Annotated in this window: 94 protein-coding genes, 10 pseudogenes, 1 CRISPR repeat array and 1 other annotated feature (2 of these 106 only partly in view); of the genes and pseudogenes, 64 read left to right on the forward strand and 40 right to left on the reverse strand. The window is 37.8% G+C overall.

The window, feature by feature from the left end:
* The 7 genes and pseudogenes from AC4CUY_RS04570 to AC4CUY_RS04600 form a co-directional block, all read right to left on the reverse strand.
* Positions 1-586 carry the 5' end (the start) of an ATP-dependent helicase gene (locus AC4CUY_RS04570; protein ID WP_490773726.1) on the reverse strand. It extends 2,042 nt beyond the left edge of the window, so only the first 586 of its 2,628 coding nucleotides appear in the window; it begins with the start codon at positions 584-586; its stop codon lies beyond the left edge, outside the window.
* A 2-nt stretch (positions 587-588) separates the two neighbouring features.
* Positions 589-2,250 carry an ATP-dependent DNA helicase gene (locus tag AC4CUY_RS04575; RefSeq protein WP_490773727.1) on the reverse strand — a complete coding sequence of 554 codons (1,662 nt, stop codon included), beginning with the start codon at positions 2,248-2,250 and terminating at the stop codon, positions 589-591.
* A 131-nt stretch (positions 2,251-2,381) separates the two neighbouring features.
* On the reverse strand, positions 2,382-2,888 hold the full coding sequence (locus tag AC4CUY_RS04580) for a CoA transferase (RefSeq protein WP_490773728.1): 507 nt from the start codon (positions 2,886-2,888) through the stop codon (positions 2,382-2,384).
* Positions 2,889-2,969: 81 nt separating this feature from the next.
* A pseudogene (locus AC4CUY_RS04585) lies at positions 2,970-3,135 on the reverse strand (tyrosine-type recombinase/integrase); the annotation flags it as partial.
* A gap of 596 nt (positions 3,136-3,731) precedes the next feature.
* Positions 3,732-4,721, reverse strand: coding sequence for a hypothetical protein (locus AC4CUY_RS04590; RefSeq protein WP_419329037.1), 990 nt, complete (start codon positions 4,719-4,721; stop codon positions 3,732-3,734).
* A complete protein-coding gene (locus tag AC4CUY_RS04595) occupies positions 4,718-5,905 on the reverse strand; it encodes a YagK/YfjJ domain-containing protein (RefSeq protein WP_419329038.1) in 1,188 nt (395 codons plus the stop codon). The genes AC4CUY_RS04590 and AC4CUY_RS04595 overlap by 4 nt, the downstream gene beginning before the upstream one ends.
* A 512-nt stretch (positions 5,906-6,417) precedes the next feature.
* The gene (locus tag AC4CUY_RS04600) at positions 6,418-6,639 is read right to left on the reverse strand and encodes an AlpA family phage regulatory protein (RefSeq protein WP_419329039.1); all 222 of its coding nucleotides are present in this window, start codon (positions 6,637-6,639) and stop codon (positions 6,418-6,420) included.
* Positions 6,640-6,717: 78 nt separating this feature from the next.
* On the opposite strand from AC4CUY_RS04600, the gene AC4CUY_RS04605 reads away from it, so the two are divergent.
* Positions 6,718-8,052: a hypothetical protein gene (locus AC4CUY_RS04605; RefSeq protein WP_419329040.1), complete on the forward strand. Its 1,335-nt coding sequence runs from the start codon at positions 6,718-6,720 to the stop codon at positions 8,050-8,052.
* A gap of 152 nt (positions 8,053-8,204) precedes the next feature.
* On the opposite strand, the gene AC4CUY_RS04610 is transcribed toward AC4CUY_RS04605, so the two are convergent.
* The 4 genes from AC4CUY_RS04610 to AC4CUY_RS04625 are packed head-to-tail and all read right to left on the reverse strand — an operon-like array spanning position 8,205 to position 9,696.
* Complete coding sequence (locus AC4CUY_RS04610) at positions 8,205-8,777, reverse strand: hypothetical protein (RefSeq protein WP_419329041.1); 573 nt, start codon at positions 8,775-8,777, stop codon at positions 8,205-8,207.
* A gap of 12 nt (positions 8,778-8,789) precedes the next feature.
* Positions 8,790-9,206, reverse strand: a complete 417-nt coding sequence (locus AC4CUY_RS04615) for a hypothetical protein (protein WP_419329042.1) — start codon at positions 9,204-9,206, stop codon at positions 8,790-8,792.
* A 51-nt stretch (positions 9,207-9,257) separates the two neighbouring features.
* Entirely contained in the window at positions 9,258-9,407 is a 150-nt protein-coding gene (locus AC4CUY_RS04620) for a hypothetical protein (protein WP_419329043.1), read from the reverse strand.
* A 10-nt stretch (positions 9,408-9,417) separates the two neighbouring features.
* Positions 9,418-9,696 carry a hypothetical protein gene (locus tag AC4CUY_RS04625; RefSeq protein ID WP_419329044.1) on the reverse strand — a complete coding sequence of 93 codons (279 nt, stop codon included), beginning with the start codon at positions 9,694-9,696 and terminating at the stop codon, positions 9,418-9,420.
* A 715-nt stretch (positions 9,697-10,411) separates the two neighbouring features.
* Here AC4CUY_RS04625 and AC4CUY_RS04630 point away from each other — a divergent pair.
* The 4 genes from AC4CUY_RS04630 to AC4CUY_RS04645 all read left to right on the forward strand — a co-directional run bounded on the left by AC4CUY_RS04630 (position 10,412) and on the right by AC4CUY_RS04645 (position 14,136).
* Positions 10,412-10,660: a hypothetical protein gene (locus tag AC4CUY_RS04630; RefSeq protein ID WP_419329045.1), complete on the forward strand. Its 249-nt coding sequence runs from the start codon at positions 10,412-10,414 to the stop codon at positions 10,658-10,660.
* Between the two features lie 89 nt (positions 10,661-10,749).
* Positions 10,750-11,799 carry a DUF932 domain-containing protein gene (locus AC4CUY_RS04635; RefSeq protein ID WP_419329046.1) on the forward strand — a complete coding sequence of 350 codons (1,050 nt, stop codon included), beginning with the start codon at positions 10,750-10,752 and terminating at the stop codon, positions 11,797-11,799.
* A gap of 154 nt (positions 11,800-11,953) precedes the next feature.
* Positions 11,954-13,000 carry a YqaJ viral recombinase family nuclease gene (locus AC4CUY_RS04640; RefSeq protein WP_419329047.1) on the forward strand — a complete coding sequence of 349 codons (1,047 nt, stop codon included), beginning with the start codon at positions 11,954-11,956 and terminating at the stop codon, positions 12,998-13,000.
* A gap of 182 nt (positions 13,001-13,182) precedes the next feature.
* The gene (locus tag AC4CUY_RS04645; RefSeq protein ID WP_419329048.1) at positions 13,183-14,136 is read left to right on the forward strand and encodes a recombination directionality factor; all 954 of its coding nucleotides are present in this window, start codon (positions 13,183-13,185) and stop codon (positions 14,134-14,136) included.
* Positions 14,137-14,165: 29 nt separating this feature from the next.
* Here AC4CUY_RS04645 and AC4CUY_RS04650 read toward each other — a convergent pair whose 3' ends face one another.
* From AC4CUY_RS04650 to xseB, 3 genes are all read right to left on the reverse strand, one after another.
* A complete protein-coding gene (locus AC4CUY_RS04650) occupies positions 14,166-14,411 on the reverse strand; it encodes a hypothetical protein (protein ID WP_419329049.1) in 246 nt (81 codons plus the stop codon).
* Between the two features lie 550 nt (positions 14,412-14,961).
* Complete coding sequence (locus tag AC4CUY_RS04655) at positions 14,962-17,697, reverse strand: UvrD-helicase domain-containing protein (protein WP_419329050.1); 2,736 nt, start codon at positions 17,695-17,697, stop codon at positions 14,962-14,964.
* A gap of 105 nt (positions 17,698-17,802) precedes the next feature.
* Positions 17,803-17,997: an exodeoxyribonuclease VII small subunit gene (gene xseB, locus AC4CUY_RS04660; RefSeq protein WP_419329051.1), complete on the reverse strand. Its 195-nt coding sequence runs from the start codon at positions 17,995-17,997 to the stop codon at positions 17,803-17,805.
* Positions 17,998-18,060: 63 nt separating this feature from the next.
* Here xseB and AC4CUY_RS04665 point away from each other — a divergent pair.
* From AC4CUY_RS04665 to AC4CUY_RS04675, 3 genes and pseudogenes are all read left to right on the forward strand, one after another.
* Positions 18,061-19,133 (forward strand): annotated as a pseudogene (locus AC4CUY_RS04665) (IS3 family transposase); the annotation flags it as partial.
* Positions 18,336-18,452: a sequence feature (AL1L pseudoknot), on the forward strand. Its footprint overlaps the pseudogene before it by 117 nt.
* 58 nt (positions 19,134-19,191) lie before the next feature.
* Complete coding sequence (locus AC4CUY_RS04670) at positions 19,192-19,893, forward strand: IS1 family transposase (RefSeq protein WP_004282341.1); 702 nt, start codon at positions 19,192-19,194, stop codon at positions 19,891-19,893.
* Between the two features lie 27 nt (positions 19,894-19,920).
* A pseudogene (locus tag AC4CUY_RS04675) lies at positions 19,921-20,091 on the forward strand (integrase core domain-containing protein); the annotation flags it as partial.
* Positions 20,092-20,128: 37 nt separating this feature from the next.
* Here the strand turns inward: AC4CUY_RS04675 and AC4CUY_RS04680 are convergent.
* From AC4CUY_RS04680 to AC4CUY_RS04695, 4 genes and pseudogenes are all read right to left on the reverse strand, one after another.
* A pseudogene (locus AC4CUY_RS04680) lies at positions 20,129-21,121 on the reverse strand (IS256-like element ISAbe10 family transposase); the annotation flags it as partial.
* A gap of 314 nt (positions 21,122-21,435) precedes the next feature.
* Positions 21,436-22,389 (reverse strand): NAD(P)-dependent oxidoreductase, encoded by a 954-nt coding sequence (locus AC4CUY_RS04685; protein ID WP_058062361.1) that lies wholly within the window; start codon positions 22,387-22,389, stop codon positions 21,436-21,438.
* A gap of 211 nt (positions 22,390-22,600) precedes the next feature.
* On the reverse strand, positions 22,601-23,749 hold the full coding sequence (locus AC4CUY_RS04690; protein ID WP_490773729.1) for a hypothetical protein: 1,149 nt from the start codon (positions 23,747-23,749) through the stop codon (positions 22,601-22,603).
* A 45-nt stretch (positions 23,750-23,794) separates the two neighbouring features.
* Positions 23,795-25,039 (reverse strand): flavin-containing monooxygenase, encoded by a 1,245-nt coding sequence (locus tag AC4CUY_RS04695; protein ID WP_490773730.1) that lies wholly within the window; start codon positions 25,037-25,039, stop codon positions 23,795-23,797.
* Between the two features lie 298 nt (positions 25,040-25,337).
* On the opposite strand from AC4CUY_RS04695, the gene AC4CUY_RS04700 reads away from it, so the two are divergent.
* From AC4CUY_RS04700 to AC4CUY_RS04725, 6 genes and pseudogenes are all read left to right on the forward strand, one after another.
* Positions 25,338-25,751 carry a RidA family protein gene (locus AC4CUY_RS04700; protein WP_262549747.1) on the forward strand — a complete coding sequence of 138 codons (414 nt, stop codon included), beginning with the start codon at positions 25,338-25,340 and terminating at the stop codon, positions 25,749-25,751.
* A 16-nt stretch (positions 25,752-25,767) separates the two neighbouring features.
* The gene (locus AC4CUY_RS04705) at positions 25,768-26,442 is read left to right on the forward strand and encodes a DUF1028 domain-containing protein (RefSeq protein WP_262549744.1); all 675 of its coding nucleotides are present in this window, start codon (positions 25,768-25,770) and stop codon (positions 26,440-26,442) included.
* A gap of 29 nt (positions 26,443-26,471) precedes the next feature.
* Complete coding sequence (locus tag AC4CUY_RS04710) at positions 26,472-27,443, forward strand: LysR family transcriptional regulator (protein ID WP_262549743.1); 972 nt, start codon at positions 26,472-26,474, stop codon at positions 27,441-27,443.
* On the forward strand, positions 27,443-28,579 hold the full coding sequence (gene argE / locus AC4CUY_RS04715; protein WP_490773731.1) for an acetylornithine deacetylase: 1,137 nt from the start codon (positions 27,443-27,445) through the stop codon (positions 28,577-28,579). The genes AC4CUY_RS04710 and argE overlap by 1 nt, the downstream gene beginning before the upstream one ends.
* A gap of 163 nt (positions 28,580-28,742) precedes the next feature.
* Positions 28,743-29,393: pseudogene (locus tag AC4CUY_RS04720) on the forward strand (amino acid ABC transporter permease); the annotation flags it as partial.
* Between the two features lie 138 nt (positions 29,394-29,531).
* Positions 29,532-30,254, forward strand: a complete 723-nt coding sequence (locus AC4CUY_RS04725) for an amino acid ABC transporter ATP-binding protein (RefSeq protein ID WP_473187087.1) — start codon at positions 29,532-29,534, stop codon at positions 30,252-30,254.
* Between the two features lie 262 nt (positions 30,255-30,516).
* On the opposite strand, the gene AC4CUY_RS04730 is transcribed toward AC4CUY_RS04725, so the two are convergent.
* A complete protein-coding gene (locus AC4CUY_RS04730; RefSeq protein WP_490773732.1) occupies positions 30,517-31,239 on the reverse strand; it encodes a class II aldolase and adducin N-terminal domain-containing protein in 723 nt (240 codons plus the stop codon).
* Positions 31,240-31,417: 178 nt separating this feature from the next.
* Between AC4CUY_RS04730 and AC4CUY_RS04735 the strand changes: the two genes are divergently transcribed.
* Entirely contained in the window at positions 31,418-32,281 is an 864-nt protein-coding gene (locus AC4CUY_RS04735; protein ID WP_086351965.1) for an ABC transporter substrate-binding protein, read from the forward strand.
* 603 nt (positions 32,282-32,884) lie between these two features.
* Here AC4CUY_RS04735 and AC4CUY_RS04740 read toward each other — a convergent pair.
* The 5 genes and pseudogenes from AC4CUY_RS04740 to AC4CUY_RS04760 all read right to left on the reverse strand — a co-directional run.
* Positions 32,885-33,931: pseudogene (locus AC4CUY_RS04740) on the reverse strand (amino acid aminotransferase); the annotation flags it as partial.
* Positions 33,932-33,938: 7 nt separating this feature from the next.
* Positions 33,939-34,280: pseudogene (locus AC4CUY_RS04745) on the reverse strand (IS66 family transposase); the annotation flags it as partial.
* Positions 34,281-34,393: 113 nt separating this feature from the next.
* Positions 34,394-34,507, reverse strand: coding sequence for an IS66 family insertion sequence element accessory protein TnpB (gene tnpB, locus AC4CUY_RS04750; protein WP_419328474.1), 114 nt, complete (start codon positions 34,505-34,507; stop codon positions 34,394-34,396).
* 16 nt (positions 34,508-34,523) lie between these two features.
* Positions 34,524-35,801 (reverse strand): tyrosine-type recombinase/integrase, encoded by a 1,278-nt coding sequence (locus AC4CUY_RS04755; RefSeq protein ID WP_419328413.1) that lies wholly within the window; start codon positions 35,799-35,801, stop codon positions 34,524-34,526.
* Positions 35,802-36,760: 959 nt separating this feature from the next.
* A complete protein-coding gene (locus AC4CUY_RS04760; RefSeq protein ID WP_336952666.1) occupies positions 36,761-37,672 on the reverse strand; it encodes a LysR substrate-binding domain-containing protein in 912 nt (303 codons plus the stop codon).
* A 150-nt stretch (positions 37,673-37,822) separates the two neighbouring features.
* Between AC4CUY_RS04760 and AC4CUY_RS04765 the strand changes: the two genes are divergently transcribed.
* The 6 genes from AC4CUY_RS04765 (at position 37,823) to AC4CUY_RS04790 (ending at position 44,393) form a co-directional block, all read left to right on the forward strand.
* Positions 37,823-38,572 (forward strand): SDR family NAD(P)-dependent oxidoreductase, encoded by a 750-nt coding sequence (locus AC4CUY_RS04765; protein ID WP_419819526.1) that lies wholly within the window; start codon positions 37,823-37,825, stop codon positions 38,570-38,572.
* A gap of 77 nt (positions 38,573-38,649) precedes the next feature.
* Complete coding sequence (locus tag AC4CUY_RS04770; protein WP_336952664.1) at positions 38,650-39,948, forward strand: MFS transporter; 1,299 nt, start codon at positions 38,650-38,652, stop codon at positions 39,946-39,948.
* A gap of 15 nt (positions 39,949-39,963) precedes the next feature.
* On the forward strand, positions 39,964-40,809 hold the full coding sequence (locus tag AC4CUY_RS04775) for a transketolase (RefSeq protein ID WP_336952663.1): 846 nt from the start codon (positions 39,964-39,966) through the stop codon (positions 40,807-40,809).
* 13 nt (positions 40,810-40,822) lie between these two features.
* Entirely contained in the window at positions 40,823-41,827 is a 1,005-nt protein-coding gene (locus tag AC4CUY_RS04780; RefSeq protein ID WP_336952662.1) for a transketolase family protein, read from the forward strand.
* 162 nt (positions 41,828-41,989) lie between these two features.
* Positions 41,990-43,246, forward strand: a complete 1,257-nt coding sequence (locus AC4CUY_RS04785) for a carbohydrate porin (RefSeq protein WP_483770180.1) — start codon at positions 41,990-41,992, stop codon at positions 43,244-43,246.
* 442 nt (positions 43,247-43,688) lie between these two features.
* The gene (locus tag AC4CUY_RS04790) at positions 43,689-44,393 is read left to right on the forward strand and encodes a hypothetical protein (protein ID WP_419328418.1); all 705 of its coding nucleotides are present in this window, start codon (positions 43,689-43,691) and stop codon (positions 44,391-44,393) included.
* 198 nt (positions 44,394-44,591) lie between these two features.
* Here AC4CUY_RS04790 and proP read toward each other — a convergent pair whose 3' ends face one another.
* On the reverse strand, positions 44,592-46,073 hold the full coding sequence (gene proP, locus AC4CUY_RS04795; protein WP_490773733.1) for a glycine betaine/L-proline transporter ProP: 1,482 nt from the start codon (positions 46,071-46,073) through the stop codon (positions 44,592-44,594).
* Between the two features lie 696 nt (positions 46,074-46,769).
* Here proP and AC4CUY_RS04800 point away from each other — a divergent pair.
* From AC4CUY_RS04800 to AC4CUY_RS04820, 5 genes are all read left to right on the forward strand, one after another.
* Positions 46,770-47,384 (forward strand): MarC family protein, encoded by a 615-nt coding sequence (locus AC4CUY_RS04800; protein WP_336952657.1) that lies wholly within the window; start codon positions 46,770-46,772, stop codon positions 47,382-47,384.
* Between the two features lie 280 nt (positions 47,385-47,664).
* Positions 47,665-49,869 carry a TonB-dependent siderophore receptor gene (locus AC4CUY_RS04805; RefSeq protein WP_490773734.1) on the forward strand — a complete coding sequence of 735 codons (2,205 nt, stop codon included), beginning with the start codon at positions 47,665-47,667 and terminating at the stop codon, positions 49,867-49,869.
* Between the two features lie 153 nt (positions 49,870-50,022).
* Entirely contained in the window at positions 50,023-50,625 is a 603-nt protein-coding gene (locus AC4CUY_RS04810) for a TetR/AcrR family transcriptional regulator (RefSeq protein ID WP_490773735.1), read from the forward strand.
* A 9-nt stretch (positions 50,626-50,634) separates the two neighbouring features.
* Positions 50,635-51,612, forward strand: a complete 978-nt coding sequence (locus AC4CUY_RS04815; protein WP_336952654.1) for a zinc-binding dehydrogenase — start codon at positions 50,635-50,637, stop codon at positions 51,610-51,612.
* Positions 51,613-51,677: 65 nt separating this feature from the next.
* A complete protein-coding gene (locus tag AC4CUY_RS04820; protein ID WP_336952653.1) occupies positions 51,678-52,034 on the forward strand; it encodes a DUF1304 domain-containing protein in 357 nt (118 codons plus the stop codon).
* A 158-nt stretch (positions 52,035-52,192) separates the two neighbouring features.
* Here the strand turns inward: AC4CUY_RS04820 and AC4CUY_RS04825 are convergent, their stop codons facing one another.
* Complete coding sequence (locus AC4CUY_RS04825; RefSeq protein WP_490773736.1) at positions 52,193-52,756, reverse strand: GNAT family N-acetyltransferase; 564 nt, start codon at positions 52,754-52,756, stop codon at positions 52,193-52,195.
* A gap of 151 nt (positions 52,757-52,907) precedes the next feature.
* Here AC4CUY_RS04825 and AC4CUY_RS04830 point away from each other — a divergent pair, with 151 nt between their 5' ends.
* The 11 genes from AC4CUY_RS04830 to AC4CUY_RS04880 all read left to right on the forward strand — a co-directional run bounded on the left by AC4CUY_RS04830 (position 52,908) and on the right by AC4CUY_RS04880 (position 72,228).
* Positions 52,908-53,741: a helix-turn-helix domain-containing protein gene (locus tag AC4CUY_RS04830; RefSeq protein ID WP_490773737.1), complete on the forward strand. Its 834-nt coding sequence runs from the start codon at positions 52,908-52,910 to the stop codon at positions 53,739-53,741.
* Positions 53,742-55,637: 1,896 nt separating this feature from the next.
* Complete coding sequence (cas1f, locus tag AC4CUY_RS04835; protein ID WP_490774656.1) at positions 55,638-56,603, forward strand: type I-F CRISPR-associated endonuclease Cas1f; 966 nt, start codon at positions 55,638-55,640, stop codon at positions 56,601-56,603.
* Positions 56,600-59,557, forward strand: a complete 2,958-nt coding sequence (locus tag AC4CUY_RS04840) for a CRISPR-associated endonuclease Cas3'' (RefSeq protein ID WP_490773738.1) — start codon at positions 56,600-56,602, stop codon at positions 59,555-59,557. Before cas1f ends, AC4CUY_RS04840 begins: the two co-directional genes overlap by 4 nt.
* A 1-nt stretch (position 59,558) precedes the next feature.
* A complete protein-coding gene (cas7fv, locus tag AC4CUY_RS04845; protein ID WP_490773739.1) occupies positions 59,559-60,287 on the forward strand; it encodes a type I-Fv CRISPR-associated protein Cas7fv in 729 nt (242 codons plus the stop codon).
* A 67-nt stretch (positions 60,288-60,354) separates the two neighbouring features.
* Positions 60,355-61,356: a type I-Fv CRISPR-associated protein Cas5fv gene (gene cas5fv / locus AC4CUY_RS04850; protein WP_490773740.1), complete on the forward strand. Its 1,002-nt coding sequence runs from the start codon at positions 60,355-60,357 to the stop codon at positions 61,354-61,356.
* Positions 61,357-61,366: 10 nt separating this feature from the next.
* Positions 61,367-61,972: a type I-F CRISPR-associated endoribonuclease Cas6/Csy4 gene (gene cas6f, locus AC4CUY_RS04855; protein WP_490773741.1), complete on the forward strand. Its 606-nt coding sequence runs from the start codon at positions 61,367-61,369 to the stop codon at positions 61,970-61,972.
* 131 nt (positions 61,973-62,103) lie between these two features.
* Positions 62,104-66,035: direct repeats of the CRISPR family, unit length 28 nt; unit sequence GTTCACTGCCGAGTAGGCAGCTTAGAAA.
* 713 nt (positions 66,036-66,748) lie between these two features.
* Positions 66,749-67,282 carry a fimbrial protein gene (locus AC4CUY_RS04860; RefSeq protein WP_336952651.1) on the forward strand — a complete coding sequence of 178 codons (534 nt, stop codon included), beginning with the start codon at positions 66,749-66,751 and terminating at the stop codon, positions 67,280-67,282.
* A gap of 77 nt (positions 67,283-67,359) precedes the next feature.
* Entirely contained in the window at positions 67,360-68,088 is a 729-nt protein-coding gene (locus AC4CUY_RS04865; RefSeq protein ID WP_490773742.1) for a fimbrial biogenesis chaperone, read from the forward strand.
* Between the two features lie 135 nt (positions 68,089-68,223).
* Positions 68,224-70,797, forward strand: coding sequence for a fimbria/pilus outer membrane usher protein (locus AC4CUY_RS04870; RefSeq protein WP_336952649.1), 2,574 nt, complete (start codon positions 68,224-68,226; stop codon positions 70,795-70,797).
* A complete protein-coding gene (locus AC4CUY_RS04875) occupies positions 70,794-71,804 on the forward strand; it encodes a fimbrial protein (protein ID WP_336952648.1) in 1,011 nt (336 codons plus the stop codon). The genes AC4CUY_RS04870 and AC4CUY_RS04875 overlap by 4 nt, the downstream gene beginning before the upstream one ends.
* Positions 71,805-71,919: 115 nt before the next feature.
* Entirely contained in the window at positions 71,920-72,228 is a 309-nt protein-coding gene (locus AC4CUY_RS04880) for a hypothetical protein (protein ID WP_336952647.1), read from the forward strand.
* A gap of 133 nt (positions 72,229-72,361) precedes the next feature.
* Here the strand turns inward: AC4CUY_RS04880 and AC4CUY_RS04885 are convergent, their stop codons facing one another.
* Positions 72,362-73,282: a LysR family transcriptional regulator gene (locus tag AC4CUY_RS04885; protein WP_490773743.1), complete on the reverse strand. Its 921-nt coding sequence runs from the start codon at positions 73,280-73,282 to the stop codon at positions 72,362-72,364.
* A gap of 102 nt (positions 73,283-73,384) precedes the next feature.
* On the opposite strand from AC4CUY_RS04885, the gene aptA reads away from it, so the two are divergent.
* The 3 genes and pseudogenes from aptA to AC4CUY_RS04900 all read left to right on the forward strand — a co-directional run bounded on the left by aptA (position 73,385) and on the right by AC4CUY_RS04900 (position 76,991).
* Entirely contained in the window at positions 73,385-74,761 is a 1,377-nt protein-coding gene (gene aptA / locus AC4CUY_RS04890; RefSeq protein WP_490773744.1) for an omega-aminotransferase AptA, read from the forward strand.
* Positions 74,762-75,002: 241 nt separating this feature from the next.
* Positions 75,003-75,500 (forward strand): annotated as a pseudogene (locus tag AC4CUY_RS04895) (aldehyde dehydrogenase family protein); the annotation flags it as partial.
* Between the two features lie 99 nt (positions 75,501-75,599).
* Positions 75,600-76,991 carry an amino acid permease gene (locus AC4CUY_RS04900; RefSeq protein WP_419328428.1) on the forward strand — a complete coding sequence of 464 codons (1,392 nt, stop codon included), beginning with the start codon at positions 75,600-75,602 and terminating at the stop codon, positions 76,989-76,991.
* A gap of 170 nt (positions 76,992-77,161) precedes the next feature.
* Here AC4CUY_RS04900 and AC4CUY_RS04905 read toward each other — a convergent pair whose 3' ends face one another.
* From AC4CUY_RS04905 to AC4CUY_RS04950, 10 genes and pseudogenes are all read right to left on the reverse strand, one after another.
* A complete protein-coding gene (locus AC4CUY_RS04905; protein WP_336952643.1) occupies positions 77,162-78,241 on the reverse strand; it encodes a helix-turn-helix domain-containing protein in 1,080 nt (359 codons plus the stop codon).
* 248 nt (positions 78,242-78,489) lie between these two features.
* Positions 78,490-79,038: a fimbrial protein gene (locus tag AC4CUY_RS04910; protein ID WP_336952642.1), complete on the reverse strand. Its 549-nt coding sequence runs from the start codon at positions 79,036-79,038 to the stop codon at positions 78,490-78,492.
* Between the two features lie 9 nt (positions 79,039-79,047).
* Positions 79,048-80,058, reverse strand: a complete 1,011-nt coding sequence (locus AC4CUY_RS04915) for a fimbrial protein (protein ID WP_336952641.1) — start codon at positions 80,056-80,058, stop codon at positions 79,048-79,050.
* A gap of 11 nt (positions 80,059-80,069) precedes the next feature.
* A complete protein-coding gene (gene fimD / locus AC4CUY_RS04920; protein ID WP_483770166.1) occupies positions 80,070-82,688 on the reverse strand; it encodes an outer membrane usher protein FimD in 2,619 nt (872 codons plus the stop codon).
* A gap of 5 nt (positions 82,689-82,693) precedes the next feature.
* Positions 82,694-83,395, reverse strand: coding sequence for a fimbria/pilus periplasmic chaperone (locus AC4CUY_RS04925; protein WP_336952639.1), 702 nt, complete (start codon positions 83,393-83,395; stop codon positions 82,694-82,696).
* A 19-nt stretch (positions 83,396-83,414) separates the two neighbouring features.
* Complete coding sequence (locus tag AC4CUY_RS04930; protein ID WP_336952638.1) at positions 83,415-83,900, reverse strand: hypothetical protein; 486 nt, start codon at positions 83,898-83,900, stop codon at positions 83,415-83,417.
* Between the two features lie 52 nt (positions 83,901-83,952).
* The gene (gene fimA, locus AC4CUY_RS04935; protein WP_016539504.1) at positions 83,953-84,504 is read right to left on the reverse strand and encodes a type 1 fimbrial major subunit FimA; all 552 of its coding nucleotides are present in this window, start codon (positions 84,502-84,504) and stop codon (positions 83,953-83,955) included.
* 134 nt (positions 84,505-84,638) lie between these two features.
* Positions 84,639-85,031, reverse strand: a pseudogene (locus AC4CUY_RS04940) (transposase family protein); the annotation flags it as partial.
* Positions 85,032-85,068: 37 nt separating this feature from the next.
* Positions 85,069-85,473, reverse strand: coding sequence for a transposase family protein (locus AC4CUY_RS04945; RefSeq protein WP_490773745.1), 405 nt, complete (start codon positions 85,471-85,473; stop codon positions 85,069-85,071).
* 832 nt (positions 85,474-86,305) lie between these two features.
* Entirely contained in the window at positions 86,306-86,767 is a 462-nt protein-coding gene (locus tag AC4CUY_RS04950; RefSeq protein ID WP_490773746.1) for a hypothetical protein, read from the reverse strand.
* Between the two features lie 460 nt (positions 86,768-87,227).
* Between AC4CUY_RS04950 and AC4CUY_RS04955 the strand changes: the two genes are divergently transcribed.
* The 3 genes from AC4CUY_RS04955 (at position 87,228) to AC4CUY_RS04965 (ending at position 88,971) form a co-directional block, all read left to right on the forward strand.
* Positions 87,228-87,824 carry a DUF4189 domain-containing protein gene (locus AC4CUY_RS04955; protein WP_490773747.1) on the forward strand — a complete coding sequence of 199 codons (597 nt, stop codon included), beginning with the start codon at positions 87,228-87,230 and terminating at the stop codon, positions 87,822-87,824.
* A 109-nt stretch (positions 87,825-87,933) separates the two neighbouring features.
* A complete protein-coding gene (locus AC4CUY_RS04960; protein WP_419328435.1) occupies positions 87,934-88,389 on the forward strand; it encodes a hypothetical protein in 456 nt (151 codons plus the stop codon).
* A 48-nt stretch (positions 88,390-88,437) separates the two neighbouring features.
* Positions 88,438-88,971, forward strand: a complete 534-nt coding sequence (locus tag AC4CUY_RS04965; protein WP_336952631.1) for an Ivy family c-type lysozyme inhibitor — start codon at positions 88,438-88,440, stop codon at positions 88,969-88,971.
* 190 nt (positions 88,972-89,161) lie between these two features.
* Here the strand turns inward: AC4CUY_RS04965 and AC4CUY_RS04970 are convergent, their stop codons facing one another.
* Positions 89,162-90,151: an ABC transporter substrate-binding protein gene (locus AC4CUY_RS04970; protein ID WP_336952629.1), complete on the reverse strand. Its 990-nt coding sequence runs from the start codon at positions 90,149-90,151 to the stop codon at positions 89,162-89,164.
* Between the two features lie 3 nt (positions 90,152-90,154).
* Complete coding sequence (locus AC4CUY_RS04975; protein ID WP_419328451.1) at positions 90,155-90,742, reverse strand: ANTAR domain-containing response regulator; 588 nt, start codon at positions 90,740-90,742, stop codon at positions 90,155-90,157.
* Between the two features lie 431 nt (positions 90,743-91,173).
* Here AC4CUY_RS04975 and AC4CUY_RS04980 point away from each other — a divergent pair, with 431 nt between their 5' ends.
* From AC4CUY_RS04980 to AC4CUY_RS05040, 13 genes and pseudogenes are all read left to right on the forward strand, one after another.
* The gene (locus AC4CUY_RS04980) at positions 91,174-92,550 is read left to right on the forward strand and encodes an MFS transporter (RefSeq protein ID WP_336952625.1); all 1,377 of its coding nucleotides are present in this window, start codon (positions 91,174-91,176) and stop codon (positions 92,548-92,550) included.
* 38 nt (positions 92,551-92,588) lie between these two features.
* Positions 92,589-95,135, forward strand: coding sequence for a nitrite reductase large subunit NirB (gene nirB, locus AC4CUY_RS04985; protein ID WP_490773748.1), 2,547 nt, complete (start codon positions 92,589-92,591; stop codon positions 95,133-95,135).
* 99 nt (positions 95,136-95,234) lie between these two features.
* On the forward strand, positions 95,235-96,860 hold the full coding sequence (gene nirD, locus AC4CUY_RS04990) for a nitrite reductase small subunit NirD (protein WP_336952623.1): 1,626 nt from the start codon (positions 95,235-95,237) through the stop codon (positions 96,858-96,860).
* Positions 96,861-96,954: 94 nt separating this feature from the next.
* Positions 96,955-99,750 (forward strand): molybdopterin-dependent oxidoreductase, encoded by a 2,796-nt coding sequence (locus AC4CUY_RS04995; protein WP_419360905.1) that lies wholly within the window; start codon positions 96,955-96,957, stop codon positions 99,748-99,750.
* On the forward strand, positions 99,747-100,382 hold the full coding sequence (mobA, locus tag AC4CUY_RS05000; protein ID WP_336952620.1) for a molybdenum cofactor guanylyltransferase: 636 nt from the start codon (positions 99,747-99,749) through the stop codon (positions 100,380-100,382). Before AC4CUY_RS04995 ends, mobA begins: the two co-directional genes overlap by 4 nt.
* Before the next feature lie 186 nt (positions 100,383-100,568).
* Entirely contained in the window at positions 100,569-101,678 is a 1,110-nt protein-coding gene (gene moaA, locus AC4CUY_RS05005) for a GTP 3',8-cyclase MoaA (RefSeq protein ID WP_336952618.1), read from the forward strand.
* Position 101,679: 1 nt separating this feature from the next.
* Positions 101,680-101,991 (forward strand): MoaD/ThiS family protein, encoded by a 312-nt coding sequence (locus AC4CUY_RS05010; RefSeq protein ID WP_336952616.1) that lies wholly within the window; start codon positions 101,680-101,682, stop codon positions 101,989-101,991.
* Between the two features lies 1 nt (position 101,992).
* Positions 101,993-102,691, forward strand: a complete 699-nt coding sequence (locus tag AC4CUY_RS05015; protein WP_419328462.1) for a molybdenum cofactor biosynthesis protein MoaE — start codon at positions 101,993-101,995, stop codon at positions 102,689-102,691.
* 68 nt (positions 102,692-102,759) lie between these two features.
* Positions 102,760-103,683 (forward strand): bifunctional molybdenum cofactor biosynthesis protein MoaC/MoaB, encoded by a 924-nt coding sequence (gene moaCB, locus AC4CUY_RS05020; RefSeq protein WP_336952614.1) that lies wholly within the window; start codon positions 102,760-102,762, stop codon positions 103,681-103,683.
* The gene (locus AC4CUY_RS05025) at positions 103,680-104,972 is read left to right on the forward strand and encodes a molybdopterin molybdotransferase MoeA (RefSeq protein ID WP_336952612.1); all 1,293 of its coding nucleotides are present in this window, start codon (positions 103,680-103,682) and stop codon (positions 104,970-104,972) included. Before moaCB ends, AC4CUY_RS05025 begins: the two co-directional genes overlap by 4 nt.
* A 28-nt stretch (positions 104,973-105,000) precedes the next feature.
* Entirely contained in the window at positions 105,001-105,744 is a 744-nt protein-coding gene (gene modA / locus AC4CUY_RS05030; protein WP_419820727.1) for a molybdate ABC transporter substrate-binding protein, read from the forward strand.
* 11 nt (positions 105,745-105,755) lie between these two features.
* Positions 105,756-106,454, forward strand: a pseudogene (gene modB, locus AC4CUY_RS05035) (molybdate ABC transporter permease subunit).
* A complete protein-coding gene (locus tag AC4CUY_RS05040; protein WP_490773749.1) occupies positions 106,441-107,094 on the forward strand; it encodes an ATP-binding cassette domain-containing protein in 654 nt (217 codons plus the stop codon). Before modB ends, AC4CUY_RS05040 begins: the two are co-directional and overlap by 14 nt.
* A gap of 199 nt (positions 107,095-107,293) precedes the next feature.
* Here the strand turns inward: AC4CUY_RS05040 and pcaU are convergent, their stop codons facing one another.
* Complete coding sequence (pcaU, locus tag AC4CUY_RS05045; RefSeq protein WP_336952606.1) at positions 107,294-108,118, reverse strand: IclR family transcriptional regulator PcaU; 825 nt, start codon at positions 108,116-108,118, stop codon at positions 107,294-107,296.
* Positions 108,119-108,368: 250 nt separating this feature from the next.
* Here pcaU and AC4CUY_RS05050 point away from each other — a divergent pair, with 250 nt between their 5' ends.
* The 8 genes in view from AC4CUY_RS05050 to pcaH are tightly spaced (at most 44 nt apart) and all read left to right on the forward strand, a layout consistent with a single transcriptional unit that may run on beyond the window.
* A complete protein-coding gene (locus tag AC4CUY_RS05050; protein WP_224965054.1) occupies positions 108,369-109,052 on the forward strand; it encodes a 3-oxoacid CoA-transferase subunit A in 684 nt (227 codons plus the stop codon).
* 2 nt (positions 109,053-109,054) lie between these two features.
* Positions 109,055-109,708, forward strand: coding sequence for a 3-oxoacid CoA-transferase subunit B (locus AC4CUY_RS05055; protein WP_490773750.1), 654 nt, complete (start codon positions 109,055-109,057; stop codon positions 109,706-109,708).
* A gap of 13 nt (positions 109,709-109,721) precedes the next feature.
* Positions 109,722-110,930, forward strand: coding sequence for a 3-oxoadipyl-CoA thiolase (gene pcaF / locus AC4CUY_RS05060; RefSeq protein WP_490773751.1), 1,209 nt, complete (start codon positions 109,722-109,724; stop codon positions 110,928-110,930).
* Positions 110,931-110,938: 8 nt separating this feature from the next.
* Positions 110,939-112,297, forward strand: coding sequence for a 3-carboxy-cis,cis-muconate cycloisomerase (gene pcaB / locus AC4CUY_RS05065; RefSeq protein ID WP_336953957.1), 1,359 nt, complete (start codon positions 110,939-110,941; stop codon positions 112,295-112,297).
* Between the two features lie 8 nt (positions 112,298-112,305).
* Positions 112,306-113,085, forward strand: coding sequence for a 3-oxoadipate enol-lactonase (gene pcaD / locus AC4CUY_RS05070; RefSeq protein WP_336953960.1), 780 nt, complete (start codon positions 112,306-112,308; stop codon positions 113,083-113,085).
* Between the two features lie 42 nt (positions 113,086-113,127).
* On the forward strand, positions 113,128-114,480 hold the full coding sequence (pcaK, locus tag AC4CUY_RS05075) for a 4-hydroxybenzoate transporter PcaK (RefSeq protein ID WP_336953956.1): 1,353 nt from the start codon (positions 113,128-113,130) through the stop codon (positions 114,478-114,480).
* A 44-nt stretch (positions 114,481-114,524) separates the two neighbouring features.
* On the forward strand, positions 114,525-114,938 hold the full coding sequence (pcaC, locus tag AC4CUY_RS05080; protein WP_336953955.1) for a 4-carboxymuconolactone decarboxylase: 414 nt from the start codon (positions 114,525-114,527) through the stop codon (positions 114,936-114,938).
* A 10-nt stretch (positions 114,939-114,948) separates the two neighbouring features.
* Positions 114,949-115,343, forward strand: partial view of a protocatechuate 3,4-dioxygenase subunit beta gene (gene pcaH / locus AC4CUY_RS05085; RefSeq protein WP_004722139.1) — the 5' portion only. 331 nt of this gene lie beyond the right edge of the window; 395 of the gene's 726 nt are visible here — the first part of the coding sequence; it begins with the start codon at positions 114,949-114,951; the stop codon falls past the right edge of the window.

The following is a 115,343-nucleotide window of genomic DNA, read 5'->3' on the forward strand; positions in this document are numbered from 1 at the left end:
AGCGTGAGATCTCATCAGCTAAATAGCGATAATTTGGTTCTGATAATAAGGTGTGTAATTGGTTATTAAAATTTAAAACATTTTCAGCATAAGTATATTGACTTAATCCCGTCATTTTATGGATATAAGACGTTGTCGATTTATATAAAAATAATGCTTTTTGTAAGAGTTTTAGTTCTCCATCTTTTATGGTCAGCTTTAACTCTTTGTAAATATCTCTGAAAGTTTTTTCTAACTTATTATCATCAATAATCTCAAATTCTTTTTTCAGATGTAGGCGATGAGCATCTTCACGGATAACTTTATAACAAAATCCGTGGTATGTACTAATTAGAGCGCCGTCTAGGTTGGTAGCACTGATATCTCTGATCCGTTTTTTCATCTCATCAGCGGCTTTACGAGTAAAAGTAATGCATAGAATATTGTCAGGGCTTATACCATCAATATCGGTTAGATAAAGGTATCGACTAACCAACGCACGAGTTTTACCTGAACCAGCTCCAGCTGTTAAGCGAATATACCCTTCAGTGGTTTCAACAGCTTTGCGCTGTGAGTTATTGAGTTCTTCTAAAAAGTTAGTATTCATTTTTATTTCTCCACTAAAGAGGTATTAACAAAAGTATTCAATAAAGCCTCTAATTCTTCAAAATGAATAGATTTTTGCATAGCCATAAGGCGAGTAATTTTCATTTTTCCATTACGATAAATTTTTACACTGGTATTGATATTATCTTTTTGGATAAAGAGTTGAAGTTCATATTCAAGAGGTCTAGTTGATAGTAGTTGAAAGCCATTCTGATTTAATTTACTTTGGATTTCAGCTATTAAGTTATCGAAAGGGTTTTGAGGATCAAAGGACTTATTATTAACAAGGCAATTAATTAGATAAGCATACTTTTTTGACCGTGTTAAAGCTGTATAGGTCCACTTAAATCCGTTTAATGTTTTTAAGTCATTTTGAGGGCGAGCTAAATTAATATATACCTTATCCCATTCACCACCTTGGGCTTTATGACAAGTCATAGCATAGCCAAAACGTAGATATAAGGCATTTATATAAGGATCATTTTGAATGGCTTGCTTATATTCAAGAGTTCCACGTTGTAAGTGAGGGTAGCGTTGTTTAAAGTGAATAACTAATGCTTGAAGCTCTTTAGTAGAAGTTTCATTTTCTTCATTCCAAATTTTGTGATGTAAAATTTTACATTTGATGCTAGAAAATGAATCTTCTTTTCTTAATTCAATATCCTGAAATTCTAAAGTGATAGGAAGAGGATTTTCTTGTTTTTGAGGAACATTAATCGTAAAACTTTCTATAACTCCAAAATTTTCAATGATAAGAAAATCACCATTGTATAAGTATTGAGAATTTACCCAAGAGTTTTTCATTAAAATAAGACGTTCTTTTTTCTCTAATTTTTTAGGGTTTAGGTTTAGAAGTCCTCTAAATTTAAGATTAATACTATGTACATCTTTATTGGTATAAGATAAAAATATTGAGTTATTGCCATACACCCATAGATATTTTTCTAAAGCATCATCCATATTTAAATGATGAATTTCATCATGATCTAGATCAATTGGCAGTTGTAAAAAGTCTTTATTTTCTAGTTTATCCCTTAAGGCTGTTGCTGATTTCAAAATAGCACTGTCTTTAAGTTGGCGATGCACTTCGTTTAAGTGTATATGTTCTATATTGTTTGTCTCAAAATGCTGTTTTAAATAATCTATATTGAGTACTTCAGCCTGCGATACATTAATGGGTGGAAGTTGGCATGGATCACCAACGAGGATTAGTTTACGGTTTGAATTTGATAAATCTAAATAATCAGTTAAATCCTTAAATAGATTTCCAGAGCCAAATTGGAGAAAGTCTTTTTCACTCGTTGCTTCATGTGAAAGCATGGAGGCCTCATCAATAATGATTACAGCATTGTCTTCTACTTTTTCTTCTACTACAGAAAATTTTAAAATTTCAGGAATCTCTTGAGCCGATTCATCAACTTTTTTATATAAAAAAGAATGAATAGTAGTCGGAGATATTTCAGTCACCTCAAACACATGGTTTTGTAAATTGTGTGCTGCTCTACCAGTTGGCGCTAGTAAGTAATATTCTAATTGTTGGTTAATTAGATACGTTACAATTTCTTTGATTAGCGAAGTCTTTCCAGTTCCTGCACTGCCAGTAATAAGCAGTGCTTTTGAAGTAGTTGATGTCAAAAAATCGCTTATCTGATTTTGAATATGCATGTTCTTAATTTTTCAAATGAAGTTTCGAATTAGTTTATGGTTAACGGTATATTTTGACTAGTCGTTAACTCATTATTAGAAAAAAACAGCACCTATTAAGAATCAAAATATTACAAGAAGGCTAATCATAATTATTTTTGTTGGGTTAATTGTCTGTTTAGAGTTCGGTTCTGCTGATGAAGGAATGGAGGGAGGCCTAAAACAGAACGTGTTACAGAAATATCCGTATATAGAGCTGTTGAAGCAGCAATTAAGCCATCATGGGCTGGAAAAGCATACCTTGGGTATTCCTTTGGAAAACCTGTAATTCTTAACTGAATAAGATTAGGATATTTATTTGATAAACGGTCTAAATCTAAGCCAAGCTCTTGGAGCTGTTGTGTTGACCAATCAATAATAATTACGTCTGCACTTTCTAAGTTCTTAAACAGTAAATCTAAGCTATCCTGTGCCGTCCAATCTGTAACTAGACAATGTTTAGACCGAGCAAATACAGCATGTGTAAAGTGATCAATTTCAGAGTATTTATCTTTGAAATAAGTGACATTCACTCCTTGATCTGCTAATAGCAGTGAGCAAAGTATGCCTGAATAATTACGACTTATATCAACAACACTAATCTTATGCAAAATGCTCATTTATCTTTCACGATGAAATTCAATGCTCAGCATCTGCCAAAAAGACTAGAAATGCATTGATAAATGTTAAGGTCGATTTAAAGTTTTAGCGGATAACCAGCCACGGAGGGTGGACCTAAAACTATGTATGGTAATTACTCGATTTTGCTTTGGATCGATATAGTTTAAGCTTCTGCTCATGCATTCGTTTGCTCAGTATCGTCTATGACATATCGGAAAGCATTTCACTAATACGTGGTACAGGGAAATGCAATCTTGTTCTTAATGTAAGGGAACAAAGCTCCTTCTCTCTTGAATGTCATTGAGAAAAATTTTAACCCATCAAAAAATGTATAAAAGGGTAATGGGTCAAGATTGGGTAAATTTGAATTTCTTTTAAAAAAGTTATATAAAACAAAACTTTATTGATATGGTTCAACTGACGCCATCTCCACCAAATTTTTGATATAAAAGCATTACTTAAAAAAGGCGTTGTCACAAAATTTGGCACAAATTATAAAATCTATAAGATTCTATTAGATTTTAATTATCTGATAAATAATAAATTAAACCTAGATAGAATCTATTAAAAAGTTATTTACAGAGTTCGAATCTCACCGCTTCCGCCAAATATTGATCTAAGCCCTTGTTATTGCAAGGGCTTTTTTCTTGCTTGTGCTTTTGTCCCACATTGTAACCCACATAAAATTTTGGATTAGATAACATCAAATTGGTGGATTTAGGACGTTGTAGGAAGAGTCATTCATTTAGTTTAAATTCACGATAAGTTCATATCACTATTTCCAACACGTAAAAAAGCCCAATAAGGAACTACTGGGCTGTGACTGAATGAGTCAAATACGATTAATAAACAATATACTCAAAATTTGATTTGATGACTTTGGATTGATAGTAGTAATACTTCAAAGGATAGAGCATATTGTTAAAAATAACTTTCCACTCTGCTAAATTAATGCCTTGGAAATTATCACGCTCAAGCTTCAGAGTTTGAATAGAAATATTTGGCAAATTCAGTTGAACCGAAATTTGACCTTCTTTATCAATCGAATGTGATAATAGATTTTGATCCTGAGGCAGTTGTAACTGATGATTTTGTTCGTGATAAACCAACATATTGAGGTAGTACTGCCCATACAATGTTTTTTGAATCCGCCATTGGATGCAAAATAGGTTTCCTTGATTAAGTTGCTGAAATTGGTCAATCAATTTACTTTTAAGCTTAACAATTGCTTTTTCTAGCTCATTTACTTGTAACGATGCTGTATCACCTTTGGCACAAAAGCAATAAAAGAGCTTGGTAGATGAGATGTTAGCGTGTTGAGTGAGCAATCGATTGACAATACGTGAGTTTTCCTTAGCTTGGTCTGATATGAGCTTTTTACGCTTGTTAACGTCGCTCTCAGCCTCAACACTGATTGAATAACCACGTATTTCATTCCAAAGTTGATTTAAGGAAGAATGTATTGCTTGTTTATCAGGGTGTTGATTAATCCCTAAAATATCAAACCAACTATTTTGCATAACGATTTGATGCATTTTAGACACTAGGAAACTAGCGCCTTTGTTTACAATAAACTCATTAGGCAAAGTGGTTAAGGGGAATGCACAATTGCTTTGCATCATTTGACGTTGCATCTTTAGCACACGATCAAGCTCGATCAATGGTGCTGTTGGTGTTAATACCTGACCTCTGATTTGCAAAGGTTTTGAACTTTTTAGACATAATTGATGAGATGCTTCACCCAAGGTATGAAGCCATTTCATAACGATTAAATTATTTTGTCCACAAATCAAATCTAAATTACTGAATTGCTGAAGTTGTTCGAAGCTCATAATGATTTACCTGATGGTTTAATGACTAATTTTTTCTTAACAAGGGTCACAGGACTGATTAATTTATCCTGAGGGATTGGATTAGGGATAATTTTAAAAATACGCGGACGACCAACTGTTTTCGGTTGTTTTGTACGATTGCTGGTTGCAAAGGTATGAACATTCCCTAGTAAGCGCTTATCAATCAGAAACTGATCTTGCTTACAGATGTAGACTAGAACCTGATCAAGATTGTCGAAGAAGGTTTGGTCACTATGACGTGCTATGCCAATTGCAAGGTGACGATATTTGATTTTGTCACGGTGGCAATTGAAGTAATAACCTTTGCCTAGGGTAATCTCAGTCCAGCGTTGACCAATCATTTCTGCGTAGTGCGTATCGCTTTGAAACTTGTTCCCATCCATAAAAAAGATACAGTGGTAGTGATAGCCTTTTTTCTCACCAAACTCTAACTTCCAGAGATAACCCACGATGTTAGGTAAGTCTTTGTCATGATGGAAACCTTTCATGAGTTGAGCATGATGAGCTTTCATTTTCTTAAAGGTGACATCATCCTGTATCCGTTCTTTCCAGCCGAAGTCAATACGAAGTACCAGTAGCTTACTAAACGTGTCTCTCAAGGCTTGAACGAGCTTTCTAGCCCCTTTATATTGATCCTTTGATCTTTCACGACGAGCGTATTGAGCCTTTGTAAAGATCGGTGAGTCGATTCGAATCAAAATCTCACGAACCAAATTATTTTTAAGTTGAGCCGTTGTATGAGAGCAGATCAGTTCTCCCGTCATATCATCTAATAATTCGAATGTACGATTTGGTGCTGCTTTCCAAAAAGAAGGCTCATCTTCAGGATGAATATTAGGTGCAACAGCCACGTTATATGCTTGTTTGAAAATAATGCTATGTTCACAGTGGTAGTTACTTTGACTCGCTTGTTCAATTGAACAAATTCCTTTTAAGAATAATTCAAGAGCAGGTACATAAGTCTTTAAGCTCAAGCCCTCGTTGCTGAGTTTAAACAAGCGATCTATTGATTCGTTTTCAATTCGATTAACGCAAAGAATGGTACTGTATATAGTCGAAATAACAGGATTTTCTTTAAGGATGAATAGACCATTGTCTTGCTCACTAGTGAGTTCTAATAAATTAGGTGGATATTTCTGATCAATATCTATTCGGTTTTCCATTGGCTTTGCTCTTATAGTCATTGGTTTATATGCTAGATAATTGATTTAACTGAATAATGCTTTAGAATTATAAGAATGATGAGAGATGAAGTAGATCATCTCTCTGATGAGCTAGTTGGTATAGGCACTGATCTTATAGAGATATAAAACAGTATTTAGTAAACTAACTCTTTCATTCATATAGATATTGTTAAGCGTATTAATTAAATCTTTAGTCTGTTTAATGGTTTAATAAGATTGTTAATCATCGTATTAATTAGAGTGCTAATAAGATTATTAATAGTGCTAATAAGATTATTAATAGTGCTAATAAGATTATTAATAGTGCTAATAAGATTATTAATAGTGCTAATAAGATTATTAATAGTGCTAATAAGATTATTAATTAAATTAAAAAACCTAAATTCACTTTCACAAGACATAGTCCTCCTACAGGGGCAATTGAATAAACTGCTCCTCGTGATTTACAGGGATACGAGAACTAAGAAGTGATGAAAGTTATGCCGATAAAATTAATGAAAGGGTAGGTTCTTGAGCCATAGCTCAACTTCATTTTCTACCCAAGCAACACTGTTCATGCCCAGCTTACGGGGCTTAGGGAAGTCAGGGTCGTATCGCTTAGACTTTTGATCGAGTTTGTCATAAATGGTTGAGCGGCTGATCTGACATTTATCGGTGACATCACGTAATTTCAACATACGCATAGTGTCAGCATAGCCTTGATTGTTTTGCATAAAAATCTCCATTGGATTGATGTGGACACAACGGAATTATGCTAAAAACATACGTAAAGAATAGTTGGAAATCATTACGTGAACCAAAAGACTCAGAATGAAACAATGTTTAAAGAAATATTAGCCAACCTTTTTCGGTTGGTGGTCATGTATTCTTGTGAAAGGATTAAGGTACAGAATAAGTTTCCAGAAATTTATCAATGGTTTGAAGAAAACAACAAAACTGTTGAATATGAAATTAAACAGTTTTTAAGAAAAAATGTTAAAAATCTTCATATTAAAATTAAAAAACATAGTAAACATCAAACGATTAATCTTGATTCAACTGAAGCAGATATTATTTACGAATTCACTCAATATTTCTGGGATTATTATCAGTATCAAGATGTCCAATACAACAGAACCTTGTTTTCTGATTTTGAACTCAAGGAAAAAATAGTTACTGACTTTTTTATTAAAATTTTTCATAAATTGTCATCATCTAAAGAATCAGGCACAACCCTAGAACAATTTATTGAGTTTAGTGAAAAGTATGCATATTCATCATTTGTTGCAAAAGAACGGGTTACTCAATCCATTTTTAAATATTTTCAAATTTATGCTGAGTTGACAAATCCAGACGTCCGACTCGGGACTCATGAGTTACGTGCAAAATTTATTGAGTTACTGAAGCAAATTCCGTATTACTCTATTTTTGGGCGCTCATCTATTACAGGCTATTCTACTTACAAAACAGTTATGGGTAAGCGCTATTACTCCACATTAAGAACACCTTTGGATTTCGCACCAGGCACTTTGGTTGATAATCTTTTACATTTCTTATTTCAGCATCTTATTGAACTTTTTTATTTTGAGTATTTATATCATGATCCTCAAAATTTTAATGCTAAAAAGGCAAGTGGAATATTGGAAGATCGCGCTACATTCACACAACGTTGTGATGATCGTTTAGATGAATGTAATAATATCATGAAATTATTATTGCAAGCGTGGCCAAAAGAGCAACACTTAGTGTATAGAAGTGTGAAAGATGAAAGTTCAATTATTCCTGTCTTAAGAAGTATTTTATATGTCAATTTTTTAGAACAATACCAAAAAGAACTGAATTCAGGTATTGAATTGAACGAAGTTGTAGTAGAAAAGAAAAAGAGCAGAACAGATGCAGAAGCAAGAAATCAAATTGAAGCATTTTTTAAATTTCTAGAAAAAGGTTTTGAGGAGATGTCATTTATGGTTAAACTTAATTTGGAAAATGATAAAACTGATGCTTGGTCAATAAAACTATTTGATCATCTAGAAAAAGAGGGTGAAAAAACAGCGGGTAAAATTGAAATATTGGAGTGGAATTGGAGTGCAATTCGATCGATGTATGATAAGCATAAAAAAGATAAAAAACTGTTTAATTATGAATAACTCAGGATAACTATCACATGGGGTTTTAAGGGCTAAAATGAGCATTATTTTTTTACTTTTTTAGTGATCATTTGACAGTGAAATTAAACATAAAAAATGGGTGATAATGCAGGGAGCTAAAATGGCTTCCTGCTTATTTTACGTTAAAACACTCATTGCTCAACAATGGCACGATAGGTAATTTTACCATGCGTGGTATACAGATAGACTTCCTTAATTCCCTCAGCAGAACAGCCTTTTAAAACAATGTTAAATATTGCTCCATAATAAGACACACTTGGAAATTTAGTGGTAAAAGGTTCTAGCCCCACGACTTTACAGTTTGGATTGTCCATTTCAACTTTATCTATCACATCGTTGACTTCAGACACTACTTTTAAACGCGTGGTGTCATAAACCGTACTTGTGATAACTTTAAAATTTGGGTAAGCATCCACAGGGCGGTATTTGACTTCGAGTGCTTCGCCTGCCAATAACTCACGTTTCAGCTGAGGCGGTGGAATATCAATATTTTCAGCCCCTGTGTAAGTACTGTCAGGATCATAACGGTCATGGGCAATAGCAGCAGCTTCTGCTTCTTGCTCTTTAACTTGTAGATTAGATTCAGTTTGGGTGTCAATTGATGCTTGTGCCTCTGAGGATGCTACTGAGGAATGCTCATCAGGTTTCTTTTGGCAGGCGGTGAGTGTTGATACAATCACAGTTGCAAGGATTAATTTTTTCATGATGGCATCCTCTTACTGTGATGAAAACTGAGTACGTTGCACATACTTCAGCACCGCTAAACCTTTGACGTACAGCCATCGGTCATTGCCATTCTCAGCATGATAATCAAAGACTTGATAAGCAAAGTCATCAATATCCATTAACTTTGGCTCCTTTAAATCCTTGCCTTCTCGAATCATGGCATTGAGATCAGCGCTATAAATAAAATAACGTAGACGATCACCTTTGGGGATGATTTGCCATTGTTTGCTAATCGCAACAAAGGCGTTGCAATTGATATTACCCTCACAGCGTTTCACGACGGGTGCATTGGTTGGTGTATTGATCAATGCCATGACCTGATTCATATCTGCATGACAGATTGAACCTATAGATAGGCAGGTAATGACGGCACCTGACCGTAAAACGTATTTGATTCTTTTGTTCATTTAAATTAATTCCTAATTATTGTTGTTCGATACATTTTTAATTGAATGAAATTACTTAAACATCGAGATTGGCCATACCACGGCTTTGCCTAAGTTATAGGCATAGCTTCGATCGGCTGTGGCACTGCATCCCTTTAAATAAACAGAAAACAGCAAGGCAATCACGATATAAATTCCGATCAGATAATTTTTGATTTGCATGGTGCTTCTCCTAAGAGGTTTGACAAGTTTGAGCAGCGCGATACATTTGCTCGCCAAAATCTTGCGGTAGATCAAGACGACTGACATTTTGTTGAGCCAGTTTCTCCATCACAGCAGGGGAATAATGTGCTTCGAGCTTGTCATAGACACAGGAACAGGTAGATCGATCTGTACCACCCGATTGACAACCTGCATTAAAGTCACGTTTAGATTTACTTTCACAACCTGTTAATACAACAGCCGTGAACAGTGCCAGCCCAAGAATGGGCAGATGATAAAAAACAGACATGATGATTCTCGCCATAAATAGAGCATGAATGGTGTCTGACTTCAAAAGGCGTAGAAATGAAATGATTTACTGAGGAGACTTATTCCAGCCAGCCAGTTCAACCAACAGCCAAAACAGCAACATCATCAGCACAAAGCCAATGACAGCAGGTCCCAGCTAGATCACTACAGCGACGATTAAAATCAGACGTGCAATGATTTTCATTACCGAAGCAATGTAGAGATACGATTCGGCTGAGTGAGGCGAGTTAAAATCGGAATAAAGTGAAATTTTAAGAATAAAGAAACAGTCATGATTGACTCCTTGGAATTATAAGAAGTTCTACCAAATTACTGCTAAATAATGGTGGCAGAACGAAAGGGGGTTAGCAGACTGGGATCCAAGGAACCAGCACGCACGAGGCGTCCCCCTCCCGTTCTACCGCAAAGGGGGAACACGAGGGTTTCACGACATACAAAATTGATTTTATATATCGTGCTGGATCTGCGGTCTGCTAAAACCGACTGGCAATGTAGGCCAGCACGCCCATGATAATGCTAAGCCCGATCAGGGTCAATTTCATTTACGGACTACGCTGTGATAACGAGCTAAAAACAATCAAAAATAGAATGCAAATAATTTCAGATACATAACACCTGAATGAAGAACCGAATCAGATTTCCCTAACTGCTTGGGAAATGCACAACAGATTCATTAATACAATCAGGAGTTTTTTATGCCGTATCGAGATTTTGATCAAGAAGAAGAAGGGATATTTCCGCAACGTGGAACGATGAAGCCCATGATGCAAGGTTTAGGTTTAACCAATTCACCGACCACTTTAGCCCTATTGGGGATGTCACTGGCACGTTCCTTGGGCTATTCACCTTTTATTGGTGGGGTTGCAGGTGCCATGTTGGGTGGTGTGATTTTGGTCATTGCCGAACAAACGCCAAATAATTCACGACCACCTTTTAGCAAATAGCTTGCTCAGCAAGCATTCAACACGATCGTAAATAGCATATTCATTTTTAAATTCAAAAAATTCATTATCTTAAATTAGGACTATATTTCATGGCACACCTTATCGAACAAATGGCCTATGTCGGACAAACCCCTTGGCATGGCTTAGGCAATCAACTCACCCACCATCAGCCGATTGAAGTCTGGGCACAACAAGCAGGCATGGACTGGCGGATTGAATCCTCTGATGTTAGCTACATGGCACAAAATCAACGTGGGCAAAACATCATCATGCCGTTTGAAGAACAACGGGTTTTATACCGTTCAGACACGCATGCGCCTTTATCTGTGGTCAGTCAACGTTATCAAGAAGTTCAACCCAAAGAAATTCTACATTTCTACAAAGATTTAACAGAGCAATCAGGCTTTGAATTGGAAACAGCTGGCGTCCTCAAAGGTGGTAAGAAATTCTGGGCATTGGCACGAACAGGACAGACCTCAGCCTTAAAAGGCAAAGATGTCAGTAATGGCTACATACTTTTAGCAACGGCATGTGATGGTACGCTTGCCACCACTGCACAATTTACTTCTATTCGTGTGGTCTGTAACAATACCTTAGCGATTGCACTCAAAGGACAGGATGTAAGTCGAGGTGTGGTTAAAGTACCTCACAGTACCAAGTTTGATGCAGACAAGATCAAACAGCAATTGGGCATTTCAGTGCGTGCATGGGATGAACATATGTATGAAATGAAACAGCTCAGTCAGCGTAAAGTCACCCAACAAGAAGCAGCGGCTTATTTCGATGCTGTGTTTAACAATACTACCCTCAGCCCATCAGAACAGGATGAAGGCATCATTCAGTTCTATCGCAAAGTGGCTAACAACCCAGTTGAGTCAATTAAAGCGAATGTAACAAAAGCAGAACCGAATGGGCGTGCAATGTCGAAAGTGATGACCATGTTTAATGGTCATGGACGGGGCGCAGAGCTCTCCTCAGCCAAGGAAACGGCCTATGGCTTACTGTGTTCTATCACAGAATTTGCAGACCATGAGCGTCGGTCTATGAGTCGAGATCATCGACTTGATTCAGCATGGTTTGGTGCAGGGGCAGGCTTAAAACAGCGAGGATTAGAACAGGCGCTAAGGATGATTGTTTAAATTACTCCATAATTTAGCCTAAGTAATTCCACTTCAACAAAAGATTTAAATTGCATCCAAGCTACACCCTTGAAACCACATCCGATGATGTGGTTTTTTTATGCCCTTTATTTATCACCTTGATCTTAATCCTGATTAAAAATAGGAATTCAACATGAATACAGCCATATTAAAGCCATCTATTCAACAAGCCAGTCAAGCCTTTATTGCCCCAAAATTATTTACTGCAAAACGCTTCGTGGAGACCAAAAAACTCAGTCAAGCCGAATGGTTAGAAATACGCAGACAAGGCATCGGCAGTAGTGATTGTGCCGCAGCCTGTGGACTTAACCCCTATATGTCGATGCTCGAACTGTGGATGATTAAAACAGGACGTATTAAACAATCCATTGAAGATGAAAGTACAGGTCATGCACCTTTGTATTGGGGCAAGCAATTAGAGCCGCTCGTGGCTGAATACTACAGTATGCACACCAATTATAAAGTCCGCAGAGTCAATGCAGTACTGCAACATCCCGACCCTGACAAACATTTCATGTTAGCAAACTTAGATTATTCCGTAGTCGGGGATGCCGATGTACAAATCTTGGAATGTAAAACCGCAGGAGAATATGGTGCCAAGTTGTGGCGAGATGGTGTGCCTTTATACGTACTGTGTCAGGTACAACACCAATTGGCGGTGACAGGCAAGAAAGCAGCTCATATATGTGTGTTGATTTGTGGACATGAAACTCGAATCTTCAAAGTGACACGCTCAGAATCAGTCATTCAACACATTATTAATGCGGAACGTCAATTTTGGGACTGTGTTGAAAAAGATATACCACCTGATGCAGATGCCAGCGCATCGGCAGCTCAAGCATTACAGCAACTTTATCCTGAACATGTGCCATTGAGTACCACAGATTTGAGTGAGGATGAACAAGCCAACCAACAATTTGAACAGTTGATCAAAGCACGAAACCAAATTGAAAAACATCAAGAAAGTTTCGATCTACTGAAACATCAACTGCAAGCCCAGATGCAGGAGTCGGAACGTGCCACCTTTAAGACAGGTTCGGTGACGTGGAAAAAGGCCAAAGACTCGATCAGCTTAGACAGTAAGGCATTACTCAAACAACACCCTGAATATCTCAACCAGTTTTCACAAAGCAAAACAGGTTCACGGCGTTTTAACATCTATGCACATGATGATGAGTAAACAAAATTTCATTCTAACCAAATCCAATCCAGCGCATATCTGCAAAAAATCGCAAAACAGCCCCCGTTCCCTGTAAGCACCGAAGTACTTACAGAGAACAAAATGGACTGAATTGCGAAGAAATAAATGATTTCTACATATCAACCGAACATTAGTAAAAAATAACGGATGAGGAAAACACTATGATCAAAGGTTTAGCGATTACACCCCCGATATTAGGTCGTATTAGCATTGGCAAGGTTGTTGAAAAAAATGGCAAACGATTACCTGAAAAGGATGATCAATTTACCATTACCAGTCAAATCCAAAATAAGGATGGCTGGATTAAACATCCACTCGATGAACAACTTCGAGCCAAAGCACCCAATCAAAAATTGAGAACTATTCCTGTGCGGATGATCTTCAATGACCCTGAACTTAACCTTAGAGCTGAATACACTTTATTTGATCGTCAGACGGGCAGGCCTGTATGTGTTGGGAATGGTGAAATGTGTCAAAGACGTACCAACCAAGGCATTGAACAACATCCCTGTCCATCACCCGATTTATGTCCATTGGCACAAGGAGGTAACTGTAAACCTTATGGGCGGTTGCATGTCAATTTAGATGAGTCGGATGAACTAGGAACCTTTATTTTTAGAACGACGGGTTTTAATAGTATCCGCACCTTGGCAGCACGACTGAGTTATTACCATGCAGCATCGAATGGTTTACTATCTTGCCTACCACTGCAATTGACATTGAGAGGAAAGTCCACCACACAAAGCTATCGTACCCCTGTTTATTACGTGGATTTAACCCTACGTGATGGTGTCAATCTTCAGCAAGCGATCCAAATGGCGCAAGAGATTGATCAGCAAAGTAAGCAGAGTGGTTTTAATCAAAGTGCTTTAGATCAGATGGCGAGGCAGGGCTTTGCCAATGCACAGTTTGAGGTGAATGGTGAGGAGGGTATGGATATGGTGGAGGAGTTTTACAGCGATGAGAATTCAGATGCTGAACAAATATCACCTGAAAATGTACAAGCTGAGCAGGAGCAGGCTAGATCGAAAAGTATGGCTAAATTTAATCAGGGGGAGGGATTTGCACAAGATATTCAGCAAGGCTTGCAGGGGAGTGTCAGGGCGGTGAATTAGTTAGGTATTATGAATGAGGTTATTAAATTTTAATCATAGATAACCGTATATTCTTCATTTGTTTTGGGATGAAAAAAAGTTGTACGACCATCTAAAAAATTTATGACCTCATTATCTTCATTCAAGCGTAACTTATTTATTGCCCAAATTGCTTTTGTTTTTTTCTCAACTTCTTCAGGTCGATATTCAGAAAAAATAGTAATGCTAATCAAGTGACCCGATGGTGAACGAGCTTTCAAATTACGAATATATTTAGGTGAAAAACTATCAGACATTGTGGATCTAGAAAATAATTGATAATTTAGAAAGTATCCCTATATGACTTAAATCTCAATTAATTCATTGTAATTAAATATTTTGAGTATAAGAATGGTCGCTAACAAGCCAAAAGTAAAAATTGAGAAAGATGTTCAAGATTTTTTAAAAGCATTTTCTAAAATTAATAAAGCTGATTTTCATTTTAAAATATTGTCTTTATTTCCAGACAATTGCTGTGAATTTACCTCTATGTTGTTAGCCCGATTTTTAATTTAGGAAAGGGCATACCAAATTACTGATGTTTTAATGATTAAGGGACAATGTTGAAAGAAATCATCTCAACTCCATCTATGGCTTGATATACTCGGTATAAAAGTTGACTTAACTTCAGGACAGTTCAAGGATGCACCTCATATAATTATTGCTGAATACCACTCTTGGCATGATCACTTTCAAATTGTAGACATATATTTACCAGAGATTAATTTTGATAATTACTTAGGTGATTATGAAGAGCTTGCGCTAGAGTATGGCTACATGCAAATTGTTAAAAAAATTAATAGAAATTTAATGGCGTTTTAAAGTCCGCTTATAGTTACAATTCGGATAGCGATTACATGCCATAAATTCACCATAAGGTCCTGTTTTCTTCCAGATACGTCCTTGATTACATTTCGGACATAACCACTCAGGTGGTATTTCACTATTTGCAGGTTTATGCTCGTCTTGAGGTATGTAAATCAATTCTTTGAAATTTTGGTCTTTAATAATCTCATCAAGGAAAATAGAGCCTCGCTCTCCAATGAGATAAACCTTTTCTTTTGCACGAGTCAGAGCCACATAAAACAAGCGACGTTCTTCAGCAAAAGCATGTGCTTCAGGTTGGGGAAGTACCATATTCAATAGAGGATCATCTTCCTTGTCAGCAGGGAAAGAGTTTCCACCTTTATTCAAGCCAACCAAAATAACATAGTCCGCTTGTAAGCCTTTCGATGAGTGAATGGTTTTAAACTGGACTGTACAATGGGTTAAAAAAGGTCGAATACTGCTGATTTGGGGTTCATGGCGATTGTATCGTGCTAATATATAAATAGATTTCTTTTTAGCTTGACCTGAATTTGTATTATTGATTTCCATAATGGTTTTAAGTAAATATTGATCAATATCTTTTTTATTTGTTGAAAAGCTAATTTCGACGACTTTAGTGGTCGATTGATCAACAGCATTAACCACCTTTTGAAGTTGTGCTTTATTTTTTTGGATAAAACCACTAGCAATATTGGCAATACCTTGATTGGAACGGAATGTTTGGGTAAGTTGAGTTTGTTTGGTATAACCAAAGACTTTTTGAAACTGAGTAAAAATACTGATATCTGAACCTGCAAAGCGATAGATTGCTTGCCAGTCATCACCAACACAAAACAGTTTTGCTTCAGGTACTTGGTTGAGTAAAGACTGGATAAGGCGTGCTCTAGCTTGAGATGTATCCTGAAACTCATCCACTATAATGAGTTTAAATGGACTCTTATATTTATTTTCGTTGATCAGTTTGGCTGATTCAATCAGCAAATCATCAAAATCATGCTCTTGGCTGGATTTTAAAATAGCATCGTATTTTGCATAAACTTTGGCAAACAACTCTAAAAATAGACTTTGTCTAAGCGTTAATGACGAGTTTGCTAAAAGCTGAGTTGTATTGGCTTGATTAGATTTATAATGGCTTAAAAAACTACTGTAGAGGTCATTTGCACTTTGTTCGTAAATAGATTCGGCTTTTATATTGATCTCAGTTAAGCTACGTGGGGTAAATGCTTGTCCACGTAATTTAAGTTCTTTCTCTAGTTTATGAAAAATTGAACCTGTAATAAACTCGTGAAAAGTGGTGCTGATTAAATCAGTCTTATACTGCTTGTGAATTTCAGCTTTCCATTTCATTTCATTTAGGTATTTTTGCCCAAAATGAGCTGGAGGTTTACCATGCTGATCCACAGCATAATGTTCTAAATAAAGGTTGATTTCAGGAAAATAAAAATCAGGTTTGTACTGGCGGTGACTTTCATCCGCAGTGTCATGTTCATAATTGCATTCGTATTGATAGGGAATACCTTGGCTATATAACCAGTTGGCGATAGCTTTTTCGCCATGGGATTTTACGATTTCACCTTGGTAAGTTTCAAAGCCATCCTTGAATCTATCAAATGATTGTTTTTGTGCCTTATCCCATTCACTTTGAGTTTTGAATGCAAAAGGCGAGAGTGGAGCTTTTAAATAAGCTGTTTTAAATAAAAGATACTTTTCCTGAAAGTCTGAGTCAGTTTCATTTAACTGTTGAATAATTCTATCTAAGAGGCGTTTTATATTTTCTGCATGTGCTGAAACTGTAGGGCTTTTACCAGTGGCTTTGCCAATGATCCTTACACCTAATTTATGAAAATTCAGTGCTTCAATTTTGCCATTAAACTGAGTAAGAATATTGCTAAGCCTTAAATTGATCCGCTCATTCAGTTCTTCTCCTGCATTCCTATTAAAAGCCAATACTAAAATTTCTTCAGGTTGATAAAGACCTGTTAATAATGCATAACCCACTTTCCCAACGATGGTAGAAGTTTTACCTGAACCTGCCGCAGCGACCAACAAGTTACGGTCTTCAAAAATGATCGAAGAAACCCGTTGTTCATGCGTGAGTGGGGTAGCTTCAACCTGATCAAAAAAATCTTTATATTTAACTAATTCACTGTCAATAAAACGAGAGTTTTTAGTATCGATGGCATAGTTTGCTTGGATCGGTAATTCAATCAATTTTTGAAGCTGTTCAAAGGCTACCTGTTGTTGTGATTCAAAGCAAAATGAACGATCACGTTTGATTAAACTGTCAAATCGGTCAACATCAGGTTTTGAGCGTGCAATTAAGTCTGACCTGAATAAATTTGAAAAACGATGAGATAGGTAACGATCTTGATGAATAAAGTCTTGGTATTCAATGATAAATGGTTGCAGAACGGCTTTAATTTGTTCTGCATTTCTTTTATTTTTTAGGAATTCTGTATCACTTTGAATTTGAGTTCGAAATTCTTCGGCTTGTGAATTGAATATGCCTTTGAACAAAAAAATCTGATCAAGCGTTTTAAGTGTCAAAGATGACCATATCCAACCCTTTTGGATATGAATGTCTAAGACCTGCTCAGGAGTCATTTTTGTCGTGTTGTCATCAAGCTTAATTGTGAGTTCAGGGTATTCATAGCTTAGATACCATTTGGCTGAGCCTGCAAAAATGTAGCTGAGTAAACTTGGATGGATTTCCATAATGTCCTAAAGAAAAATTATTAAAATAATTAATGGTTTATATGTAATTGTAAGCGTTGAAGTTATTTAATTCAGCAGTATGATAGAAATTATCAACAACCATTGTTACTCTTTAAAGGTTTTATTCAACGCTTGTTGCACAGCATCAACTCTTGATTTACAAGATTTAAAAGCATCCATCGACTCTTCGACGACCTTCATCAAATTATCAATATCAGGCTCTTCCTGAGATTCCAGTAAATCTGCATTACGTTTTAGAATGTCATAACCTTGTTTAAAGCTTAAAGTTTCATTTGTCATGAGTGATTACCTGTGAACCGTACCGGGTTTGTCGGAGACTAACTTTCCTGAGAGAATGTTCCGATGAAAAAACCTAAATATACCCCTGAAATCAGAGATAGAGCGGTTCAATTATTGATTGAATCCGAAAAAGATTATCCATCGAATTGGGCTGCAATCACAGCTATTGCACCCAAGATTGGTTGTACTCCTGAAACATTACGTGTTTGGCATCAAAAATATCTGGATAAACAAAATCCAGTTAAAGTACAGCAGCTTTCAGATCAAGAACGTATTAAACAACTCGAACGTGAAAATAAAGAACTGCAACGTGCTAACGAAATTCTACGTAAAGCAGCTGCTTTTTTCGCCCAGGCGGAGCTCGACCGCCCACACAAATAATGGTGGATTTTATCCATCATAATAAAGAGCTGTACGGAGTCGAGGCGATTTGTAGAATTTTACCTATCGCACCCTCAACCTATTACCGGACTCTAGATCTCTGCGATGAGAAGCATTGCTTCGCAAGGGAACATCGAGCAAAGCGAGATTTACATGACTTGCATCATGCTGAGGAGATTAAACGAATTTGGAAGGAAAGTTCAGGTCGGTATGGTGTACGTAAAGTCTGGCAAAAACTGAAACGTGAAGGCTATATTATTGCACGCTGTACTGTTGCTCGATTAATGAAAAATCTAGGTATACAAGGTGTTTGGCGAGGTAAGAACAAACAAACCACCCGTAGCCGAGATGACCAAAAACGAGCACCTGACTTGGTGAAACGGAATTTTAGAGCTGATCGGCCTAATCACTTGTGGGTTGCTGACTTTACCTATATTCAAACAAATTCAGGCTGGGTCTATACCGCCTTTATCATTGATGTGTTCTCACGAGCAATTGTTGGATGGAAAGTATCTACACGGATGAATACAGATATGGTACTCGATGCACTTGAGCAAGCATTGCACGATCGAGGCATGCCAAAGAATGTGATTCATCATTCCGATAGAGGTGTTCAATATCTTTCTATTCGCTATACCAATCGTTTAGAAGCTGCAAATTTACGAGCATCAGTCGGTACGACTGGTGATTCATACGATAATGCACTGGCTGAAACGGTGAATGGCTTATACAAAACAGAGGTGATTGAATATTTGGTGGTGTTTCAAAAAGTATGCTGAAAAAAAGCAGGTTGGATTTTGATAAAATAGAGAAATGCGAATAACTCTAGAAATCAAGTGTCCAGCCTGCCTAAGTGACAGTATAAAGAAAAATGGCACAAAAGTAGATGGTAAGCAAAATTACCAATGTAAAATATGCAGACGTCAATTTATTGGTGATCATGCTCTCAGTTATCAAGGCTGTCACTCAGGTATCAAAACCAAAATATTACACCTCATGGTGCGAGGCAGTGGTGTCAGGGATATAGCAGAAATTGAAAGAGTAAGTATCGGTAAAGTTCTACGGACACTTAGCCAATCAAAATATCAACTTCGAGCACAGCAAAGTCATTATGAAACCCTTGAAGTAGATGAGTTTTGGACTTTTGTTGGTCATAAGCAAAATAAACAATGGCTAATTTATGCCTATCATCGAGAAACAGGTGAAATTGTTGCTTATGTATGGGGTAACCGAGATTTAGCCACTGCAAAACGACTTAAATTAAAATTGAAGCAGTTAGGTGTAAGCTATACATGTATATCAAGTGACCATTGGGATAGCTTTGTTACGACCTTTAAAGAATGCAAACAGTTGATTGGTAAATTTTTCACTGTGGGTATAGAAGGCAATAATTGTCGATTACGGCATCGAATCAGGCGAGGCTTTAGGAGAAGCTGCAACTTCTCCAAAAAGCTTGAAAATCATTTCAAAGCCTTTGATTTAGTATTCTTTTATATCAATAATGGATTCGTTTAATGCCAGCATACTTTTTGAAACACCACCGAATATTTAAAAGCAGATTGGCAAGGTTTAGCAGATGTACAACTTGCGACACTAAACTGGGTAGATTGGTTCAATAAAAAGCGTGTACACAGTGCACTGGGTTATGTATCGCCTTTTGAGTTTGAAGCAATGTACTATGATAAGATTAACCCGTTAGGTCAGGTGGCCTAACTTAAATAAAAAAGTCTCCGACAAACCCGGTACGGTTCACTTTACGAATATCTGCTGGATAAGCGAACAAGGTATTTAGGTTCTGCCAGTGCCCGTACCAAGATTTGCTAATCTGCGGGTATTTATCATCCCATGTGCTCGCAAAGACTTCTAATGCCTGCAAGGCAGACTCTTCAGTAACAGCTTGATAAATACGCTTCAAGTCACTGGTGACGGCTTTATAGTCCTTCCAACTCACATATTTCAAACTGTTGCGTACCATGTGGATAATACATAGTTGAATGCGTGTTTGTGGGTAGACGGTAGTAATCGCATCAGGAAAGCCTTTCAAACCATCTACACAGGCAATCAGAATGTCTTGTACACCACGATTCTTTAGTTCTGTTAGAACGGACAGCCAGAATTTGGCACCTTCATTCTCGGCGATCCACATACCCAGCAGTTCTTTGTGACCCTCAAGGTTAACACCCAATGCTAGAAAGACAGCTTTGTTAATAACGCTGTTGTCCTGTCTGACCTTCACCACAATGCAATCAAGGTACACGATGGGGTAAATGTTATCGAGTGGGCGATTCTGCCACTCAATCACTTGCTCTTTAACCGCATTTGTTACCTTGGAAATCAAACTAGGAGATACATCTGCATCGTATAGTTCTTTGAATGTACTGACGATTTCACGGGTGGTCATGCCTTTGGCATACAGCGATAGGATTTGGCTATCCATGCTGGTGATTCTGGTTTGGTGTTTCTTCACTAATTGTGGTTCAAATGTACCATCACGATCACGTGGGGTATTCAGCTCAAACTCACCATCACCCGTTAGTAGTTGCTTCTTACTGTAGCCATTACGTGCATTGCCTTTGGCACTAGGCTGGTGACGCTCATGCCCTAAATGCTCAGTGAGCTCTGCATTTAGGGCTGTTTCAACGGTAAGTTTCTTTAGAGCTTTACTGAATTCATTCAGGTCAGAATCTGTTTTTAGGTTTTTGGTAAATTCTTTTGCCAGTTCAATCAATTGACTGTGATCCATTGTGGATGTCTCCATCTATCCCTATTACAGGGTACTAAGATTTGGACATTTACACAGTTTTATTTACAGGCTCATTCAGTCAAGTCAACAAGATTCAAGCATATGTGGCAGTCTTAAATAAATTTACAGAAATAGGCTTACCTCATACCCAAGTTGTCTCCTAAATTTAGATAACTTAGGTAAACATTAATTTTTAAATCTTTTTTACTCCAAATTTTTAAAAGCCTCAAGTGAATTACTTGGGGCTTTCTATATTTTTATAATTTAAATTCAAATAATAGTTATTCTTTTGATAATGATCCTTCTCAAGTCATTTAGTTGATTAAATTTTTAGCAATACCATGAATATTTGAATTAATATTTTTTTGTAAAATATCAAATAATCTGCCTTGAGCTTCATCTGTTGCCCAACCAATATGCGGTGTAATCATGACATTGGGATGCTGAAAATTAAGCAGGATATGATCTGTTGGAGGTGGTTCTGCTGATAATACATCAGCGCCAAAACCTGCAATATAATTATTTTTAAGCGCGTGCACCAAACTATATTCATCAATTAACCCTCCACGCCCTGCATTGATTAATATGCTGGATGATTTCATTTGTTGGATAACCTCTAGATCAATCATGCCTTTAGTATGATTATTTAATTCACAATGTAACGACAATACATCAGCAATTTTGATGGCTTGATTGAACGGAATATATCCTTGGCGACAAGTAAGGGCATTTTTTCGTTCGCTAAAATATACATGCATGCCAAAAGCTTTTGCTTTTTTAGCTAAAGATAAACCGATTTCCCCTTTTCCCAAGATCACTAAATTTTTGTTGTTAAGCTCTCTTATGGAAGCAGATAAGCAGTAGGAGGTTGGGCTATGACTCCATTTTCCCGTTAGAACTGAGTTAAGTTGTGAATTCATATTTTTAAACAAATTAATCATCAACATGAATGCATGTTCAGCTACAGCATCTCCAGCATAACCTCGGATATTTGCCACTTTTACACCATGTTGGCGTAATAATGGAATGTTGATATGATCAAATCCTGTAGAACATAAGGCGACCAGTTTGAGTGTGGGATTATGGTCTAGGACTATTTCATCCACAACTAGATCATTTACAACCAGTACATCCTGATCATATACTTTTTGATAAAATTCCTGTTGAGATAGTTGATGATATTCCTTGTATATACATGGAAAGTCAAAATGGAATTTTTTATCCATTAATATATTTTTTTCGACACAGGTAACTCTTAAAATCGCCATAATTTTTCTCATTTTTCATGGTGAAGGTGAAATCTCAGCACGGTATACCAGGATTCTAATTTTCGGCATAAATAACAGTAAGATCAAAACAATTCATTTGTACATTCTACCAAATGAATTGTTGATTTAAGGATTTGTATGACTCAGTAGAATATTGTAATTTCTTTAAAATAGCGTTATTTCAATGAGTTATATATTAGTGTGCGTGCCATTAAAAATTATAAATTGCTTGTAAGTTAAGCAATTTATTTGTGCCACTATCATCACCAATAGCATAAGATTCTGTTGTGCCACCAATGTTAAAGTCATTTTTGCCGATGATATATTCTGCCACAAATGTGAATTGTTCATGGTCTACAGAAACACCCAAAATACTACGACTTGAATCTTTAAATCCTTCTGCATCTTTTTTGTAGGTACTGTACATGGCATAAGGTGTAATCGTACCAATCTTTCCTACATTTTTAAAAGCATAACTGATATCGGCAGTATAAAAAGTCCCATTATTAGCAATATCGTAATTGTCTTTAAATGAACCTACGGTTGATATATTTGCATTAATAGGATCTTTATTATCCACTTTGTTTTTACCACCAGTTAAAGTGAATGCCAGATTTTCATAAGAAATGGTAGAAAATAAGGTCCATGCTTTGCGGTTACCAGTTGACTGCGTAACATCATTATCGATATCAGAATACCAATAAGCGCCTCCCAATTTTGCGGTTAATTTATCATCTTCAGATAGTTTTAAGTCTCTGGAAATACGTGCAATCCACATATTTTTTTCATCTAAAGATTCAACATAATTGGCTGTGTAACGACTGGCATCGGAACTTGATCCATATTTACCTCCATCTTTGGCAAAATAAGCCAGATCAACATCGGTCGCTTTAAATGGTTGGAAATGATATTTCACCCCAAAGTTGTGTACATCTTCAAGACCAAATTGCGTTACGATGCCACCATACCAGTTGCTTTCCCAAAAGCGTCCAGGGCCAAATGGCACAGTTTGCAAACCTAGAGTAATATTATCATTTTGGTTAATTTTATATCCAAGATAGCCATCGACTAATGAGGAGAAATCACACAATTTATCAAATTGATAGCAACGATATTCAACATGCCCAAATAATTTAGGCGATTGATAATCAAGATTAATTTTTGCGGCGTCAAAGGTTAGTTTGTGATCATTATCTGACCAACTTTTATCCTGATATTTTACACGTAAGAAACCTGATAAGGTTAATGCACCTTTGGCTGTTGTTTCATCTCCGATGGTTAATGCATCGGCTTGTGCTGCATTGAATCCACCCAAAGCAAACATTGTGATGGATAATGTTTTTACTAAACGATATTGCATATTAAAATTTCCTCTAAAAATGACTTTATGCTTAATTTTTAATGATTAAGGCGTATAGTCCATATATTTGCGTTTGATATTGATGTGGTCTGCAATGCGTTTCGCATCATGCCAGACTCCCCAGATAAAACTGGAACCCCGACCAGTCAGATAAGGTAAACCTAGAAAGTAAATACCCGCTTGATTGGTAATACCTTGCTTATGTTTTGGTTTTTTATTGTCATCAAAGATATCTAGTTCAAGCCAGTCATAATCATAACCAAAGCCTGATGCCCAAATAATACTGGTGATATTTTGCTGTGCCAGATTAAGTTCTAGAATTAGATTTTTTACACATTCAGGATCATCAAGTAAAATTCGTGCTTCGGGATCTTCAGGCAAATCCAATCCGCTATTGGCAATAAATGCATCTGCCTCATCCAAAAGCTTTAAATAATTTTCTTCTCCCTGATGAATATTGTCTGCTAAGTCCGCCTGAAAACTGACTTTTCCATCATTAAATATTTTTGTCATGCCAAGTAAGGTAATGCCTTGTTGTGCAAGCTTTTTAAAATCTACAGTGTGTCCTCCCTGGGCACCGCTGACAGCAAAGCCTTTGAGAGGACCATTATCCGGTTTTTCCGCTTCCCATCCACCAAGTACCCCTAGCCACCAAACATTATCCCTAGAGCGATAACGACGAGGTGGACGTTCATGTTTGCCAACAGATAAAAATACTTGTTTACCAGAACGATTTAATTCATCAGCAATCTGCACCCCCGAAGATCCTGCACCAATTACCAATACATTGCCTTGTGGTAGCTGCTCAGGATTTTTATATTGATCTGAATGAATCTGGTACAATTTTTCATCTTTGGGTGCAATTGCCGGAATCATTGCTTTTTGAAAAGGCCCGGTGGCAATGACGACACGCTGTGCCTCAATTTTTCCTTGTGACGTTTCGATTTGATAAGTCAAAGATTGTTCTTTATTGCTGACTTTCAGAACTTCTACATTGGTATAAATCGGCGCATTAATTTTTTTTGCATAAGCTTCAAAATAATCTGCAACCTGATCATGATGTACAAAACTTTCCGGTGTTGCGGAAAACTCCATGCTCGGAAAACGATCATGCCAGCATGGTCCATTTGCGACCAGTGAATCCCAGCGTCTGCTACGCCATGCTTCCGCAATTCTGGCTTTCTCTAGGACCACATGTTCAATGCCTAATGTGCCAAGATGTTCACTCATGGCTACGCCTGCCTGACCACCACCGATCACCACTGTATCTATTTGTTCTGGTAAATTCATGATTAATCCTAAATTCTTGATTGATCTATAAGCTTCGGGCTTGCATTGCAAAATATATTCTCTTTAACAGAGCAGGCCATAAATATGTTGTTTTGATCTTAGAAAGTTGTTTAAAAAAATGAAAATCGCATATCCAAAAGGAGTGAATCAAAAAAAACGAATCGCTCGGAATGTAAACACCTTTTATTAAATTGAGTTTTTAGTACGGATTATCTGAATTAGAAGCAAGGAAAATAGAAATTGAGTTGAGAAGTGGGATACGCATACTAGAAAGTGTAATAAAACACAGGATCGCAACATGAAACATACTCGTATTCGTACCTTTAATACCAAAGAAACTTACCCAGAACAAAATCTTGATAATGACTTGTGTCAGGCGGTTGTGGCGCGTGGCTCTACCGTTTTTCTACGTGGGCAAATCGGGCAAAATCTTGATACTTCCGAAAATGTCTGTATTGGTGATGCCAAAGGTCAGGCAGAACAAGCGATGTATAATATTGATATGCTTCTTAAAGAAGCGGGTGGTGAATTACAGGATATTTGCAAAATTACCATTTATATTATTGATCCGCGTTACCGTGAAGACGTTTACCGTGTCGTTGGAAAGTGGCTTAAAGGGGTTTTCCCTGTTTCTACAGGGATTGTGGTTTCTGCACTGGCACGTCCGGAATGGCTGGTTGAAATTGATGCGACTGCTGTGATTCCAGACTAATCCTCAGGAGAGGTGTATGACATTTTCCATTGTGGCTCGTTGTAAAACCACGGGACAATTGGGCGCTGCCGTGAGTTCTTCCTCACCCGCTGTTGCCTCACGCTGTATTCGTGCCAAAGCTGGTGTAGGCGTGGCAGCCAGTCAAAATATTACGGATCCGCATTTGGCGAATATTCTGCTTGATTTAATCAAGTATGATGTCTCCCCGAATGATGCGATTCAGGAACTGGTATCCAATACAGATTTTATTGAATATCGTCAATTACTTGTACTCAATATGCAAGGTCAGGTTGCTGCTTATAGTGGCGAAAAAACACTGGGTATTTATCAGGCCCATACAGGTCAGGATGTTGCCTGCGCAGGTAATTTACTGGCAAATCCAGATGTTCCACAAACCATGTGTGAAGCATTTGAGCAAAGTCAGGGATGTTTAGCCGAACGGTTATTACTCGCCATGCAGGCAGGTCTTACCGCAGGTGGAGAGGCGGGCAGTGTTCATTCAGCTGGTATACTGGTCGTGGACAAAGTTCAGTGGCCTATTGTAGATTTACGTGTCGATTGGTCTGAATCTGATCCAATCGGAGAGCTCTACAACATATGGAAAATTTATCAACCACAAGTTGAGGATTATGTGTTACGTGCCCTGAATCCCTCCTCCTCACCAAGTTACGGCGTTCCAGGTGATCCATAATTTGCAGTAACTCAATGGAATAATCAAACGTGTTAAATCGTATTTCGCTACGCCAGATGGAATATTTTGTTGCCACCGCAGAAAGTGGCAGCATTATTATTGCCTCAGAAAAAATTCATGTATCTTCACCCTCAATTTCTGCTGCAATTGCACATATTGAATCAGAACTTCAGGTTCAATTATTTATTCGGCAACATGCCAAGGGATTGATTCTGACCAATATTGGCGAACAAGTGATGAAAGAATGCCAGCAAATTTTATCACAGGCTGGCAGCCTATATTCATTGGCAGCTAATTTCTCTGGTTCGATCCGTGGTCCATTAAAACTGGGCTGTTTTACTGCATTTGCACCGATGTTGTATGCAGAAATTATTCATGGATTTAGTAATTTATATAAAAGTGTTGATCTGAATGTCTGTGAGGGTGATCAGGAAATTTTGATCAATGGTTTATTGCGGAATGTGCTGGACGTGGTTTTAACATATGATCTTAATATTGATGAAAATTTACTCAATTTTGAATCATTGGCATCGTTACCGCCCTATGCATTATTTAGTGAAGAGCATCCTTTGGCACATGCACCCGCAGTGACGATGGAAGAGTTGGCAGCTTATCCAATGATTTTACTGGATATGCCTTACAGTAATGATTATTTTATTTCATTATTCAAAAATAGAAATTTGAATCCACAAATCATTAAAACCTCCAAAAATTCGGAAGTGGTTCGCGCCATGGTTGCCAATAATATTGGCTATAGCATTTTAAATGTTCGACCAAAAATTAATTATTCCTTAGATGGTAAACGACTAGTACGTGTGAGAATTTCAGGCGAACAGCGTCCAATGCATATCGGTTTGGTCACTGCAAAAAATGTCGTTCTCAATACGGTTGCTCAGGCATTTATTAGTCGTTGTCGAGCCTTTATTTCTGATCAATATATTCCGGGTATGGGGGCACCACATTTTTATGACCCACATATTCGTACTAAGGAAGACGAATAATGTCTGATCTTCAAAGTACAATGCTACTTAAACAACTGATTGCTTTTGACACCACTTCATACAAAAGTAATCTGGAACTTGTTTATTTTGTAAAACAATTGCTGGAAGATCATGATATTGAGGTAAGACTGCAATTCAATCCGGAAAAGAGCAAAGCCTGCTTATTTGCCAGTATTGGTCCTAAAGATGTATCAGGCATTTTACTATCGGGGCATACCGATGTGGTGCCTGTCGAGGGGCAGGACTGGCATAGTGATCCATTTGTTGCGCTGGAAAAAGACGGTAAAATTTATGGACGTGGTTGCGCTGATATGAAAGGGTTTATCGCCTGTGCTTTAAATGTGATGTTACATGCCAGCACGCAAATTCTGAGTAAACCGTTACATCTATGCCTGTCCTATGATGAAGAAATTGGCTGTATTGGTGTACGAGAGATTTTACAGCATTTGTCAGAATATATGATTCCACCCATTTGTTGTGTCATTGGCGAGCCTACCTTAATGCAAATTGCAACGGGACATAAAGGTAAAGCAGTATTTAAAGCCATGTGCACAGGACAGGAAGGACATTCTGCGCTTGCACCACAATTTACCAATGCTATTCATGTGGCCAATGCATTGATCAATTCAATTGTTGATACCCAGCAACACATTGCCCAAGCCGGTGAACAGGATAGTGATTATGATGTGCCATATTCCACACTTCATATTGGCAAAATTGAAGGTGGTAAAGCCTTAAATATTGTTCCCAATGAATGTATTGTCGATTATGAAATCAGGAATATTGCACAGAACAGCAGTGATCAAATTCTGGAAAAAATTCAACAACATCCAGCCCTGGATAGGTTTAAAAAATTTGTTCATATTGAAGAAGTCAATCAATATCCCGGCTTATTAACCTCACCAACCGTTCAAGCCGTTAAATTTATGCAAAGCTTACTGCCAGAAAATACCCAGACAGGTAAAATTTCCTTTGGTACAGAAGGTGGCTTATTTGCCAATCAATTACATTGTCCAGTCCTTGTGTGTGGTCCCGGTTCAATTACAGTGGCACATAAACCTGATGAGTTTGTAGAAATTAATCAGTTAATACAATGCGATGTATTTTTGCATAAACTGCTGCAAAGCCTGCAATAAAAGTGTTTTAGGCCATTATCATCCCAACCTGAACCATTTTTTTGTTCATATTTTTTAGATTCATATTTTCCACATGGCTACATCACGATTTAGAAATTACTTATTAAAAGCAAATCCGCTATAAAAATAATAAGTAAAAATTTTACAGATTTTGGAGGTTTCAATGGAGTTCAATTGGGCTTACGCATTCAGTTTATTAACCAATCATGATTTTTGGAAGGCCACACTTACAGTCATTGAACTCAGTGTTCTGGTATGGGTTTTAGGGATTGTATTTGGTTTTGTGCTGGCATTGGCAAAGCAATCAAATTTTAAGATTCTATCTAAAGGTAGCAGTCTTTATATTTGGTTTTTTAGAAGTTTACCGTTATTGGTCTTATTGGTATTTATCTATAATCTGCCACAAATTTATCCATCGAGTAGTGTTTTATTGGCTTCACCTTTTATTTCCGGTTTGCTGGCCCTGGCATTAAGTGAGGCGGCCTATATTGCCGAAATTCACCGGGGCGGTTTAAATTCCATTGCCAAGGGCCAAATAGAGGCGGGTAAAGCGCTCGGTCTTAAATATACAGGCATTCAACGTCTGATTGTTATTCCACAAGCTTTACGGATTGCGTTACCAACTTTAGGCAATGAATATGTCACTATTGTAAAACTCACATCACTGGTTTCAGTGATCTCCCTGACTGAGATTTTATTGGTCGGTCAACGTCTGTATACACAAAACTTTTTGGTCATGGAAACCATGCTGGCAGTGGCATTTTACTATGTGCTGATAGTTACTGTCTTTGGGTGGTTGATGAACTGGCTGGAAAAACGTATGGATGTAAGTCGTAAAACGCCCGGGTTACTTCAGGATAACGATCCTCTTCTGGCAGATATTTCCAATGCCTCCATTTCAAAACGTAAGGAAATTATTTCGGAACAACATGGTCAATATGCACTTGAAGCCATTGATATTCATAAATCCTATGGCGATCATGAGGTGTTGAAAGGGATTAATTTGAATGTGAAATGGGGAGAAGTCATTTCCATTATTGGGCCATCTGGATCAGGAAAAACGACATTTATCCGCACCTTAAATGGTCTGGAAAAACTCAATCACGGTACCGTTAATCTACTGGGTCATCCATTTTTAAAAGATCAAAGTATCACTGATGAATCCGTACAATATAAATCACAAATTATTCATGTCGGGATGGTCTTTCAGAGTTTTAACCTGTTTCCCCATAAAACCATTCTGGAAAATGTATTGTTGGCACCGCAATACCATCAATTGGATACGCCGATGGCCAATAAGGTCACAGCGTTGGCCATGCTGAAAAAAGTGGGGATGAAGCAACATGCCAAAAAATATCCTCACCAACTGTCGGGTGGACAACAGCAACGTGTTGCGATTGCTCGTGCATTGGCAATGCATCCATCAGTGATTTTGTTTGATGAACCCACTTCAGCACTGGATCCGGAATTGGTGAGTGAAGTACTTAAAGTGATTGAAGAATTGGCCAAGGAAGGGTTGACCATGATCATCGTTACCCATGAGATGAACTTTGCTTTTAAAGTTTCTGATCGGGTGATCTTTATGGAAAATGGTTATGTTGTTGCCAATGATAGTCCGGATAATCTATTGAAATCTGAAAATAATCGTCTACAAAACTTTATTCAAAAGAATTAAGCATTTAAAATTAAATAGATTTTTTGCTAAAGATGCAGGGTAATTTTATTTACTCTGCTTTTTTATGTGGTTCTCATTCTAAAATTATCATTCATATTTTCTGTGTCCAAAGCTATTTAGAATATGACATAAGTGGTGGTGGTATTGATAGAAAATTATAATTGCTAGTGATTGCATTGATAATATAAAACGCCAGATAAAATTTATCTGGCGTTTGCTTGAAATAAGTATCAGGCTTTTTTAGGACGACAGATACAAAATCTTAATCCATAAAGCTAGGATCTTCCTCAGCCAATAAACATTTCATTTCGGTAAAATGTGCCTCACTAAAATTTTCGATTTTTTCCCAATCTTGCGCTGTTTTTTCGGCAACATCGTCATCTAGAATTTTTAATGTTTGGCCTGTTGAATAGGCTGTAGTGAGGATCTGACATGCACGTTCAATGGTATACATATCATCAAAAGCCACGCCGATAGAATGTGATCCAATTAATATGCCATGATTCCCCATCATTAAGCGTTTCTTATCTTGTAAAATATTGGCAAGACGTTGTCCTTCAGCTTTAGAATCAGCCATGCCCCCATATTGGGAATCATAAGAAACCCGATTAAAATAACGTGCCGTATTTTGATCAATGGGAATAATTTCTGGGTAGTTTAAGCAGGAAATCGCTGTTGAAAATATAGGATGTAAATGTAACACTACACGTACATCGGGTCTTAGACGATGGATTTGACCATGGATTGCCCATGCTGTTGGATCAATTTCACCACGATTAAAACTACTAACATCGTCTGCATCTACTAAAATCAGATCACTGGCTTTAATTCTGGAAAAATGTTTCCATTTGGGATTAAGTAAAAATTTTCTACCATCTTCTGAAACTGCTGCACTAAAATGGTTGGCTACAGCTTCATGCATCCCCATTTTGGCAAATAACCGAAAACATGCTGCTAAATCAATACGGATTTGTTTTTCATCCACGGGTGTATACTCTCAAGAACTTATTGAGTTTATTCTATAGATTTTTGGCTTCATGCTGGATCGGATTTTTAATAACCATACATAGGAATTCCAAAATTACTTTCCATTCAAAACTTGAGTATAACTATTCATAACAGATATCAAGTAAATATCACACGACTTAATCGGAATCCTTACTATGCGTATTATGAAATATTCTCTTTATCCATTTTTGGCATTATTACTTGCTGGTGGTTTAACTGCATGTAATAAAGACACTTCTTCAACTCAAAATAGTGATGCTTCAACAATTGATCAAGTAAAAGTAATAAAGATCGGTTCAGACATGACTTTTCCACCTTTTGAATATATCGAAAATAATCAACCGAGTGGATTTGATATTGATTTAATAAATGGAATATTGCAACAATCTTCTGCCAGTGCGAACATTATAGATACACGGTTTTCAAATTTAATTCCTGGTCTAGAGGGCAAAAAATTTGATGCTGTGATTTCAGGGATGTACATCACAGCTGAACGTCTGAAAAAAGTAGATATGGTCCCTTATTTTAAATCTACTGAATCGGTGACTGTACTCAGTAACTCTAGTTACAAACCTAAAGTCCGTGATGATTTATGTGGTAAAACTATTGCAACACAAAAAGGCTCATTATATCCGGATCAACTGAATCAAATTTCCCAAGAAAGCTGCCTTGCTAAAGGTAAAGCAGCCATTACTGTTCGTGAATTTGATACATCACCACAGGCTGTACAAGCTGTATTGGCAAAAGCTGCTGATGCACAATATGATGATAGCAGTGTGGCACGTAATACCGTCAAAAAACTCAATGGCAAAGTAGAAATTACTTCCACAGAACCATTTTTTCCATTCATTGGTGGTATTGCGGTACGTAAGGGCGATACAGTTACCTATAATTTAATTAATGATGGATTAAAAAAGCTAAAACAATCTGGTGAATATGACACTTTAATCCAAAAATATGATTTGCAGGCTCCGACTGACGAAGAAATTAAAGCGTTTATGGATGAGGCAAAGTCCTAATTTTGATATGTTGTGGAAATTGAGACTTCTACTGACATTTTGGTAAATTTTATTTCATTTCAAAGGAGTTTCAATTTTGAGTACCAAAGCACAACGAGAGATCACGCATAAACTAAAAGTATTTGCTGATACTGAGCAAATCGGTAATTTCGCATTCACTTATCGGTATTTTGGTATCTACAGAGATACCTTTTATTGGTGAAGGAAGAATTATCAATCTAAAGGAGAGCTTGGTCTTGTTAATAGTAAGCCTTGTCCAGAAAATTCAAAATTACGTACTCCTCTAGACATACAAAACAATTAGATAGAAGAAAAATACAAAGATGATCCTAAATATTTTGTAAATGGCGAGATCCAAGCGAGTACGTAATCCTTCCGAGGTGACGGTTGAAGTATATACCCAACTAAATACTACAGTTTATCCATTATATAGACAATGAAGATTTTCAATTATGAGCTTTGTATTTTGTTATTATAAATTAACTATTTGAATAGACACCGATTTTGTAGCGTGGCGCAGTTTTAGCTCAAACCATGTGCTCATGTAAAAGATCAAGACGGGTTACCCGTCTTGGTCGTGTACGCTTTTAAATATGGTGAATCTTAGGCTTGAGCAGGTGCTTTTGCTATAACTTTAGCGACAGCTTTGGCAACTACACAAACATTGTTCATGTTTAAGCCCGCTACACAAATACGACCACTATGTACTAAATAAATCGCATACTCTTCACGTAAAGTATTGACTTGCTCTGCCGTTAAGCCAGTGTAGCTAAACATCCCTTTCTGTTCGACTAAGTAGTTGAAGTCACGCTCAGGAAGGGCTTTGGTGAGTTCATCTTTCAAAATACGACGCATTTTAATAATACGTTCACGCATTTCTTTAACTTCATTTTGCCACTGTTGATTTAACGCGTGGTCATTCAAGACTTGGTCAACCAACCATGCACCTGTTGTAGGAGGGCTAGAGTAGATACGGCGTACAGTTGCTTTCAATTGACCGAAGGTACATTGAGCAGTCGCTGTATCATCACATACAAAGGTTAAACCACCGACACGTTCACCGTAGAGTGAGAAAATCTTAGAGAATGAGTTGCTGACAATAAAGTTTAAGCCAGCTTGGTCAAGTGCACGAATTGCATAAGCATCTTGTTCCATGCCTTCACCAAAACCTTGGTACGCAATGTCCAAGAATGGAATAAGTTGACGTGCTTTTAGTACGGCAATCACTTGATCCCATTGAGTAGGGGGTAAATCTGCACCTGTCGGGTTGTGGCAGCAAGGGTGAAGTAATACTACGTTTTGTTCTGGTAACTGTTGTAAGCACGACAACATACCGTCAAAGTCTACACCACGTGTTTCTGCATCAAAGTATGGATAGAAATGGGTCTTTAAGCCAGCACCATTAAAGATGGCAATATGGTTGTCCCAAGTCGGTTGGCTTACCCAAACTTCAGAGTTTGGAAAGTAATTTTTTAAGAAGTCAGCACCGACTTTTAGTGCACCAGAACCACCTAAAGTTTGAATTGTTACAGCACGACCACTTTGCACTGCTGGGCTATTTTCACCAAATAACAAAGCTTGAATTGCATCGCGGTAAGGTTTGAAACCTTCCATTGGCAAATACAGTTTGGTTTTGCTTTGTTGTGGCTCAAGATGCTGTTTTATCCGCATTCAGCCGTTCCAATTCTAAATCAATTGCTGCGATATCTTCTTCAACTGCTTCATCTAACAGGCTGATTTGTTTGGCAGTGAGGTGTTCATTCCTCTGAGCGAATTTATGCCGTTTAAACAGCGCCAGTTCATGCACAGATTTTTGCGTGAGAATGGAAAGATGTTGATTGGTGACTTCAAGATGTTTAACTTTGGCATCCAATTGCCAGTTTGATTTTTCTAATTCTTGATTTGATTGTGCCAGAGGCTGATGCTGCATCGCCAACTGCTGTGTAAATTCCAGTAATTGTTCATGGCTCAGTTGGCTTAAATCAGGCAGCGTATTCATGACCGCAGTATGCCTGAGGTCATGACAAGAATGAAATAGAACATTCGGAGAATAGCAGAATGCACTCGTCTAGTTTAGAGCATAGTGACCACCTGCTGTCATCCAATGTGCTGCTAGGGCAAACCCTGAATCAGTGCTTGTAACTGTTCCAGGCTGAGGGCTACTGTTTCACCTTGACGCAGCTGAGCCCAGTGAAATTTACCGTGTTCCAACCGTCGGGCACACAGCTAGATGCCCAGTCCATCATGGAGTGAAGGGTATGCAAAATTTAGCCCAATCAGTCATCAATCCTTTACGTTTTTCGAGATAAGCTCCACGTAAATAGGCGGCTTCAACTTCATCAGGTAATTTATGTGCAAGGACATGTTCACAAACTTCACGAGGGTAATCGGTCATATCAGCAGACCAGTCACGAAATGTTGAGCGAAAACCATGCGTTGTAATCACTCGGTTTTGTTTGGGGTCAATATAGCCTAAGCAATTTTCCTTTAGCTTCTGTTCATGCATGCGCTTAATCAAAGCAGTCAAAGACATATCTGAAAGCATGCCGCCACCGCGAGGTGCAGGGAAAATATAGCCTTGTGATTGTGTATAAATCTGAATAGATTTCAATAACTCAATTACTGGTTCTGAAAGTGGAACACGATGCTCTTTTTCAGCTTTCATGCGCTCTTTAGGAATAGTCCAGACTTTATTTTTCAAATCAATTTCTTGCCAAGTTGCTCCAAAAATTTCCCCAGAGCGACATGCTGTTAAAATTGCAAATTCTAGTGCCTTTGGAGAAATACCATCTTTTTGGCGAAGGTGTTGAACAAATGTAGAGACTTGATCATAAGGCAAAGAAGGGTGGGGACGTGATTCCTGCTTTAAATTACCTAATATAGGTTCAAGATTACCTTTCCATTCAGCAGGGTTGTCACCTTCAAAATACTCCATAGCCTTTGCATAATCAAAAATAGTCTCAATACGACCACGAAGCCTTTTAGCTGTTTCATTTTTCTCAGCCCAGATTGGTTCTAAAACTTTAGCAATATCAACTTTAGTAATTGTGCCAATACTAATATCACCAAGAGTAGGATAGATATAAGTTTCTAATGTAGAAGACCATTGAGCAATATGCTTCTGATTTTTTAATTCACGAGATTTATTGCTAATCACAATCTGAGCACATTCACGAAAAGTACGATTACGAAGTTTTTGAATACGTAAAGCTTGAAGTTGATCTTGTTTTAGTTGGATAGGATCAATCCCATTTCGAATTTGAGCTTTCATTTCATGAGCTTTAGCCCTTGCCTCGGCGAGTGATACCTCAGGGTAAGAACCCAATCCAATATCACGGCGATGAAGATGCATTTTCCCGTTTTCATCAAAGCGCTGACCTACAACAACACGTAGAACCCAAGCACGAGAGTTATTCACAATACGTAGGTGTAAACCACCTACACCACCGACAGCATGTCTACCATTATCCTTGATTTTTGCTACACTGAGTGCAGAGAGCTCTTTAGCTTTCTTAGGCATAGGATTGTTCTTGTCCCACATAATAACCCACATAGAATATTAGAAATGATCGGATTGGGCAAGACGTGGTTGGAATGATTTTATTTCAACTAATTGAAAAATAAATTTATATTGGATTTATTTGGACTGTATAAAACAAGTGTTATACGGACACCGCTTCCGCCAAATATTTAAAAGACCCTTAAATTTTTAAGGGTCTTTTTTTTGCTTTGATTTTGTCTCACTTACTCTATATAAAATTTTAAAAATAAAGCTATATAAGCCCTAAAATAAAGTGCTGATATGATTTGCTAAAATAATTTGCTTGGTTTGATTGAATTTTTTATATGAATGCTCAGGAGCAGGAAAAGCTCTGATTAACAGCTCAGGATTAAGATTTAGAGGCTTTTAAAATGTCTTGATAATGATCTTAAACTGAGCCCATGGACAGAATACATTTTATTTGACTACTATATTGAATGACCTGTATGGATTGTTAATGGTCAAACTTGTCAGAGACAAATTAGTCAAAGCATTGAAGAACCACATGTCCATTGGTGGATTAGTCAACTGTAGGGCTTTGGGTTGTTGATATGTCAGCTTAGATGAGTTGGATGAGCTGAGTACATTTATTTTTATAACCACAGGATTTAGCAATATCCGTACTTTTACAGCATGTTGCCTTACTATCATGTTGCTTCCTATGGATTGCTTTTATACTTACCTTTACAACTAATGTGTAGAAAAAAACTCTACACAAAATTATTGAACATCTGTCTATAACGTACATTTAACTTTAAGCGAAGGAGCGAATTTACTGGATTAGATTCAACGTGCTTTGCAGGTTTATAATAGCTCGCATGAATAACCATGCTAGAAATCATTTTTTAAGAGTGGCAAGGTATCGTAGAAAGACCTTTTATTATAAGCGAATAGGTCTTAGTTTGATTTAAATGGATGCACTATGCTCTGAGTGATCATTATTTATCTTTAATGATTTCGTCACCAATCCAGTTTAAAAAATGGTTCACTTTGAGAATGTTCTCATGGGTACGTGGATAAACTAAGTGGTGTGCAGATATGGGTACGGATAAGTCATCATGAAAGACTTTGACAAGTTTTCCTGAATCTAGATAATTTTGGGTAAGTAAATTGCTTTCAAGAACGAATCCAAGCCCATGAGTTGCAGCTTCAAGCGACATGTATGAGCGATCAAAACTAAAAGTATAAGGAAATTCAGGAATACTCAGCCCTTGGTGTGCAAACCATTGAGGCCATGTCACGAGAGTAGACTTTGACAAAATTAATTCTTTTTTTAGTAGATCTTTAGGCTCAGATACTGGACTACGTTCAAGTAGTTTTGGGGAGGCAAGAACTTCTAATTTTTCACTTCGAAAAGTTCTAATTTCGACACCTGTCCAATTTGGAATACCATGACGAATATCAATATCAATTTTATCACGCGTAAAATGAAGGTTTTCATAAGAGCAAGATAAATTCACTTGAATGAGAGGATATTGTTCTTTAAATGATTCTAATCTTGGCAATAACCACAGAAGTCCAAAGCTAGGTGATGAATGGATATATAAACTATCTTTTGGGCTTTTATCTGATGCTTGTTCAGTCGCTAACATCAAATTATGCAAGATAGTGGTGACATCTTGATAATAACGTTCACCTGAAGGCGTTAAGGTCACTCCTCGTGCGCCTCTTATAAATAAGCTTTGACCAATCATTTCTTCTAGTTTTGCTATTTGATGACTGACAGCAGATGGTGTGAGATTCAAAACTTCTGCCGCTTTTGCCACATTTCCTAATCGAGCAGTTTGCTCAAACGCTTGTAAGGTTTTTATTGCAGGTACCTGATTGTAATTTTTTTCACTATTGTTCATTTAAAATTCCATTTTTCTTTCGAATACAAACTAAAAATATCATAGGCATGAATAAAATTCACGCCTAGTTGAGTTTAACCTTATTGCTGCTCACCGTGAAAAAAGAGAATCTAATGATGAATAAATATGTTGAAGATAAGAGGAATAGACATGTTACTACAAGGAAAGGTAGCGTTAATCACAGGTGCTGCATCAGAGCGTGGTATTGGTCGTGCAACAGCAGAAATCTTTGCACAGCAAGGCGCTAAAGTCATTATTGTTGATCTAGATCTTGTGCAAAGCCAGAATGCAGCTAAAGCATTGGGCGAAGGTCATTTAGGTCTAGCAGCAAATGTTGCAAATGAAGAACAAGCACACGCTACTGTGGAAAAAGCCCTTCAACACTATGGAAAAATTGATATTTTGGTCAATAATGCAGGCATTACCCAACCTGTAAAAACATTAGATATCAAACGTAATGATTATGACCGTATTTTGGATGTCAGTCTGCGAGGAACACTCATTATGTCTCAGGCAGTAATTCCCTCAATGAAAGAAAACGGTGGAGGAAGTATTGTGTGCTTATCATCCGTTTCGGCACAACGAGGTGGTGGTATTTTTGGTGGTCCACACTACAGTGCTGCCAAAGCTGGGGTTTTAGGATTAGGTAAAGCGATGGCTCGCGAGTTTGGTGCAGATAATATTCGTGTCAACTCACTTACACCAGGTCTTATTCAAACAGATATTACGGGTGGTTTAATAAATGATGATCGTCGTCATGACATTCTTGCAGGTATTCCACTTGGTCGCTTAGGCAGAGCACAAGATGTTGCAAATGCAGCGTTATTTTTAGCCAGTGATCTATCAGCCTATTTAACAGGTGTAACTTTAGACGTAAATGGCGGCATGTTGATTCACTAAAACACAGTATTAGAAAATCTAAAATAGAGACATGGCCATGAGAGGATATTGTGGCCAATTGTAAAGGGACTCGCATGATGGATACCGTATTTTCATCTGATACAGATGCTATTCGTAAATCTGCATATCGAAAAATTGCATTTCGGCTGATGCCATTTTTAATGCTTTGTTATTTTTGTGCTTACCTAGACCGTGTAAATGTTGGTTTTGCCAAACTTCAAATGATGAGTGATTTACAGTTTAGTGAAGCTGTTTATGGACTCGGAGCAGGTATTTTCTTTATAGGATATTTCTTATGTGAAGTACCTAGCAATATTGTGCTTCATAAAGTTGGTGCTCGACGTTGGATTGCCCGAATTATGATTACATGGGGTATTTTATCAGGCTGTTTTGCATTTGTTGAAACAGAATGGCAATTCTATACCTTGCGCTTTTTACTCGGTGTTGCTGAGGCAGGGTTAGCACCAGGTTTATTACTTTATCTTACATATTGGTTCCCATCTTATCGTCGGGCCCGTATGACCGTGCTTTGGTTTATTGCGATTCCAATTTCGGGAATGATTGGCGGTCCTCTATCTGGCTTAATCATGGATCAAATGAACAATGTGCAGGGATGGTATGGCTGGCAATGGATGTTCGTTATTGAAGCGATACCCACGGTACTTGTTGGTTTATTGGTGCTAATCATTTTAAAAGACTCTGTTCAAGATGCACATTGGTTAACAAGTGCTGAAAAGAATTTAGTTCAGCAAGAAATCGCTCAAGATAATCAACAGAAAGAAGGGCATAGCAGTATTAAAGACTTCATTAGTGATAAACGCTTGTGGTTACTTGCGGGAATCTACTTTTGTGTCGTAATGGGACAATATGCAATTACTTTCTGGTTGCCGACATTAATTCGTAACTCAGGTATTAGCGACAACTGGCATATTGGCTTGTTGACCAGCCTACCTTATATATGTGCCATAGTTGTAATGCTGTTAGCAGGCCGTAGCGGAGATCACTTTAGAGAGCGTCGCTGGCATTTAATTATTCCTATGTGTGCTGGTGCAGTTGCACTGACCTTCGCAACATTGTTTGCCTCAAATCTAACCCTATCGCTGATTTGTTTATGTATTGCAGCATCAGGTGTACTCACCGCATCTTCTTTGTTTTGGATGTTACCAACCAACTTTTTAGGAGGTGTTTCAGCTGCTGCGGGTATTGCTGGAATCAATAGTTTTGCCAACCTCGCTGGATTTTGTTCTCCGTTTCTTATCGGCTGGATTACGACTAATACAGGTTCGAATGCGATTGGCATGTTCTTAATCACAGCAGTTTTATTTGTCGGTGCCAGCCTAGTACTGGGCGTTCCAGCAAAACTTGTTAATCGTTAATAAGAGAAGTTAATCATGTCAAATATTAATAAAGAAGTTCGTATTGCTGAACTACAGCAACGTGCATATAACATTCGTCAACATGCGTTACGTATGGGACAAGTACAGGGCCAAGGTTATATTGGACAGGCCTTAGGTGCAGCCGATCTACTTGCAGTTTCTTATTTTCATGCAATGAAATATCAGCCTGAGAATCCTGAATGGGAAGGGCGAGATCGCTTTTATCTTTCAATAGGTCATTATGCAATTGCTTTATATGCTGCTTTGATTGAAGCAAACGTGATTCCACTTGAAGAACTTGAAACGTATGGTTCTGATGACAGTCGTTTACCTATGTCAGGCATGGCAACGTATACCCCTGGTATGGAGATCACAGGAGGTTCGCTAGGTCATGGTTTGGGTATTGCGGTAGGTGCTTGCCTTGGATTAAAACAAAAGAAATCAGAGTCATTTATTTATAACCTCTTATCAGATGGTGAGCTCAATGAGGGCTCGACATGGGAAGCCGTAATGTCGGCTTCACATTGGAAATTAGATAATCTAATTGCAATTATTGATGTGAATAATCAGCAAGCCGATGGGCATTCATGTGAAATTCTAGCTTTTGAACCGATTATAGATCGTTGGCAATCATTTGGCTGGTATACCCAACGCGTAGATGGCAACAATATGGAAGCTTTACTTGATGCTTTTGATCAAGCGAAAAGCTACGAAGGAGCATGCCCAAGAGTAATTATTTGCGATACCAAAATGGGTAAAGGTGTTTCATTTTTAGAAAGCCGTGAAAAAACACATTTTATTCGCGTGGATGAACGCGAATGGGATGAAGCTTTAAATATATTAACCCATTACGGCAAATAAGGAGTTTAGATCCATGAGCCAATTAGCGAACTCTCCAAAGAAAAAATTAAAAACGTCTGCAATGATTGCTTCGATTGCTGCTGAAGGCCAACCAACCAAACCTGCACCATTTGGACATGCTTTAAATGCCTTGGTGAAAGAGCGTGATGATATCGTTGGATTATCAGCAGATTTATCCAAATATACAGATTTGCATATTTTTGCTAACCAAAACCCAGACAAATTCTTTCAAATGGGAATGGCAGAACAACTCCTGATGAGTGCTGCTGCTGGATTAGCTCGAGAAGGATTCGTTCCTTTTGCCACGACTTATGCTGTATTTGCTTCACGCCGAGCTTACGATTTTATCTGTATGGCGATTGCCGAAGATAATTTGAACGTAAAAATTGTAGCAGCCCTTCCTGGTTTAACTACAGGATATGGGCCAAGTCACCAAGCAACAGAAGATATTGCAATTTTCCGTGGAATGCCAAATTTAATGATCATTGATCCATGTGATGCCTTGGAAATTGAACAGGCTATTCCACAGATTGCTGCTCATCAAGGTCCTGTTTATATGCGCTTGTTACGTGGTCAAGTTCCATTGGTACTGGATAAATATAATTACCAATTTAAATTAGGTAAGGCTCAAGTGATTAAACCTGGCAAAGACCTGTTGATTATTTCTACAGGACTGCTGACGATGCGCGCTCTTGAGGCAGCTGAAGAACTTAAAAAAGAAGGAATTGAGGTTTCAGTTCTACATGTTCCAACCATTAAGCCTCTTGATGAACAGACCATTTTAGATGAGGTAGCTAAAGGAGGACGACCTGTACTTACTGCTGAAAATCATTCTGTAGTTGGTGGTTTAGGTGAAGCAGTTGGAACCTTGTTATTAAGAAATGGGCAACATCCACGTTTTGACATGATTGGTTTGCCCGATGCATTTTTAGATGCAGGTGCGCTGCCGACATTGCATGATCGATATGGTATTTCTGTTGAAGCAGTTAAAGAGAAAATTAAAAATCACTTAACCTAAGAGAATCCAATTTTGTTAGTGAATTGAGCATGGTGTACGACAGGAGTCTTGCCATGCTGCAATTTTCTCATACCACTTTTACTCCATTTAACCATTCAAAATATAGCTTATTCAATTAGTTATTTAGGGAAACTTATTTTCAAAATTTGCAGGGATTGTGCAATGAACAAAATTAATTTTTTATGTCTTATTGGTGTACTTATTGGAACAAATACGGCTTGTTTTGCTGGAAACTTATTCGATGTGAATCGGAAAAATTTAATAGGGCAAGGTGAACGAACAGCTTTAGCAGATAAAGGGATCAAATTTGATGGTAGTTTAAATCTCGATATTGCTTACTTGGCAGACGGTGGATATGTCTCACGACAAGATCCAACATATGTTAGCCAGTTTTCACTTGGTTCAACCTTAGATTTAGAAAAATTGATAAATCTAGACGGGCTGAGTGTTCGAGCATTAATTATGGCAAGACAAGGGCAGAGTGTATCAGTAGAACAGATCTCCGATCCGCAAGTACCACAATTGGCCAATGTACAGGCAAATTATGGTCGAGGAAATTCGGGTACAAGACTTGCAGAACTATCGATCGAAAAGAATTTTAGTAACGCAACTACCAGTATTCGAGTTGGGCGTTTTGCCATGGGAACTTATTTCAATGTGATGTCTTGTGACTTTCAAAATAATTCTTTTTGCGGTGCGCAAATGGGGAAATGGCAAGGCAGTAAATGGATTAATGCACCTGTAAGCCAATGGGCTGTAATGTCTAAATATAGTTTCAACCCTGAGGCTTTTATACAATTTGGTGTATTTGAATATAACCAAACAAACTTGGAAGAAAGTGAAGGATGGAATTTGGATACAAAAGATGCCGATGGCGTCAATATTCCTGTTGAGCTTGTCTGGCAGCCGAAACAGGCGATTAATAACTTAGCTGGTATCTATCGTATAGGTGCATTTTACAATACGGCTGATGATCTCAAAAATCAAAAAGACATCGTTACAGGAGAACCAAAATCTCACACATATGGGATGTGGGGAGTCGTAGAACAACAGTTAACCAAAAATGGCTCAAGTCATCAGGGGCTATACGCTTTTGTGAACTTTAGTTTTCATGATCAAACCACTAACAAAGTTGGAAATATGCAACAGATGGGTTTAAAGTACATTGGACTTTTAAATCATTATCCCAATGACATTGTAGGTTTTGCTGCGAATAGAGTTCATGTGAGTGATCGTTACAGCCAAACACAGCAAGCCATTAACAAGGATGCTGAATATAATATTGAGTTGAACTATTCATATTTCCCAATGAAATGGTTGATGCTTAGACCTAATATTCAATATGTAATCAATCCTGGGGCAACGAGTTATGTGGATAATGCTCTAGTGCTGGGCTTAAGCTCGAAAATTATTTTTTAAAAATATATCTACTATAAGAGTTGAACGATATTTTTTAAATTTCTAATATTTAAATTATCACTTTTTTTAGAGCTAAATTAAGGGAATATTTTTTATTCTCTTAATTTATGAAAAATCGTCGTTTTCAATAGCTAAAAATTATAGGTATAGGTCAATCCGCTGTTGGTGGTGATGGTCACCTCATGCACATTTTCAGCAGCACACATCATACAAAGGTAGGCAGTCTCTCTAGAGAATAAAGATTATTGATATTATCAAAAAAATATATTTGAATTAACTAAAGAAAAAGGCTCATGGATTTGATATATTTTTATTAAAGACAAAGTCACTAGCAATATACACTGGCATATACCAAATAGGTTTTTTGGCTAGAAGTTTTTAATCTTTAGGGTAAAGTTAGATATTAGTGAACATAAAATGATTGTAAGTTTTCAAGTTAAAAATGTCTAAAAAGCCTTATCTATCAACAGAAATGCAAAAATACCAAACAAAGCAAAAAAGACAAAATAAATTACTTTTGCAACTTTCCATTCTTCTATTTATCCCGCCTTTATTGTTATTTCCCGCGTATCCAAGAAATGATTGGCAATATTCCATTTATAAGTACATCACAGAAAATTTGTTGATTACAGTAGGTTCAAAAGGACCACTACCATTTTTTACTATTCTTTCTAGTATATACATTACAATCATTATGTTTTTCTTAAGTTGCTATGTCTGCTGGTTATTCTTAAAAAAGTATGGCATTCAAGAAAACTTCCAAAAAAAAATTTACAGTTTATTCTTACAATTCGAATTTTCTTCTTCATATAAATATCCTTGGTTAGAAATACCAATAATCAAAAAAACATTAGTTTCGAGCATTTTTATTTTATGTTTTCTTGGCAGTATATGGCACTTTGTTCATGATGAAATTTCATTTCAAAGTGGTAGTCGTAAAGGTGCACTCATAGAATGGAGTTACAACTATAGAATAGGCGTATTGTTCTGGGAGTTTATTATTAGCTTGTTGAGCATCTCGCCTATTTTTTATTTCTTTCTTTTATTCATTTATCTCAGCAATTACTATTTCCGTGGGTTGGGAACTGGGAAAATTCTTTTTTCCAAAAGAAACAGCAAAACTAAAAAACGTAAGAAAAAAAGATGATTTTGTTAATTCTGCCATATTGTCTTATCCTGTAATAGAACAACACTTATCTCATAAAATGCTCAATCAATTTCTTAGGGCACTTTAATATTCTCGTGGCGTCTATACCATGCACTCCAACATATTTATGTTCTTGCTTGTCACAAATATGGAGGCTTATCCAACACGATCATGCTGAATAAGCCCATTTAAAAATCATCAATCAATATCAGGATGCTGTTTGGCAAGGTGATCACGTTTTTCTTGTAGTTCTTCGATTTTTTGATCAATTTTTTCGATTTTCTGCTCAATATTTCCATGATATTGCTCTAGAAGTTCCTCAGCTTCTTCAGGATCAACCGCCATTGGCTTGGCGCCTTTAAGTGGTAAATTTGCTGTTTCTTTAAGATAAATCGCAGTAATAACACCAAAGCAGCCACAAATCACCAGATAATAGGCTGGCACCATAATATTTTGAGTTGTTTCAACCAACGTTGCTGTGATGGTAGGTGTTAAACCTGCAATCACCACTGAAATATTAAAGGCAATTGCAAGTGCGCTATAGCGAATTTCAGTTGGAAACAATGCGGGTAGGGTTGAAGCCATTATTCCAATCAGCATATTGAGTGAAAGTGCCAACATCAACAGACCCAAGAAAATTAAATAAACATTATTTGTGGCAAGCAATATAAAGGCTGGATATGACAAAACAATCAGTGCAAAACTCCCTGCAAAGACAAATGGTCGACGACCAATTTTATCACTTAGCATTCCCACGAATGGCTGGACAAAGAGCATTCCGACCATTACTGCAATAATAATCAAAACGCCGTGATTCTCTGAGTAGCCTAAGTTATGTGAGAAATAACTTGGTAAATAGGTAAGTAGCATGTAATAGGTGACATTGGTACACAGAACTAGACCAACACATACCAATAGACTGCGCTTATGTTCACGGAAAATTTGTTTGAAACCCACTTTTTGCGGTTTTTTAGATAGTGACTGTTCTTCAGCATGCGCCTGAAAAGTCGGAGTTTCATCTAAAGAATGACGTAAATATAAGCCAATTAGTCCTAGTGGTAACGCTAAATAAAAAGGAATTCGCCAGCCCCAATCGACAAAGGCCGCTTCCCCCATGGAAAAACTAATCATTGAAACGACACCCGCCCCAACAACAAAACCTAAAATAGAACCAAAATCCAGCCAGCTTCCCATGAAACCACGTTTTCGATCTGGTGAATATTCCGCTACAAATATTGCAGCTCCAGCATATTCTCCTCCGACTGAAAAACCCTGAGCAATTTTTACAATGAGTAGCAGAATAGGGGCCCAAATTCCTATACTTTCATAGGATGGGATTAAGCCAATACCAAAAGTACTGACGGACATGATAATAATGGTGATCGCTAGGATCTTTTGACGACCGTATTTATCACCTAAATGCCCAAAAAACAATCCACCTAAAGGTCGAAATATAAAAGGTATAGAAAAGGTAGCGAGTGCAGCAATCATCTGTATACTAGGCGATGAATTGGGGAAAAAAACTTTTCCTAATACATAGGCGACATAGCCATACACACCAAAATCAAACCATTCGATTGCATTGCCTAAGGCTGCGGCTTTAATGGCTTTTTTTGTCTTATCATAATCAATAATTTCAACATCATCGATTTCAAGTGGTTTAATTTTTCTTTTAGACATAAATAGCTTAATCCTAATGAATGACTGTGTTTAAAAAATCTCTAAACCAAAGTCAAAAAAAATCTATCATGAGCAGAAATAATTAAAAAGATAACGCTAAGTTACATTTAAAATTTCAATGTCATAGAATTTTAATAAATATCAATTGATTATAATTTTAGTTTTTTTGTGGTTTTTATGTGTTGGGTAATCATGAATAAAATGTATGAGATCTGATGTAATTGTGTAATGAGTTTAACGTATATAAATGAATCAAAAGGATTGACAATAATAGTTGTGTTTCCTTTCGCTAAATTTTTTTTTTGCAGTGATTAAAGCTAAATTAAATGATAAAAGATGTTAAGACTAGAAATAGGCTATTAAGATGATGACTAAAGCAAAGAACAGCCGTTAAGTGTAATTTTATCAACAATCCAAATGCTAATGAGTGCAATATTAGTTATAACCATATCCAGCTTAAATGGGACGCTAAAACTGTATAAATATTTTTTATAGATAACAATGAGTCCATTTTATAAGGTCCTGAGTTTTTTAGCTTAAATGTTATATTTTTTGTAAAAATAAGTTATTAAAAACTAATGTAATTTACAATTTTAATGATTAGTTAGACAAAATATCTGGTCATTGAGAAGTACAATTTTTAGCAAGTCACCTATTTCCTGCTTTTTTCCTGTTTTTGTTTTATGGAAAGCCATTATGTTTTCAAATTATATTCATCCTTTTGTTTTGTTTTTCTCCTTACTTAATCCGTTTTTGATGAGTATTTATATGATCGGGATGATCAGACACACTGAAACTAAAGTATTTAATAAAGGTTTAGCACAAGGTGCTTTGATTGCTTATGTGGTTTTTATGCTTTTTGCATGGGGTGGCGAAGCAATTTTTAGTACTTATTTAAATGTTCGTTTTGAATCATTTCAGATTTTTGGTGGGCTAATTTTCTTGGTGATTGGCTATCGTTTTGTATTTCAAGGTGCAGATACTATCGGAGAAATGAGAGGAACTCCTGCACATTTGGCCAGTACCATGGCTATGCCATTTATGATTGGTCCAGGCACAATTAGTGCAGCTGTGGTGACAGGAGCGAGTATGTCTTTACTCGAATCCGCGGTGTTGATTGCTTTTACCTTATTTATTAGCTGTGGCATTTTAATGATCATGAAGTATGGGCATGACCACTTACGTTATAGCCATGCGAAATATATTGATCGCTATTTTGATATTGTTGGACGTTTATCTGCCTTGTTAATTGGGACTATTGCGATTGATATGATCGCGACAGGGATTATTGGTTTACTTGAAAAGTATTAATAATTATTTATATTTTTGATTTTTAAGATAATTATTAAATAAAAGCTGAAACATGATTTACGCTGAGGTGGGAGATCCACCTCAACATTATATCAAAGTTTATTCAGGACTATCATCTAGAAATCTTCTTAGCCTTTCAGATTGAGAGGCTGTCCATTTTATATCTTTGTCTAACAAAACGAATTTTAAGTAGAAAATAATGGAGGAATATAGAGATATATGTTGTTTTTATGTGAAATATAACGATAATGATTTTTATTTAGATTAAGAGTTTTATTTCATGGGTAGATGGATTTCTCAAAATCGGATCTTTGCTAAAAGTGCTATTTATCTTGCACTTTATAGTTGTTGGATTGGGACAAGTTATGCTGCGACGGAAGCAACAACAGAACAAACAAATGCTTTACCCATGATCGTTGTCACAGCAGAAAATAATACAGAAAATAACTACACTAAAAAGAATGCCAGTACATCTACTAAACTCGATTTGAGTATAAAAGAAACCCCACAATCTGTTTCAGTGATTACACGCAAACAAATCGAAGATATGGGTGCGACAAATTTGGGTGATGCATTATTAAATACAACAGGGATTTTGCTAACAGGGGATAATACGGAGAGAACCAACTTTTCAATTCGAGGGTTTAATGTTGGAGATGGTTGGAATTCAAATATATTGCAATATGATGGGGTTGCTGTAAATGCAAGTAATGTCACCTCATCTAAACCAGATATGGCAACCATTGAAAGTATTGAAGTATTACGAGGGGCAGCAGGGTTAATGCAAGGTTCAGGAGAACCGTCTGGTGCAATTAATCTTATTCGTAAAAAACCAACAGAAACTTTTCAAGCAAGTGGTGCTGTAAGTTATGGCTCATGGAACACAGTACGTGGAGAAATGGATGTTTCTGGTCCATTGAATCAATCTGGGAGCGTGCGTGGTCGTCTAGTGGTGGCAGGTCAAGATGGTGATTCATTTATGAAATCTGTTACTCGTGATTCTAATGTTTTATATGGAATCGTGAGCAGTGATTTAACTGAAAATACGCTATTGAATATTGGATATTCACGTCAAGGTGAACATGCAGTTCCCGTCAATACAATTCCTAACTATTTTAATGGTACTAAAATAGGCATCGATAATTCTAACTGTGGTTGTGATTACAGAGATTTTTGGGATAAAACCAATACACAAGGCTTCTTAGATATTAGCCATAAATTTGATAATGGGTGGGAAGTAAAAGCCAGCTATTTGAAGGCAAGATATGTCATGGATATGGCATTTACATCACTGGGATTATCTTCAACTACGACAAGTGCAGATAATGCTTTGGCAACTGTTTATAAGTACGGATATAACTATGAGCAAAAATTAGATATTTATGATTTTTTTGCAAAAGGTACATATCGATTATTTGGCCGTGAGCATGACCTAGTATTTGGCGCAAATCACAGCAAAAGTAATATTACAGGGGCATGGACAAGTTGGGACCAAGTTCTAGAAGATTATAGTTTGGTTGGTGGGGGGGAAACACCGACGCGTGACTATTTGTACGTCAATATCAAAAATTACAGTCCTTATCAATTACCTTATATCGCGCCACGTTATCAAAATACCAGTGTTGATCAGGTACGTCAGACAGGATTCTATCTCACCACTCGCTTAAATATTATTGATCCTCTCAAAGTTATTGCAGGTGTGCGCCAAAGCAATTATGAAAGTGTAAACGAATATAAGAAATCTAATATTTTAACACCCTACTTTGGGCTTACTTACGATATCAATGATGCATTGACTGCATATGCGAGTTATACCGATACTTTTGTTGTTCAAAATGCTAAAGATCGTTATGAGACATTACTTGATCCAGTACAAGGTAATGTTTATGAAATTGGTTTGAAAGCAGGTCTTTGGGATGATCGTTTAATTGCATCAGTTGCTGGATTTAAAACCAATCAAATAAATCGGTCAATACGAGATGAAAGTTCGAAAGGTCAGTGTCCGTTTAATGGTGGTGAGGCTTATTGTAATGTTGCATCGGGTGAGGTGATCAGTAAAGGGATTGAAACTGAGATTCGTGGTGAAATTATCCCCAATCTTAACTTAAGTTTCGGCTATACATACAATACTACGGAATATGCAAACGACCCTACAAATCAAGGTTTGGTTTTTAATGAGGATACGCCTGAACATATTGCACGTTTATTTGCGACCTATAAGTTTGCAAATAATTTAATCCTAGGCGGCGGTGCAAATTATCAAAGTACTTGGAAAGTGGGTCGTTATAGCGAACATCCTTATCGTCAGCCTGGATATACGATTGCTAACTTGGTGGCGAGTTATCCATTAAGTGATAAAGTGAATATTGCATTGAATATCAATAATATTTTTGACAAAGAATATTATTCACAAATTTATAGTGATGGAACTATTCGTTTTGGTAATCCTCGAAATGCAACGCTCACCTTACGCGCAAAGTTTTAAATCAATCGAAGGATGGCTGATATTTTCAGCCATTCACTAAAATAACAATCCAATTGACACCTTAAAATACACTCAAAACCTCAACAAATTTTCTTAATTAAATTTTTTATAAATTTATAGACGACTGGTCTATTATTAACTTATAGTGTGTGTATGAAACAATCAGATAAAAGTGAAGCGACTCGACAACATATCTTAAATACTAGTTTTAAGTTGGTATTACATAAAGGTTTTGTCGGCGTCGGCTTACAGGAAATTTTAACGACTTGCGGTGTACCCAAAGGCTCGTTCTATTATTACTTTTCTTCCAAAGAAGCATTTGGTTGTGCGCTTTTACAGCAATACCTTGCTGATTATAAAGTGAAAATCGATCAATTAATTCTACAAGAAGAGCGGAGTGCTTATGCGCGTTTAGTTGCACTTTGGCAAGCATGGATTGATGATCCATGCCATAACGATGGTGGTTGGGCTGAGAATTGCCTAATTGTAAAACTTGCAGCTGAGGTTTCAGATTTATCGGAAGATATGCGTCAGATTTTAAATTTTGGTGTAACCAAGCTGACAGAACGCATTGCAAATTTACTTAGTGACGGACAACAGGATGGCTCAATTCCACAACATATTGAGCCTGAGAAAATGGCACAAACCATGTATCAACTCTGGTTAGGCGCAGCTTTATTGGCGAAACTTGCACAGAACAAACAGCCACTTTATCTGGCTTTAGAAACCACACAGCAATTACTAAAACCTATATAGGAACAACAAATGAAAAGTATTATTCATCATATTTTTGGCGAACCTGTCGACGTATTAGCATCAGCAGAAATGCCAAAGCCAGAGCCTAAAGCAGGCGAAGTTCGTATTAAAATGATTTTATCTCCGATGCATAACCATGATGTTTGGACGGTGAGAGGCAGTTATGGCTATAAGCCAACACTTCCTGCGATTGGGGGGAGTGAAGCCGTTGGTGTGATTGATGCTGTTGGTGAGGGTGTCGATGCTGTATCTGTTGGGCAACGTGTTGCAGTGGCTGCGGTCCATGGCAGTTGGGCAGAATACTTTATTGCACCTGCCCATAGTGTGGTTCCTTTAATTGATGCAATAGATGATGAAACCGCTGCACAATTGATTGGTATGCCGATTAGTGCACTGATGTTGTTAGATTTTATTGATTTAAAACAAGATCAGTGGCTTATCCAAAACACAGCCAATGGCGCTGTGGGTAAAACTGTTGCGATGATTGCGCACGCTCGCGGTCAAAAAGTCATTCATTTAGTTCGCCGTAGTGATGCAGTTGCAGAAATGAATGGTTTAGGTATTCAAAATGTAGTGGCGACTGATCAAGCGGATTGGAAAGATCAAGTAAAAGCGATACACGCAGATCAACCTTTAATTGCTGGGGTAGATTCAATTGGCGGTAAAGCCAGTGGTGAAATGTTGGCTTTACTCAGTGAAAATAGTGTATTGGTTTCATTTGGCAGTATGACGGGCGAACTGATGCAAATTTCATCAGGTGATCTTATTTTCAAACAAGCCACAGTAAAAGGCTTCTGGGCGAGTGTGGTCAATAAGCAATTGTCTGCTGAACGCAAAAAAGAGTTAATTGTAGAATTGTTGACTTTAGCTGCTCAGAAAAAATTGGTGTTGCCCGTTGAAGGTATCTTTAGTTTTGATCAGATTCAAAATGCGGCAGCCAAAGCCACTCAAGGTGCACGCCAAGGCAAAGTATTATTAAAACCATAAATATATTTGAGGTAGATCAGTTGTAAGACTGATCTATGACCAATTTTAAAAATAAGGAAAAAACGATGATTGGACAAATTTTAATTGCCTTAATTGCACTGTTACATGTGTATATTTTAGTTTTAGAGATGTTCTTATGGGACAAACAATACGGTTTAAAAGCATTTGGGAATACGCCTGAAAAAGCACAGCTCACCAAAGTCATGGCACAAAATCAAGGTTTATATAATGGGTTTTTAGCTGCTGGTTTATTTTGGTCTTTATGTGCACCTGCAATTTATGCATTATCACTGGCGAATTTCTTTTTAGGCTGTGTGTTGGTTGCTGGGATTTATGGCGGTATGACTGCAAGTAAGAAAATTATTTATATACAAGCGATTCCTGCAGCTTTGGCATTAATTGTCGTGAATTTGAATTACTAAAGTAAGGGGCTAACCTAGCCCCTTACTTTAAATTTATTCAAAAATAATTTGATTAAACAGCAACATCAGAGAGAACAATAAAGTTAAGCTTGGATAATGATGTTAATTTATTTATTAATATCTCTGATGTTGGCGAACTTCAATTGACTCTAATCCATCTATTTGCTTGCTTTGTAATGCGTAGGCAATTTGATCCAATCTTCACGCGATAAATAGCTGATATGCTCTGTACGGTAATCTGCTAGAAACTGATTATATTTATCTGTTTCAGTATGATGATGCTTAAAGCCACATTTTGCTTGTGCTTTATGTGACTGTTCATTATCTGCAAAGTAACCACACCATAGAGCTTGTAATTGCAAATCTTCATAGGCATGTTGCATGACTGCCTTAACAGCCTCAGGTATAAAACCATTTCCCCAAAAGGGAACACCAATCCAGTAAGCCACTTCTGCTTCATTATCTGCAATATCGAAATTACTGTCTTGCCCAATCAGTAGACCAACCATACCAATGGCTCGATTGTCATGTTTTTTTGCAAGCGCATAGACTTCATCATGTGCAAAAACTGTCTGAATATACTCTAAACTTTGTGCCTGACTTTCATGTACCGGCCAGCCCGCAATTGGCCCAACGCGTTCATCTTTTGCATATTCATATAAACTTTCTGCATCACTTTCTTGCCAAGGTCGTAAAATTAACCGTTCAGTTGTCAAAATCATATTGTAAAGTCGCTTATAAAATTCATCAAATTTCAAAAAGAAAATATAGATATTTTAGGCGCTTATTACTATTCCCAAATTTTGGCAATTTCGGTACTTTTCAAAACAAAATCATTATAATTAGGCAGATATTTAATAAATTTTATTCAAAATGCAAAGTGATCTAAATTTTCTTCATCAAAATGTAAAAGATTATCTATGGAGGACAAGTAATTTAAGTGATTCTTTAAATCAACCTTTATTGTTAGCGTATTGTTCACTTATTTTTGTCAAAGAAGGTCATGCAGATCTGAGCATTCAGTTTCAAAATTACCATCTGCAAGCAGGAGATATTCTGGTTCTTGCAGAAGATTCATTAACCCTTATAAAAAATCAATCTGCTGATTTTTCTTGCAATTATTGTATATTTAATCGCGATTTTGCTGCTGAAGTTGCCTCGCTTTTACCAAACGCTTTATTTGCATATCTTAATCAAATGCCGCATTTTTCTCCCACTGCCGAACAGGCAAGTTTAATCAAAATGTGGATATCTCAAACTGATTTTATTATAAATTCTACACAACAGCATCAGCGAATATTATTATGCAATCACTTGCAAAATTTTTTTCTGGCGCTATCTGAACTCATAAATCACAAAAAGACTTTATCTAAGAACGAGTACACAAGAAAAGAAAAACTATGTTGGAACTTTTGGGAAATGATCGCAATACACAGTCAAGTTGAAAGAGAGGTTATGTTCTATGCGCAAGCCTTAAATATTAGTCCTTATTACCTATCGCAATTATGTCAGCAGTTTTTTAATGATAGTCCTAAAACACTCATAGATCGGCAGGTGATTCTTAAGCTTAAAGAGCGACTTAAAATGAGTTCTCTCTCTATTCAAGCGATTGCTGACCAAATGCATTTTAATGATACTTCCTACATGTGTCGTTTTTTTAAAAAGCATACTGGACGTACTTTACGTCAATACCGTAAAGAAACCTAAGAAAAAAATATTTAACAAAATACTTTTAAACTTTGGATTTAATTAAAGAGCGGACATCTTTAATCAAAATGGCTGTTCTTCATTTTAAGCGATGTACAATTAGAAGGAAAACGTATATGTAAAATATCTAAAGGTATTTAATTTTTGTATTTAAGGTTAATTGTTTATTTTGAAAAATGAGAATTTAACTTATCTATTATTTTTATTATTTTCTCTAGATTAGATTAGATTGGATTTGTTTTGGATTTTAATTGTATGTGATTTAAATAATAATCAAGAATAATCTCAATAAATATTTTAAAATAAATTTAGATTTCACCTTCTTTAATAAATACCGCTGTCTCTCTTTTTATTTTAAATTAATTTTTATGGTCGGTTTGAGTTTTTAATTAATAGCTTTGGGGGAGTCTTTAAAATTTTATGGATAATTTTTTAATTTAATATTTTTAAAATAATTATCATGCTTTTTTATTTAATTAAAAGTTGGTCTTTTTTCATGGAGTGAAATATTTTTTATGCAACGAGATCAATGTTGATTAAAAAAATAAAAAAACTATCAATAGCTTGGTTTAAAGGTATGATTTTATAGAAATTAAGTATTTATTTTGTATTTATTGCGTACTTAATTAAATGCTTAACTTTGAAATGTTATAAAGTTGATGATAAATAATACACACTAATTTGGAAAGGGAAATTTTTCATCAACCTACGATTTATAAAAAACTCTACTAATTAAAATTGATGTATATGATGATAGTCTACGAAATATTTTTCATAAAGTGATGGGGAAACTCTCATTTTTTATACAGTAAATAACCATATATCACGTAAAAATTTTATACGAATTTTGAGAAAATAAATTGATTATGAGTTGAGTGATTTCATGCAGAATTGTACTAAAGATTGTCAGCATGATCTTATATGGATTTACGAATAGGTAAGTAGAGAAATTAATTTTTATTTGGATGTAGTGGAAAATAATTTTCTCTATAATTATTTTACTAAATTAGGTTCGCTTATCTTGCTGAGGCTTGAGGAATAAAATTTATTTTAAGTGCAAAAAATGAATAATTTTATGTGATGTTATTAGGAGTAAATTATTAAATTTTAAATTAATGGAGTTTATATCTTTATCAGTTATCAGTTATCAGTTATCAGTTGTAAGTTTTTTATTCGCATGCTAAGTGCTATGTTTTCACAAATTTTCTTCATGAAATTTAATGATTTTTTTGGCTGGTATTTAAGTAACTATAAGACTTATAGTTAAATAAAATAGAGTCTATTTATGAAAATTCTTTATTATCTTGATTTTTAATTTTTTTAATTTTTTTAATTTTTTTAATTTTTTTAATTTAAATTTTAGTAATGATTTTCAGTTGATTCTTGAAAATATTTTTATAGGTGTTTTGATTTTTATTATTTAGAATTATGCCTAGTAATTTCTGAAATATTATAGGAGATGCAATATTTTTAATTATTTTAAATGGGAGCTTTATGTTGTGAAAACCTTTTTTAAGTTCTAGATTAATTGGATTTTAAAGTTATTTATATAATCGAAAAAATATTCAAGAATTTTATGAGATAGGTATTGAGCTAATCTTTAAATATCGAATGCTAAAACCGCTTAATTTTAAAATACTTATATATTAACACTGTATGGAGGTGATGTCATTAAAGGTAAAATCGTCTTAAAAATGTCAATATGCATGTTTGGATGAGATATTAAAATTAACATTTAGTATTACACTGAATAGCTGAGCTAGATTTATAGCAACATGAACAATTTTTATTGTATTTATAAGGCGACGTAAAGTGTCGTTTGAAATTAAAAAAGATTGGAAATTTAGAATGTTTCAACTAAATTGGTCTTATAAAAACTTTATGACTACTAATAATATGGAACAACTTAACCCATCAGATTTAAAAGCAATTCTTCATTCGAAAAGAGCCAACCTATATTATTTAGAACATGCACGGGTGATGCAAAAAGATGGCCGTGTTTTATATTTAACCGAAGCAAAAAATGAAAACCAGTACTGGAATATTCCGATTGCCAATACAACTGTGATTTTGTTGGGAACTGGAACGTCGATTACTCAGGCTGCAATGCGGATGCTCTGTAGCGCAGGTGTTTTGGTCGGTTTTTGTGGCGGTGGAGGTACACCTTTATTTTCAGGCAGTGAAGTGGAGTGGTTAACACCACAAAGTGAATATCGTCCAACTGAATATATGCAAGGCTGGATGAGCTTTTGGTTTGATGAAAAGAAGCGTTTAGATGTGGCCAAACAATTTCAAGTTGCGAGGGTTGAATATATTCGTAAAGTTTGGGCAAAAGATCGGGACTTACAAGCAGAAGGATTCTATTTAGATGATCAGGATATTCAACAGGCTTTAAGTGGTTTTGAAAAGAAGATTCCCAATATGACCAAAGTTGGCGATTTACTTCTGGCAGAAGCTCAAACCACCAAGCAGCTTTATAAAATCGCGGCAACACGTTGTAAACTCAAATTTGAACGAAATGCTGAATATGGTGATTTAGCCAATGATTTCCTCAATCATGGTAATTATTTAGCCTATGGTTTGGCTGCAACTACACTTTGGGTCTTAGGCGTCAGTCATTCATTTGCAGTTATGCATGGTAAAACTCGGCGTGGTGCTTTGGTTTTTGATATAGCTGATTTAATTAAGGATGCGGTGGTGTTGCCGTGGGCATTTATTTGTGCCAAAGACGGGTTAAAGGAGCAAGACTTTAGAGCATTGCTGTTACAGAAATTTACACAGCATAAATGTCTTGATTGGATGTTTGATCAGGTGAAGTTGCAAGCTTGCAAAAATCATGATCAAAAGGATGAAGCATTATGATCGTAACCTTTATTTCTCAATGCGAAAAGAAGGCTTTGCCTCGAACGCGTCGTATATTGGATGCATTTGCCGACCGAATTGGTGATAACACTTGGCAAACGGTGATTACTGAAGATGGTTTAATTGCTGTTAAAAAGCTACTTAGAAAAACAGTCACAAAAAATACAGCGGTGTCTTGCCATTGGATTCGAGGGCGACGCCGAAGTGAGTTACTGTGGATTGTTGGGAATAGAAATAAGTTTAATAGTGAAGGTATAGTGCCTGTGAATAGTACACAAAAAGAAGTATTTATGGATGTCCTGACAATGAAAGCAAAGAAAGATGAGTTTTATGCAAATACACATTTACAGCCACTAGCTGAGCATTCTTTTGCGATAGGGTATTTAGCACAACAATTATTTAAAAAAGTTGTTGAGAATAAAGAGTATGAAAATTTATCTAAAGTGGCTTTTCTGGCAGGGTGTCTACATGACATCGGTAAATTAGATCCACATTTTCAAGAGTGGGTGAGAAAGGTAAAATTACCTGATGATATGGAAGATGGGCAACATATTGAAAAAGGCAAATTTAGCTTTGATAAGCATCCTCGTCATAATGAAGTTTCATTATTAATTTTTAATTTTTTGGAACAGCAATGTAAGAACTTAAATAATCGACAAAAAGAAAGTCTACAGCATGTTCTGTATTGGCATCATGCTAAACCATATCGTCAAAATGATGATTTTTCAGGTATTTATAAAGCTTATGAATATTTGATTAAGAATATTAATGCCGAAAAGTTTTCTACTCTGATTGAAAATAGTACCAATTTAATTAAACGGATGAATGGAGTTGCTAAGCATTTCCAATCAATAGATTTGCTTGAGCAACATTTTCCTTGGAATAGTGAAAATTTAGCAGTGCTTATTGAAAATTTTGAATATCAATTTAAGAGTAGAAATTTTCCAGATTTTAAATCATACACAAATACTGATTCTACAGAAATTTTAAGTGGGAAAATTCAGCTTAATGCACAGCATAATTTATTACGTGCTTGTGTCATTAGCGCAGATCGTTTGGTTTCTAAACAAACTGCACAAGATTTAATGGATTATATTGCAGAAAAGCGTTTAGATGAGTTATTGGATGATCAGGAAATTTTATCAAATTTAGATGAGCATTTAAAAAATGTTGCTCATAAATTTCCTAATAGTGAGAGAACGCAAAAGCAGAATGAAATTGCTGAACAGCTTGCAGATTTAAGTGATATAGCTGTACTTGCGGGGCCAGCTGGTTGTGGAAAAACTAAAATTGCCTTGGAATGGGCAAAACTAAAACAAGCTAAAAAAATTATTTGGGTTTGCCCGCGAGTTCAAGTCTGTCAAGGAATTTTTGACGAGCTGACACAGGATTATCTACCTGATGCAATAGTGGAAATTTTGACAGGTGAATTTAAGTATTTGCATGAGAATGGAAAAATTAAAAATGAGCCTGAACCATTTTCAGGGGATGTTGTAGTCACGACAATTGATCAAATTTTAGGGTCAATTGTGACGCATAGCAATGTAAATAGCTTATTACCGTTTATGGATGCTCATGTAGTATTTGATGAATATCATGAATACATTGGTATGGAAATTTTTAATATTTTATTTGCTGAACTCATTGCAAATAAAAATATGCGTAAATGCTATGAAAAAAATACCTTATTGGTTTCTGCTACACCACACTACTATTATTTGGAACAAATCTTAGGTGTGCATAAAGATGATGTGATTGAAATGTCATCTTTTAATAACAGTCAGTACCAAATTGAGTTTATTGAATATGATGAGTCTGTGATTGAGGGAAATCCCTTTTATCAAAAGTATGACGATCAAACTTTTATCATTTCAAATACAGCTCAAACAGCACAACTTGGCTTTATTTATCAAAAAGACTATGAAAATAGTGTGCTTTTTCATTCCAAATACAAGCGTAGTGATAAAAAAAAATGGTTTGAAGAAGTTTTTGATTCTTTTAAGAAGAATGGAACAACTAAATATGCTGTTTTAAGGAGTGGTCCGATTGTTCAGGCTTCTTTAAATATCACAAGTAAACATATGTTGAGCGAAATGACTTCACCTGAAAATATGTTACAGCGTTTAGGGCGTTTAGATCGTTTTGGGGAAAATCATGATGTGAATGTATTGCAAGTGGCAATTACTGACAATGTGAAAAATGGTAGTTGTAAAAGTTCATCAGCATTTTTTTTAAATCAATTGAATAGCTTGCAAATGACAAAAGCATGGTATGACTTTTTACAAGATCGTTTAAATGGAAAAGTTTTTAAGATTGCTGAGTTATATTCACTGTATAGAGAGTTTTATGCACAACAAAATCAAATGAAGGAAAAGTCAGCTGTAGTACAAGATATGAATAAAGCTTTAAAGAAAAGTATTGATTTAATTAATAAGAAAGTTACAGAGCCAACCAAGGTTGTAAAGATAAAAACCACTGAAAGAAAACCTAAAATCAGCAAAAACTCATTACGTGGTGATAGTCGTTTTGTGCAGTTGGCTGTATTGAATTTAAATGATTTGAATCATCCCCTTTTTGAAAATGAATATGCCTACCAACCGCCTTTGGATGATACAACTGAATATGATAATTTAACTGAATCTTTAAATATTATCAGAGATTTAGGACTAATTAATTATATTGCGCAAAAGCATGGTAATGTTGATGTAACTCATCAAGTGAAAAGAATTCCTGATAAAAAACAACAAGTAAAATGTGCTATATTGGAAAATTATGCAAGGGATGCAGATTACCCACTGTATTTAAGTTATATCGAAGATGATTTAAACAAGATCGGTGGGACAGGTGTTCGACATCCTGAAGCTATTTATTATGCAATAAGTGACAAACAGCCAATCGGCTCAATTTCATTAGATAAACTGAACTTTTTAACAACACAACAAGAGGGAAAATAACATGACTAAAGTAACTGGTGTAAAAAGTGTAGATTTTAAAATCACTGCTTATGGTTATGGTGTAGTCAATTGGAACGGACCTATATCATTAACAGGTAATGATGGAAAGACCGTAGATAACCATACTTTACCTAAATTACGTGGGTTCAGTAATTTATCTGGGAAGATTAAAGAAGAAACAGGCTATAAATATCGTAAAGAAGCTTCTGATATAAATTTTGATGAAACCCCATTGTATATCAGTCAAAACTGCATTCGTCATCATCTTTTCCGTGATCAATCTTATGATTTACATTATGCAAAAGATAAAAATTTAATTGATGTTGTAGCATCAATTACTGGATTGATACGCGGGTATGTTGTGCCATCTAGCCAATGTAAGCGTACAAGCCCTTTATTGATTACTGATTTCATTGACAAATTAGGTAATGGAAATTTTGAACAATTATCTAATGCAAGTTCAAGTGAAGAAATTATACAAGTTGATGGCACTAAATCGTATAAGCGTGGTGAAAATTCAATTTTCTCCAAAACAACTTTTGGTGATACTCAATACGAAGCATATGGTTCAATTAGCATTGAGCAACTTCAATTTATTTCTTTAGATAAAAAATTTGATCGCGCATCAATGATTATTAAAGAAGGTGAGGGGGAAAAAATTGCTGAAAAAGTTCAACAATTTATTAAGAGTTTAGATCCATCTAATGATGCGTATCAAACGTCGCCCTGATCAAGCGAATCCTGAACCTCAAAGTGATTATGCTGTCTATTTTGAAGCACAATGATGAGGTGATTTTATGCAAATCATTATTGAATATGAATCCTCTTGGCGTAATTCATTTTTGGATGGAGAGGATAATACTGTTAAAAGAAACTTTATTGGTTCTATGACTGCATTGAATGATAAAAAAGTAGAGAACTATAAGTCTAGAAGTATCACTAAAAGTACCGTGATGGGGATATTGAATAGGCTCATTGGAGATCAGCGGAAATTATATGATGCAAGAAGTCGTGATGATTATTATTTTAAAAGTATTGAAGAAGTTTTACAGGATAGTGATATCCATGATGAATTCATACTAAGTCAGGAAGTCGTTTATTTAAGAAATATTTCTGGAAGTACAGATCAGAATTCTTTTACAGGGATGATTAAGTTAAGTGATCCTTGGCTTAGTGTGAATTATGCAAAAGAGTTTTGGAGCGTATTGTGGATGAATTTAGATGAATTATTTCAATTTATTCAAGATAAAAATATTGAATCGAAAATAGACCCTATTCTAGAACCATTAATTATTTTGCAAAGATTAGAAGAGGTAAAAAAAATTAAAGTTGCTGTTACTGACGAAATAAATCAAGTAGCAGAAATTTTATCTAGCCGTTATCCAAACTTTGCATTAAAAGAGTCAGCTAATAAAGTTGGTGTACTTCCATTATATTGTTCAGCTTTATATTTAAAACTAGATAAATTGACTGAACAGCATGATACAACTGCTATTAGAGCGTCGAGAGGTGGATTGACAGGCATTTCTCATAATGGTTTTACACCCAAAAATTTAATGGAGAGATTCACGACTGGGCAACAAAAAATAGTTTGGGGAAATCCTTATATCAATTCCAAGTTCGTAAAAGGTGAGGGGGAAGTTAAACAACTTCTTCACAAAGCAAGTGGAAAACTGACAATCAACCTAAATATTTCTAAAGAGCAAGCTAGAGATTTAGAAGAAAAAATTGAAAATGCAGGCGTATCTTCATTTTATCTCGGTAAAAAAGGGCTTGCCTATGTTACAAATATCCGATGAGGTCATTTAAATGAAACGTTATATTGAAGTGACTTTAATGAAAAATGATGACTTTTCACCTTTTGAGTTATGGTCACGTATCTATGTCCAGCTGCATATCGCATTTGTTGAAATCAAAGATGCCAATAATAAAGTAAATGTTGGTATTTCATTTCCAGAATATCGTTTTAATCAACAAAAAGGTATTGGCTTTTTAGGTGAAAAACTTCGCCTTTTTGCTGAATCTGACGATGAATTAAAAAAGCTTGATATATCAAAATGGCTTGAGCGTTTGGTTGATTATGTACATATCAGTTCTATGAAAGAAGTGCCTGAAAGTAAAATTACTGGTTATGCTGTTTATAAACGTAAGCAAATTAAAACCAACGCTGAACGTTTGGCTCGCCATCGAGTGAAAAGAGGAGATATCGGCTTTGAAGAAGCATTGAGCCGTTATCTTCAAGTAGTGACAACAACTGATTTGCCTTATGTACAGATGCTAAGTTTAAGTACATCGGATGAACAAGATAAAAAGCGTTTTAAGCTATTTATAGAAAAGAAAATCACTGAAAAATCTGAAGCTCAGGTTTTTAGTACATATGGATTAAGTTCCGTGTCTACAGTACCTGAGTTTTAACCCAATATTTTTTCACTCTTTAACAGTTTAATAAAATCAATAAGTTATGATTGTGGGTTGAAACTTTGGTCTTTTATAGGTTTTTAGTTTTAACTCACTGTTATAACTTTATTTTTTGTTTTAAAATTATAGTTCACTGCCGAGTAGGCAGCTTAGAAAATTAGCGATATGACCTAGTGCAGCATCTAATTGTTCACTGCCGAGTAGGCAGCTTAGAAATGAATAAAATCACGAATTGGATTAAATGAGTTGTTCACTGCCGAGTAGGCAGCTTAGAAAACGAGGCTAAATATGGAGTGGGAACTAAGCTAGTTCACTGCCGAGTAGGCAGCTTAGAAATGTGTAATGAGTTGGTACAGATTCAAAAGGATGTTCACTGCCGAGTAGGCAGCTTAGAAATTCTTCATTGCCCCACGTAATATAATTCTCGTAGTTCACTGCCGAGTAGGCAGCTTAGAAATATTAAAGCTATCACTAAAGAAACTTCCAATTGTTCACTGCCGAGTAGGCAGCTTAGAAAAATTTCGCCACATGGTGAAATCACTACACATTGTTCACTGCCGAGTAGGCAGCTTAGAAATGTCAATTCAAAGCCTAATGATTCATAAAGACGTTCACTGCCGAGTAGGCAGCTTAGAAATTTATCACGATCAACGGATTATGAATCCTACAGTTCACTGCCGAGTAGGCAGCTTAGAAAAGTTCGTTAGACGACATAGCCTTGCGCTCTTGGTTCACTGCCGAGTAGGCAGCTTAGAAATTGGTGAGATTCTTGAAGGTCAGAAACGCATTGTTCACTGCCGAGTAGGCAGCTTAGAAAGATAAAGATAACGATAGGTCTTATAAATGATGGTTCACTGCCGAGTAGGCAGCTTAGAAATGATAGATCAATAATGAAAAATATTGCTGACAGTTCACTGCCGAGTAGGCAGCTTAGAAAACCCCATGTTTGCCTTACTGCTACAGATCCATGTTCACTGCCGAGTAGGCAGCTTAGAAAATTTTTTCTCATTCAGCTTTTGTTCAACAAGTGTTCACTGCCGAGTAGGCAGCTTAGAAATTACAAGGGTTCAGATGAAGAGTTTTTGCGCAGTTCACTGCCGAGTAGGCAGCTTAGAAAAAGTGATGTGATTGAGCATTTTTTGAACTTGGGTTCACTGCCGAGTAGGCAGCTTAGAAAAGATTAGAAAGCTTGACTATAACGGCTGTTTAGTTCACTGCCGAGTAGGCAGCTTAGAAAAAAATATCGAATCTGCCTGTTGTCTTAATCGAGTTCACTGCCGAGTAGGCAGCTTAGAAATTTGTACGATAAGTAGAAATCTTTCATGTGATGTTCACTGCCGAGTAGGCAGCTTAGAAATTTAACGTAAGCTTTACGCTTGTAATGTTTTCGTTCACTGCCGAGTAGGCAGCTTAGAAACATATCATTCAATTTTTTATTTTGCTTTCTGCGTTCACTGCCGAGTAGGCAGCTTAGAAAATTACATGTCTCAGCTAGATCATCATTCTTTGGTTCACTGCCGAGTAGGCAGCTTAGAAAATTCCATTTTTCTGTAACAACTCGAATGGTGTGTTCACTGCCGAGTAGGCAGCTTAGAAATTATCAAGTTTCAGCTAATGGTTCTAACTTAGGTTCACTGCCGAGTAGGCAGCTTAGAAAAATATTTCAGTTAACGAACCAGATCCACAAGAGTTCACTGCCGAGTAGGCAGCTTAGAAAATAAGATCATAGTTATGTTTAAAGCTTGTGAGGTTCACTGCCGAGTAGGCAGCTTAGAAAGTTTGTGGCGCCCCTATATCTTTAAAGAACATGTTCACTGCCGAGTAGGCAGCTTAGAAAATCTATTGATACCACTGAACTGATCGGCTTTGGTTCACTGCCGAGTAGGCAGCTTAGAAACAATGGTCAAACAGGTGATAACGCAAAACAAAGTTCACTGCCGAGTAGGCAGCTTAGAAATAATTGATGATAACTAGCTTCAATTTCAGGAAGTTCACTGCCGAGTAGGCAGCTTAGAAATAGAACAGGTAAGTCATTATTATCGGTAGATAGTTCACTGCCGAGTAGGCAGCTTAGAAATGTAATTTATCTGGTGCATTTGGGTCGTCACTGTTCACTGCCGAGTAGGCAGCTTAGAAAAAGAGCATTAGATTTTGTTGCACGTAAAGCAAAGTTCACTGCCGAGTAGGCAGCTTAGAAACTTAGAAGATGAGGGGAAAACGTGGATAAAAGGTTCACTGCCGAGTAGGCAGCTTAGAAAAAGTGCACATTCCGCTGCAGCGCAAACCCGGCGTTCACTGCCGAGTAGGCAGCTTAGAAATGTCTTTAGTGGTTGCATGCAAAAAGGTAATAGTTCACTGCCGAGTAGGCAGCTTAGAAAAATTACAGCAAGCAATGCGCCATTTGATAAAAGTTCACTGCCGAGTAGGCAGCTTAGAAATTATCTAATGATTCAGTCAATTGATTCAGATCGTTCACTGCCGAGTAGGCAGCTTAGAAAGTTATCTTAGTAGGTTGACTGTGAAATCATTAGTTCACTGCCGAGTAGGCAGCTTAGAAATATGTCGAGTTGAAATGCAGTCCCGCTAAAATGTTCACTGCCGAGTAGGCAGCTTAGAAATGAGAGTTATTGTTTTGGTAACTTAGTTACCGGTTCACTGCCGAGTAGGCAGCTTAGAAAACCACAAATCTATATTACGATCAGCAAATGAAGTTCACTGCCGAGTAGGCAGCTTAGAAAAATTTGCTTGGCCATAGTTGTAAACAAAGTCCGTTCACTGCCGAGTAGGCAGCTTAGAAAACACGAGCAAGAGATCTATTCAATTGATGAGTGTTCACTGCCGAGTAGGCAGCTTAGAAAATGCTTACGAGCTACGCGATAGCCTTCCTCGAGTTCACTGCCGAGTAGGCAGCTTAGAAATGTTGCTGGGACGTTTATGGGCTTTGATATTGGTTCACTGCCGAGTAGGCAGCTTAGAAACTTTACCTTTTCAGTTCAGCCAACAGATGAAAGTTCACTGCCGAGTAGGCAGCTTAGAAAATTGGAAGTCGTGTGTAATTGATCTAAACCAAGTTCACTGCCGAGTAGGCAGCTTAGAAATCTTGATAAATCAACAACGTTTTCCTCAAGCTGTTCACTGCCGAGTAGGCAGCTTAGAAATAAGTACGAATGGCATTTGGAATCTGCAGACAGTTCACTGCCGAGTAGGCAGCTTAGAAATAAGTTTGCTGGCTGTATTAAATACAATGGCAGTTCACTGCCGAGTAGGCAGCTTAGAAAAAACGATGTAGTCCATAACCTACCCTCGACACGTTCACTGCCGAGTAGGCAGCTTAGAAAATTGAAACTGAAGATCCGACGGATCTACATACGTTCACTGCCGAGTAGGCAGCTTAGAAAATTCAGGTTTTAAATCATCTGCGATTGCTTCAGTTCACTGCCGAGTAGGCAGCTTAGAAAATTGGCGTTGACCGCTTTCGTATTATTATCTAGTTCACTGCCGAGTAGGCAGCTTAGAAATACGAATACATGTGCAATATTGCATCATTTATGTTCACTGCCGAGTAGGCAGCTTAGAAATTTAGTTGTATTTTTAGCATTCTCTTTCTGTTTGTTCACTGCCGAGTAGGCAGCTTAGAAATCTTTAAATATGCTACTAGGGCAATGGTCTGCGTTCACTGCCGAGTAGGCAGCTTAGAAAAGAATTAGAAAATGGCGAACTTGAAATTAAGGAGTTCACTGCCGAGTAGGCAGCTTAGAAAGAACAGGGCTTATTACAATTACTAGGCAATTAGTTCACTGCCGATTAGGCAGCTTAGAAATCTGATCGAAAATCCTCTCGTCTTGAAATTGTGTTCACTGCCGAGTAGGCAGCTTAGAAACGGATCTGCAATATCGTCTACAGGTTCAGCTTGTTCACTGCCGAGTAGGCAGCTTAGAAATATAACTCAGCACTGGACTTAACTAGAACGAAGTTCACTGCCGAGTAGGCAGCTTAGAAAATATGGTTGGCTATTTTTGCTTCGGTCTTTGAGTTCACTGCCGAGTAGGCAGCTTAGAAATGTAGACGGATTCTACCACCACAGTCGTGCTAGTCTACTGCCATACAGGCAGCTTAAAAGAAGCCAACACAACATATTTTAATATGTTAACTAATTCACACTTTTATTAGAAAAAATATTTACATGATTTTTAACATTAAAAAATTGAAGAGTACATGGATATCCTAAGAACATTTCCTCCATAAACCTGTTCCTAAATACAAATATTAATTTTCTCTCTTAGCAAGTATTGCTCACTGAAAATATCTAATGGCAATGAAACACGAATAATAAAAATAGTGCTTAAAACATGTCTGTGCTTGATTCTTAGGATAAGTCCGGGGGGAGAGTAGAGTCGTTGCATGGTTGCAGTCATTCTAAATTTTTTAAATAAGCATGCTTAATTTTGATCAAACTCTACGAGCAAAATTAACTTAAAAAGATGCTTTACTAGATTCATAACAGCTCTAAATTGAGGCTGAAATAACGTGAATTTAACTTGTTCATGAAAAATTTACAAAAAAAAATTCTTTAAATAAAACTGAAATATCAATTTAATGATTATTTAACATATTGAAATATATGGCTAAATAATTTATCTCAAAAAATACAAATTTATATACGCTTGTATCTATTTATTATGAAAAGTGTGACTTTGTTTACATTTTTGTCCCAGTGTGCATAATAGCCATCGACCAACACTAATCATTTTTTGTTTGTATAGGATATTTGGTATGAAAAACATTTTTTTAGCAGCATCAGTTTCAATTTTAGGAATTTCTAGTGCTTTTGCAGCAGATGGCACAATCACAATTAACGGTTTAGTGACTGACAAAACTTGTGACATCGTGACTCCACAAGGTAAAGATTTCACTGTTACTCTTCCAACAGTATCTAAGCAAACTCTTGCTAAAACTGGTGATATCGCAGGTCGTACGCCATTCACGATCAACTTGGCGAACTGCTCTGAAGGTAAAGTTGCAACTTATTTTGAACCAGGTTCAACAGTTGACTTTGGTACAGGTCGTTTAAACAACACAGATGCAACTGGTGCAAAAAACGTACAAGTTCAATTGTTAGGTTCAAATAACCAATTCATCCCTGTACTTGCTGCTGGTGCTTCTGGTGCACAAGCTAACTCTCAGTGGGTAGATGTTGCTGACAAAGGTGCAGCAGACCTAAATTACTATGCTGAATATTATGCAACTGATGCATCTGCTGCTGGTAAAGTAACTACTTCTGTTCAATACACTATTATCTATCAATAATTTTTTATTGAATGGTACGGAGCTAGATTGCCTGGCAAACTAGCTCTTTTACTTTGTTTTAGATAGAGATAATCGTTATGTTCTTGAATCACTCCTTTCTTAAAAAAGGTTTACTCGCATTTTTAATTCCGTTTGGTGCAGCAAATGCTGAAATCATCATTCATGGTACACGTGTGATTTATCCATCTGATGCACGTGAAATTACTTTACAAGTAAGTAATAACGGAAATAATCCTGCATTGGTTCAAGCATGGATTGATGAGGGAGATGCGAAATCGACTCCAGATCAATCAAAAGCGCCTTTTATGATTACACCGCCTATATCGCGTGTAGAAGCTAAAAAAGGGCAGTCTTTACGGATTACCAGTTTGCCTAATACAAATGAGTTAAGTAAAACTCAAGAAACACTTTTTTGGTTAAATATTCTTGATATTCCGCCAAAACCTTCTGCGAAAGATCAGAATGTTATACCAGACAACTTTTTACAACTTGCCATTCGATCACGTATTAAGTTTTTTTATCGCCCAACTGGAATTAAAGAAGATGTCGCTTTGGCACCTGAAAAATTACAGTGGAGCAATAACGGTACTCAGTTAACTGTAAAAAACCCAACACCATTTCATATTACCTTGACCTCTATTATGCAGGATCAATCAGGCAAACGCGTTGACTTGATTTCACAAGGCTTAATGATGAAACCATTTTCTGATGGAACTGTGAATTTAAAAAATTCTAATGTCTCTAAGATGACCTTTACCACAATCAATGATTATGGTGGTCGTATAGAGCGAAATATTAAATTTTAATAGATTGCACAAGTCTTTAAGTTTCTTGAACACGAGAAATTTAAAGCACCTTCGCAGTGATGATTTAATCATTCCATTTATCTGATATTAAGCGAGTAAAAAACCCTATTCATTTGTTGATAGGCAGACTTCTTTATGCAAAAAAATGAACAAAGCTACAAGTGGATCAAGCGACATATTAGTTACTATGTGGCTTGTGGGGTTATTACACTCAGCATTCCTGCTTTAGTTAATGCATCTGAAACTGACTTAAAAGAGGCTGAAAAGTCTCCGGCTGCTGCAGAAGCAGAATTTGATTCGGCTTTTTTAATTGGCGATGCCAAAAAGATAGATGTAAACCGCTTTAAATATGGTAACCCTGTCTTACCAGGTGACTATAATGTTGATATTTATGTCAATGGTAACTGGTTTGGTAAACACCGTATGGTGTTTAAAGCAACTGAAAATAATCAAAATGCTTTTACCTGCTTTAACTCAAATCAATTATTAGAATATGGCGTAAAAGCAGAGGTATTAAAAAAAGGCGATAGCTTTGCTTTGACTGGTTGTCAGAAAATCGAGGAATGGGTTGAAGATTCTTTTTATGAATTTGATACTTCACGTTTACGTGTAGATATTTCAATTCCACAAGTTGCAATGCAAAAGAATGCCCAAGGCTATGTCGATCCAAGCGTATGGGATCGTGGGATCAATGCTGCATTTCTATCTTATAATGCTAGTGCATATAAAACATTTAATAAAATGCAAGGTGGGGAAGAAACCACAAACGCGTTTACTTCGGTTACAGCTGGTGCAAATTTGGCAGGTTGGCAATTGCGCCATAATGGTCAATGGCAGTGGCAAGACCGCACCACGACAGAAAATAAATCTAAATCAAGCTATGACTCAATTAACACCTATGTTCAGCGTGCATTTCCTCAATACCGTGGCGTATTGACTTTAGGTGAAAGCTTTACCGATGGTGAAATTTTTGATTCATTTGGTTATCGCGGTTTGGATTTTTCCAGTGATGACCGTATGTTACCGAACAGTATGATTGGTTATGCACCACGTATTCGAGGTAATGCAAAAACCAATGCAAAGGTTGAAGTACGTCAGCAAGGTCAATTAATTTATCAAACGACTGTTGCACCCGGTAGTTTTGAAATTAATGATCTCTACCCAACAGGGTTTGGTGGTGAACTTGAAGTTTCTATTTTAGAAGCCAATGGCGAGATTCAACGCTATTCAATTCCTTATGCATCTGTTGTTCAAATGCTTCGCCCAGGAATGAGTCGTTATTCTGTATCAATGGGTCAATTCCGCGATAAAGATATTGATTTAGATCCATTTATTGTACAAGGGAAATATCAACGCGGTATCAATAACTCAATCACTGCTTATGGTGGTGTACAGTTTTCAGAAGACTATTCAGCAGTAACTTTGGGTAGTGCTTTTGCAACGCCAATTGGTGCAATCGCAGTCGATGTGACACATTCACAAGCAGATTTTGAACGTCGTAAGAGTGAAAGTGGGCAAAGCTTCCGTATCAGTTATAGTAAATTAATTACGCCAACAGATACCAATTTGACTTTGGCTGCATATCGTTATTCTACAGAAAATTTTTATAAGCTACGTGATGCGATATTGGTACAAGACCTAGATAATAAAGGCATTAGCTCAGCGCATGTAGGTAAACAACGTAGTGAATTTCAGATCACTCTGAATCAGGGCTTACCGCGTGATTGGGGGAATATTTATGCAACAGGTTCTTGGGTGGATTATTGGAATCGCCAAGAAACAACGCGTCAGTATCAAGTCGGATATAGCAATAGCTATCGTGGGTTAACTTATGGTTTATCAGCAATTAAACGTATTGTTGAAAACAATGCGACAAGTATAAGTAATAGTGATACTGAGTATATGCTGACCCTTTCATTGCCACTTTCATTTAAGAAAAACTCAGCGAACTTTAACTCGATTATGACGCAAGATAATGCGACTGTTGGGGTAAGTGGCATAGTGGGCGATCGTTTTAACTATGGTACATCTGTATCTACTCGTTATGGTGATAATCCTAGTGCCAATTTGAATGCCCAATATCGTACAAACTATGCGACCGTTGGTGGATCATACAGTGTTGCAGACCGTTACCAACAAGCAATGTTGACGGCACGTGGTAATATTGTTGCTCATCCTGAAGGTGTTTTGTTTGGACCAGATCAGGGACAAACCATGGTCTTGGTGTATGCGCCTGAAGCAGCTGGTGCAAAAGTAAATAATGCAACAGGTTTAAGTATCAATAAATCTGGTTATGCTGTGATTCCATATGTAACACCGTATCGTTTAAATGATATTACTCTTGATCCTCAAGGAATGTCGACAGATGTGGAGTTGGATGGTACAAGTCAGCGTATCGCACCCTATGCAGGTTCGATTTCACAAGTGAGTTTTGCAACTAAAATTGGTAAAGCAATTTATATCCGCAGTAAAAAAGAAAATGGTGATACCTTACCTTTTGCAGCAGAAGTATTTGATACAAAAGGTGAAAATATTGGGATGGTTGCACAAGGTAGTATGGTTTACTTAAGAACCAATACTACAGCAGACTCGGTTACAGTAAAATGGGGCGAAAATGCCAACGAGCAATGCCGCATTCAATATGACGTTTCTGCGCAAGCAGCAGACAAAAAGCAAAATATGATTATGGCGGAAGGTGTATGTCAATGAACGGTAAAGTTTTAAATCGTATTCTCTTGCTCATTGCTGGGACTGTGAGTTCAGGGACGTATGCTGCATGTATACCAGATCGTGGTTTCTCTACTGTTGATGTGAGCATGGCAGTAGGACGTGTTGTGGTGAGACCAAGTGACCCTGTAGGAAAGGTTTTACGCAAAGCCTCTTTTCCAATTAGACCCAATGGTTCGACGTATAGTTGTGGTAGTTATGGGACACTTGGTGCTGTTTTAACTCAAAACTATTCACTTAGCCCGATCGGTAATTCGGTTTATAACACCAATATTGATGGGATTGGAATTCGCTTATACCGGGAAGCACCAACAGCTCCTGGTTTTGCCGATTATTATCCTTATACACGAAGTGCGAGTGGTAGACGTGTTTTGGCAGAAGGTTTTTTTATTGTTGAAATTGTTAAAACGGCGACATCAACAGGATCTGGCGCACTGGTTCCAGGCACATATAGTAGTTATCGTTCTGGTGAACGCCCAAGCCCGCCTTGGTTAACCAGTACGGTATATGGGAATGCGATTACTATTGCGTCTTCTTCATGTGAAATATTGGGAAATATTAATAAAACCGTGACACTGCCAACCGTAAATAAGGTTGATTTTAAAGGTGTCGGTTCAACGCAAGGTGAGCAAGCCTTTGATCTCAACATTTTGTGTAATGGTGGTAAAAACCCTAGTGGTTATGAAGAAAGCAATAAAATCAGCCTAAGCTTTGATTATGATGCGGTGAGTAGTAGCACTCAAAATGTACTTGCGAATACAAATACCGCAGGAAGCAGTGCATCAGGTGTTGGCGTACAATTGCTTTCACAATATAAAAACTCGAATAAAGTGATTGCTAAAAATGACAAGCTAGAATTAGGCACGTTAAAGTCAAATGATAATATTCAATATAATGTGCCAATGACTGCGCGTTACTATCAGACTGCAACCAAAGTGATGCCCGGAAAAGTACGAGCTATGGCAACCGTCACAATTGAATATGATTAATTGATGTAAATCATATTTTTTAAAATTATTTTTTTATTTATTGATTGGAAAATCTTGTATTAATAATAAGGTTATGTAATTAATTAACTACACCATTTCTTTAGAGGGGAATGAGATGGAGTTAAATAAAAAACTATCCTTTTTATTAATAACATTTACAACGATATCGAGTTTAAGTTTAGCCACTTACGCAGAGGAGATTCATTTTCAAGGGCAAATTGTAGAATTTACATGTGAAAAGGATTCTAATAATTCTAATTGCAAAGTGATTGATAATACGATTGATGTACTGAGAAAAACCAGCATAATAGATAGCTTTAATTTCAATAGCTTAGTTGATAAAAATGCCAATAGTATGGCGCATTTAAAAATTCAAGATTTGGAGAGTGATCAGCATAAAATATTGGTGGTAGATTATTATTAAGCCAATTAATATGTGAAATAAATAACATAAATTAAAAAATATGTTGTGTGATAAGTTAAAATATAATCTGATTATTTAGGTTGGATTATATTTTAATTCGTATTAAAAATAACCAAATTTAAATGTTTGTATATTATTTTATCGGTTGAACGATTTTTCTTAATATATCCATAAATGTTTTTAAGATAATATTATAGTTTTTCCCTTTATGTGTAATCAGACATATCGGTGTACTATAATGCATTCTCTCCTGTAAAATGGGTTGCATCAAACCATCTTGGACCCATTTTTTCGCATAATGATCGGGTAAAAACCCCATAAATTTTCCTGAAAGAATCAGAAAAGCAATACCTTCTCGATCACTTGCTGTCGCTGAACAGTTCAAGCGTTGATGTAACTTCATTGCATCGGGGGTAATCGCGTAATTGGGAAGAACTGTATTGCATCGTTTTAAGTCATCTAAACTTATTTCACCTAAATGCTGAAAGAGTGGGTGGTTTTGTCCACAATAGAGTGAAGACTCTTCGTTATATAAATGAAAATAATCTAGACCTGACAATGGACTCACCAACGGAATCGCACCAGCATGTAAGCGATTGTCCAAAACACGGTACTCAATATCTGACACTGTGCTCATACTAATATTAATAACCACCTCTGTATTTTCTTCCGCAAGCTGTGCCAATGTATTGGTGATATATGCACTAGGCATCGTGACTAAGTTATTAATAATACCAATATTAAATTCACCTTTGAGCTGATTATGCATTTGATTGATTTTGGCACGAAAGTCCTCAATCGAAGCGGTCAGTACTTCAATATATTGTAAAACTTCTCGACCTTCATCGGTGATGGAGAAGCCTGCTCGACCACGTTGACAGAGTCGAATCCCTAAGCGATTTTCCAGATCACTCATATGCAGACTAATGGCAGAACGACTGATCCCAAGGATACTTTCGGCAGCAGTGAAACTGTGACAATCACACACTGTTTTAAATATTTTGAGTAACTTTATATCAAAATCAGTAACTTGGTTTAATTTTTTAGGTTTCATTTAGTTTTGCTTTTTTATATCTAAACTCAAGATATTTTGAATTTATCAAAACTATTTCGCTTTGTACACTCAAGAGATAATCACAAAACAAGAAGAGTACTTATGTTCGATATCGATACATCAAATGACCGTGATGACGCATTGGAAGCCAGTCAGTCAAATGAGCAGATGAATTTAAATTATCAAGCCCATTGGATGCCATTTTCTGCAAACCGTAATTTTCATAAAGATCCGCGCATGATCGTGGGTGCAAAAGGATCGTATTTAATTGACAGTACTGGGCGTGAGATTTATGACTCATTGTCAGGGCTATGGACGTGCGGTGCAGGGCATACACTGCCTGAAATCCAGAAAGCCGTGAGTAAGCAATTGGCAAAATTGGATTACTCACCTGCATTCCAATTTGGACATCCTTTATCTTTTCAATTGGCTGAAAAAATAGTTCAGCTGATGCCGGAAAAATTGCAGCACGTATTTTTTACCGACTCAGGTTCAGAATCTGCGGACACTGCCATCAAGATCGCACGTGCCTATTGGCGTATTCAAGGAAAACCAAGCAAAACCAAATTGATTGGTCGGGCACGTGCCTATCACGGTGTAAACGTGGCGGGGACCAGTCTAGGTGGAATAGGCGGCAATCGTAAAATGTTTGGTCAATTGATGGATGTTGATCATTTGCCTCACACTTTGCAAGCGCACTTAAGTTTTACCCAAGGCTGTGCAGAGACGGGTGGGGTTGAGCTGGCTGATGAAATGCTCAAGCTGATTGAATTACATGATGCTTCTAATATTGCAGCAGTAATAGTAGAGCCTGTTTCAGGTTCAGCAGGGTGTATCGTGCCACCTGTTGGTTATTTACAACGCTTGAGAGAAATTTGTGACCAACACGATATTTTACTGATTTTTGATGAGGTGATTACAGGCTTTGGGCGCATCGGCAAATGGACTGCGGCAGAATATTTTGAAGTTATCCCAGATCTTTTGACTTTTGCTAAACAGATTACCAATGGTGCAATTCCATTAGGTGGTGTGGTCGCAAGCCATGAAATTTACAATGCATTTATGCAGCAAGATCTACCCGAACATGCGATTGAATTCACCCATGGCTATACCTATTCAGCCCATCCTGTTGCTTGTGCCGCTGCTCTAGCAACGCTGAATGTTCTTGAACAAGAAAATTTAATTTCTCAATCTGCTGACTTAGCGCCAAGGTTTGAAAAGCTTGTCCATGAGTTAAAAGGTTCACCTCATATTGTCGATATTCGGAACTGTGGATTGATTGGTGCATTGCAATTGGCACCGCGTGATGGCGATGCCACGATTCGAGCTTTTGAAATTGGAATGAAACTGTGGAAAGCCGGTTTCTATGTCCGTTTTGGCGGGGATACCATTCAGTTTGGCCCGATGTTTAACAGCACAGAAGTGCAATTAACGAGTTTGATGAATGCAGTAGGTGAAGCAATTTATCAGGTGAAATAAGTAAGATGAGCGCTTAAGCAAAAATGACACTAAATCACGTGGTATAGAAGGGAATGAGAATAGATAAGGAAATGTAATGAACAATTTAGAAAATTTTAATGGTGATAAGTTGATTGATGTTAATGCAATACAATCCTTCAAGCGGGTTGGATATTTTATTCACGACAGTCTGGTTGTTAAGTCGGCAAGAAAACACCCTCTATATCAACCAGCCACAGTAGAGATCCGTAAACAATTTGCGCTTGCTAATACCGTGTTGGTGAATCAGGTGCTTCAAATTGCACAACTGAAGTTTGGTTATCATGAAGATCAACAAAATGACTTTGGACCGCTCATTTCGCAAGTACATAACGATAAAGTTCAAGCTTTTATCCAAAGTGCTGAACATCAAGGTGCTAAAATCGTTGTCGATGGTTGTGATACCAAACCTATAGGTTATAAGACTGGATTTTTTGTTGACTCAACGCTAATTGATCAGGTTTCATCAGATATGACCAGTTATCAGCAAGAAATTTTTGACCCTGTTCTACAAGTGATTCGCATAGAAACCATGCAACAGGCGATGCAACTGATTAATGATCATGAGTATGGAGATGGCATCTGTATATATACCCGTGATGGGTATGCTTTTGGGCCAAATGGAGTGCATTTTTATACGCGTCGTAAAACCATTACCCCGTGTTGGCCTTCTTCACACGTTTGTGAAGCTAAGCTGTTTTCAATGCCCACCTTAAATTAATTTTTTGTGTATAGAGGGAAGGTCATTAATTTTCTCTATTTTTAATAAGGATTTAACAATGTAGATCACGATTTTAAAAGTATTTTTAAGGAATAAAATATGAATGGTGTTAAAACAACAAAATTAGGTGAAGGACTTTCCAATCGACATATCACGATGATTAGTATCGGTGGCGTTATTGGTGCTGGTTTATTTGTGGGCTCTTCAGCTGCAATTGCCAAAGCAGGTCCTGCTGCTGTACTGGCTTATATTATTACCAGTATTATCGTTTTTCTGGTGATGCGTATGCTTGGTGAAATGGCTGTTGCGCAACCAGATACAGGTTCATTTTCTACTTATGCCCGTAAAGCAATTGGCCCATGGGCAGGCTTTACCGTGGGATGGTTGTATTGGTGGTTTTGGGTTTTGGTGATCCCTATCGAAGCAATTGCAGGTGCTGAAATTTTACATGCATGGTTTCCTCAAGTTTCCAGTGCTATTTATGCCTTTGCTTTTATTATTTTACTCAGTTTAGCCAATTTCTTTAGTACCAAAAGTTTTGGTGAGTTTGAGTTTTGGTTTGCGTTAATTAAAGTTGTTGCAATACTGCTTTTTATTTTTATTGGTGCATCGGCAGTATTTGGGCTTTGGCCTTTAGCGCACGATGTTAGTGGTATTGGCCATTTATTTTCAAATGGCGGTTTTATGCCGCATGGAATGGGTGGTGTTCTATCAGCTATTTTAATTTCAGCATTTTCGTTTTTCGGTGTTGAAATCCTTTCCATTGCAGCAGCAGAGTCTAAAAATCCACAAGATAAAATTAAACGTGCTACCAATTTGGTGCTTTACCGAATTATCTTATTCTTTGTTGTTTCAATTTTCCTTGCGGTTGCTTTAGTTGATTGGCGTTCCCCAGATTTACAAAAATTGGGGACATTTCAATATGTCTTGGTCAGTCTCAATGTTCCTCAAACTAAATTGATTATGGACATGGTGGTCTTTATTGCAGTTGCAAGTTGTATGAATGCAGCTGTATATACCTCTTCACGTATGCTGTTTGCATTGGGTACACGTCAAGAAGCGCCAAAAGTTGTGACTAAAATTAATGATGCAGGTGTGCCGACAGTTGCAGTGTTTGCTTCAACTTTTGTTGGTCTGATTTGTTGCGCCGTGAATTATATGTTCCCTGGGCAAGTTTTTGGATTTTTACTGTCAACAACGGGTTCAATTGCGCTGGTGGTTTATTTAGTGATTGCAGTGTCTCAGTTACGCTCAAGACGTAAACTAGAAAAAATAGGGAAGCAAATTACCTTTAAAATGTGGTTATTTCCTTGGCTGACATGGTTTGTGATTGTCGTGATTATGAGTGTATTGGCATATATGTTTTTATCGCCTCAATATAGTTATGAGACCACCTTATCTTTAGGAGTAACCTCAGTTGTAGTAATTTGTGGAATTCTTGTGACTCGTAAGAATAAAACTACAAAGCGCATAGTAATGCATTTGGATTAAAGGATCATTTACGCTTATAGAAAAATAATCAAACTTTGTACTTTGAGGGTAAAACAGCGGTACAAGGTTTGTATTATGTATGAACGCTGTAGTTTTTTTCTTCATGCCTTGTAGTAACAATAACAACTTATGCTGGATTCTCTCGGTGTTTTACAAAGCATGGGCTTATTTTATTCTCTTGCATAAACATTCTGCTCATTGAAACGAGTTTCAAACTTTTCATTAATATCCAGTTTTTTATTGATATTTTGCTTTCTCCACATCGAAGGAGAAACACCATACCATGCTTTAAAAGCACGATTAAAGGAAGTTTGGTCTTTATAAGCAAGTAAATAAGCAACTTTTGTTATGGATAAATTTTGGTTTTGCAGATATTTTTTTGCCAAATTTTGCCGAATATTACATAAGATTTCTTTAAATGATAAACCTCTATTTTTTAAATATTTTTGTAGTGCTCTTGCCGATAGATTTAATGACTTTGCGATAGAGTGAATTTGAACATTATTATTCTCAAGTGCTTGCAACATACTCAGATTAACTAACTCTAAGAATGAATCTTCCTGAGGCATTTTACTAAGTAATATATCGGCATGGTCAAATAAAATTTCTAAAAGAATAGGATCATAGTATTTTAATTTAGTTTCCAGTAGTGAGCTGAGTATCACAATCCGAGTTTGACTTGCATCAAATTGAATTGGGCAGTTAAACAATTGTTGGTATTTTTTTATATCATTTGGCTTAGGGATCGCAAGTTCTAAACGATGAAAAATATTTTCACCTGAATCAATGAGTTGTTTTAAATGATGAAAGAGCACAGAAACCTGTATTTCTTCAACAACTATCGTTTCTTGAGTATATAAACCTACTTGTAAATAAGCGGGTTTATCCCATGAGATTGAAAAGTAGTTTTCATCAAGCAGAACTTTTTTAGGGATATAATTGAACCATAGCTTTTCGTATCGACTCAGTATTTTGATGTAGTCTGCTAAAGTATTACTTGACTGCGCCATATACGCTACGATACCCATATGTTTTGGCTGGACTAAAGCACCAATGTCTAATCCCACGCCAGCTTGAGGATATTGTGTGTTGATTTCTTTTATCCGCCTGAGCCATTCTCCAAATGGAATATGATCATTTAAATGGTAGTCAGTAGGGTTTGAAAAATCTAACCCTTTTTTTTTACAAAAATCATCTAATAGAAATGCCATACCCTTATTCACACTTTTTATTTTAAAAAAAGTTTTCATGGATTCTCCCCATATCATTAGATATTTCTATGTATTTATTTTTTATTTAAAGTAATCAAACAATTGTCGTTATATGCGATGTATTCATTTTCTTTAAAGCTGCGAGGAGATTTGAATGGTTAAAATAGATAAACGTTCTCAGCTATTTTGGTGTCATTCAAATGAGAATGATGAATTCTTAACGCTTTGCCTTAAAGAGTTTGAATAATCAATTGTGTTAACCGTCAATAATGAATCGTTTTATTTTCTTAATCGTATTGAATAGAAAATTGAGCATTTGCATTTGCAATGCCTGCTAAGGCTTGTGCTTTGGTCACAATATAATTTGCATAAAATATCGCTGAAACATTGCCATTGATGTCTGTACTAAAGGCTTCGCTTTTCTTGCCTAAAGCTAATCTTTTTTTATCTTGATCTCGAATTTCTATGGCAATATTTTCAGCTTTATTGGCTAAGGCATCGAGCGCTAAAAGTTCAGAATTTTCAGTATTTCGGGGCCCATCAAAAGTGATCGTCACAGAACCATTTGGCGGACAGTTACTCATCTCAAAATGAATCGGGGTTGGCTTTGATTGACTACCTATACTAGGTAAGTCTTTGCTCGCAACGCTTCCAAGCTGAATATATTTATCTTGTTCAGAACTTAACACGCCACATGTTGCTGTAGTTACGATCCCTGAAAGTTCAATATTCACACGACCCAGCTCTACATTGGTATTTTGAGCATGAGAGAGTTGATGAATATTTAAACAACATATCATTGTGGCAGCAGCCATATATCTTGCTTTATTTTTCATTGGTTTCTCCTAATCAAAATCCACTCTGAGATATCCTCTAGACTTAAACGGACCAATTTCTGGTTTATTTCCAGTGATACTGACAGGCCAAGCTTTGATGGTCACATTTGCTGGCTGTTGATTGAGATTAAACGGAATCACACTGTTGATATTGTTGGGCAATAACACATTGTCGTTTTGATCTGACATCTTAAAGCCAATATCTGGATTATCTGAGATCATCATATCTCCAGTGGCTTTTTCAGCTTCAAGCCGAAGTGTCAGCATTGCTTGGGCATCAATATTGGTACATTGAATTGCTAAGGTATGACTCTGTTTATTGACATTGTTGGGTTTATTGCCAGGACCAGCCTGACTAAAGGCATAGGCTGGAATTTCCCCAAACTTAATTTCTAAAAAATCACCTGTGCCAATTTTGCAACTTTGTGGAACCGAAATAGAGCCACTGTAACTAATCTTATAAACAGGGATACTTAATGGATCTGCTGAACCCGTTGTGACATATACGGTAAACATGGTTTTTTTAGGGATAGGCACAAAGTCAATAAAGGGTTTAATCACTTTGAGGCGAAAGGTAAAGTTTGAATCCCAAATACCAAAGGGTTGGCCTTTACTTACATTGGGATCTGTACCCATCTGTACATAATTTGCAGGGGGGTAAAAATCTCCCGCAAAGCTATCGGTAATTTTCATAGCACCGACTAAATAGTCGTTGATCGGTAAGTATTTATATCGATCAATCGTTTCTACGACAGAGAGGTCGGAAACATAACTACGCATGGTTCTATTTCGACTAATATTGGAATTATGAGCAGGGCAGGTTCCATAAACTTGCGAAGAAAAATTCTTTTTAAGCTCTACAATTTTACCTACAGCGTTATTAGAGCTGCTGAAACTATTGGATAGATCATAAAAAACTTCATCCACAACACCATTTCCTTTACTGTTCCAACAGACAACTGCAAAAGATGGAGCTGAAGCAAGTAGCAACATACTGGAAATTAAAAGCTTAAATTTCATATGATCTCTCCTTATTGACATTCAAGATCAAATTGAATAACGGGTTTGCTAAGGTCCATGTCTGAAATATCGTAGTTTGCCAAACATTTTCCTTCAGCAGATTCGCCCCAATTCACTTCCAAGGTGCCTTTGAGCGGAAGTCCAGTTAGATAAACCCGGCCATCGTCTGCAACGATGCTGGTGGCTGAACTTCCTTTTTCAATCACACTGCTTGCATACGGGATAAACTTGCCGTTATGGGATAACGTGATAAGTGCTCTTACACCTAAACTGGTGTTAAACGTTGCTCTGGCAATCGCCCCTTTAATTGGGACGACATTTTCAACGTTATTGCTGATTTCGAGATTATTACTGAACGTATTTGAATTCAGCGCAACACGATTGGCACGATATTCAGTTGCATAAGGAACAATGGCATATCCACGCCAATCGGTTTTAACGCCTGTATAGTTTTCGATATTTACACCTTTGGCACCGGGTGCTTTAACCAAGATTGAGGTGCTCCCTAAAGGCTGACCAAAGGTAATACCATCACGGTGCGCTAAAATGCCACCAGATGCATTATAGGTAAACTGATTTGAGTTCTTTTCGTAGCTATAACCTGCACCTACTGTGCCGTAACTACCATTGTAATTTAGGCTGACTGAACCAATATCACCTTGCTTACTGACTTGTCCCTGATTGATGCTATAACTTAAATTTCGATCTTTCAGTAAGGTGCCACTTAAACCTGCCATATAGGACTCATTACCATTTGAATTTTGTGTGGTCGAAAAAGTGCTGTATGCATTTTGGATTGGATGATTACGGAAATTGGCTTTCGGCCATAACTTATCCAATGGGAAGGACAGATTCATGGCATACATGGTGTCACTCTGATTAATCTCAGAATATTTGTTACGGCTGACTGAGAATGAGTAATTCAGTGCTTTCCATGAGTTTGCATAACCCGCTTGAACCCATTCATTTTTTTTGTTGGTATCCCAATAGGTTTGCTGATTGCCTGAGACAAATAAAGAACCATAGTTTCCAAGTGAATGTGAGATGTTGACTTCAAAGCGACCTTTTTTAGAATTATATAAATTGTAGTAATCCGTAATGATTGGTGTATTGGCTTGATTTCCATCTTGAGTTTCGGAAACGTGATAACCACTCATACGATTATAAGCAACATCATTTAAGGTATAGAAACCCTTGGTCGAATAACGATAGCCTAATAATTGGAAGGTTGTCCCAGAGCTTAATAATGATTTTGAATATAAAAAACGCAAAGACTGTCCACTGCTTGAGGATTGATCTGCCAACTCACTGTCCGCATGGGTAAGGTCAAAAGACAAAGCCCCATAATCTCCAAGGTTGGCTCCTAGGCCCACCAGAGCACTCTTATATTTATCTGACAATTGCGTCCCAGCATAAACGGAAATACCATTTTTTAAACCGTGAATTGCAGTTGCCTGTAACAATGATGGATTATCTTGAGAATCCAATCCACTGCGGTACTCACCCACTACTAGACTATATTTTGTGCGTCCTTCACGTTGTAAAACAGGAAGGCTTGAATAGGGCACTTGAAAGCTTTGAATCGAACCGTCATTTTCTTCAATGGTAACCAAAAGATCACCACTGATTGAGGTTGGATTTAAATCTTGGATAAGGAATGGTCCGGGTGCGACATTTACCTGATGAATCACAAAACCATTTTGTTTAATCACTACTTTTGCATTGGTTTTTGCAACCCCACGAACAGTAGGTGCATAGCCTTGCTGACTGTCAGGATACATTGCCTCAGAAGTTGACAAATGTGCGCCACGGAAACCAAAGCTATCAAATATTTCGCTACTTGTTGAACCGTCACCAAGCACCAGTTGGCTTTTTAAAGGAATAATTGTTTTTTGTACATAGGTGTTTAAATTATTCCATTGATTTGTGGTTTTACCATTGTGCGAATTAGCGTTAAAACTACCTGAATGTCGGAACTGCCATGAGCCAATATTGAGTCCATTATCCAGACGTAAAAAGAAACTGTTGGTATCTGTTTTAGAGTTGTCATAGCCCGAAATATTATAGTTGGTATAAAAGCCGTTGATCCCTTCATCCCATTGATCGGGTGGAATATAGCCGCGAATTTGGTTGCGTAAAGAAGCTTGCGGTAAACTGATCAATAATTTTTGTTTATCAAATTGAAAGTGGCTATTTGCACCTTCAATAATTGAAATAAAATCTACACATTGTGGGTTTGAGGTAGACAATTGCTCGTATTGGGCAATATTGACCCCAAATCCCTGCAATGTTTTGCTGTCTAAACACGGAAATAACCCAGTTGTATCTTGAATGCCTGATTTTTCAATAAAATTGATGTCGCGAGTAAACGCGTATTGATCATTGACATACACATCAACCCGGTACACGCCTGGCAATTGATGGGTCGATTTCTCAAATCTGCTTAAATCAGAGATTTGTGAATTGGATAAGTTATCTGTTAAAAATGCAGGGTTAAACACCTGTTCTGCATGACTGGTTCTTGGGACTACGATTGAAATTAGCATAGTCATTGCGATACCCACTGGATATCGCTTGATATGTCTCCTTACGCATACAACATTGTATGGCATTGAAAATAGACTATTCATAATTATTACTTCAGTTCTAAATCAACTTTAGCTGTTAAACCACCGTAATCATTGACCGTTTGATAACTCAGTTTATTACCTGAAGTCGCTGAAATTTTTGTTTGGGCAAAAGGACTCGCCATCACATTTGGCACTTTTTGGTTATCAACAAAAACGTTCACAAAAGAAACATGATATGGAGATGGATTGTTAACCATGATTCCTTCTGCTGATTTTGAAAACTTAATCGTTTCTAATGTGGCTTCAGGTTTAGTTTTTAGATTTATCGGTCTTACAAACAGTTTGATTCGAGATAAAACAGCAAGTTGTAAAATATTCTTGTCAGTCAAAGTCGATTTATCAATCGAAGGAATTGCCTTAACATTGACCCAAAATACCGACTCTCTATCTTGTGGTAAGTTAGTGGCAACATTGACAATTCTTAATGTATTTTCGCTATTTGCTTCTGCGACAAATAAGGGAGGAGTAATAAGAAAATCTTTTGATTTTTCATCTAGATTATTTTCAATCCACGAGTTAATTAAAAAGCGTTCTTTATTGTTGCTGTTGACAATAGCCAATGAAACTTGCTTGGCATCGGTTGGGTAAATAACACGAGTTGCTCCAAGTGATATACCCCCAATAATATTGTTATTGCCCCAGCTGGTGGATGCTAAGCAGGCTAAGGTTATACTAAGAACACCATTTTTAAATAAGTTCAGTTTCATATAAGTCCTTAGAATTCATTTATGGATAAAAAACAGAAATTAAAATATTCGATGCTTGAGCGGATGACTTTTCTGAAGTTTGGTTGAGGAGAATACCAATCCTATTTTTAGCGAAACTGTCATAACGTTCAGGTCGATCAATTTGTCGAATAAATTTCTGATCCAGACCGGTCTGTTCAAGACTTTGAATGTTTAATTCTTGATTAATATCAAAATCATTTCTTGCTTTTGGGTCTGTATAAAACATCTCATGTGTTGGCTTATTTTGTTCAGATAGACCAATGGCGAGATTGTCGTAGATGCTTACAGGGCATAATGAAAAATTGATTTGAATTGGAGAATTGGGAGTTTTAATAGATACAGCAGCATTATTCTCAATTAAGATTGAACAGCTTTGATTTATCAAAACTCCCTGAAAATGAGCTCTTCCACCAAATACATAACTTTCTGCGTAAATATGAGTACTTACTAATATTCCAGCAATCAGGGTTATATACTTTTTCATGGTAAATAAGCTCATGTAATCAAATATTTAATAATTATCTTAGGCAGATAAATTATTCATATTTCACTACAAAAGTTGCATCAGCATTTGCTTGACCAGGTGTAGATGCACCTGTAGCTACATAGCGTGCGCTGAATTGAAGTGTGTTATCACCTGTGATCAATGTTTTAGGTGTAGAAAAACTTGCACCCGTAACACCTAAGATTTTTGAAGTGTCATCGGCAATCTCAATCCCTACATTTGTTGCAGCAGTAGAGTTTGTACCACCAGCAGCAACTGAAAGTAAGTTTGCATTAGACGTTACAGACTGACCATAAAATGCAACAGCTGCAGTTGCTTGAACTGTTGGATCACAGTCAACAAGTTTGATTTGGAACGGTACTGGAGTTGTTTTATCGCCAGCAACAGCTAAACGTGCAGTACGGTATTGACCTAAATCAACAGTTTGATTTGAAGATTCTGTACTTACAGCACATGCTGCATTTACGATTTCACCAGTAAAATGTACTGTACCACCATTAACAGTTACAGGATCAGCAGCAAAAGCTGAAACAGAAAGTGTTAAAGCAGATAAAGTTGCAGTACTTAATAGAGCTAATTTCATAGTAAAACCCATTCATTTTAGAAGGTTGATTTTTAATATTTATTTAAAATCATTTTTTATGATTTCAATAAATTACACTTAGTCGCACTGTTTAATAAAATAGTAATAGACTTCCTTCATAAATCATTTTTCAATCAATTTAATTGTTTATCTTTCACCCAATCTAAATTGTATATGCCAGCAAGTAAATTAAACCGCAGGTTTAATCTTTTACGACGATTTCTATATACACAAGATAAAATCTTAAAACATTTCATCCTTCCAAATACATGCTCTACTTGAATTCGTCTACGACCAATCTCTCTATTTAACTTTTTTAATTCAGAATCTAGTTTTTCAGTTTTCTTTGCTTTAGATGGCATGAGGCATCCAAAACCCAATTTCTTTATCCCTAAATACCCCTTATCAACGATAAAAAAGGGCTTAAATTTTAATTTCCTCATGCTTTTTTTAAATATTTTAAAATCATGCATGCTTCCATGACTTCCACATACACTCAGTATTTCACCTGTTGTATAGTGCATAGATAACTGAAATTTAAAGGTATGTCGCTTTTTTTTACCGCTATACCATTTCTTCTGTTTTTTTTGGACGTTGAACTAATATTTCAGTTGCATCAATCACAACAACTTCCCAATCCACTTCATCTCGATTAGGAAGTTGTTTTGGCAAGTTAAATTTTCCAGAACGGATTAAGGTATCTTCAATAACACGTATGATACGAATTGCACTCGTTTCAGATACACCGTAACTCATACCAAGATGGAAAAATGTTCGATATTCTCTCCAATATTCTATACATAAGAGCAAACGATCTTCCAACGGTAATTTATGCGGTCGTCCTTTACCAATATGACGAGGTAAATGCTTATTTAGCTCGGCCAACATCAGGTTAAATGTAGCCCAACTAACACCGGTAAGCCTACGAAACTTAACGTCTGATAATTTTTGAATATCTTTGAATTTCATCCAAGGATTATCTCTTGAATTAAATAATTTTGCTGATTAATTTAAGATCAAATAAATTGTACGTTTTTTGATTTATGACGGAAGTCTAATGTACTTAAATAAATGCAGGGTTATAGTGACGCACATCACAATAAATAACTTTGTATTTTGTGCATAATTAATTTGTATTTGACGACCTTATCTCTTTTTATGAAAAGTATATGAATTAATGTGATTATTTTAGAGGGCTTTTTTTAGATGTGTTGGGTAGAACGTCATAGCTTAATATTGATAAAACTTGCTATGTTTTTTTTGATAAAAATGATCATTGAATGGATGGATATAATATTTTATTAGAATTAAACTTTATTTAATATCAAATGTTTATTGTTGAATTTGGATATTGGAAGTACTCATGATGGACTGATCTTATTGAATATTTTCTTTAGCGTGCTAATGGCTTAGAGTTGGGATAATGCGATAGGAAAGATGCTTGAAGCAGTTATTAATAGCAGAGGAGTTCAGCTTTTTAAGGGTATGATTAAGTATTCGCTAAGAGGTAAAGCGCTTAAATGCGATCTATTTCATGAAATTCACCAGTAATCATAAAAAGTATTTACTACATACAATGAAGGTTTACTGATTAAGTTTAAGCATGAAAAAATAAACCGCTTTGAGCATTCTGGCTGGGAGCTAATAGATAGGTCATTATTGGATGATCAATGTAAATAGAAGACTATAACTAGATCACAGTAACCTTCTCGGAGGACAGACTTGACCCATAAAGGGCAGTTGCATAACAACAGCAATCAAAACTAGACGATTTATATAACGGTTTATTGTGGATAGCGTTTTATTTTTTAATCTGAGAAGGCATTCCAATTTGCGCAGCCAAAGGCGAAAAAATAACTTTAATTGGAGAGTTCGCCTGGCTATGCTGTACATCTGGCCCTATATAATTCTTGCCTTGAGATGTTGCAAAACTACGATGCCACACACTAAGTTCAGTGTCTGACAACCACTCTATGTGTAAAGCATTATCCTTTGCGCCAAAGTCGATGGTTCTTACATCAAATTGCGCCAATGCATAAATAAATGATCGACATTTTTCAGTTTCACCTTTTTTTAGAACTGAAACCTGAACTTGTGTTGCACCACCAAACATGACATCGTTGGCTCGGCACTGTAGGACTTCTACATGAAAACGTCCATCGGGAGAGGGCAGATCTCTGATCAGCTTATTTACACTGTTGGATTGGCATGCAGTGAGTACAATTGGCACTATGAATAAAGTAAATGTCCTAGTCAGTTTCATTTTATTCCTTTGTATATCAATACATCACGATTTTTCTTTTATGTCTTCATTCAAATCGATCAGTTTGCTCCTGCTTTTAGAAAATCAGTTGAATTATTTTTCACAACTTAATTTGATCATCTTATCGCATGAAATATTTACTGGCGATTTAATGTCGTATGCAGTGTTAGAGTTTATCTGAATTTTTTTAGTTTTAAAAATATGTTTTTGTATTGATTTTTCACATGATTTAATTATTGTGTTTAGCCGTTCTGTATTTAATCTTACTGGTAATGCTTATAGAAAATTTAATGAATAAAAAAGGGCTTGCAGAAAAAAGTTGTAGAAGTTTTAATCTAAGTTTGAACGTTAGATAAAATATTAACATTCCATCAATCGGAAAATTGATCATATATTGTTTGTTTTTCTAAGTGAAAATCATTCAATTTATTGATGGTTATTGGCCATGAGGGCTTTTATTATGTTTAAAACATTCACGATCGCAGAGCAACACTATTTAAAACAATTCATGGGGATTGCAAACACGCTTGTGTTGGCGTTTGTTGTTTTGATGTGGTCAGGCCATGTGGCCGCAGAGGGCAATTGTCCTCCTGGTTATTATCCAATTGGTGGGCAAGGCTTGCTAGGGTGTGCACCGATTCCAAGTGGCGGTAGTAATGGTGGTGGCGGTGGTGGCACATATAAATGGGAACCCTCACTTTGGGAAAAACGTTGGGGCGCGATTGCTGAAGATAAGGCAGCACCTTCTCGACCTACAGGTTATGCCCAAGCGACAAGAACCGAACGTGGGGCAAAAAAAGTAGCCTTGGAAAATTGCCAAAAAAAGGGAGGTAAAAATTGTGAGGTCATCTTTACCTATAACAATAAATGTGTTGCCTTGGCTGATCCGACTCAAGGTGGTCAAGAGTCTGTGATTAGAATTGATCGTACGCCCGCAGGCGCCAAAGCATTAGCTGCTTATGAATGTCAAAGTAAAAACAAGCAAGAGTGTAAAGTGGTTTACTCAGCATGTAGTACTTATTACGAACCGGGCGCCAGTATATTTTATTGGTGGTAATACATAGCGGTTCTGCTTTAAGTAACATCTCCTATTGTGATAAACCCGAGATAAGTATTTGAAGTAAAATATATTTAAATAAAAGATCGGATCTTTTTAAAGGATAAAAATGATGAAAGCGGTTAATTTTTTACTGGGCAGTATTTTAGCTTTGCCCTTGTTTGCACATGCAGATGCCTTGAAACTGCAAAAAAGCACACAGGAATTTGATCAATATCGTGGTCAAATTACAGTAAATGGAGAATATTCATATTATTTTGATGATGAAGTGGCAGGTGATGTTATCTGCTTTCATCCCAGTGCGCCTTCAGATCAGTTGATACCGCGTAAGCCGGATGATCGCCGTTCACGCTGGTTTTGTTTCAATGATACTCAACAGGCAGCTCAGGCATTGAAACTCAACAAAAGACCCAAGGAAGGCTATATTGGCTATACAGGACATGCAACTGTAACGGTTGGAGAATATGCGGTTTATAAGGGCGAAAGTGATGGTACTGATCTGGCAAAATTGGTATCAGTCGAAAAAGCAGATACCCCAAAACTAGTTAAAAGCTCTGGTTATTAAAGCGTATTGTTATCGCGATGTTAAGTATATATTTAAAGGAAATAAATCATGAAAATCTTTAGTTTTTTATTGGCAGGTATACTGGTCACGCCAATTGTTGCACAGGCAAAAACACCACAACAATGGGCTGAGTGTGCCGATAAGGTTGGGCGTACTATCGATGTGCAAGAAGTTGGTAATATCGGCTATGAGTCAGAAATCAAAAGCAAGTGTGGTACACGTCCTGTTCCAACAACGGGTATGGCGAAACCAGATGGTAAACACCCACATGACGTTATACAGGCAGCACCTTGGAAAGCTCGTTTTCAGCAATTAGTTGGCAAATCATATGCAAATCTCACTTCAGCTTTAGTGGTATCCAGTGCAATGCAGCGTCAGGGTGATTGGCTGGTAGGCAGTGGTTATGACCCACGTGGGGCGGGTTCGAGTAAGGCCGTCATTGCGATCAATACCAAAACAGGTAAAGTCATGGCGGCTTATTCAGATACTGAAGATGGTGTTAAATTCTTTGGCTTTGATGAAAATACTAAAGGTGTTCCAAGTAAATTTTCACAATGGGTTGCGGAAAGTGCGGCGGGTTAATTTGCAAAATGATCATGCAACTTGATCCTTAAGCTTAGTAATGTATAAATAACCGTAATTAATAACTATTCGAATATTAAATAATGATGCAGTGAGCTTAGCGCTATAAAATGGTGAACATTTTATGTCTAGTTTTCTGCATCTTTGTCAAAGCAACTTGCAGCTTGATACATTTTAAATTAGTCATTTTTTAAATTAAATCACCCGTGCATTGTGTCGAAATTTTTTTGATTTGTGCCGTATCGAGTTCTAAGTTATCCCATTTGCACATTTGTTGAATAATCCATTCAAAATCATCTGGTTTTGGTCGGTCCTGTGTACCAAAAGAGCGAATAATATTTTGTATTTTATGAAACGCATAGGTATGCACTAGATGAGAACAATTGAAACGGATGATGTCACTCACTTCTAGCATATGCCATATGGGTTGTAGTGATTGCAAGGTGCTTAAATCATGTTGTGCCTTTTGAATCGCCGTCTGCAATGCATTTAACGTATTCGGATGCTTGTTTGCCCATTCATGGGTGGTGGCTAAAACTTTATCCGCCACTTCAGGAATAATCTGTTTACTCTCAGCAATTACATAACTATAACCTTCAATCTGCGATTGGATATTCCACGGTTCACCGACACAAAATCCATCAATGAGTTGTGATGAAATCGCATCCACCATATAGGAAGGGGGCAGTGTGGATGGTTGGTATTTTTTTGCCAAGTCTGGATCTGCCAAAGCCAACCACTCTCTTAAACAATAATGGTGGATGGACTGTTTAAATACATGGGCCAGTTGTATTTTGTCGCCTTGTTTTAAGGCTTGAACTACTTTCACTGCTGACGCTTGCGCAGTATCTTGCGTGTGAATTTTTAACTCATAGCAGAGTTTTTGGCTCAAGCTGATAAATGCACGATTGGTGCTCAACACCAATGAGGTTTGTAAGGGAATACCCAGCTGATCATTGCCTGTCGCAGCAGCGGGAAGCATGGCAGAAAGACAATGTGCGGCATCTAAAATGCCAAAAGCTAAACGATCACGTAAACTGGCCCAAGAAGGCTCTTTCACCAACCTAACCTTCAGACCTTGCTCAGTAAAATAACCTTGATGTTGTGCCCAAAGTATTGCAGTGCAATCCAGCAAAGGAATATAGCCTAATTCAATGTCCGTGGTTTCAAGTGTGTTCATTGTTTATTCCTTGAAATTTGCTTGGAGCAAGGCTTGAGCATCGATTAACTTTCTTGCCATTTCCCCCATGGTGATACGGTGACTCATGGCGTTTTTTCGTAACAAACTGAAAGCTTGTTCTTCTTCAATTTGATGCATCTGCATCAGCATCACTTTGGCTTTTTCAATATCTTTACGGTCAGCAAGTTTGCATTTGGTTTCATTGAGATCTTTTAAGAGCTTTTTATGTTTTTTAAATTGCTCAATCGAAATTTCTAAAATACTTTCCAGTTTTTCAGGATCAATCCCATCAACAATATAGGCGGTTACACCCGCTTCAATAGCACTTTTGATGGTGTCTTTTTGCGAGTTTTTAGTGAAAAGCACAGTGGGTAAATCAAACTGACTTACACAGCTTTCAATAATATCTCGATGTGGATGGTCCATATCCAGCAAAATCACATCAGCATATAAGTGATGAAGATCGGTACTATTTAAATGGTCAATCATCAGACATGCGACCACCTCGAAATCATGTTCGATCAAAGAGGATTTGATAAAAGATGCCCGCTCTATATCATCATCGATCAGGGCAATTCTTAATTTTGGCATGTCGCTACTCAAGTATGTCCTGACATGAACTTTCAGCATATAAGCAATTTAGATGCCAATATTTCGCATGAATAGTGCTGTTTTAAAGCATAGTCACAGAATGTTAAAGAAAATTGATGCACTTTATTGATGCAATTTGCCTTCTAAACATGCAGTTTTATGATTTACATTTTATCCGTGCGGATAAAAAGCATGAACGTGTATCACAGGATAAAGGTACAACTATTCAATCATAAGTATTGAGTATTCAAGCAAAATAAAAAATTAGATATTTAGAAATATTAAACTGGCATGAACTATGCATAGTTTAAATCAAGTCAATGAAGACTTTCAAAATTTGTAAGACGGCCAACGACGTCCGTTCTGATCGTTACTGATATGCCTCGTGCATAACAGCAACTTATATGCGTTCAGTTCAGGAGATCGAAGCTATGTCTTCAAATTTAGATGCGAAAAAAGCAACAAAGATTCATCTTTTCAATTTTAGCAGTGCAGCAATGCGGGCCTTCCATATGAGTTGGCTTGCTTTTTTTGTCTGTTTCTTTGCATGGTTTGCCTGTGCGCCGTTAATGCCTGTTATTGCAGGTGAATTCCATCTCACCAAAGATCAAATCGCCAATATTAATATTGCTGCTGTTGCAATCACGATTGTAGTGCGTCTGATTGTTGGTCCTTTATGCGATAAATATGGCCCACGTAAAACCTATACCGCATTATTGATTATCGGCAGTATCCCTGTATTTGGGGTGGCATCAGCCAATAGTTATGAGTCTTTTCTATTCTTCCGACTCTTGATTGGCGCAATTGGTGCCAGCTTTGTTATCACCCAATATCACACCAGTATTATGTTTGCACCAAATGTCGTAGGCACTGCAAATGCAACCACAGCAGGTTGGGGTAATGCAGGTGGAGGCGCAACTCAAGCCTTGATGCCTTTGATGCTCGCAGCATTGGTGATGTTCGGTGTTGAACAAACCATGGGCTGGAGAATTGCACTAATTGTACCTGGTGTGATGATGTTAATTGTCGGTGCAATGTATTGGAAGTTTACTCAAGACTGTCCACAAGGTGATTTTAAAGAGCTTCGTGCACAAGGTCTGCATGTGGGGAGTGATAAAAAAGGCGGTATGGCAATTTTGATGCATGCTGCAAAAAACTACCGCGTTTGGATTCTATTTGGTGCTTATGCAGCGTGTTTTGGTATTGAAATTTTCATTCATAACATTGTCGCAATGTACTACGTGGATCATTTTAAATTTGGTTTAAAAGAAGCAGGGATGGCAGCAGGGATTTTCGGTTTACTTGCACTGTTTGCCCGTGCGCTTGGTGGTATCGTTTCTGACAAGGTGGCGACTAAAAAAGGTCTCGATGGTCGCACGAAAGTGTTGTTTGCCATGATCCTGTTAGAAGGCGTATTCCTGATTGTCTTTTCACAAATGAATACCGCGATTCTGGCGATTCTGGTCATGACCGTATTTGCTTTATTTACCCATATGGCCTGCGGTGCGACCTATGCACTGGTTCCATTTATTGATCGTGATGCTTTGGGTGGTGTGGCGGGCATTATCGGGGCAGGCGGTAATGTCGGTGCTGTTGCTGCGGGTTTCTTATTAAAAGGCATGTTGGATATTCAAACGACGCTGATGGTTTTAGGTGGTTTGGTAGTGATTGCTGCAAGTTGTGTATTGATGATTCGTTTCTCGGTTGAACATAAAGAGAAAGAGCAAAAGTTATTTGAAGCTGCTGTACTGGAGCGAAATAGCATGGAACAAAATGCTGTAAGTCTTAAACAAAACAGTGCGACTTAATTGAATAACAAGAGCAAAAACAATCGAGGAGAATCGATATGAAATTAGTGATGATTGGTCATGGAATGGTTGGGCATAAATTTATTGAATCTCTGCTAGAACATGCAGGTGATGAGGTTGAAATCACGATTTTGGCAGAAGAACCCCGTTTGGCCTATGATCGGGTACATTTGACTGAATATTTCACAGGTAAATCTGTCAAAGATTTAACTCTTTGTCGTGCGGACTTTGCAGATGCTTATGGAATTGACCTGCGTTTAAATACCAAAGCCACTCATCTTGATACCATCCATAAATGCATCACCACCGATCATGGCGATGTGATCAACTATGACAAATTGGTGCTTGCGACGGGTTCCTATGCTTTTGTTCCACCAATTTCGGGGCATGATCGTAAAAACTGTTTTGTTTACCGTACCATTGATGATTTAGATGCAATACGGGCAGCAAGTCTATCTGCAAAATCTGGTGTGGTGATTGGGGGTGGTTTACTCGGTTTAGAAGCCGCGAAAGCACTTCGTGATTTAGACTTAGAAACCCATGTCGTTGAATTTGCACCTCGTTTAATGGCAGTACAAATTGATGATTTGGGCGGGAAAGTTTTACGGTCCAAAATTGAAAATTTAGGGGTAAAGGTTCACACGCAAAAGGCCACTTCATCGATAGAAGATGGCGTGAATAGCACCCATGTGATGAAGTTTGCGGATGGTTCAGAACTTGAAACAGATATTATTCTATTTTCTGCAGGGATTCGCCCGCGTGATGAGTTGGCCCGCCAATGTGGTTTAGCGTTAGGTGAACGTGGCGGTATCGCGATTAATGATTACTGCCAAACCTCCGATGCAGATATTTATGCGATTGGTGAATGTGCATTATGGAACAATAAAATCTATGGTTTAGTTGCACCCGGTTATGACATGGCAAGGATTGCAGCAAAACATGTGATGCAACAAAGTTGCCCCACATTTGCTGGCGCAGACATGAGCACCAAGTTAAAACTGATGGGTGTCGATGTGGCATCGGTAGGCGATGCGCATGCCATGACTGCAAATGCATTGAGCTATTTCTATGCTGATGAGGATGCAATGGTCTATAAAAAGATCGTGGTCAATGCAGAGAAAACCCAATTACTTGGTGCGGTACTGGTTGGTTGTGCCAAAGAATATAACGACTTATTGCAAATGATGTTGAATGGCTTAGCGATACCAGAAAATCCAGAAAGTTTAATCATGCCAGGCTATGCACAATCTACGGCAAAAGCGGGAAGTAGTGGTGTAGATTTATTGCCAGACAGTGCCACGATTTGTTCATGTAATAACGTGTCTAAAGCAGATATTTGTAGTGCCATTGCCGAGGGTTCGACCTCATTAGGTGCGTTAAAAAAATGTACCAAAGCCGCAACCGCATGTGGTGGATGTGCACCCTTAGTGACCCAAGTTTTAAAATCTGAATTACAACGCCAAGGGGTAACGGTCAATAATCATCTTTGTGAACACTTTGCTTACTCACGCCAAGAGTTGTATCACTTGGTACGGGTCAATGAAATTAAAACTTTTGATGATTTGATTCAACAACATGGGCATGGTTTAGGTTGTGATATTTGCAAACCGACAGTAGCCAATATCTTGGCATCTTGTTGGAATGACTTTGTTCTCACTGCAAATCATGCTGGGTTGCAAGATAGTAACGACTACTACCTAGGCAATATTCAAAAAGATGGTTCTTATTCTGTTGTACCGCGTATGGCAGGTGGTGAAGTGACACCAGATGGTTTGATTGCAGTTGGGCAGATTGCCAAAGAATATGGTTTATATACCAAGCTAACCGGTGGGCAACGGGTAGACTTATTTGGAGCACAAGTCCATCAATTGCCAGAAATTTGGGAAAAGCTGATCAATGCTGGTTTTGAGTCTGGTCATGCCTATGGCAAGTCATTACGTACCGTTAAATCTTGTGTTGGGAGCACATGGTGTCGTTATGGTGTCGATGACTCGGTCGGTTTAGCCATCTTCCTTGAAAATCGCTACAAAGGTTTGCGTTCCCCACATAAATTAAAAATGGCAGTTTCGGGCTGTACACGAGAGTGTGCCGAAGCACAAAGCAAAGATGTTGGGGTGATTGCCACTGAGAAAGGCTGGAACTTATATGTTTGTGGCAATGGGGGAATGAAACCTCGCCATGCAGAACTTTTAGCTTCTGACCTAGATACGCAAACTTTAATTCAATATATCGACCGCTTCTTTATGTTCTATATCCAAACAGCGGATCGTTTACAACGGACTTCGGTATGGCGTGACAATATGGAAGGTGGTTTGGATTATCTAAAAGATGTTGTTGTGCATGATTCTTTAGGAGTTGCTGCTGAACTAGAACGCCGAATGAGCCATGTGGTGGGTACTTATCAAGACGAATGGCGAACTGCGGTGGAAGATCCTGAAGTCCGTAAACGTTTTGTGACCTTTATTAATGCCAAAGCTGAGCAACAGCAAGATCCACATATTCAGTTTGCTCAAGTACGTGGGCAAATTCGCCCAAAAACTGACTCAGAACGTGATCAGAGCCGTATTCCTGTAGTTGAAGCATAAGCATATGAATACTTGCTTTATTGGCCTTACTCCACAATTCCACAGCTTAAAACAAGCCTTGTGGAAGAGCTGATAAACGTTGTTAAAAGGACAAACACAATGACCATTTTAAAAGATATGAACGAACTCGACTGGCTCGATATTTGTGCATTGCAAGACATTACGCCCAATACTGGTGTAGGCGCGTTGCTCGGGCAACAACAAGTGGCTATTTTTCGGGTAGGCAGTGAAAAGCGTGTGTATGCGCTGAGCAACCAAGATCCATTTAGCAAAGCCTTTGTCATGTCACGTGGAATAATTGGTGATTTACAAGGTGAACGTGTAGTTGCATCACCGATTTATAAGCAACATTTTAGTTTAGCAACAGGCCGTTGTTTAGAAGACAAAGATCAAAAATTACTGGTTTTTCCAAGCAAAATTGAAAATGGTCGTGTCTGGGTCAGTCCAACCCCACAAAAAACTTATATCACCAATAATGGTACGGCTCAGGAAAAAATCAATTTAGTTCTGGTGGGGAACGGATTGGCAGGAATGCGTTGCTTGGAAGATTTGCTTGATATGGCACCTGATCGTTATGAAGTGACGGTGATTGGTGAGGAGCCTTGGGGGAACTATAACCGGATTATGCTGTCGCCTGTCTTATCAGGGGATAAAACCATTGACGACATTATGCTGCACCCCCATTCATGGTATGCGAATAAAAATATTCGCTTTATTGCAGGTGATGCTGTGGTACGTATTGACCGTCCTCGTAAGCAAGTTTATACCGAAAAAGGTGTGGTGGTGAGTTATGACCGTTTGATTTTAGCAACGGGTTCAAAACCATTTATTCCACCGGTCAAAGGCGCAGCATTGGATGGCGTTTTGAGCTTTCGTGATATTTATGATGTCAATAATATGCTCGACTACTGTAAATCTAAAAATAATGCAGTGGTGATTGGTGGTGGTCTCTTGGGGCTAGAAGCCGCATATGGTTTAAAGCAACGTGGTATGAATGTGACGGTTTTGCATTTGATGGATCGTATTATGGATCGCCAACTTGATGCCAAAGCTAGTCAAATGTTGAAAACAGCAATTGAGCAAAAAGGTATTCCGATCATCACAGAAGCCAATACAGAAGAATTACTTGGTGAAAATGGTCATGTCACCCAAGTTCGGTTACAAGATGGCACACTTTTAGATGCAGATCTGGTGGTTTTTGCCGTGGGTATTCGTCCCAATATGGCTTTGGCACAAAGTGCGGGTTTACGCTGTAATCGCGGTGTGTTGGTTAATGACACCATGCAAACCTATGATCCAAGTATTTATGCAGTGGGTGAATGTATTGAGCATCGTAACCAAACGTTTGGTTTGGTAGAACCTTTATGGGGGCAAGCCTTTATCTGTGCATCACATTTGGCCGAACACGGCAGTTTGACCTTTAAAGCACCGACGGTTCCTACCCAGTTAAAAGTCAGTGGTTGTGATGTTTTTTCAGCAGGCCGTATTGATTTAGAAAACAGTCAGCCTATAGAAGATTTCGAAGACATTATTCTGAATGATGAAAAACGTCAAATCTACAAACGCATTATTATTCAAAAAGATAAAGTCGTTGGTGCGGTACTGTTTGGTGATACAGAGGATGGCACTTGGTACGCTGAATTGATTGCTGATCAAACCCCAATTTCTTCGATTCGCAATAAATTGTTATTTGGTCGGGATTTTGCATTAAAAAAAGCAGGCTGATTTATATCGCTTAACCCCTTCATCTTAAAAGGAGGGGGAGATTAAATGAAAGCCATATTCAAGTGAATGTATAGCATTGAGGAGCACAGCAGCAATGAATAGTATCCCTGTAATGGAACTGCCGAGCTCCACAGAATATAAGATCACAAGCACACAAACCACTTGTCCTTACTGTGGTGTAGGCTGTGGTGTCACAGCAACAGTGCAAGACACTACGCTAGGACAAAAAGTTTCTGTGGTTGGCGATGTTAAGCATCCCTCGAATTACGGAAAACTGTGTATTAAAGGCAGTAATTTGGCTGATACGCTGGGGTTGGGCACACGTGTTTTACAGCCGATGCTTGGACGTCATCCCCATCAGCAAGTCACAGATTGGGATAGCGCAACAGGTTTAATCGCCAATAAATTCCAACACTATATCGAGCAATATGGTCGTGACAGTGTCGCATTTTATGTTTCTGGTCAGTTGTTGACAGAAGACTATTATGTGGTAAATAAATTTGTTAAAGGCTATTTGGGTACAGCCAATATTGATACCAATTCAAGATTGTGTATGTCTTCGGCAGTTGCTGCACACAAGCGTGCTTTTGGTGAGGATTTGGTACCTGCAAGTTATGACGATTTTGAACATACTGACATGGTGATTTTGGTCGGTTCAAATACAGCATGGTGTCATCCCGTGATGTATCAACGCATCATGCAAGCCAAAGAATTAAGACAACAAAAGCAAAGTGATTTATTTGTGGTGGTGATTGATCCACGCTTTACGGCTACATGTGAAGCAGCTGATTTACATTTGCCTATTCTAATGGGTCAAGATGTTTGCTTGTTTAATGGGCTATTACAATATTTACATCAACATAACTATGCGGATAGCGCATTTATTGAGGCACATACTCAAGGGCTAGATACGGCACTAAAAAGTTCGCAAGCTGAAACAGATATCCAAGATGTTGCAGTGAAAACAGGAATTTCGCTAGAAAAACTTCAACTCTTTTTTGAAAAGTTTGCCCAAACTGAAAAAGTCATGACCCTATTTTCAATGGGGGTAAACCAGTCTTCACGTGGCGTGGACAAAGCCAATAGCATCATCAATTGTCATTTGTTGACGGGCAAAATTGGAAAGTTGGGTGCAGCTCCATTCTCTATGACAGGACAACCCAATGCAATGGGCGGACGTGAAGTGGGTGGGCTTGCCAATATGCTGGCAGCACACATGGACTTAGACAATCAACAACATCAACAGCTTGTACAAAATTTTTGGAACAGTCCAAGCATTGCCAAGCATATGGGATTAAAAGCAGTTGATCTTTTTGAAGCAGTGGAAAGTGGCAAGATTAAAGCAATTTGGATTATGGCAACCAATCCTGTAGTCAGCCTCCCCAATGCCGATCAGGTCAAACGTGCTTTAAACAGCTGTGAGTTTGTTGTAGTCTCCGATATTTGCAAAGATACCGACACTACTCAGTTTGCCGATGTGCTCTTACCTGCCTTGGGGTGGGGAGAAAAGGATGGTACGGTCACCAATTCAGAACGTCGTATTTCAAGACAACGTGCTTTTTTAGACCCGCCTGAGCAGGCCAAAGCGGATTGGTGGGCTGTGGCACAAGTGGCTCAAAAGCTCGGATTTACTGGCTTTGATTTTGCAAATAGCCACGAGATTTTTAAAGAACATGCTCTGTTATCTGCGTATCAAAACGCAGAGATTAATGCGCGATCAAATACCCAAAGCTTTCGTTACTTCAATTTACAAGGTTTAACTGATCTTTCATTAGATGAATATGATCAATTGGAACCCATTCAATGGCCTGTGATCATGCGCAATCAGACTGAACATGCATTCGCACAATTGTTTTCACAGGGACAATTTAGTCATGCAGATGGCAAAGCTAAATTTATTGCCACAATGGCGATAGATCCAGTCCATCAAAGCACTGCTGAATATCCTTTAATTCTCAATACAGGACGGATTCGAGATCAGTGGCACACTATGACTCGCACAGGTTTATCTGCCAATTTAAGCACCCATAAAGCAGAACCCTTTTGTGAAATTCACCCCAATGATGCATTGAAGTATGGCTTGAAAGAAGGCGAATTGGTCGAAATCAAATCGGATTGGGGCAATTGTGTCTTGCGTGCTGTACTCAGTGACAATATCCGCCGTGGACAAATTTTCGCCCCGATTCATTGGAATGATCAATATGCTTCGGATGCACGTATTGGCAAAGTGGTCAATCCAGTGGTGGACGCAATCTCAGGGGAGCCAGAATTCAAACATACCCCTGTGTTGATTCAGCCATTTTATACCCAGTGGCAAGGGGTATTTTATGTTCGTGAAGGCTTTGAACATATTGTTAAAAATAGCATTGAAAATACGGTGTGGTGGACAAAAATTCAGACTGCCAAAGCAGTGCGGTATGAATTGGCAGATCGTCGTCGTTTTACCCACACCACCCAAAATCTCAAGCAACTTTTACCCTTTGAGGATGAAAGTTTTGAATGGCTTAACTTGGAAGATCAAACTGCACATATCAGCCATAGTGTAGTGCTAAAAGAGGGGCGCCTTATTGCAAGTTTATATATCGCACCTAAAGCATTATTACCAGATCGTGATTGGGTCGCAAGTTTGTTTAAACGTGATCGTTTAAGTGCGATGCATCGTAAAGCCTTACTTGCTGGACAAGTCATGTCAATAGGCGATAGTGAGGGGCCATTGGTATGTAGTTGCTTTAAGGTAGGCAAAAATCGAATTATTGAAACCATTAAACAAAACAATATCAATCATGAAAAACAAGTGACTGCATGTTTAAAAGCAGGTGGTAATTGCGGTTCATGTCTACCTGAAATTCGCGGATTGATTAAAGCCTGTCAAGCGGAGCTTACTCTATGAAAAGAATTATAAAACCCAAGAAAGCCAAGCAATATCCACAAACTGATCTTGTGATTCTCGCCGGTGGTCAGGCGCGACGTATGAATGGGATCAATAAACTGTTACAGAAGTTTGATGATCAAATTCAACTCATCAAGATCCATCAACAATTAAAAAACCGAGTATCACAGGTCTGGGTCAATAGTCATCGCGATTATTCAATTTATCAGAAGCTTATTCCAAGTTTGTATTGCTATCAAGATGATGAAACTGGCTTTTATGGTCCTTTGATGGGAATTAAAAGTGCTTGGTCTTATGTTGAATCTGACTATGTACTTTTTGTGCCCTGTGATGTGACATTTATTCCACCTGAGGTCATTGAACGCTTACATGTCACTTTAGCGAGTCATCCTTTGGCAGAAGTGGCTTACGTCAATATCAATGGTAAAGCGTTATATCCATTTTGTTTATTAAAACGGAGCGCTTTCAATCGAATCTGTACTCATCTTGAACAAGGACAGCGCAGTTTAAAGATATGTTTTTCTGATTTGCACGCTCAGGAAGCATTATTTGAGAATCATGCACTGTTTTTCCACAGCATCAATTCTTTGGATGAATTACAACAATACCAACAGCTCAAGTTTTTAAATTGACTGGCTTAGTTTTGCTTAATTTTTTGCAAATCTCGGCATTTTTAATAGAGGTCAAATCGGTTTTAGCTCACATTTAGCTGTAGATGATCAAAGTTGGAACACTTTTTGCAATTTCAATGTCAATAAAATAGCGCAGATTTTAAGTATTAAAAAATCTTGAACTTAAATAGTGCTTGGGATGTGTATATGAATGCAATGACACAATACGAAGAGGGTGCCGCCTTTGTCGATCAATATGGTCGCACTAAGCGCAAACTCAGAATTTCAGTGACAGATCGCTGTAATTTTAAGTGTGTCTATTGTATGCCTGAACATCCAGAATGGATCAAAAAGCATAATTTACTCAGTTTTGAAGAACTGTATATTTTTTGCGAGTTTATGGTGCGACATGGGATTGAGCAGATTCGAATCACTGGTGGCGAACCATTAATGCGTAAAGGTGTGGTGCATTTCATTGATCAACTACAAAAATTAAAAAAACTGGGCCTAAAACGGATCTCAATGACTAGCAACGCACACTACCTTAAACAATACGCAACCCAGTTAAAACAAGCGGGTTTAGATGATTTGAATATTAGTTTGGACAGTTTAGATAAAGCACAATTTAAGGCCTTGACTCAAAAAGAGTTACAACCAGTATTAGAAGGCATTACAGCAGCACAGCAGGCAGGTTTTAAAATCAAGATCAATGCTGTATTGATCAAAGGAATCAATGATGATCAGGTTTTACCCTTAGCACATTGGTCCATTCAACAGCATCTTACAATGCGTTTTATCGAGTTTATGCCTTTAGATGGAGAGGGGCTTTGGACGCAAGCCGATATTGTCACTGAGCAGGAAATTTTAGAGCAATTAAAGCAAGACTTTACTGTCACTTTACAACAAGGACAATCTTCCGAGCCTGCACGACAGTATTTTATTAATGATTATCCTATTGGCATCATTTCGACCATAACCAATTCATTTTGTGGCACTTGTGACCGTATACGGTTAACAGCACAAGGTGATTTTTATAACTGCCTATTTGCTCCAAAGGGAATTAGCCTGAAAACACAAATTCAGGCATTGCACCATGATTCACATTATTTCGCTGAGACTCAGTTTGTTCAAAGTCACTCACCAAATGCAGTTGTATATTCGCCAATAAATCTAGAATTACCGCAACCCAGACAATTACAAGATACTTTGTCTGATTATATTTGGCAGAAAAAGCAAGGCTTTAATGAGATTCATCAACAGCTAAATTCAAAACATTCGTCATCTCGAAAAATCAGTATGTATATGATTGGAGGTTAATATGTCAGATCAATTTAAAATTCTAAATACGCCAAATAATGTTAATCAACTGAAGAATATACCGCAGCAGATGACGGTAAAAATTGAATGCTTTGGTGCAATTGAACGTGTATTGCCAGCAGATTTAATCCTGCAATGTGAGTCAAACATGCTCATTTCTGATGTTTTAGAATACGTGGTGCGTGCATATCCAGACGCAGGAAAAATGATTCAACACTGTGCATGTGCAATGGGGGAAGACATTATTCCGCGTCAGACCCTATTAACATCTGATAGTACAGTTGTTTTACTGTCACCGGTTGCAGGAGGTTGAGATGAGTACATTTGATTCTACACTCAAGCAATTTAATAGGATTCAGGATACTCCTTTAACTCAGGAGAGTTTTGATCCGATCCTACACTTTCCTGAATGCGGTGGTATTGGCATCTTTATTGGAACAGTACGTAATCACCATGAAGGCAAAGCGGTGAAAGCATTGAAATATACGAGCTATGCGCCGGTTTCAGAAAAAATGATTCGTCAAATTGAGCAAGAGATTCAACAGAAATTCGCTGTGGCTTATGTACGGGTGATTCATCGTATTGGTACCTTAAATATCGGCGAAAAAGCCATTATTGCGATTGCTTATGCAGCACATCGACGTGAAGCCTTTGCCGCATGTGAAGAAGCGGTAGAACGAGTAAAACACGAAGTTCCTGTATGGAAAGAGGAGTTTTATTTAGATGGTAGTAGCCAATATGTTGCTGGGTGCTGTATTCGGAAAGATTATGTTGAACAGGATACAGCCACACAAACGGATTCATTGAGTCAACATGATTCTGAGCATAGTTGTGGGCGCGATTTTGAGCATAGGCATGGAGCCGCGCAGCATCATCATTCTTTACCAAGTCATTCCCATTACCAAGATTCACAGCACAGACATACAGCACAGAACAATCTACAACATGATGCAAAACAGAAAATGTTGCTGAGCAACCAGTGTGAACAGACGATTTACCAATGGCATATGTAAACCTGATTGAGTAACTCAGCTAAATATGTCTGGCCATGTAAGTAATATCGTAAGAGAAGGAACAGGCAATGAAAAATGTGAGTATGAAAGCAGAAAGCTACCGTACAGCCGTAGCAACAGGAATTTTATATGCACCTGCACATTGCATAGAACTATTACGCACTGGAAGTACAGAAAAAGGGGACGCACTAAAAACCGCACGTATTGCTGGAATTTTGGCAGCAAAACGCACTGATGAATTAATTCCTTTGTGCCATCCCTTACCGATCTATCGTGCAGATGTTGAATATGAGTTGCATGAAAAACATGTCGAAATTATTGCGACTGTCGAAACCATTGGTCCTACAGGTGTAGAAATGGAAGCACTCACGGCAGTCAGTCTAGCAGGCTTAACCTTATACGATATGCTTAAGCCGCACTGTGAACCTGAAGACTTATGCCTTGACCAATGTAAATTACAACTGAAAAAAGGCGGTAAATCACATTTTACCCGTGTATTGAAAGAGACTTTATCTGCATCGGTTATTGTCTTATCCGATACCGTGGCTTCAGGGAAAAAGCCTGATACAGCTGGGCAAAATGTTTTAGAAATTCTTGAAGAAGCCAATTTTAGTCAGGTGAATTATCAAGTAATTGCCGACTCTCCAGAACAGTTATTGGCGTTAATTGAACAACAAAAGAATCACTATCCACTTATTTTGACTGTGGGTGGAACAGGATTAGGCCCTAAAGATTTAACTGTTGAAACCATTCAACCTTTACTTAAACGTGAAATTCCAGGTTTGATGGAAGCTTCTCGTAGTTTTGGTCAAAGACGTACCCCTTATGCAGCACTCAGCCGAGGGGTCGCGGGCTATATTGACAATAGTTTGGTGATTACTTTGCCAGGCAGTCGCCAAGGTGCTAAAGAGTCACTGATTGCCATTCTACCAGCCTTGGTACATCTTTTTGATGTGCAAAAAAATATTCCACATCTTGGGGGCTATCAATGAATCAGATTGCGGTCGCTCATGATTGTGGCAATGAAAAAGGCTTGGTTTCAGTTGATCAAGCATTGCAGTTACTTGTGGATCACACTCCAAGTCTAGGTAGTGAAACCATCCCCTTAAACCAAGCGCTTAATCGTTATGTTGCAGCAGATATTTTTTCAGAAATTAATTTACCCATTTTTTCGCAAAGTGCGGTAGATGGTTATGCGATCAATGCAAGTGCAGTGACTCAAACAGATTCTAAATTCGAATTGATTGGAGAGATTCGTGCAGGGCAAAGGGTTGAGGTCGAATTGAAACAAGGGCAAGCGATTCGAATATTTACAGGGACAAAAATCCCAGCAGGTACCACAACGGTTGCTCGACAAGAGATTGTTGAGCTCATCGATTTACACAATATAAAACTCACTGAGTCTTTAAACAGTCATGCTGATATTCGAGATGTTGGGGAAGAAGTTGCACTCGGTCAATTAATTGCATCAGTAGGACAAAAACTCAATGTCGGTGTTATTGCAGCACTCAGTATGGCAGGTGTAAAGCAAGTAGAAGTTTATCGTTATCCCAAAATTGCTGTGGTCGTTACAGGTGACGAAGTTGCAGATATGATCGAATGTTTAAATTCAGGCAAAATCTTTGATGCAAATACACCCATGATCCGCGCATGGTTTCAAACCCGAAATCAAACAGTTAATTTAATTCATGTTGAAGATATCGAACATCGTGTAATTCAGTTGTTTGATCGTCTTAAGGAACAATACGATTTAATCATTACTACAGGTGGAGTGTCTGTAGGAGATTATGATTTTGTTCGTCCCGCAGCATTAAAACTCGGTTTTCAGCAAATTTTTTGGAAGGTCAAACAAAAGCCGGGTAAACCGATGCTTTTCGCCAAGTATTCTCAACAAAAAAAACAAGGACAAGAAAGAAAAGGACAAGAACAGCAACAAGATCAAACTCACTGTTACCTATTGGGTTTACCCGGCAATCCTGCTGCGGTTTATATCGGTATGCAAGTCTATGTGGCGACTCTAGTGAATTCTTTACAGGGGCAAAAGCATCCACTCAATTGGATGACAGGCGTTATGAGTCATGCGCTGAAGTCTGATGCGCGAGAGCGCTTTTTAAGAATGCATGCTGTATTTGAACAAGGAAGATTAAGTTTGAAGAGTTTAACTAAACAGCAATCACATATGTTGAGTAATCTGATTGATGCCAATTGTATTGTGCGTATACCCTCAGATCAAAACATACAACAGGGGCAAGTCCTCCAAGGTTTATTTATTCAAGATTAGGGGATAAAAGATGCGTAGGTCGTTAAAAATGATCTTGGGCCTGTATTTTCTGCCGAGTATGAGCATATTACACGCTGAAACAATCAAAATTTATGCTGCAGCAAGCTTAACCAATGCGGTGACAGATATTGCTAAATTGTATGAGAAGCAGCAACCAGAGGTTAAAATAGTGACTGTTTTTGGTGCATCTTCAGCACTGGCAAAACAAATTGAGGCCGGTGCGCCCAGTGATATTTTCTTTTCTGCTGATCAGGACTGGATGAATTATTTAGTCCAAAAACAGAAGATTCAGGTAAATCAGGTTAAACCATTTTTGTTTAATCAATTGGTGTTGATTAGCCCTTTGCAAAGCAAACAACAGTTTAAAGCTGTGCCTACATTTAATTTTGCCCAATCATTTCAAGGGCATTTATGCACAGGGCAAATGGAGTCTGTGCCAGTAGGTAAATATGCCAAGCAAAGTCTGATTAAACTCAATTGGCTGAACAGTTTAAATGGTCGAATAGTGGGGACGGATGATGTTCGTTCAGCGTTGGCATTTGTTGAACGTGGTGAGTGTCAAGTGGGGATTGTGTACAAGACCGATGCATTGATCAGTAAAAAAATCAAAATTTCAGGAGTTTTTCCAAGCAACAGCCATCATCCAATTGTCTATCCGCTTGCTTTGACACAACAAGGTATCAACAATCAGTCAGCAGTGAAATTTAACCATTATTTAAAAGAAAATGCGCAAGCTAAAAAGATTTTTGTTCAGTATGGTTTTGGTTTATAGGATCCTACTTTATGCTAAGTTCAGAAGAGTGGAGTGCATTGTATTTGTCGGTGAAAGTGGGCTTCATTGCAACTTTATTCTGTCTACCATTTGCAATCATGCTCGCTTGGATTTTGGCACGTTATCAATTTAGATTATAGTTTGTGGTGGAAGCACTGTTACAAATGCCCATGGTGTTACCTCCAGTGGTTTTAGGTTATTTGCTTTTAATCCTGTTTGGTGCCAATGGCTGGATTGGACAATATCTCAATCAGTTAGGTATTCAATTGGCATTTAATTGGAAAGGAGCTGTTTTAGCCTCCATGATCGTGGCTTTTCCATTGATGGTGCAACCCATTCGGCTATCTTTTCAAATGATCAATCAGCAACTGGAACAGGTTGCAGGTTCTTTGGGTGCAAGCCCTGTACGGGTATTTAGCAGTATCAGCCTACCTTTGGCTTTACCCGGAATTTTAATTGGAAGTATTTTGTGTTTTAGTCGTAGCTTAGGTGAGTTTGGTGCAACCATTACTTTTGTGGGCAATATTCCCGATGAAACTCGGACCATTCCTATAGCAATTTACTCGCTGATTCAGCAACCTGATGGGGAGCAGGGCGCTATGCGTTTAGTGATCTTATCCATATTGGTTGCCTTTGGTGCTTTGATTGCAAATGCTTATATTCTTCAGAATTATCAGCGAAAATTGGGAGGCAAAGATGCTGCAATGTGATTTTCAATTTCAATATGCTGAGTTTAATTTAAAGGTAAAGTTGCAAATGCAAACACAATTGCTGGGCATTATGGGTGCATCAGGCAGTGGGAAATCAACATTCCTTAAAAACATTACCGGCTTGTTACAGCCACAACAGGGTTCAATTTTACTCAATCAGCAGTGTGTTTTCGACGATCAAAAAAAAATTAATTTACCCATGCACAAACGTCGAATCGCATTAGTCTTCCAAAATGCATGGCTGTTTCCACATATGAATGTGAAACAAAATCTAAAATATGCAGAAAATTTGTGTCCAGATCAGAACAAGAAATTTAGCTTTGATCAGATTGTTGATTTACTTCAACTCAAGCTGTTATTGCAACGTGCATCTTATCAATTGTCTGGTGGCGAGGCACAACGTATTTCGATTGGTCGCGCGCTCTTGTCTTCTCCTGATTTATTGCTCTTGGACGAACCATTATCTGGGCTGGACTACAAATTAAAAGATCAAATTTTACCTTTTCTAAATAGCGTTAAACTAGAAACTCAATTACCCATGATTTATGTCACCCATCATGCCGATGAGCTGGCTTATTTAAATGCACAGGTGGTTTATATGGATCAGGGAAGCATCACTGAAATCCCAAAAACTCACTAATCTTGAATAATATTAGATCTTTTTATCCATGAAAAAGGAAGTATTGTCTGTTCAAATGTATTTAAATTTAAATGCAAGATACGCAGTACAAACTCTACATTTTGATAAACTCACCTTTATGAAATGGTCTAAATTCCATGATTTATAAGGTTTAGCTCATTTAGCAATGATCTAAAAATATACTTGTTCAAGATATCTATTAAATCACTTGGCGTAAATCACGTGCTGTTTCTTGCAGTAACGGTAAAATATGAGTAATTAAATAATCTTTTGTTGTGCGCATAGTGGGGGAGACAATATTTAATGCGGCCACAACTACCGCGTTTGAGTCATAAATTGGAACCGCAACAGCATGAACTCCCAATTCATGTTCTTCACATGAATAACACCAATCTTGTTCTTTAATCTCATGCAGTAATTCGATAAACGCCTCACTTTCTGTATAAGTATATTTAGTAAGACGTTTTAATGGATACTGGGTCAGCCATTGCTTTTGTTCTTCCACATTTAAATGCGCTAATAAAATTTTCCCCGCAGAAGTTGCATGTGCAGGAAGACGATTGCCTAAATGTAAGCCGTAAGGATTAACACGGTCTGTTTGCTGATGTGCGGCACTACGTGCAATGGTAATTGCCTCATAACCATCTAATACCATCACCGAGTAAATCAGCGAAGTCTGATTGGTCAATAAGTTTAATAAAGGTTGGCAAATTTTGGGTAAAGGTGAACCATCTAAATAAGCACCAGAGAACTTTAAAATTTTGGGAGTTAAATAATAGTAATGTCCATCAAAGTCTAAATAGCCTAAGTACTCTAAGGTCAGTAACTGGCGACGCGCTGCTGCTCGGGTCATTCCTGTCTTTTCAGCCGCAGTACTGATATTCAAGCGATGTCGTTCAGGCCCAAAACATTCCAAAATCGCCAACCCTTTTGCAATCCCTGCAATAAAATCTTCATGGCGAATAATCTTTTTATTTTCAGAATGATGGATTAATCGGGTAGTTTTGTTGTGTTCATCGTCCATAACGCAGATCCTTAATTTAAAGCCAATTACATTAAAATTTTACTCAATCCAAATCAGACCGTTTTAGTGGGATAATGTTCGATCATCGAACATAAAAAATAATGATCGAACAAAATCTAACTTTAAGCCTAGAAGTAAATACAAAATTTATCAAGAATAAAGATTAGAAATCCGAACAAAACACTCGGCTTAGTTTCATCGGTTTCTAGGATGAAATGAATGAGTGATTCAAAGTACAGGAAGTAGTCAGATGATTGATAAAAATGCCACCTCATTGACTGAGGTTCTATCCCAAATCAAAGATGGTGCAACCATTATGATTGGTGGCTTTGGAACAGCAGGACAGCCCGCAGAGCTGATCGATGGGCTGATTGAACTTGGCGTTAAAGATCTGGTGATTGTCAATAACAATGCAGGCAATGGCGATTACGGTCTGGCGAAACTACTTAAATCAGGTGCAGTCCGTAAAATCATCTGTTCTTTCCCCCGTCAGTCTGACTCTTGGGTATTCGATGAACTCTATCATGCGGGCAAGATCGAACTGGAACTGGTTCCTCAAGGTAATCTCGCCTGTCGTATTCAAGCCGCAGGGATGGGTTTAGGTGCAGTCTTTACCCCAACAGGCTTTGGTACTTTATTGGCAGATGGCAAAGAAACACGTCATATCGATGGCAAAGACTACGTACTTGAATATCCGATTAAAGCAGACTTTGCATTGATTAAAGCACATCAAGGCGACCGTTGGGGCAACTTGGTTTATAACAAATCAGCACGTAACTTTGGTCCAATCATGGCGATGGCTGCAGATGTCACCATTGCACAGGTTTCAGAGGTGGTTGAACTGGGTCAGCTCGATCCTGAGCATATTATTACCCCAGGAATTTTTGTTCAGCATGTGGTTGCAGTTGATGCAGCCAATGGTAATGGAGAATAACAATGAGCTACCAAAAACTAAGCCGTGACCAAATTGCTGAACGTGTTGCCCAAGATATTCCCGATGGTGCATATGTCAATTTAGGTATTGGTTTACCGACCAAGATTTCAAAATACTTGCCAACAGACAAAGATGTATTCCTGCATTCTGAAAATGGTTTATTGGCTTTTGGTCCTCCACCCGCCAAAGGTGAAGAAGATCCTGAGCTGATTAACGCAGGCAAAGAATATGTCACCATGCTAACGGGTGGCTCGTTTTTCCATCACGGTGATTCTTTTGCCATGATGCGTGGTGGACATTTGGATATTGCTGTATTGGGTGCATTCCAAGTGGCAGCCAATGGCGACCTTGCCAATTGGCATACCGGTGCGCCAGATGCGATTCCTGCGGTAGGTGGTGCAATGGATTTGGCTGTAGGGGCCAAGAAAGTCTTTATCACCACTGATCATGTGACCAAGCAAGGTGAACCTAAGATTGTTGAAGAACTGAGCTATCCTGTGACAGGTAAGCATTGTGTTGATCGTATCTATACTGACTTATGCGTGATTGACGTGACCCCAGAGGGTTTAAAAGTGCTTGAAAAAGTTGCAGGTCTGAGCTTTGAAGAATTACAGGCTTTGACGGGTGCTCCATTGATTGACGCGATACCGGCTTAAGGATATAGACAACATGAAAAACGCTTACATCATAGATGCCATCCGTACCCCATTTGGTCGTTATGCCGGTGGTCTTGCGCCAATACGTGCAGATGATCTCGGTGCTATTCCAATTCAAGCATTGATACAACGTAATCCAACAGTAGATTGGCAACAAGTCGATGATGTGATTTATGGCTGTGCCAATCAGGCCGGTGAAGACAATCGTAATGTTGGGCGTATGTCAGCATTATTGGCGGGTGTGCCCTATCAAGTGCCAGCAACCACTGTGAACCGCCTATGTGGATCATCACTGGATGCGATTGCCATGGCAGCTCGCGCCATTAAAGCCAATGAAGCAGATTTAATCATTGCCGGTGGCGTAGAAAGCATGAGCCGTGCGCCCTATGTGATGGGTAAGTCGGATAGTGCTTTTGGACGTAGTCAAAAGATTGAAGACACCACTATGGGCTGGCGCTTTATCAATCCAAAGCTCAAAGAATTGTATGGTGTGGACAGCATGCCACAAACCGCTGAAAACGTGGCAGAGCAATTCAATATTAACCGTGCGGATCAAGATCAGTTTGCGCTAAACAGCCAACAACGTACTGCGGCAGCACAAGCTCAAGGTTTTTTCAAAAATGAGATTGTGCCTGTCACTATTCCCCAGCGTAAAGGCGATGCTGTGCTTGTGGATACCGATGAACATCCACGTGCATCAACGACTTTAGCCGCACTGACAAAACTTAAAGGTGTGGTCAAAGCTGATGGCACGGTCACGGCGGGTAATGCATCGGGAATTAATGATGGTGCAGCGGCCTTATTGATTGCTTCAGATGAAGCTGTAGAAAAATACCAATTAAAACCACGTGGGAAAATTATTGCAGCAACCACTGTGGGGGTTGAACCAAGAATTATGGGCTTTGCACCCGCGCCTGCAATCAAGAAACTGCTTAAACAAGCCGATCTTAGTTTAGCGCAAATGGATGTGATTGAGCTAAATGAAGCCTTTGCTGCCCAAGCTTTGGCTGTCACCCGTGATTTAGGTTTGGCCGATGATGATGCACGTGTCAATCCTAATGGTGGGGCGATTGCCTTAGGTCATCCTTTGGGCGCATCAGGTGCCAGACTGGTGACCACTGCCCTAAATCAGCTTGAACAGATCAAGGGGCAATATGCCTTATGTTCAATGTGTATCGGTGTCGGGCAAGGCATCGCGCTCATTATTCAACGTGTTGAGTGAGGTATCCGATGAGCCAGTTATACGCCAGCTTATTTTATCAGCCTGATGTCACAGCAATCTTTAGCGATCATGCCTTATTAGGTTACATGATCCAAGCTGAAGTGGCTTTGGCAAAAGCACAAGCACAAGTGGAGGTGATTCCACTATCTGCTGCTACCATCATTGAACAAGTTGGACAACAAGCCCTAGCAAAAATTGATTTTCAAGCACTGGCAACTGCTACAGCACTTGCGGGAAATATTGCGATTCCTTTCGTAAAGCAATTTACTGCGATTGTAAAACAATACGATGATGACACAGCACGTTATGTGCATTGGGGCGCAACCAGCCAAGACATTATCGATACAGCCACGATTCTGCAATGCCGTGATGCATTAGGGCTGATCGAAAAACAATTACAACAAGCTTATCAAGTTTCATTAGACCAAGCACAACAATATCGTGCCCAAGTCATGATTGGACGGACTTGGTTACAGCAAGCCTTACCGATCACATTAGGGCATAAGTTTGCACGTTGGGCTGCAGCATTTAAACGTGATCTAGACCGTCTACACGAGATGAAAAGCCGAGTGCTTACCGCTCAACTCGGTGGGGCTGTGGGTTCATTGGCATCGTTACAAGATCAAGGTTCAGCCGTAGTTAAAGCCTATGCCGCGGCATTAAATTTAACTTCACCTGAGTGTACATGGCACGGTGAACGTGACCGCATCGTTGAAATTGCCAGTGTACTTGCCCTGATTGTGGGTAATGTCGGCAAAATGGCAAAAGACTGGTCTTTGCTGATGCAAACTGAAATTGCTGAAGTTTTTGAACCTACTGCAAAAGGTCGTGGTGGCTCATCCACCATGCCTCATAAACGTAATCCAGTTGCAGCCGCTTGCGTACTTGCAGCAGCCAACCGTGTCCCTGCATTAATGGCAAGTGCCTACCAAAACATGTTGCAAGAACATGAACGCGCTTTAGGCACTTGGCATGCAGAATGGTTAGTGATTCCTGAAATTTTTCAGTTATGTGCAGGGGCTTTAGAACGCACTACGGATGTGCTTGAACATATGCAAGTCGATGCACAAGCCATGCAGCGTAACCTTGAGTGTACTCAGGGTTTGATCATGGCAGAAGCAGCAATGATGGCACTGGCACCCAAAATTGGCCGATTAAATGCGCATCATTTGGTCGAACAAGCTTGTCAGCAAGCCCTCGCGCAACAGCAGCATTTAAAAACAGTGTTGTCAGAAATGACTGAGGTGAATGTTCATCTAAGTTCACAAGCCCTAGATGAGATTTTTAAACCAGCATCTTACTTGGGCAATATTCAGGCACAAATTGATGCAGTACTACAAGCAGCACAAGGAGTGTCTGAATCATGAAAACCAGTATGAAAATTAAGAACCGTCAAGGACATCAACTTGCCGTTCAAGTCCAAGGCTTAAAAGATGCAGCAGTGATCGTGTTTTCTAACTCATTGGGAACTGATCATGGTATGTGGCAAGTTCAAGTAGATGCTTTGGCGCAACACTATCAAATCGTTACTTATGATACCCGTGGGCATGGATTAAGTGATGTGATTGCCAATGGAACATTGCATAACTTTGCTGAAGATGTGATTGATATCTTAGATAGCTTGCACATTGAAAAAACCCATTTTTGTGGAATTTCAATGGGTGGTATTACAGCACTCACACTGGCGATTGAATATCCTGAGCGTTTTTATAGCATTACTGTTGCAAACTCAGCAGCCAAAATCGGCACAGCCGAGGCGTGGAAAGTCCGTGCCGATAGCGTTGAACAACAAGGATTGGCTGAAATTGTCAAAACTACACATACCCGCTGGTTTAGTGAGCATTTTGATTATGCACATGATGTTCTTGCTCAAAAAACCATTCAAAGTTTAGCGGTGACACCTGCACAAGGCTATGCCAATGCGTGTCGAGCATTGGCAGATGCCGATGTTCGAGATCAGCTCAATCAAATTCAAATCCCAACTTTAATTATCGCAGGTCAATATGACCCTATAACGACGGTTCAAGATGCAGAATTTATGCATCAATTCATTCCAAACAGTCAACTTGAAATCTTGGCGGCTTCTCATTTGTCCAATATTGAACAACCACAAGTGTTCAATCAGGCATTGTCCAAGTTTATTCAGAACATATAACCGTCTAGGGTTAGAAAGGAATTCGCCTACAAGGAGGCAACTATGGCACAGGAATTTGCTGCCCCAAAAAATAGTATGGATGCTCAGGCACTCATTAATGATGCACCAATCAGCAAGTATCAATGGATGATTGCAATTATTTGTTTTCTCATTGTATTTGTTGATGGAATCGATACTGCTGCAATGGGTTTTATTGCCCCTGCTTTAGCACAAGATTGGGGGATTGATCGCTCTCAACTTGGACCTGTGATGAGTGCAGCACTGGGTGGAATGATCATTGGTGCGTTGGTTTCAGGACCTACTGCGGATCGTTTTGGACGCAAGATTGTATTAACCATTTCAATGTTGATCTTTGGTGGCTTTACCTTGGCATCCGCCTATGCCCCAAACTTAGACAGTTTGGTTGTACTGCGCTTTTTAACGGGTATTGGTCTAGGCGCAGCAATGCCAAATGCCACCACATTGTTTTCCGAATACTGTCCGAACCGTGTTCGTTCACTGCTCGTGACCTGTATGTTTTGTGGCTATAACTTAGGTATGGCAACAGGTGGTTTTGTCAGTAGTTGGCTAATTCCTACCTTTGGTTGGCACAGCTTATTCTTGCTAGGCGGTATTTCACCTTTAATCCTAATGGTATTGGTGATTGTGCTGTTACCTGAGTCATATCGCTTCTTGATTGTTAAGGGGCGAGATGCTGTAAAAGTTCGCAAAATCCTAAGTCATATTGCTCCTGAAAAAGTACAGCTTGCTGACAGTTTTTATATCCCAGATGAACAGTCTGCTGTAGCACAAAAGAAAAATGTATTTGGCATGTTGTTTTCTCAAAAATTTGCCAAAGGCACCGTATTGTTATGGTCAACCTACTTTATGGGCTTGGTCGTGATTTATCTACTGACCAGTTGGTTACCAACCTTGATGCGTGAAACGGGCGCAACCATGGAACGCGCAGCATTTATCGGCGGTCTGTTCCAGTTTGGTGGTGTATTGAGTGCGTTATTTATTGGTTGGGCAATGGATCGTTTTAACCCTAACCGCATTATCTCAGCATTCTATTTTATTGCAGGCTTATTTGCTGTTGCCGTAGGTCAAAGTCTCAGTAACCCAACCTTATTGGCAATTCTGGTGTTATGTGCGGGTGTGGCAATCAATGGGGCACAGTCTGCAATGCCAGCGTTAAGTGCCCGTTTTTACCCTACTCAATGTCGTGCAACTGGTGTGGCATGGATGACAGGGATTGGTCGTTTTGGCGCAGTGTTTGGGGCTTGGATTGGTGCTGTTTTGTTGGGCAATGATTGGTCTTTTACCGCGATCTTAAGCTTATTGATGATTCCTGCAACCGCTGCGGCTGTGGCAATTTTTGTTAAATCCTTAGTGGCGCATACCGATGCAACCTAACTTTCTCAGATCAGAAATAAGATCACAAAGGGGGGACAATTTCAATGAATGATGAACAACGTTACCAACAAGGGCTAAAGGTTCGCACCGAAGTATTGGGTGAAAAACATGTCGGTCGTTCTTTAGAAAATTTGAATGACTTTAACCAAGATTTTCAAAACTTTATTAGCCGTTTTGCTTGGGGGGAGGTGTGGTCACGTGAAGGTTTACCACGTCATACCCGCAGTTTAGTCACCATTGCTATTCTGTTGGCATTGGGACGAGAAGATGAACTCAGAATGCATCTCCGTGCTTGCTTTAACAATGGTGTTACCAAGGACGAACTCAAAGAACTGATTTTACACAGCTCATTGTATGCAGGACTGCCAGCCGCAAATGCTGCAATGCACATGGCTGAAGATGTTTTTAAAGAACTCGGAATAGAAGTGCAACCTGTCGCTGCACAACAACAGGATTAAGGAGATAGGCATGTTAAGTCATACATTGGGTGCGTATCCGCAACGAAATACAGAAGATCACCCGCCAGCATATACACCTGGCTATAAAACCAGTGTATTACGCTCGCCAAAAAATGCATTGATCTCGATTAATGAAACATTAACTGAAGTAACTTCACCGCATTTTTCACCTGAAATTTTTGGTGCAAAAGACAATGATTTGATTTTGAACTATGCCAAAGAAGGGCTCCCTGTCGGTGAGCGAATTATTGTGCATGGTTATGTGCGTGACCAGTTTGGTCGCCCTGTGAAAAATGCCTTATTGGAAGTTTGGCAAGCCAACGCATCGGGTCGTTATCGCCATCCAAATGATAAATTTATTGGCGCAATGGATCCTAACTTTGGTGGCTGTGGTCGTACCTTAAC

The organism is Acinetobacter sp. 778_lipA, assembly GCF_058242985.1.

Excerpts from the sequence above, each read along its gene's own strand:
- AC4CUY_RS04600 (WP_419329039.1), bottom strand. The coding sequence starts at position 6,639 with ATGCAAAACAATCAAGGCTATGCTGACACTATGCGTATGTTGAAATTA.
- AC4CUY_RS04875 (WP_336952648.1), top strand. The coding sequence starts at position 70,794 with ATGAACGGTAAAGTTTTAAATCGTATTCTCTTGCTCATTGCTGGGACT.
- AC4CUY_RS04930 (WP_336952638.1), bottom strand. The coding sequence starts at position 83,900 with ATGAAAAAGTATATAACCCTGATTGCTGGAATATTAGTAAGTACTCAT.
- AC4CUY_RS04970 (WP_336952629.1), bottom strand. The coding sequence starts at position 90,151 with ATGAACACACTTGAAACCACGGACATTGAATTAGGCTATATTCCTTTG.
- AC4CUY_RS04615 (WP_419329042.1), bottom strand. The coding sequence starts at position 9,206 with ATGAACAAAAGAATCAAATACGTTTTACGGTCAGGTGCCGTCATTACC.
- AC4CUY_RS04595 (WP_419329038.1), bottom strand. The coding sequence starts at position 5,905 with ATGGAAAACCGAATAGATATTGATCAGAAATATCCACCTAATTTATTA.
- AC4CUY_RS04735 (WP_086351965.1), top strand. The coding sequence starts at position 31,418 with ATGCGTATTATGAAATATTCTCTTTATCCATTTTTGGCATTATTACTT.
- nirD (WP_336952623.1), top strand. The coding sequence starts at position 95,235 with ATGACCATTTTAAAAGATATGAACGAACTCGACTGGCTCGATATTTGT.
- AC4CUY_RS04870 (WP_336952649.1), top strand. The coding sequence starts at position 68,224 with ATGCAAAAAAATGAACAAAGCTACAAGTGGATCAAGCGACATATTAGT.
- nirB (WP_490773748.1), top strand. The coding sequence starts at position 92,589 with ATGAAATTAGTGATGATTGGTCATGGAATGGTTGGGCATAAATTTATT.
- AC4CUY_RS04880 (WP_336952647.1), top strand. The coding sequence starts at position 71,920 with ATGGAGTTAAATAAAAAACTATCCTTTTTATTAATAACATTTACAACG.
- AC4CUY_RS04590 (WP_419329037.1), bottom strand. The coding sequence starts at position 4,721 with ATGAGCTTCGAACAACTTCAGCAATTCAGTAATTTAGATTTGATTTGT.
- argE (WP_490773731.1), top strand. The coding sequence starts at position 27,443 with ATGTCTGATCTTCAAAGTACAATGCTACTTAAACAACTGATTGCTTTT.
- AC4CUY_RS04765 (WP_419819526.1), top strand. The coding sequence starts at position 37,823 with ATGTTACTACAAGGAAAGGTAGCGTTAATCACAGGTGCTGCATCAGAG.
- AC4CUY_RS04705 (WP_262549744.1), top strand. The coding sequence starts at position 25,768 with ATGACATTTTCCATTGTGGCTCGTTGTAAAACCACGGGACAATTGGGC.
- AC4CUY_RS05015 (WP_419328462.1), top strand. The coding sequence starts at position 101,993 with ATGAGTACATTTGATTCTACACTCAAGCAATTTAATAGGATTCAGGAT.
- AC4CUY_RS04610 (WP_419329041.1), bottom strand. The coding sequence starts at position 8,777 with ATGAAAAAATTAATCCTTGCAACTGTGATTGTATCAACACTCACCGCC.
- AC4CUY_RS04810 (WP_490773735.1), top strand. The coding sequence starts at position 50,023 with ATGAAACAATCAGATAAAAGTGAAGCGACTCGACAACATATCTTAAAT.
- moaCB (WP_336952614.1), top strand. The coding sequence starts at position 102,760 with ATGAAAAATGTGAGTATGAAAGCAGAAAGCTACCGTACAGCCGTAGCA.
- AC4CUY_RS04690 (WP_490773729.1), bottom strand. The coding sequence starts at position 23,749 with ATGCAATATCGTTTAGTAAAAACATTATCCATCACAATGTTTGCTTTG.
- AC4CUY_RS04840 (WP_490773738.1), top strand. The coding sequence starts at position 56,600 with ATGATCGTAACCTTTATTTCTCAATGCGAAAAGAAGGCTTTGCCTCGA.
- cas6f (WP_490773741.1), top strand. The coding sequence starts at position 61,367 with ATGAAACGTTATATTGAAGTGACTTTAATGAAAAATGATGACTTTTCA.
- AC4CUY_RS05050 (WP_224965054.1), top strand. The coding sequence starts at position 108,369 with ATGATTGATAAAAATGCCACCTCATTGACTGAGGTTCTATCCCAAATC.
- AC4CUY_RS04800 (WP_336952657.1), top strand. The coding sequence starts at position 46,770 with ATGTTTTCAAATTATATTCATCCTTTTGTTTTGTTTTTCTCCTTACTT.
- pcaF (WP_490773751.1), top strand. The coding sequence starts at position 109,722 with ATGAAAAACGCTTACATCATAGATGCCATCCGTACCCCATTTGGTCGT.
- AC4CUY_RS04860 (WP_336952651.1), top strand. The coding sequence starts at position 66,749 with ATGAAAAACATTTTTTTAGCAGCATCAGTTTCAATTTTAGGAATTTCT.
- AC4CUY_RS04805 (WP_490773734.1), top strand. The coding sequence starts at position 47,665 with ATGGGTAGATGGATTTCTCAAAATCGGATCTTTGCTAAAAGTGCTATT.
- AC4CUY_RS04945 (WP_490773745.1), bottom strand. The coding sequence starts at position 85,473 with ATGAAATTCAAAGATATTCAAAAATTATCAGACGTTAAGTTTCGTAGG.
- AC4CUY_RS05010 (WP_336952616.1), top strand. The coding sequence starts at position 101,680 with ATGTCAGATCAATTTAAAATTCTAAATACGCCAAATAATGTTAATCAA.
- AC4CUY_RS04790 (WP_419328418.1), top strand. The coding sequence starts at position 43,689 with ATGTCTAAAAAGCCTTATCTATCAACAGAAATGCAAAAATACCAAACA.
- AC4CUY_RS04905 (WP_336952643.1), bottom strand. The coding sequence starts at position 78,241 with ATGAAAACTTTTTTTAAAATAAAAAGTGTGAATAAGGGTATGGCATTT.
- AC4CUY_RS04960 (WP_419328435.1), top strand. The coding sequence starts at position 87,934 with ATGATGAAAGCGGTTAATTTTTTACTGGGCAGTATTTTAGCTTTGCCC.
- AC4CUY_RS04820 (WP_336952653.1), top strand. The coding sequence starts at position 51,678 with ATGATTGGACAAATTTTAATTGCCTTAATTGCACTGTTACATGTGTAT.
- AC4CUY_RS04580 (WP_490773728.1), bottom strand. The coding sequence starts at position 2,888 with ATGAGCATTTTGCATAAGATTAGTGTTGTTGATATAAGTCGTAATTAT.
- pcaU (WP_336952606.1), bottom strand. The coding sequence starts at position 108,118 with ATGGACGATGAACACAACAAAACTACCCGATTAATCCATCATTCTGAA.
- moaA (WP_336952618.1), top strand. The coding sequence starts at position 100,569 with ATGAATGCAATGACACAATACGAAGAGGGTGCCGCCTTTGTCGATCAA.
- cas1f (WP_490774656.1), top strand. The coding sequence starts at position 55,638 with ATGGAACAACTTAACCCATCAGATTTAAAAGCAATTCTTCATTCGAAA.
- AC4CUY_RS04760 (WP_336952666.1), bottom strand. The coding sequence starts at position 37,672 with ATGAACAATAGTGAAAAAAATTACAATCAGGTACCTGCAATAAAAACC.
- AC4CUY_RS04620 (WP_419329043.1), bottom strand. The coding sequence starts at position 9,407 with ATGCAAATCAAAAATTATCTGATCGGAATTTATATCGTGATTGCCTTG.
- aptA (WP_490773744.1), top strand. The coding sequence starts at position 73,385 with ATGTTCGATATCGATACATCAAATGACCGTGATGACGCATTGGAAGCC.
- pcaD (WP_336953960.1), top strand. The coding sequence starts at position 112,306 with ATGAAAATTAAGAACCGTCAAGGACATCAACTTGCCGTTCAAGTCCAA.
- AC4CUY_RS04770 (WP_336952664.1), top strand. The coding sequence starts at position 38,650 with ATGGATACCGTATTTTCATCTGATACAGATGCTATTCGTAAATCTGCA.
- AC4CUY_RS04925 (WP_336952639.1), bottom strand. The coding sequence starts at position 83,395 with ATGAAACTGAACTTATTTAAAAATGGTGTTCTTAGTATAACCTTAGCC.
- AC4CUY_RS04670 (WP_004282341.1), top strand. The coding sequence starts at position 19,192 with ATGCGAATAACTCTAGAAATCAAGTGTCCAGCCTGCCTAAGTGACAGT.
- AC4CUY_RS04655 (WP_419329050.1), bottom strand. The coding sequence starts at position 17,697 with ATGGAAATCCATCCAAGTTTACTCAGCTACATTTTTGCAGGCTCAGCC.
- AC4CUY_RS04885 (WP_490773743.1), bottom strand. The coding sequence starts at position 73,282 with ATGAAACCTAAAAAATTAAACCAAGTTACTGATTTTGATATAAAGTTA.
- AC4CUY_RS04995 (WP_419360905.1), top strand. The coding sequence starts at position 96,955 with ATGAATAGTATCCCTGTAATGGAACTGCCGAGCTCCACAGAATATAAG.
- AC4CUY_RS04685 (WP_058062361.1), bottom strand. The coding sequence starts at position 22,389 with ATGGCGATTTTAAGAGTTACCTGTGTCGAAAAAAATATATTAATGGAT.
- fimD (WP_483770166.1), bottom strand. The coding sequence starts at position 82,688 with ATGAATAGTCTATTTTCAATGCCATACAATGTTGTATGCGTAAGGAGA.
- AC4CUY_RS04900 (WP_419328428.1), top strand. The coding sequence starts at position 75,600 with ATGAATGGTGTTAAAACAACAAAATTAGGTGAAGGACTTTCCAATCGA.
- pcaB (WP_336953957.1), top strand. The coding sequence starts at position 110,939 with ATGAGCCAGTTATACGCCAGCTTATTTTATCAGCCTGATGTCACAGCA.
- AC4CUY_RS04915 (WP_336952641.1), bottom strand. The coding sequence starts at position 80,058 with ATGAAATTTAAGCTTTTAATTTCCAGTATGTTGCTACTTGCTTCAGCT.
- modA (WP_419820727.1), top strand. The coding sequence starts at position 105,001 with ATGATCTTGGGCCTGTATTTTCTGCCGAGTATGAGCATATTACACGCT.
- mobA (WP_336952620.1), top strand. The coding sequence starts at position 99,747 with ATGAAAAGAATTATAAAACCCAAGAAAGCCAAGCAATATCCACAAACT.
- cas7fv (WP_490773739.1), top strand. The coding sequence starts at position 59,559 with ATGACTAAAGTAACTGGTGTAAAAAGTGTAGATTTTAAAATCACTGCT.
- AC4CUY_RS04780 (WP_336952662.1), top strand. The coding sequence starts at position 40,823 with ATGAGCCAATTAGCGAACTCTCCAAAGAAAAAATTAAAAACGTCTGCA.
- AC4CUY_RS04575 (WP_490773727.1), bottom strand. The coding sequence starts at position 2,250 with ATGCATATTCAAAATCAGATAAGCGATTTTTTGACATCAACTACTTCA.
- AC4CUY_RS04755 (WP_419328413.1), bottom strand. The coding sequence starts at position 35,801 with ATGCCTAAGAAAGCTAAAGAGCTCTCTGCACTCAGTGTAGCAAAAATC.
- AC4CUY_RS04625 (WP_419329044.1), bottom strand. The coding sequence starts at position 9,696 with ATGTCTGTTTTTTATCATCTGCCCATTCTTGGGCTGGCACTGTTCACG.
- AC4CUY_RS04825 (WP_490773736.1), bottom strand. The coding sequence starts at position 52,756 with ATGATTTTGACAACTGAACGGTTAATTTTACGACCTTGGCAAGAAAGT.
- AC4CUY_RS04775 (WP_336952663.1), top strand. The coding sequence starts at position 39,964 with ATGTCAAATATTAATAAAGAAGTTCGTATTGCTGAACTACAGCAACGT.
- AC4CUY_RS05040 (WP_490773749.1), top strand. The coding sequence starts at position 106,441 with ATGCTGCAATGTGATTTTCAATTTCAATATGCTGAGTTTAATTTAAAG.
- AC4CUY_RS04965 (WP_336952631.1), top strand. The coding sequence starts at position 88,438 with ATGAAAATCTTTAGTTTTTTATTGGCAGGTATACTGGTCACGCCAATT.
- AC4CUY_RS04645 (WP_419329048.1), top strand. The coding sequence starts at position 13,183 with ATGATCAAAGGTTTAGCGATTACACCCCCGATATTAGGTCGTATTAGC.
- AC4CUY_RS04950 (WP_490773746.1), bottom strand. The coding sequence starts at position 86,767 with ATGAAACTGACTAGGACATTTACTTTATTCATAGTGCCAATTGTACTC.
- AC4CUY_RS04815 (WP_336952654.1), top strand. The coding sequence starts at position 50,635 with ATGAAAAGTATTATTCATCATATTTTTGGCGAACCTGTCGACGTATTA.
- AC4CUY_RS05055 (WP_490773750.1), top strand. The coding sequence starts at position 109,055 with ATGAGCTACCAAAAACTAAGCCGTGACCAAATTGCTGAACGTGTTGCC.
- AC4CUY_RS04700 (WP_262549747.1), top strand. The coding sequence starts at position 25,338 with ATGAAACATACTCGTATTCGTACCTTTAATACCAAAGAAACTTACCCA.
- AC4CUY_RS04630 (WP_419329045.1), top strand. The coding sequence starts at position 10,412 with ATGCCGTATCGAGATTTTGATCAAGAAGAAGAAGGGATATTTCCGCAA.
- AC4CUY_RS04975 (WP_419328451.1), bottom strand. The coding sequence starts at position 90,742 with ATGCCAAAATTAAGAATTGCCCTGATCGATGATGATATAGAGCGGGCA.
- xseB (WP_419329051.1), bottom strand. The coding sequence starts at position 17,997 with ATGACAAATGAAACTTTAAGCTTTAAACAAGGTTATGACATTCTAAAA.
- AC4CUY_RS04650 (WP_419329049.1), bottom strand. The coding sequence starts at position 14,411 with ATGTCTGATAGTTTTTCACCTAAATATATTCGTAATTTGAAAGCTCGT.
- AC4CUY_RS04955 (WP_490773747.1), top strand. The coding sequence starts at position 87,228 with ATGTTTAAAACATTCACGATCGCAGAGCAACACTATTTAAAACAATTC.
- AC4CUY_RS04695 (WP_490773730.1), bottom strand. The coding sequence starts at position 25,039 with ATGAATTTACCAGAACAAATAGATACAGTGGTGATCGGTGGTGGTCAG.
- AC4CUY_RS04910 (WP_336952642.1), bottom strand. The coding sequence starts at position 79,038 with ATGAAAAATAAAGCAAGATATATGGCTGCTGCCACAATGATATGTTGT.
- AC4CUY_RS04785 (WP_483770180.1), top strand. The coding sequence starts at position 41,990 with ATGAACAAAATTAATTTTTTATGTCTTATTGGTGTACTTATTGGAACA.
- AC4CUY_RS04830 (WP_490773737.1), top strand. The coding sequence starts at position 52,908 with ATGCAAAGTGATCTAAATTTTCTTCATCAAAATGTAAAAGATTATCTA.
- AC4CUY_RS04865 (WP_490773742.1), top strand. The coding sequence starts at position 67,360 with ATGTTCTTGAATCACTCCTTTCTTAAAAAAGGTTTACTCGCATTTTTA.
- AC4CUY_RS04635 (WP_419329046.1), top strand. The coding sequence starts at position 10,750 with ATGGCACACCTTATCGAACAAATGGCCTATGTCGGACAAACCCCTTGG.
- AC4CUY_RS04640 (WP_419329047.1), top strand. The coding sequence starts at position 11,954 with ATGAATACAGCCATATTAAAGCCATCTATTCAACAAGCCAGTCAAGCC.
- cas5fv (WP_490773740.1), top strand. The coding sequence starts at position 60,355 with ATGCAAATCATTATTGAATATGAATCCTCTTGGCGTAATTCATTTTTG.
- AC4CUY_RS04980 (WP_336952625.1), top strand. The coding sequence starts at position 91,174 with ATGTCTTCAAATTTAGATGCGAAAAAAGCAACAAAGATTCATCTTTTC.
- pcaK (WP_336953956.1), top strand. The coding sequence starts at position 113,128 with ATGGCACAGGAATTTGCTGCCCCAAAAAATAGTATGGATGCTCAGGCA.
- fimA (WP_016539504.1), bottom strand. The coding sequence starts at position 84,504 with ATGAAATTAGCTCTATTAAGTACTGCAACTTTATCTGCTTTAACACTT.
- AC4CUY_RS05025 (WP_336952612.1), top strand. The coding sequence starts at position 103,680 with ATGAATCAGATTGCGGTCGCTCATGATTGTGGCAATGAAAAAGGCTTG.
- proP (WP_490773733.1), bottom strand. The coding sequence starts at position 46,073 with ATGTCTAAAAGAAAAATTAAACCACTTGAAATCGATGATGTTGAAATT.
- pcaC (WP_336953955.1), top strand. The coding sequence starts at position 114,525 with ATGAATGATGAACAACGTTACCAACAAGGGCTAAAGGTTCGCACCGAA.